Annotated in this window: 101 protein-coding genes, 1 tRNA gene, 1 other RNA gene and 4 pseudogenes (1 of these 107 cut by a window edge); 50 read left to right on the top strand and 57 right to left on the bottom strand. The window is 65.2% G+C overall.

Annotated elements, in window-relative coordinates:
* Positions 1 to 261: 261 nt before the first annotated feature.
* The 6 genes from ACDH77_RS08065 to ligA form a co-directional block, all read right to left on the bottom strand.
* The gene (locus ACDH77_RS08065) at positions 262 to 2,730 is read right to left on the bottom strand and encodes a membrane-bound PQQ-dependent dehydrogenase, glucose/quinate/shikimate family (RefSeq protein WP_372353813.1); all 2,469 of its coding nucleotides are present in this window, start codon (positions 2,728 to 2,730) and stop codon (positions 262 to 264) included.
* A 225-nt stretch (positions 2,731 to 2,955) separates the two neighbouring features.
* Positions 2,956 to 5,658, bottom strand: coding sequence for a DNA gyrase subunit A (gyrA, locus tag ACDH77_RS08060; protein WP_011347032.1), 2,703 nt, complete (start codon positions 5,656 to 5,658; stop codon positions 2,956 to 2,958).
* Positions 5,659 to 5,867: 209 nt separating this feature from the next.
* On the bottom strand, positions 5,868 to 6,932 hold the full coding sequence (gene mtnA / locus ACDH77_RS08055) for an S-methyl-5-thioribose-1-phosphate isomerase (RefSeq protein WP_011347031.1): 1,065 nt from the start codon (positions 6,930 to 6,932) through the stop codon (positions 5,868 to 5,870).
* Between the two features lie 198 nt (positions 6,933 to 7,130).
* The gene (locus tag ACDH77_RS08050; RefSeq protein WP_008576270.1) at positions 7,131 to 7,817 is read right to left on the bottom strand and encodes a DUF3011 domain-containing protein; all 687 of its coding nucleotides are present in this window, start codon (positions 7,815 to 7,817) and stop codon (positions 7,131 to 7,133) included.
* A gap of 108 nt (positions 7,818 to 7,925) precedes the next feature.
* Positions 7,926 to 8,888 (bottom strand): EF-P lysine aminoacylase EpmA, encoded by a 963-nt coding sequence (epmA, locus tag ACDH77_RS08045; RefSeq protein WP_029819157.1) that lies wholly within the window; start codon positions 8,886 to 8,888, stop codon positions 7,926 to 7,928.
* The gene (gene ligA / locus ACDH77_RS08040) at positions 8,885 to 11,386 is read right to left on the bottom strand and encodes an NAD-dependent DNA ligase LigA (RefSeq protein ID WP_372353812.1); all 2,502 of its coding nucleotides are present in this window, start codon (positions 11,384 to 11,386) and stop codon (positions 8,885 to 8,887) included. Before ligA ends, epmA begins: the two co-directional genes overlap by 4 nt.
* A 339-nt stretch (positions 11,387 to 11,725) precedes the next feature.
* Between ligA and ACDH77_RS08035 the strand changes: the two genes are divergently transcribed.
* Positions 11,726 to 12,850 carry a pyridoxal phosphate-dependent aminotransferase gene (locus ACDH77_RS08035; protein ID WP_031422051.1) on the top strand — a complete coding sequence of 375 codons (1,125 nt, stop codon included), beginning with the start codon at positions 11,726 to 11,728 and terminating at the stop codon, positions 12,848 to 12,850.
* Between the two features lie 177 nt (positions 12,851 to 13,027).
* On the opposite strand, the gene ACDH77_RS08030 is transcribed toward ACDH77_RS08035, so the two are convergent.
* From ACDH77_RS08030 to ACDH77_RS07995, 8 genes and pseudogenes are all read right to left on the bottom strand, one after another.
* Positions 13,028 to 13,411: a hypothetical protein gene (locus ACDH77_RS08030; protein ID WP_008576274.1), complete on the bottom strand. Its 384-nt coding sequence runs from the start codon at positions 13,409 to 13,411 to the stop codon at positions 13,028 to 13,030.
* A 6-nt stretch (positions 13,412 to 13,417) separates the two neighbouring features.
* Entirely contained in the window at positions 13,418 to 14,149 is a 732-nt protein-coding gene (zipA, locus tag ACDH77_RS08025; protein WP_008576275.1) for a cell division protein ZipA, read from the bottom strand.
* Positions 14,150 to 14,205: 56 nt separating this feature from the next.
* Positions 14,206 to 17,709: a chromosome segregation protein SMC gene (smc, locus tag ACDH77_RS08020; protein WP_014089857.1), complete on the bottom strand. Its 3,504-nt coding sequence runs from the start codon at positions 17,707 to 17,709 to the stop codon at positions 14,206 to 14,208.
* Between the two features lie 209 nt (positions 17,710 to 17,918).
* Positions 17,919 to 18,215, bottom strand: a pseudogene (gene rplI, locus ACDH77_RS08015) (50S ribosomal protein L9); the annotation flags it as partial.
* A 38-nt stretch (positions 18,216 to 18,253) separates the two neighbouring features.
* Complete coding sequence (rplI, locus tag ACDH77_RS08010) at positions 18,254 to 18,703, bottom strand: 50S ribosomal protein L9 (protein ID WP_003485864.1); 450 nt, start codon at positions 18,701 to 18,703, stop codon at positions 18,254 to 18,256.
* Between the two features lie 187 nt (positions 18,704 to 18,890).
* Complete coding sequence (gene rpsR, locus ACDH77_RS08005) at positions 18,891 to 19,121, bottom strand: 30S ribosomal protein S18 (RefSeq protein WP_002804494.1); 231 nt, start codon at positions 19,119 to 19,121, stop codon at positions 18,891 to 18,893.
* Positions 19,122 to 19,132: 11 nt separating this feature from the next.
* Complete coding sequence (gene rpsF, locus ACDH77_RS08000; protein ID WP_003485869.1) at positions 19,133 to 19,564, bottom strand: 30S ribosomal protein S6; 432 nt, start codon at positions 19,562 to 19,564, stop codon at positions 19,133 to 19,135.
* A gap of 406 nt (positions 19,565 to 19,970) precedes the next feature.
* The gene (locus tag ACDH77_RS07995; protein WP_007966300.1) at positions 19,971 to 20,309 is read right to left on the bottom strand and encodes a HesB/IscA family protein; all 339 of its coding nucleotides are present in this window, start codon (positions 20,307 to 20,309) and stop codon (positions 19,971 to 19,973) included.
* A gap of 204 nt (positions 20,310 to 20,513) precedes the next feature.
* On the opposite strand from ACDH77_RS07995, the gene asnS reads away from it, so the two are divergent.
* The 5 genes from asnS to ACDH77_RS07970 are packed head-to-tail and all read left to right on the top strand — an operon-like array spanning position 20,514 to position 23,429.
* Entirely contained in the window at positions 20,514 to 21,908 is a 1,395-nt protein-coding gene (gene asnS / locus ACDH77_RS07990) for an asparagine--tRNA ligase (RefSeq protein WP_031422043.1), read from the top strand.
* A gap of 1 nt (position 21,909) precedes the next feature.
* Complete coding sequence (locus ACDH77_RS07985) at positions 21,910 to 22,167, top strand: hypothetical protein (protein WP_031422041.1); 258 nt, start codon at positions 21,910 to 21,912, stop codon at positions 22,165 to 22,167.
* Positions 22,164 to 22,469: a hypothetical protein gene (locus ACDH77_RS07980; RefSeq protein ID WP_029819146.1), complete on the top strand. Its 306-nt coding sequence runs from the start codon at positions 22,164 to 22,166 to the stop codon at positions 22,467 to 22,469. The genes ACDH77_RS07985 and ACDH77_RS07980 overlap by 4 nt, the downstream gene beginning before the upstream one ends.
* On the top strand, positions 22,466 to 22,792 hold the full coding sequence (locus ACDH77_RS07975) for a hypothetical protein (RefSeq protein ID WP_014089854.1): 327 nt from the start codon (positions 22,466 to 22,468) through the stop codon (positions 22,790 to 22,792). Before ACDH77_RS07980 ends, ACDH77_RS07975 begins: the two co-directional genes overlap by 4 nt.
* Position 22,793: 1 nt before the next feature.
* A complete protein-coding gene (locus ACDH77_RS07970) occupies positions 22,794 to 23,429 on the top strand; it encodes an FMN-binding negative transcriptional regulator (protein WP_031422037.1) in 636 nt (211 codons plus the stop codon).
* 336 nt (positions 23,430 to 23,765) lie between these two features.
* Here ACDH77_RS07970 and ACDH77_RS07965 read toward each other — a convergent pair whose 3' ends face one another.
* The 3 genes from ACDH77_RS07965 to ACDH77_RS07955 all read right to left on the bottom strand — a co-directional run bounded on the left by ACDH77_RS07965 (position 23,766) and on the right by ACDH77_RS07955 (position 26,599).
* The gene (locus ACDH77_RS07965; protein ID WP_014089852.1) at positions 23,766 to 24,479 is read right to left on the bottom strand and encodes a response regulator; all 714 of its coding nucleotides are present in this window, start codon (positions 24,477 to 24,479) and stop codon (positions 23,766 to 23,768) included.
* Between the two features lie 371 nt (positions 24,480 to 24,850).
* Positions 24,851 to 25,720 (bottom strand): hypothetical protein, encoded by an 870-nt coding sequence (locus ACDH77_RS07960; protein WP_109290701.1) that lies wholly within the window; start codon positions 25,718 to 25,720, stop codon positions 24,851 to 24,853.
* Positions 25,721 to 25,888: 168 nt separating this feature from the next.
* A complete protein-coding gene (locus tag ACDH77_RS07955; RefSeq protein WP_031422035.1) occupies positions 25,889 to 26,599 on the bottom strand; it encodes a hypothetical protein in 711 nt (236 codons plus the stop codon).
* A 52-nt stretch (positions 26,600 to 26,651) separates the two neighbouring features.
* Here ACDH77_RS07955 and ACDH77_RS07950 point away from each other — a divergent pair.
* Positions 26,652 to 26,840 (top strand): annotated as a pseudogene (locus tag ACDH77_RS07950) (hypothetical protein); the annotation flags it as partial.
* An 11-nt stretch (positions 26,841 to 26,851) separates the two neighbouring features.
* On the opposite strand, the gene ACDH77_RS07945 reads toward ACDH77_RS07950, so the two are convergent.
* Genes ACDH77_RS07945 through ACDH77_RS07925 form a run of 5 tightly spaced genes read right to left on the bottom strand, consistent with a single transcriptional unit; the run spans position 26,852 to position 29,411 of the window.
* Positions 26,852 to 27,325 carry a hypothetical protein gene (locus tag ACDH77_RS07945; protein WP_109290673.1) on the bottom strand — a complete coding sequence of 158 codons (474 nt, stop codon included), beginning with the start codon at positions 27,323 to 27,325 and terminating at the stop codon, positions 26,852 to 26,854.
* Positions 27,326 to 27,586, bottom strand: a complete 261-nt coding sequence (locus ACDH77_RS07940; RefSeq protein ID WP_008576302.1) for a hypothetical protein — start codon at positions 27,584 to 27,586, stop codon at positions 27,326 to 27,328.
* Between the two features lie 46 nt (positions 27,587 to 27,632).
* On the bottom strand, positions 27,633 to 28,250 hold the full coding sequence (locus ACDH77_RS07935) for a DUF2589 domain-containing protein (protein WP_109290672.1): 618 nt from the start codon (positions 28,248 to 28,250) through the stop codon (positions 27,633 to 27,635).
* Between the two features lie 51 nt (positions 28,251 to 28,301).
* The gene (locus ACDH77_RS07930; protein WP_008576304.1) at positions 28,302 to 28,832 is read right to left on the bottom strand and encodes a DUF2589 domain-containing protein; all 531 of its coding nucleotides are present in this window, start codon (positions 28,830 to 28,832) and stop codon (positions 28,302 to 28,304) included.
* Between the two features lie 42 nt (positions 28,833 to 28,874).
* Positions 28,875 to 29,411 (bottom strand): glycoside hydrolase family 108 protein, encoded by a 537-nt coding sequence (locus ACDH77_RS07925; RefSeq protein ID WP_008576306.1) that lies wholly within the window; start codon positions 29,409 to 29,411, stop codon positions 28,875 to 28,877.
* Between the two features lie 155 nt (positions 29,412 to 29,566).
* Between ACDH77_RS07925 and can the strand changes: the two genes are divergently transcribed.
* The 5 genes from can to ACDH77_RS07900 all read left to right on the top strand — a co-directional run bounded on the left by can (position 29,567) and on the right by ACDH77_RS07900 (position 35,883).
* Entirely contained in the window at positions 29,567 to 30,229 is a 663-nt protein-coding gene (can, locus tag ACDH77_RS07920; protein WP_008576307.1) for a carbonate dehydratase, read from the top strand.
* 86 nt (positions 30,230 to 30,315) lie between these two features.
* A complete protein-coding gene (locus ACDH77_RS07915) occupies positions 30,316 to 30,846 on the top strand; it encodes a 3-hydroxyanthranilate 3,4-dioxygenase (protein WP_109290670.1) in 531 nt (176 codons plus the stop codon).
* A gap of 12 nt (positions 30,847 to 30,858) precedes the next feature.
* Positions 30,859 to 33,039 carry an FUSC family protein gene (locus ACDH77_RS07910; RefSeq protein ID WP_181388240.1) on the top strand — a complete coding sequence of 727 codons (2,181 nt, stop codon included), beginning with the start codon at positions 30,859 to 30,861 and terminating at the stop codon, positions 33,037 to 33,039.
* A gap of 33 nt (positions 33,040 to 33,072) precedes the next feature.
* Positions 33,073 to 34,344, top strand: a complete 1,272-nt coding sequence (gene kynU, locus ACDH77_RS07905; protein WP_011347013.1) for a kynureninase — start codon at positions 33,073 to 33,075, stop codon at positions 34,342 to 34,344.
* Between the two features lie 171 nt (positions 34,345 to 34,515).
* Positions 34,516 to 35,883, top strand: coding sequence for an NAD(P)/FAD-dependent oxidoreductase (locus tag ACDH77_RS07900; RefSeq protein ID WP_031422026.1), 1,368 nt, complete (start codon positions 34,516 to 34,518; stop codon positions 35,881 to 35,883).
* 239 nt (positions 35,884 to 36,122) lie between these two features.
* Here ACDH77_RS07900 and ACDH77_RS07895 read toward each other — a convergent pair.
* A non-coding RNA gene (locus ACDH77_RS07895) (sX9 sRNA) lies at positions 36,123 to 36,199 on the bottom strand.
* Positions 36,200 to 36,346: 147 nt separating this feature from the next.
* On the opposite strand from ACDH77_RS07895, the gene sbcB reads away from it, so the two are divergent.
* The 3 genes from sbcB (at position 36,347) to ACDH77_RS07880 (ending at position 39,166) form a co-directional block, all read left to right on the top strand.
* Entirely contained in the window at positions 36,347 to 37,792 is a 1,446-nt protein-coding gene (gene sbcB, locus ACDH77_RS07890; RefSeq protein ID WP_031422024.1) for an exodeoxyribonuclease I, read from the top strand.
* The gene (locus tag ACDH77_RS07885) at positions 37,789 to 38,475 is read left to right on the top strand and encodes a DUF2461 domain-containing protein (RefSeq protein ID WP_031422022.1); all 687 of its coding nucleotides are present in this window, start codon (positions 37,789 to 37,791) and stop codon (positions 38,473 to 38,475) included. Before sbcB ends, ACDH77_RS07885 begins: the two co-directional genes overlap by 4 nt.
* Positions 38,476 to 38,599: 124 nt before the next feature.
* Positions 38,600 to 39,166, top strand: a complete 567-nt coding sequence (locus ACDH77_RS07880; protein ID WP_031422020.1) for a DUF2939 domain-containing protein — start codon at positions 38,600 to 38,602, stop codon at positions 39,164 to 39,166.
* A gap of 81 nt (positions 39,167 to 39,247) precedes the next feature.
* On the opposite strand, the gene ACDH77_RS07875 is transcribed toward ACDH77_RS07880, so the two are convergent.
* The 8 genes and pseudogenes from ACDH77_RS07875 to ACDH77_RS07840 form a co-directional block, all read right to left on the bottom strand.
* Positions 39,248 to 40,213: a 5'-nucleotidase gene (locus ACDH77_RS07875; RefSeq protein WP_031422018.1), complete on the bottom strand. Its 966-nt coding sequence runs from the start codon at positions 40,211 to 40,213 to the stop codon at positions 39,248 to 39,250.
* 175 nt (positions 40,214 to 40,388) lie between these two features.
* Positions 40,389 to 41,165 carry an NAD kinase gene (locus tag ACDH77_RS07870; RefSeq protein WP_011347007.1) on the bottom strand — a complete coding sequence of 259 codons (777 nt, stop codon included), beginning with the start codon at positions 41,163 to 41,165 and terminating at the stop codon, positions 40,389 to 40,391.
* A gap of 220 nt (positions 41,166 to 41,385) precedes the next feature.
* Positions 41,386 to 43,521: a bifunctional 23S rRNA (guanine(2069)-N(7))-methyltransferase RlmK/23S rRNA (guanine(2445)-N(2))-methyltransferase RlmL gene (gene rlmKL / locus ACDH77_RS07865; RefSeq protein ID WP_008576327.1), complete on the bottom strand. Its 2,136-nt coding sequence runs from the start codon at positions 43,519 to 43,521 to the stop codon at positions 41,386 to 41,388.
* Positions 43,518 to 43,709 (bottom strand): hypothetical protein, encoded by a 192-nt coding sequence (locus ACDH77_RS07860; protein ID WP_031422016.1) that lies wholly within the window; start codon positions 43,707 to 43,709, stop codon positions 43,518 to 43,520. Before ACDH77_RS07860 ends, rlmKL begins: the two co-directional genes overlap by 4 nt.
* Positions 43,688 to 44,201: pseudogene (locus ACDH77_RS07855) on the bottom strand (ATP-binding cassette domain-containing protein); the annotation flags it as partial. The pseudogene ACDH77_RS07855 and the gene ACDH77_RS07860, both read right to left, overlap by 22 nt.
* A gap of 298 nt (positions 44,202 to 44,499) precedes the next feature.
* Entirely contained in the window at positions 44,500 to 45,006 is a 507-nt protein-coding gene (locus ACDH77_RS07850) for a GNAT family N-acetyltransferase (RefSeq protein WP_008576330.1), read from the bottom strand.
* A 40-nt stretch (positions 45,007 to 45,046) separates the two neighbouring features.
* A complete protein-coding gene (locus ACDH77_RS07845) occupies positions 45,047 to 45,574 on the bottom strand; it encodes an alpha/beta hydrolase (RefSeq protein ID WP_008576332.1) in 528 nt (175 codons plus the stop codon).
* Positions 45,571 to 46,062, bottom strand: coding sequence for an MOSC domain-containing protein (locus tag ACDH77_RS07840; RefSeq protein ID WP_008576334.1), 492 nt, complete (start codon positions 46,060 to 46,062; stop codon positions 45,571 to 45,573). Before ACDH77_RS07840 ends, ACDH77_RS07845 begins: the two co-directional genes overlap by 4 nt.
* Before the next feature lie 23 nt (positions 46,063 to 46,085).
* Here ACDH77_RS07840 and ACDH77_RS07835 point away from each other — a divergent pair, with 23 nt between their 5' ends.
* Positions 46,086 to 46,661, top strand: a complete 576-nt coding sequence (locus ACDH77_RS07835) for an N-acetylmuramoyl-L-alanine amidase (RefSeq protein ID WP_008576336.1) — start codon at positions 46,086 to 46,088, stop codon at positions 46,659 to 46,661.
* A 219-nt stretch (positions 46,662 to 46,880) separates the two neighbouring features.
* Here the strand turns inward: ACDH77_RS07835 and ACDH77_RS07830 are convergent, their stop codons facing one another.
* From ACDH77_RS07830 to ACDH77_RS07815, 4 genes are all read right to left on the bottom strand, one after another.
* Positions 46,881 to 47,834 carry a DUF1684 domain-containing protein gene (locus ACDH77_RS07830; RefSeq protein ID WP_008576338.1) on the bottom strand — a complete coding sequence of 318 codons (954 nt, stop codon included), beginning with the start codon at positions 47,832 to 47,834 and terminating at the stop codon, positions 46,881 to 46,883.
* Positions 47,835 to 47,922: 88 nt separating this feature from the next.
* Entirely contained in the window at positions 47,923 to 48,795 is an 873-nt protein-coding gene (locus ACDH77_RS07825; RefSeq protein ID WP_218488402.1) for a sulfurtransferase, read from the bottom strand.
* Positions 48,792 to 49,595: a CoA pyrophosphatase gene (locus tag ACDH77_RS07820; protein ID WP_014089834.1), complete on the bottom strand. Its 804-nt coding sequence runs from the start codon at positions 49,593 to 49,595 to the stop codon at positions 48,792 to 48,794. The genes ACDH77_RS07825 and ACDH77_RS07820 overlap by 4 nt, the downstream gene beginning before the upstream one ends.
* Positions 49,596 to 49,707: 112 nt before the next feature.
* The gene (locus ACDH77_RS07815) at positions 49,708 to 50,406 is read right to left on the bottom strand and encodes an FKBP-type peptidyl-prolyl cis-trans isomerase N-terminal domain-containing protein (RefSeq protein ID WP_004429231.1); all 699 of its coding nucleotides are present in this window, start codon (positions 50,404 to 50,406) and stop codon (positions 49,708 to 49,710) included.
* Between the two features lie 163 nt (positions 50,407 to 50,569).
* Between ACDH77_RS07815 and ACDH77_RS07810 the strand changes: the two genes are divergently transcribed.
* The 3 genes from ACDH77_RS07810 to nth are packed head-to-tail and all read left to right on the top strand — an operon-like array spanning position 50,570 to position 52,447.
* Positions 50,570 to 51,352, top strand: a complete 783-nt coding sequence (locus ACDH77_RS07810) for an enoyl-CoA hydratase-related protein (protein WP_031422007.1) — start codon at positions 50,570 to 50,572, stop codon at positions 51,350 to 51,352.
* A 7-nt stretch (positions 51,353 to 51,359) separates the two neighbouring features.
* Positions 51,360 to 51,740, top strand: a complete 381-nt coding sequence (locus ACDH77_RS07805; protein WP_029819134.1) for a hypothetical protein — start codon at positions 51,360 to 51,362, stop codon at positions 51,738 to 51,740.
* Positions 51,737 to 52,447 (top strand): endonuclease III, encoded by a 711-nt coding sequence (nth, locus tag ACDH77_RS07800; protein ID WP_029819133.1) that lies wholly within the window; start codon positions 51,737 to 51,739, stop codon positions 52,445 to 52,447. Before ACDH77_RS07805 ends, nth begins: the two co-directional genes overlap by 4 nt.
* Positions 52,448 to 52,669: 222 nt before the next feature.
* On the opposite strand, the gene ACDH77_RS07795 is transcribed toward nth, so the two are convergent.
* The 3 genes from ACDH77_RS07795 to ACDH77_RS07785 form a co-directional block, all read right to left on the bottom strand.
* A complete protein-coding gene (locus ACDH77_RS07795; protein WP_008572157.1) occupies positions 52,670 to 54,238 on the bottom strand; it encodes a SulP family inorganic anion transporter in 1,569 nt (522 codons plus the stop codon).
* Between the two features lie 11 nt (positions 54,239 to 54,249).
* Positions 54,250 to 54,930 (bottom strand): carbonic anhydrase, encoded by a 681-nt coding sequence (locus ACDH77_RS07790; RefSeq protein WP_008572158.1) that lies wholly within the window; start codon positions 54,928 to 54,930, stop codon positions 54,250 to 54,252.
* 114 nt (positions 54,931 to 55,044) lie between these two features.
* Positions 55,045 to 55,365 carry a hypothetical protein gene (locus ACDH77_RS07785; RefSeq protein WP_014089829.1) on the bottom strand — a complete coding sequence of 107 codons (321 nt, stop codon included), beginning with the start codon at positions 55,363 to 55,365 and terminating at the stop codon, positions 55,045 to 55,047.
* Positions 55,366 to 55,702: 337 nt separating this feature from the next.
* On the opposite strand from ACDH77_RS07785, the gene ACDH77_RS07780 reads away from it, so the two are divergent.
* From ACDH77_RS07780 to rnt, 9 genes are all read left to right on the top strand, one after another.
* Entirely contained in the window at positions 55,703 to 56,953 is a 1,251-nt protein-coding gene (locus tag ACDH77_RS07780; RefSeq protein ID WP_008572160.1) for an OprO/OprP family phosphate-selective porin, read from the top strand.
* Between the two features lie 190 nt (positions 56,954 to 57,143).
* Complete coding sequence (gene pstS, locus ACDH77_RS07775; protein ID WP_008572161.1) at positions 57,144 to 58,163, top strand: phosphate ABC transporter substrate-binding protein PstS; 1,020 nt, start codon at positions 57,144 to 57,146, stop codon at positions 58,161 to 58,163.
* Positions 58,164 to 58,509: 346 nt separating this feature from the next.
* Positions 58,510 to 59,601 carry a phosphate ABC transporter substrate-binding protein PstS gene (gene pstS, locus ACDH77_RS07770; RefSeq protein WP_008572162.1) on the top strand — a complete coding sequence of 364 codons (1,092 nt, stop codon included), beginning with the start codon at positions 58,510 to 58,512 and terminating at the stop codon, positions 59,599 to 59,601.
* A 112-nt stretch (positions 59,602 to 59,713) separates the two neighbouring features.
* Entirely contained in the window at positions 59,714 to 60,688 is a 975-nt protein-coding gene (gene pstC / locus ACDH77_RS07765; protein WP_003487154.1) for a phosphate ABC transporter permease subunit PstC, read from the top strand.
* A complete protein-coding gene (gene pstA / locus ACDH77_RS07760) occupies positions 60,688 to 61,557 on the top strand; it encodes a phosphate ABC transporter permease PstA (protein WP_008572164.1) in 870 nt (289 codons plus the stop codon). Before pstC ends, pstA begins: the two co-directional genes overlap by 1 nt.
* Positions 61,558 to 61,579: 22 nt before the next feature.
* The gene (gene pstB, locus ACDH77_RS07755) at positions 61,580 to 62,410 is read left to right on the top strand and encodes a phosphate ABC transporter ATP-binding protein PstB (protein WP_005913798.1); all 831 of its coding nucleotides are present in this window, start codon (positions 61,580 to 61,582) and stop codon (positions 62,408 to 62,410) included.
* A 128-nt stretch (positions 62,411 to 62,538) separates the two neighbouring features.
* Complete coding sequence (phoU, locus tag ACDH77_RS07750; RefSeq protein ID WP_008572166.1) at positions 62,539 to 63,249, top strand: phosphate signaling complex protein PhoU; 711 nt, start codon at positions 62,539 to 62,541, stop codon at positions 63,247 to 63,249.
* Positions 63,250 to 63,359: 110 nt separating this feature from the next.
* Positions 63,360 to 63,767, top strand: a complete 408-nt coding sequence (locus ACDH77_RS07745) for an RcnB family protein (protein WP_011346994.1) — start codon at positions 63,360 to 63,362, stop codon at positions 63,765 to 63,767.
* 257 nt (positions 63,768 to 64,024) lie between these two features.
* A complete protein-coding gene (gene rnt / locus ACDH77_RS07740; protein ID WP_008572178.1) occupies positions 64,025 to 64,666 on the top strand; it encodes a ribonuclease T in 642 nt (213 codons plus the stop codon).
* A 232-nt stretch (positions 64,667 to 64,898) separates the two neighbouring features.
* Here the strand turns inward: rnt and ACDH77_RS07735 are convergent, their stop codons facing one another.
* The 4 genes from ACDH77_RS07735 to rnr form a co-directional block, all read right to left on the bottom strand.
* Positions 64,899 to 67,934 carry a diguanylate cyclase domain-containing protein gene (locus ACDH77_RS07735; protein ID WP_372353811.1) on the bottom strand — a complete coding sequence of 1,012 codons (3,036 nt, stop codon included), beginning with the start codon at positions 67,932 to 67,934 and terminating at the stop codon, positions 64,899 to 64,901.
* Between the two features lie 261 nt (positions 67,935 to 68,195).
* Positions 68,196 to 68,945, bottom strand: a complete 750-nt coding sequence (rlmB, locus tag ACDH77_RS07730) for a 23S rRNA (guanosine(2251)-2'-O)-methyltransferase RlmB (protein ID WP_011346992.1) — start codon at positions 68,943 to 68,945, stop codon at positions 68,196 to 68,198.
* A 308-nt stretch (positions 68,946 to 69,253) separates the two neighbouring features.
* Positions 69,254 to 69,727 carry a GFA family protein gene (locus ACDH77_RS07725; protein ID WP_033837274.1) on the bottom strand — a complete coding sequence of 158 codons (474 nt, stop codon included), beginning with the start codon at positions 69,725 to 69,727 and terminating at the stop codon, positions 69,254 to 69,256.
* A 273-nt stretch (positions 69,728 to 70,000) separates the two neighbouring features.
* Positions 70,001 to 72,529 carry a ribonuclease R gene (gene rnr / locus ACDH77_RS07720; protein ID WP_031421995.1) on the bottom strand — a complete coding sequence of 843 codons (2,529 nt, stop codon included), beginning with the start codon at positions 72,527 to 72,529 and terminating at the stop codon, positions 70,001 to 70,003.
* Positions 72,530 to 72,650: 121 nt separating this feature from the next.
* Here rnr and ACDH77_RS07715 point away from each other — a divergent pair.
* Positions 72,651 to 72,737: transfer RNA gene (locus ACDH77_RS07715), tRNA-Leu, on the top strand.
* Positions 72,738 to 73,083: 346 nt separating this feature from the next.
* Here ACDH77_RS07715 and ACDH77_RS07710 read toward each other — a convergent pair.
* Positions 73,084 to 74,607, bottom strand: coding sequence for a platelet-activating factor acetylhydrolase IB subunit (locus ACDH77_RS07710; RefSeq protein WP_008576546.1), 1,524 nt, complete (start codon positions 74,605 to 74,607; stop codon positions 73,084 to 73,086).
* Positions 74,608 to 74,815: 208 nt separating this feature from the next.
* Positions 74,816 to 76,138, bottom strand: a pseudogene (locus ACDH77_RS07705) (acyl-CoA dehydrogenase family protein).
* A gap of 88 nt (positions 76,139 to 76,226) precedes the next feature.
* On the opposite strand from ACDH77_RS07705, the gene ACDH77_RS07700 reads away from it, so the two are divergent.
* The 3 genes from ACDH77_RS07700 (at position 76,227) to metH (ending at position 81,269) form a co-directional block, all read left to right on the top strand.
* On the top strand, positions 76,227 to 77,222 hold the full coding sequence (locus ACDH77_RS07700) for an ArsR/SmtB family transcription factor (RefSeq protein ID WP_008576541.1): 996 nt from the start codon (positions 76,227 to 76,229) through the stop codon (positions 77,220 to 77,222).
* Positions 77,219 to 78,349, top strand: a complete 1,131-nt coding sequence (locus ACDH77_RS07695; RefSeq protein ID WP_008576539.1) for a homocysteine S-methyltransferase family protein — start codon at positions 77,219 to 77,221, stop codon at positions 78,347 to 78,349. Before ACDH77_RS07700 ends, ACDH77_RS07695 begins: the two co-directional genes overlap by 4 nt.
* Positions 78,350 to 78,515: 166 nt before the next feature.
* Entirely contained in the window at positions 78,516 to 81,269 is a 2,754-nt protein-coding gene (gene metH / locus ACDH77_RS07690) for a methionine synthase (protein WP_031421989.1), read from the top strand.
* 140 nt (positions 81,270 to 81,409) lie between these two features.
* Here the strand turns inward: metH and ACDH77_RS07685 are convergent, their stop codons facing one another.
* From ACDH77_RS07685 to ACDH77_RS07635, 11 genes are all read right to left on the bottom strand, one after another.
* Positions 81,410 to 82,615 (bottom strand): AGE family epimerase/isomerase, encoded by a 1,206-nt coding sequence (locus ACDH77_RS07685; RefSeq protein ID WP_031421987.1) that lies wholly within the window; start codon positions 82,613 to 82,615, stop codon positions 81,410 to 81,412.
* A complete protein-coding gene (locus ACDH77_RS07680; protein WP_181388239.1) occupies positions 82,612 to 83,598 on the bottom strand; it encodes a carbohydrate kinase in 987 nt (328 codons plus the stop codon). The genes ACDH77_RS07685 and ACDH77_RS07680 overlap by 4 nt, the downstream gene beginning before the upstream one ends.
* The gene (gene fucP, locus ACDH77_RS07675; RefSeq protein ID WP_042773845.1) at positions 83,595 to 84,905 is read right to left on the bottom strand and encodes an L-fucose:H+ symporter permease; all 1,311 of its coding nucleotides are present in this window, start codon (positions 84,903 to 84,905) and stop codon (positions 83,595 to 83,597) included. Before fucP ends, ACDH77_RS07680 begins: the two co-directional genes overlap by 4 nt.
* A gap of 13 nt (positions 84,906 to 84,918) precedes the next feature.
* Complete coding sequence (locus ACDH77_RS07670; RefSeq protein ID WP_372353810.1) at positions 84,919 to 86,094, bottom strand: LacI family DNA-binding transcriptional regulator; 1,176 nt, start codon at positions 86,092 to 86,094, stop codon at positions 84,919 to 84,921.
* A 137-nt stretch (positions 86,095 to 86,231) separates the two neighbouring features.
* On the bottom strand, positions 86,232 to 87,083 hold the full coding sequence (locus ACDH77_RS07665; RefSeq protein WP_031421979.1) for a transporter: 852 nt from the start codon (positions 87,081 to 87,083) through the stop codon (positions 86,232 to 86,234).
* Between the two features lie 331 nt (positions 87,084 to 87,414).
* A complete protein-coding gene (locus ACDH77_RS07660; protein ID WP_014089817.1) occupies positions 87,415 to 88,149 on the bottom strand; it encodes a DUF2058 domain-containing protein in 735 nt (244 codons plus the stop codon).
* A gap of 18 nt (positions 88,150 to 88,167) precedes the next feature.
* The gene (locus ACDH77_RS07655; RefSeq protein ID WP_008576524.1) at positions 88,168 to 88,404 is read right to left on the bottom strand and encodes a SlyX family protein; all 237 of its coding nucleotides are present in this window, start codon (positions 88,402 to 88,404) and stop codon (positions 88,168 to 88,170) included.
* Positions 88,397 to 89,746 (bottom strand): UDP-glucose/GDP-mannose dehydrogenase family protein, encoded by a 1,350-nt coding sequence (locus ACDH77_RS07650; protein WP_109290666.1) that lies wholly within the window; start codon positions 89,744 to 89,746, stop codon positions 88,397 to 88,399. The genes ACDH77_RS07655 and ACDH77_RS07650 overlap by 8 nt, the downstream gene beginning before the upstream one ends.
* Before the next feature lie 25 nt (positions 89,747 to 89,771).
* Entirely contained in the window at positions 89,772 to 90,695 is a 924-nt protein-coding gene (locus ACDH77_RS07645) for an FKBP-type peptidyl-prolyl cis-trans isomerase (RefSeq protein ID WP_223866234.1), read from the bottom strand.
* Positions 90,613 to 90,798 carry a hypothetical protein gene (locus ACDH77_RS07640; RefSeq protein ID WP_223866235.1) on the bottom strand — a complete coding sequence of 62 codons (186 nt, stop codon included), beginning with the start codon at positions 90,796 to 90,798 and terminating at the stop codon, positions 90,613 to 90,615. The genes ACDH77_RS07645 and ACDH77_RS07640 overlap by 83 nt, the downstream gene beginning before the upstream one ends.
* Before the next feature lie 30 nt (positions 90,799 to 90,828).
* Positions 90,829 to 91,386 carry a glutathione peroxidase gene (locus ACDH77_RS07635; RefSeq protein ID WP_011346979.1) on the bottom strand — a complete coding sequence of 186 codons (558 nt, stop codon included), beginning with the start codon at positions 91,384 to 91,386 and terminating at the stop codon, positions 90,829 to 90,831.
* A 133-nt stretch (positions 91,387 to 91,519) separates the two neighbouring features.
* On the opposite strand from ACDH77_RS07635, the gene ACDH77_RS07630 reads away from it, so the two are divergent.
* The 7 genes from ACDH77_RS07630 to ACDH77_RS07600 all read left to right on the top strand — a co-directional run bounded on the left by ACDH77_RS07630 (position 91,520) and on the right by ACDH77_RS07600 (position 96,171).
* The gene (locus ACDH77_RS07630) at positions 91,520 to 91,768 is read left to right on the top strand and encodes a hypothetical protein (RefSeq protein WP_074053199.1); all 249 of its coding nucleotides are present in this window, start codon (positions 91,520 to 91,522) and stop codon (positions 91,766 to 91,768) included.
* Positions 91,769 to 91,770: 2 nt separating this feature from the next.
* Positions 91,771 to 92,133, top strand: coding sequence for a GntR family transcriptional regulator (locus ACDH77_RS07625; protein ID WP_003483692.1), 363 nt, complete (start codon positions 91,771 to 91,773; stop codon positions 92,131 to 92,133).
* A complete protein-coding gene (locus ACDH77_RS07620) occupies positions 92,130 to 93,005 on the top strand; it encodes an ABC transporter ATP-binding protein (protein WP_031421971.1) in 876 nt (291 codons plus the stop codon). Before ACDH77_RS07625 ends, ACDH77_RS07620 begins: the two co-directional genes overlap by 4 nt.
* The gene (locus ACDH77_RS07615) at positions 93,002 to 93,988 is read left to right on the top strand and encodes a hypothetical protein (protein ID WP_008578098.1); all 987 of its coding nucleotides are present in this window, start codon (positions 93,002 to 93,004) and stop codon (positions 93,986 to 93,988) included. The genes ACDH77_RS07620 and ACDH77_RS07615 overlap by 4 nt, the downstream gene beginning before the upstream one ends.
* 10 nt (positions 93,989 to 93,998) lie before the next feature.
* Positions 93,999 to 94,817 carry a DUF4097 family beta strand repeat-containing protein gene (locus ACDH77_RS07610; protein ID WP_029819110.1) on the top strand — a complete coding sequence of 273 codons (819 nt, stop codon included), beginning with the start codon at positions 93,999 to 94,001 and terminating at the stop codon, positions 94,815 to 94,817.
* A 28-nt stretch (positions 94,818 to 94,845) separates the two neighbouring features.
* Positions 94,846 to 95,382, top strand: coding sequence for a DUF2884 family protein (locus ACDH77_RS07605; protein WP_181388238.1), 537 nt, complete (start codon positions 94,846 to 94,848; stop codon positions 95,380 to 95,382).
* A gap of 366 nt (positions 95,383 to 95,748) precedes the next feature.
* The gene (locus tag ACDH77_RS07600) at positions 95,749 to 96,171 is read left to right on the top strand and encodes a hypothetical protein (RefSeq protein ID WP_057681575.1); all 423 of its coding nucleotides are present in this window, start codon (positions 95,749 to 95,751) and stop codon (positions 96,169 to 96,171) included.
* A gap of 129 nt (positions 96,172 to 96,300) precedes the next feature.
* On the opposite strand, the gene ACDH77_RS07595 is transcribed toward ACDH77_RS07600, so the two are convergent.
* Positions 96,301 to 97,704: a class II fumarate hydratase gene (locus ACDH77_RS07595; RefSeq protein ID WP_372353809.1), complete on the bottom strand. Its 1,404-nt coding sequence runs from the start codon at positions 97,702 to 97,704 to the stop codon at positions 96,301 to 96,303.
* A 283-nt stretch (positions 97,705 to 97,987) separates the two neighbouring features.
* Here ACDH77_RS07595 and ACDH77_RS07590 point away from each other — a divergent pair, with 283 nt between their 5' ends.
* Positions 97,988 to 99,310 (top strand): hemolysin family protein, encoded by a 1,323-nt coding sequence (locus ACDH77_RS07590; protein ID WP_031421968.1) that lies wholly within the window; start codon positions 97,988 to 97,990, stop codon positions 99,308 to 99,310.
* A 10-nt stretch (positions 99,311 to 99,320) separates the two neighbouring features.
* Here ACDH77_RS07590 and ACDH77_RS07585 read toward each other — a convergent pair whose 3' ends face one another.
* On the bottom strand, positions 99,321 to 100,304 hold the full coding sequence (locus ACDH77_RS07585) for a CAP domain-containing protein (RefSeq protein WP_218488397.1): 984 nt from the start codon (positions 100,302 to 100,304) through the stop codon (positions 99,321 to 99,323).
* 163 nt (positions 100,305 to 100,467) lie between these two features.
* Between ACDH77_RS07585 and purB the strand changes: the two genes are divergently transcribed.
* The 10 genes from purB to ACDH77_RS07535 form a co-directional block, all read left to right on the top strand.
* Positions 100,468 to 101,835, top strand: coding sequence for an adenylosuccinate lyase (gene purB / locus ACDH77_RS07580; RefSeq protein ID WP_127165897.1), 1,368 nt, complete (start codon positions 100,468 to 100,470; stop codon positions 101,833 to 101,835).
* Between the two features lie 243 nt (positions 101,836 to 102,078).
* Positions 102,079 to 102,579 carry a DUF3060 domain-containing protein gene (locus ACDH77_RS07575; protein WP_011346970.1) on the top strand — a complete coding sequence of 167 codons (501 nt, stop codon included), beginning with the start codon at positions 102,079 to 102,081 and terminating at the stop codon, positions 102,577 to 102,579.
* 245 nt (positions 102,580 to 102,824) lie between these two features.
* Positions 102,825 to 104,318, top strand: coding sequence for a cupin domain-containing protein (locus tag ACDH77_RS07570; RefSeq protein ID WP_031421961.1), 1,494 nt, complete (start codon positions 102,825 to 102,827; stop codon positions 104,316 to 104,318).
* Positions 104,315 to 105,244, top strand: a complete 930-nt coding sequence (locus ACDH77_RS07565) for a GNAT family N-acetyltransferase (RefSeq protein WP_031421959.1) — start codon at positions 104,315 to 104,317, stop codon at positions 105,242 to 105,244. Before ACDH77_RS07570 ends, ACDH77_RS07565 begins: the two co-directional genes overlap by 4 nt.
* Before the next feature lie 180 nt (positions 105,245 to 105,424).
* Positions 105,425 to 108,259: a 2-oxoglutarate dehydrogenase E1 component gene (locus ACDH77_RS07560; protein WP_409351286.1), complete on the top strand. Its 2,835-nt coding sequence runs from the start codon at positions 105,425 to 105,427 to the stop codon at positions 108,257 to 108,259.
* Positions 108,260 to 108,301: 42 nt separating this feature from the next.
* Positions 108,302 to 109,516: a dihydrolipoyllysine-residue succinyltransferase gene (sucB, locus tag ACDH77_RS07555; RefSeq protein WP_008572000.1), complete on the top strand. Its 1,215-nt coding sequence runs from the start codon at positions 108,302 to 108,304 to the stop codon at positions 109,514 to 109,516.
* A 111-nt stretch (positions 109,517 to 109,627) separates the two neighbouring features.
* Complete coding sequence (lpdA, locus tag ACDH77_RS07550) at positions 109,628 to 111,070, top strand: dihydrolipoyl dehydrogenase (protein ID WP_014089806.1); 1,443 nt, start codon at positions 109,628 to 109,630, stop codon at positions 111,068 to 111,070.
* Positions 111,071 to 111,283: 213 nt separating this feature from the next.
* Positions 111,284 to 111,877 carry a TIGR00730 family Rossman fold protein gene (locus tag ACDH77_RS07545; RefSeq protein WP_029819100.1) on the top strand — a complete coding sequence of 198 codons (594 nt, stop codon included), beginning with the start codon at positions 111,284 to 111,286 and terminating at the stop codon, positions 111,875 to 111,877.
* 296 nt (positions 111,878 to 112,173) lie between these two features.
* Entirely contained in the window at positions 112,174 to 112,776 is a 603-nt protein-coding gene (locus ACDH77_RS07540) for a YigZ family protein (RefSeq protein WP_181388236.1), read from the top strand.
* Positions 112,773 to 114,045, top strand: partial view of an ABC transporter transmembrane domain-containing protein gene (locus ACDH77_RS07535; RefSeq protein ID WP_218558087.1) — the 5' portion only. Its footprint extends 497 nt past the window's final position; 1,273 of the gene's 1,770 nt are visible here — the first part of the coding sequence; its start codon is at positions 112,773 to 112,775; its stop codon lies off the right edge, out of view. The genes ACDH77_RS07540 and ACDH77_RS07535 overlap by 4 nt, the downstream gene beginning before the upstream one ends.

The following is a 114,045-nucleotide window of genomic DNA, read 5'->3' as shown; positions in this document are numbered from 1 at the left end:
GGGCAGATAGCGTCGTCTTGCCGAGATAGCTGAGCGCTTGCCAGATGTGCTTCAAGAAAAAAGCGCACCGCTTGCGGTGCGCTTTTTCGTGCTTCAACGTCCTGAGTCACTGACGAATGGTGCGATCCCTCGTAGCTGCCGGAGGACGACTCGCGGGCGACATCAGCATGTCTGCCTGCATTGCACACTCCGATTCCAGCCACTAACCACGTGGCATTGCGTCTGCCTGTCTTTAGCAGCCGCCCCCGCTCGTCTCCGACATCATTGCGCCTTCTGCGGTAACGCGTAGGCGATCAACGCATCGCCTGCCGGGGTCTCCATGAAGTGGTGCCCGCCGGCCATGATGACCAGATACTCGCGTCCATCGTATTCGTACACCATCGGGTTGGCCTGGCCGCCGGCCGGCAACTTGGCATGCCACAGCTCCTTGCCGGTGGCCAGATCGATCGCGCGGATCAGGTCGTCGGTGGCTGCGGCAATGAAGATCAAACCGCTTGCCGTCACCACCGCGCCACCATTGTTCGGTGTACCGATTTCGATCGGCAGGCCGGAACGGATGCCGAACGGGCCATTGCCGCGCGCACTGCCGAACGGGCGGTCCCACAGCGTCTTGCCGCTGGCCAGATCGATGGCGCGGATGCCGCCATACGGTGGCTCCTTGCACAGCAATTTGGTGAACGGCAGACGCCAGCCGGCATTGACGTTGACTGCATACGGCGTGCCGGTCTGCGGGTCGCCTGCGCCTTCCGCACCGCCCGCATCGCCACGCACTTCATCACGCGGTGCCCAACCCAGCTTGTCGGCCTTGGCGCGCGGCACCAGCAGGTTGTAGTTGGGCATGTCGTTGTAATTGGCCACGATCACACCGCGGTGCGGATCTACCGCCACGCTGCCCCAATCCGAACCACCGTTGTAACCGGGGTACTCGATCGAATGCCGGTCCGCTTCCGGCGGCGTGTAGATGCCCTTATAGCTGGCCTTGCGGAACTCGATACGGCAAACCAGCTGGTCGATCGGGGTCATGCCCCACATGTCGCGTTCGGTCAGATCCGGCTTGCGCAACGTGTGGTACAGCGAGAACGGCTGCGTCCTGGCACGCATCTGCGGCTCCACGCCACCGCCTGGCACCGCACGCTCTTCCACGCCCACCAGCGGCTTGCCGGTGCGTCGATCCAGGACGTACAGCTCGCCCTGCTTGCTAGGCAACAGCACCGCCGGCACGTTGACGCCGTCCTTGGGGAAGTCGATCAGGCTCGGCTGCGAGCCCAGGTCGTAGTCCCATGCATCGATGTGGGTGGTCTGGAAATTCCATGCCGGCTTGCCGGTGGCGACATCCAGCGCCACCAGCGAGGTCGCGTAACGGTTTTCCTGCGGCGTGCGCGAGCTGCTCCAGTAATCGGCTGTGGAATTGCCCATCGGCAAATAGACATAGCCCAACTGCTCATCGGCTGCGGCGGTGGTCCACATATTGGGCGTGCCGCGTGTCCAGCTCTGGCCCGGCGGCGGTGCGCCGTTCCATTCCGGATGCGTCATGTCCCAGGCCCAACGCAACTTGCCGGTGACCGCGTCGAAGCCTTCGATCACACCGGAGGGCTCGTAACGCTTCTGCCCGTCGAGCACCTGATGCCCGGTGACCACCACGCCGCGCACGATGGCCGGCGGCGAATTGATCGACACATAGCCCGGCGGCGTCTGGCCCATACCGACGGTGATATCGACCTGACCGTTGCTGCCGAAATCCGGGCACGGCGTGCCGCTGCGTGCGTCCAGCGCAATCAAGCGCCCGTCGAGCGTGCCTTCGATCACGCGCGTGCGGCACAGCTGTGCGGTTGCTCCAGCATCCGCAGCGGTGGCAGCCGCCGGCACTTCGTAATACGAGACGCCACGGCATGCCGCCGTGTACGGAATCGCTTCGTCCTTGACCTTGGGATCGTAGCGCCAGCGCTGCTTGCCGCTGGCGGCATCCAGCGCAATCACCTGGTTGCGTGCAGTACATAGGTACAGGCTGTCGCCCACCTTCAGCGGCGTGGTTTCGGCGCCCCAGCGCTTGTCCGGCAGATCGCCGGTGTGGAAAAGCCAGGCTTGCTGCAGCTGCGCGACGTTGTCGCGATTGACCTGCTGCAGCGGCGAATAGCGCTGGCCGGCCTGGCTGCGTCCGTATGCGGGCCAATCGTCGTCGGCCGGTGCATTCGCCGGCTGTACGCCGGACGCCGCGACCGGGGCGGAGGTGTCGCGGTTGACCAGACCACCGAGCATGCCTGCCGCATGCGCCAGCGCGCCATCGGCTTCAGTCACGCCATGCGGCATGAACGCCAATGCGAACGCCACCACAAATACCATCGCCAGCGCACCGGCCAGGCTGCGCGATACCGTGCGCGACACAGGGCGATGCAGTTTCGGTAGCAACAGCGCAAGCACGAATGCCAGACCCACGATCAGGCCCAGACGCGGCACCCAGCGCCAGTAATCGCTGCCTGATTCCCACCACGTCCAGAGCAACGAAACCGCCACCACGCCGGCAAACCACCAGGCGCCCGCGTTGCGGCCACGAAACAGCAGCACGCCGGCAACGAGCATCGCCGCACCGGCCGGTGCGTAATACCAAGAGCCGCCCAACGCAGCCAGCCACACGCCACCGGCAAGCAGCACCGCGCCCAGTAAAGCAATCACGCCTCCCAAGGTCGCCAGCGCCCAATGGCCGCGACCGGAAGGACGATCCAGAATCGTCATCCCTTGTTCCTCTTCGACTCAGCGGCGACGCAACGCCGCCGCACCACCCACAACCTTCGACCCGTGCCAGTGAAAGAGCCGCGATCTTTGCGGCGAACGCATGAAGACACTGCGTTGCAGATGTCAGCACTCGCCATAAAGCGTGGCGCCCCAAACCTTCGCGCATAAAAAAAACGCCGGTTTTCACCGGCGTTTTTGCTCAACTGCATCGCGTTGGCGCTGCGATCATGCGTCAGTTGTTGGCGGCGCCTCGCTCACACTTGCGCCTGCTTCGTCCACCACCTCATCCACTTCATCCAGCGACGCATCCAGGCGTTCCACCGCCTGCAACTTTTCGCCCTTGGACAAGCGGATCAGCGTGACGCCCTGCGTATTACGGCCAACGCGCGAGATCTCCGAACCACGCGTGCGCACCAGCGTGCCGCCATCTGAAATCAACAGCACTTCGTCGGTGGCGCCCAGCAGCACCGCACGCACCAGCTTGCCGTTGCGCTCGGTGGTCTGGATGCCGATCACGCCCTGGGTGCCACGCCCCTTGCGCGGGTACTCGGTCAGCGGGGTGCGCTTGCCGTAGCCGTTCTCGGTGGCCGTCAGGATGTAGGCCACATTGCCGTCGTCGGCGACCTCGATCACGGCAGACTCGCCGCCATCGGTGGCTTCCACCACGTCATCGACCTCCTCGCCTTCGATCTCTTCTTCGACACCGCCAGCACGCTCGGCCACGATCAGGCTGACCACTTCCTCGCCCTTGGTCAGACGGATACCGCGCACACCGGTGGCGGTACGGCCCATCGAACGCACGGTGGATTCGCCAAAGCGCACGGTCTTGCCGTTGGAAGCGAACAGCAACACGTCGCGGTCGCCATCGGTCAAGGCCACCCCGACCAGCGCATCACCCTCGTCCAGGTTGATGGCGATCTTGCCGCGCGCCAGACGGAAGGCGAATTCACTCAACGGCGTCTTCTTGACCGTGCCGTTGCGTGTGGCGAAGAACACGTAGCGGTTGTCGGCGTATTCGCGCACCGGCAGCACCGCCTGCACGCGCTCGCCGGCTTCCAGCGGAATCCAGTTGATGATCGGGCGGCCACGCGCGTTGGAGCCGGCTTCCGGCAACTGGTGCACCGGCAGCCAGAACACCTTGCCGCTGCTGGTGAAGGTCAGCAGCGTGTCGTGCGTGTTGACCAGCCACAGCTGGTCGATGAAATCTTCTTCCTTGGTCGCTGCGGCAGAACGGCCACGGCCACCGCGGCGCTGCGCGCGGTACGCGCTCACCGGCTGGCGCTTGGCATAACCGGCATGCGACAACGTCACCACCACGTCCTCCGGCGCGATCAGATCCAGGATGTCCAGATCTTCTTCGCTGTGACGGATTTCGGTGCGGCGTTCGTCGCCATATTCTTCGCGGATATTGATCAGCTCGTCGCGGATCACCTGCAGCAGCACGTCCGGGTTTTCCAGAATGCGGATCAGGCCTTCGATGACGCCGAGCAATTGCTTGTACTCGTCGGTCAGCTTTTCCTGTTCCAGGCCGGTGAGGCGATGCAGACGCATTTCCAGGATCTGCGAGGCCTGCACTTCGCTGAGCTGGTAGAAGCCCTGGATCAGGCCCACGCCCGGCGGCAGATCTTCCGGCTTGGAGGCTTCAGCGCCGGCGGCGCCCAGCAGCGCGCCCACCAGGCCCGGTTGCCAGGTCTTGGCCAGCATGCGCTCGCGCGCTTCCTGCGGGTTGGCCGAGGTCTTGATCAACTCGATCATTTCATCGATGTTGGCCAACGCGACGGTCAGGCCTTCCAGCACGTGCGCACGCGCACGCGCCTTGCGCAGTTCGAAAATGGTGCGGCGGGTGACCACCTCGCGGCGGTGGCGGATGAACGCCTCCAGCATCTGCTTGAGGTTCATCAACTGCGGGCGGCCGTCGATCAGCGCCACCATGTTGATGCCGAACACCGCCTCCATCTGGGTCTGCTGGTACAGGTTGTTGAGCACAACCTCGGCAGATTCGCCGCGCTTGACTTCGATGTAGATGCGCATGCCGTCCTTGTCGGACTCATCGCGCAACTCGCTGATGCCTTCGAGCTTCTTTTCCTTGACCAGCTCGGCGATCTTCTCGATCAGCCGCGCCTTGTTGACCTGGTACGGGATCTCGGTGACGACGATCGCCTCGCGACCGTTGTCGGCCACTTCCACATCGGCCTTGGCGCGGATGCGCACACGGCCACGGCCGGTGCGGTAGCCGGCCGCGATGCCGGCGGTGCCGTTGATGATGCCGGCGGTGGGGAAATCCGGGCCGGGGATGTATTCCATCAGGCCTTCGACATCCAGCTCGGGCGTGTCGATCAGCGCGATGCAGGCGTTGATCGCCTCGGTCAGGTTATGCGGCGGGATATTGGTGGCCATGCCCACCGCGATACCGGCCGAGCCATTGACCAGCAGGCTCGGGAACCGGGTCGGCATGACCGTCGGTTCCTGTTCCTTTTCGTCGTAATTGGGCTGGAAATCGACGGTTTCCTTGTCGATGTCGGCCATCAGCTCATGCGCCAGCCGCGACATGCGCGACTCGGTGTAACGCATTGCCGCAGCGGAGTCGCCGTCGACCGAACCGAAGTTACCCTGACCGTCGACCATCATGTAGCGCAGCGAGAACGGCTGCGCCATGCGCACCAGCGTGTCGTACACCGACTGGTCGCCGTGCGGATGGTATTTACCGATGACGTCGCCGACGATACGCGCCGACTTGAAGTAGGCCTTGTTGCTGTGTGCGCCCAGCTCGTGCATCGCGTAGAGCACGCGCCGGTGCACAGGCTTGAGGCCATCACGGGCATCGGGGAGTGCGCGGCCCACGATCACGCTCATCGCGTAATCGAGGTAGCTCTTGCGCATCTCGTCTTCCAGGTTGACCTGGATGATTTCCTTGGCGGTTTCTGCCATTCGGGTTCCGTATGTGAGGTGGCGGGCGAGCCGGAAAGCCGCGTCGGGAGCGCCCTTGCATCAGGCTGCCGACCCCACGCTCCCGCCGATCGATTCAAGCGCCGGATTGTACCACGGCAGGGCATCCCGACGCCTCCGCTTTACCAGCCAGAAACAAGCACTTGCAGGGAGTTTGGGCGGCGTTGGAAGCCGGGCGGCCGGCCCCGGGCTCAGGCGCCGAAGGCGGCCTGCATCCGCGCCAGGTCCGGCTGCGCGATCACGCCGCGTTCGGTGACGATTGCGTCGATCAGATCGCCCGGAGTGACGTCGAAAACCGGGTTCCAGGCATGGATGCCATCGGCCACCGTCCTGACCCCGCCCACGCCGAACAACTCGCCGGGATCGCGCTGCTCGATCTCGATCTGGTCCCCGCTGGCCGTTGCCATATCCACCGTGGACGACGGCGCCACCACCATGAATTTGACCCCGTGGTGGCGGGCGGCGATGGCCAGCTGGTAGGTGCCGATCTTGTTGGCGGTATCACCATTGGCGCAGATGCGATCGGCGCCGACGATCACCCACTGCACCAGTCCGGATTTCATCAGATGCGAGGCCGCCGAATCGGCGATCAGGGTGGCGTCGATACCGTCCTGCTGCAGCTCCCACACGGTCAGGCGTGCGCCCTGCAGCCACGGCCGGGTCTCTCCGGCGAACACCTTGGCAATGCGCTGTTGCGCCATGCCGGCGCGGATCACGCCCAGTGCGGTGCCAAAGCCGGCGGTGGCCAGCGAGCCGGTGTTGCAATGGGTGAGCACGCCGCTGCCAGGTGCGATCAACGCGGCGCCAAGCGCGCCCATGTGGCGGTTGGCGGCCAGGTCTTCATCGGCGATGGCCTGCGCCTCGCGCGCGATCACCTCGCGCCAGTCGGCGCCGGCCGCGCCCAGTACGCGGCGCATGCGCATCAGCGCCCAGGCCAGGTTGACGGCAGTCGGACGCGCCGCGTTGAGCCGCAGCAGCGCCGGCTCCAGCTTCTGCAGCGCAGCGCTGCCGTCGTCGGCAGCGATGTCGCGCGCGGCCAGCACCACGCCCCAACCTGCCGCGATGCCGATCGCCGGCGCACCGCGCACGGCCAGGGAATGGATCGCCTCGGCCACCGCGTCGCTGCTGTCGCAACGCACATGCGCCACCTCGAAGGGCAGCTTGCGTTGGTCGAGCAACTCAAGGGCATCGCCGGTCCACAGCAGTGGCCGGATGTGGTCGTAGCGGGCGTAATCGATATGGGCGCTGTCGTTCATGCGCCCATTGTAAGGCGCGCGCAGCGCCTGCGCCGTTGCACGACCACGCGGCCTTGGCGCGGCGAACAAACCCACTGCGCAGCCGGCAGGCGGCCGCGGCCGGTGCCCGGAATCGGCAGGTACCACTCGTACACCTGCGCTGACGGCGCGTCGTCCCGACCCGCATGACGACTGCGCGCGATGTCGTGTTGGCCGCTCTCAGTCGACGATGAACTCGGCGCGGCAGCCGTCGTTCACCCACACCCCGTCGCGGCTCCAGCCCCAGGTCTGGCCTTCCACGCAGGGCGTTTTGGACATCTGCCGGCCCAGGCGCACCGCACGTTCCACCGACACCCCGCAGGTGCGCCGCGCGCTTTTCTTCGATTCGCAGGTAACCATGCGCGGCACCGCGACGAAGCCGGAGCCATCTTCTGCGCCCACTTCGAATTCGCCGTCGCATCCACGCGAGACCCAGATTTCGTTGCGGCGAACGCCCCAGGTGCGCCCTTCCTTGCATGGCCACATCGAGCGTTGCCGCAGCAGCCGCACCGGCGCGCCCCGCAGCACCACCGGGCAGGCCACCGTGCCGCCGTTGGAATCGCAGCGCACCACGCGGCGCATCACGGTTGCGGTCTTCGCACGGGTCGCTGCGAATTCGGCGCGGCAGCCTTGTTCGACCCACACGCCGTCGCGTTCGACATCCCATTCGCTACCGCGGATGCAGCTGGTTTCGGAGAGCTGGCGCACCAGTTGCACGCCCTGGGCGGTGTCCATCGCGCAGTGCACGCGCGCCAGGTCCTTGGACTCGCAGCGCACCACGCCGGCTGCGCGGTCGGACGCGCGCGCATCGGCGAGCAGCAGCAGCGGCAAGCACCACAAACCGCATAAGCTGACCAGCCACTTCATGCCGACAATCCTCACCCCGAACGATCTTCGTCGCGCCCCCGTGGACGTGAAGATGAGAGCATCATCGATGTGAAGATAGCAATACGGCGCCAATGACAGCCAGATGACTCAGGCGCGGGCGAAGTCGAACGCCAGCACGTCGGCAATCTGCGTGGTGCCGCGCAAGGCCATCAACAGGCGATCCACGCCCACCGCCACACCGGCGCAGTTAGGCAACTGCGACAACACCGCCAGCAGGCGCTCGTCCAACGGCAGCTGCGGCAATCCACGTGCCGCACGCACGGCGTTGTCGCGCACGAAGCGCGCACGCTGCTCCTGCGCATCGTTCAGTTCGTGATAGCCATTGGCCACCTCGAAACTGCCCAGATACAGCTCGAAGCGCTCGGCGACCGGCGGATCGTCGTGGCGGATCCGCGCCAACGCACACTGACTGGCCGGCCAATCGTGCACTACCGTCAGGGTGTCGGCGGCAAAGCCCGGCTGGATGCGATGGGTCATCAGCAGGTCCAGCCAATCGTCGCGGGTCAGACCCACAGGATCGATCGCCACGTCATGCAAGGCAGCGCGTAGCGTTTCGATCGGGTCGCACAATGGGTCGATGCCCAACGCCTGCACAAAGAGCGCGCGATACGTCAGCACCTGCACCCTCGCCTGGCGCCCGACCAGCGCCAGCGCGCGACGCACCAGTTCGATCGTCTCCTGCGCCAGGCTGCGATCGTTCCAGCCCACCCGATACCATTCGAGCATGCTGAACTCGGGGTTGTGGCGGCCACCGGCCTCGCCGTTGCGAAACACCCGCCCCAGTTCGTAGCAATCGCCCAGGCCGGCGGCTAGCAGGCGTTTGAGCGGATACTCCGGCGAGGTACGCAACCAGCGCAGCGGCGCGCCAGCATCGACATGACCGGTGAAGCGCGTACTGAAACTTTCGATATTCGGTTCTGTATTGCCGGCCTCCGAAAGCACCGGCGTTTCCACTTCCAGCACGCCGCGTTCGGCGAAGAAGTCGCGGATCGTGGCGTTGAGCCGCGCCCGCAACTGCAGCGCGGCCAGATCCAACTGCGCCGTGCTCATGGCTGTTGGCCGTGGTCGCCCAGGAAGGCCAGCAGACGCGCTTCGCCCCAGATCTCCACGCCCAGCGACTGCGCCTTGTCGAGCTTGGAACCGGCTTCTTCGCCGGCCACCAGAAATGCCGTCTTCTTGGAGACGCTACCGGCGACCTTGGCGCCCAATGCTTCGAGCCGCTGCTTGGCCGCATCGCGTGTCAGCGCAGCCAGGGTCCCGGTGATGACCACGGTCTGGCCATCGAGCGGGCCGGTCTGCAGCGCATCGGCTTGGGGCAGACGCGCCAGCACGGTTTCCATCGCCTGCTGCGCCGCATTCGCGAGCGCAGTGTTTTCGGGGCGATCCAGCCATTGCAGCAATGCGGCCACCACGGGTGCCGGAACGCCGGCCTGCTGCAAGGCATCGGCACCGGCCGTGCGCAGCGAAGCGAACGAATCCACCGCCGCGGCAAGCTGCTGCGCGCGCACCGGCGTCACCTTGGGAATGTCCATGTCTTCCAGCACGCTGGCAAAACTCAGCGCCTCGCGCAGCTTGGGCGAAGGTGGATGCGTATCGCCGATGCGCACGCCACGCTGCAGCAGGTCATCGATGGCCTGCTGATTGCCGGCCTGATCGAAGAAGTGCCCAAGCGAACGCGCCACTTCGCCGCCGATGTCCGGCACGCGCTTGAACAGCGGCCACGGCAGATGCCGGATCAATTCCAGATCGCCGAACCAGGCCGACAACGCCTTGGCCGTGCTTTCGCCCACATGCTCGATACCCAGCGCAAACAGGAAACGCTCCAGCGTGGTGTCGCGCGATGTTTCGATCGCCTCGATCAGATTCTCCGCCCACTTGGTGGCGATCTTCTTGCGGTTCCAGTCGAAGCGCGGCAAGCCTGCGCGCAGCAGATCGGCCTGCCAGGTCTGCGGCACGTCGCGCTCGCCGGCCAGGTCCACGCCGATGCCGACCACGCTGGTTTCCAGCTGCGCATATGCGCCGCTGGCCAGATGCTCGCGCGCCTCGCGCAAGAACGCGTGCGGACTCTCGGCCGTGCTGATCAGGCGCAATTGCAGCAGCTGATCCACGCTTAGCAGATACAGGTCGGCCACGCCTTTCACCAGGCCACTGTCGACCAGCACTTCGATGAATTTTTCGCCCAGGCCGTCCACATCCATCGCGCGCCGCGAGACAAAATGCCGGAACGCCTCCTTGCGCTGCGCCGGGCAGGTCAACTCGCCGGAACAGCGCCAGACCGCCTGACCTTCTTCGCGCACGATCTGCGAACCGCACACCGGGCATTGCGTCGGCATCTGCCAGGCCTGGGTACCGGGCGGGCGCTGGTCGGCCACCACAGCGGCCACTTCAGGAATGACGTCCCCGGCGCGGCGCACGATCACCGTGTCGCCCACGCGCACATCCAGCCGCGCGATCTGGTCGGCATTGTGCAGCGTGGCATTGGTGACGATCACCCCGGCCACATGCACCGGCTTCAGGCGCGCCACCGGCGTGGCCGCACCGGTGCGGCCGATCTGGATCTCGATCGCCTCGACCGTGGTGGACTGCTCCTGTGCGGGGAACTTGTGCGCAATCGCCCAACGCGGCGCGCGCGAGACGAAGCCCATTTCGCGTTGCCCGGCCAGATCGTCGAGCTTGTACACCACGCCATCGATATCGAAGGCCAGCCCATCGCGTGCGGCACCGATGCGCTGGTAATACGCCAGCAGACCATCGCTGCCCTGCACCACCTCGACCAGCGCGCTGACCGGAAAGCCCCACGCACGCAGTTGCGCCAGGATCGCCGAATGGGTCTGCGGCAATGCGCCTTCGCTCACTTCGCCGACGCCGTAGGCAAAGAAGCTTAGCGGGCGCTGCGCGGTGATGCGCGCATCCAGCTGGCGCAGCGAGCCGGCCGCGCCATTGCGCGGGTTGGCCAGCACCTTGCCTCCCTGCGCACGCATCTGTGCGTTGTAGGCTTCGAACGCGGCGCGCGGCATATAGACCTCGCCGCGCACTTCCAGCACCTGCGGCCAGCCCTCGCCGCGCAGCCGCAATGGAATCGCCTTGACGGTGCGCAGGTTGGCGCTGACATCCTCGCCGGTGGCGCCATCGCCGCGCGTGGCGCCCTGCACGAACTCGCCATTCTCGTAGCGCAGGCTGATCGCCAGGCCATCGAGCTTGGGTTCGGCCGAAAACAGCGGTTGCTTGACCTCCAGCCGCTCGCTGATGCGCCGCACGAACTCGGTCACTTCCTCCTCGCTGAACGCATTGCCCAACGACAGCATCGGCAAGGCATGCCGCACTTCGGCAAATCGCGAGGCGGCCAGATGGCCGACGCGCTGGGTTGGCGAATCGGCACTGGCCAATTCCGGGTGCGCGCGCTCCAAGGCCTCCAGCTCGCGCATCAACTTGTCGTAATCGGCGTCGGCCATCTGCGGCTCGTCGAGCACGTGATACCGGTAGTTGGCGTCTTCGATGCGACGGCGCAGGGCATCGATGCGCTGAGCGGGATCCGGGCTGGCAGTCATACGATCGCAAGGCTGGCTCTGGGCCGCCTATTCTAACGGGCCATGCCGATGCCAAGGTCAGCGGTGTGGGTGCCGTTCGCGATGATTGAGCGATGCCTGCGATGGATGAAGTCGTTTGCGTCGATGCGCACCGGGCGCCAGCACCCATTCGCATCCGGGCTGGACAACGGGCCCGGCAGGAGCACGGCCATTACAGCCAGCCACCGTCACGCCACCTGTCTCTGCCGTCCAACGCCTGCAAGCATGCGTCGAACAGTTTTATGGCAATTCCCCGATAGGCAGATAGACACAAACCCGCTAGCGTGGCGCCCTCTTTGCCCGCCGCCTATGGAGTTCGCCGTGTCGTTGCCCGTCTCGCGCCGTTCGTTTCTCAGCCTCGCTACCACCGGCGTGGCGGTTTCCGCACTGGGGCTGGCACCCGCAGCCGAAGCGGCCCGCAAGCGCGCCGCGGCGCCGGCAACGCCGGGCGTGGCCGCGGCGGCCGGCACGGTCTACCTCAACCTCAACGAGCATCCGCTCGGGCCTGCCCCGGCCGCCTTGGACGCTGCCACCCGTTCGCTGGCACGCTCGGGCCGCTACCTGCTCGAGATGGAGCAGGATCTGCGTAACCTGATGACCGGCGAGCTGCAGCTGCCCAACGATCATCTGTCGTTATTCCCCGGCTCGCGGGACGCGCTGAACCGTGCCGGCAGCCTGTTCACGTCCGCGCGTGCAGGGCTGGTGGTGGCCGACCCGAGCTTCGACCCGTTGATCGAAAGCGCCACCGCCCGCGGCGTGGCCGTACGCAAGGTGCCGCTGCGTGCCGATGGCGCGCATGACGTCAAGGCGATGGCCAAGGCCGACCCGACTGCCGGCATGCTGTACCTGTGCAACCCCGGCAACGCCACCGGCGCCATCACCCCGCGCGCCGACATCGAATGGTTGCTGGCCAACAAACCGGCCAGCGCCGTGCTGGTGGTCGACGAGGCGTACATCCACTACAGCAACGAGCCCTCGGTGGCCGATCTGGTGCGTCAGCGCCAGGATCTGATCGTGCTGCGCAGCTTCTCCAAGCTCTACGGCATGGCCGGCCTGCGCCTGGGCGCCGCCCTTGCCCCGCCCGGCCTGCAGACCAAACTTGCCGCTTTCGGCAGCAACCCGGTGTCGGTTCCGGCAATGGCCGCCGGTATCGCCAGCCTGCGCGACCCGCTGCTGGTGCAGACCCGCCGCGCCGAGAACGCCCGGGTGCGCGAGGAGACCATCGCCTGGCTCAAGGGCAAGGGCTACACCTGCCTGCCCTCGCAAGCCAACTGCTTCCTGCTGGACGTCAAGCGCGATGCGAGCGTGTTCGCCGATTCGATGCAAAAGCAGGGCGTCATCGTCGGCCGCAGCTGGCCGATCTGGCCCAAGCGCGTGCGCGTCAGCGTGGGGACCGAAGCGGAAATGCTGCGCTTCCGCGAGGCATTCGGGAAAGCCAAGCGTTGAGCACTCAGCACTGAATGGTAGATCCTTCTCCACTCGGGACATTGTCCTCCTTCATGGGGGAGAAGGTGCCCCGAAGGGGTGGATGAGGGTGCGAGCGACGCCTGGCGTTGTCCGGCTGCACGAGGGCTTCGCCCCGTACCCTCACCCCCTCTCCCGCAGGAGAGGGGCTTAAAGTTCCTAGCGATCCAACCCATCAGGCTCCGGTGCGCGCAGCGTGCGGCGGATCCACAGATAGCTGATGACGAAGGTCAGCGCCATCGAGCCGGCGTTCCACAACAGCAGCTCGTGCAGTAGCGGCGGGCCTTGCAGGATGTGCAGGTAATAGCGGCGATCCAGCAGCGCGATGGCGTGCGGCATGAACACGCTGACGAAAGGCGTCGGCACCGGCGCGACCAGCAACGTGATCGCGGCAGCAAAGCCCACGACCACCCAGGGCGAATGTCGCGGCCTTTTGCGCAGGCGCGCGGCGATCCTGGTGAAGATCCACAACAACGGCATCGCCAAGATCGCCCACAGCACCAGCAGCAATGCCACCGCCAACACGCCCTGCAGGCTCAACATGTCAACTCACCAGCGCGGCGACTTGGTCAGCGGCGGTGCCTGGTGCTGGCGATCGTAGGCGCGCAGTTCGTCGCGGATATGCGCAACACGCTGGCGGCCCAACGCATTGCGGCTGTCGTCCAACACCACGCCATCCAGCAGCTCGGCCATGCGCTGCACGGTGGGCAGCATTTTTTCCCAGGCGTCGAGCGCAGTCATCGGTGCCGGCAGCGTGAGGAAGAACGCAATCGCCGGCGTCTGCATCTCGCGGATGTTGGCCATGTCGAAACTGCCGGGCTTGAGGATGCTGGCCATGCTGAAGATCGGCCCGCGCTCCGGGTGGCCTTCCACCAAGCGGTGGAACACGTTCATGTGGCCGAACACCAGCCCGGTCTTCTCTGCGGCCACCACCACATCTTCGCCGCGCAACACCTGGCCCGCCTTGGCGGCCACGAACAACGACACGATCTTGTCGAAATCCTGGTTCGGGCGCTTGCCGACCTCGTTGCCGCCGGAAGCATCCTGCCCTTCCAGGTTGAGCTCGCTCTGCTCGACGCCTTCTGCGCGTTCTGCAGCGTCACCCTCCACACCAAACTCGCTGGAAATCACCGGCTCGCGCCGTTCGCGCGGCTGGCCTTCGTCCTTGTCGACCCGGCGCCCTTGCGGCGATTTCTTCGGGCGACCAAATAGGAAGATGGCCGCGACCAGCAGCAGTCCAGCGATCAGGATCCCGATCCGGATCATGGCCATGTCGGACATTCAGCGTGCCTCCGCATAAGAGTGACAGGTGTCGTTATTCCAACAAGCATGGCACGTCATGCCGCACCCGCCAAACGTGCGGCCTCTTCCAGGTCCACGCTGACCAGACGGCTGACGCCCGGCTCGCGCATGGTCACGCCGGAGAGCTGGCGCGCGGCTTCCATCGTGGCCTTGTTGTGGCTGACGAACAGGAACTGCACCTTTTCGCTCATCTCGCGCACCATGTTGGCAAGACGGCCGACATTGGCTTCGTCCAGCGGCGCGTCCACTTCGTCGAGCAGGCAGAACGGCGCCGGGTTGAGCTGGAAGATCGCAAACACCAGCGCCACCGCAGTCATTGCCTTCTCGCCGCCGGAAAGCAGCGAAATGCTCGACACGCGCTTGCCCGGCGGGCGCGCCATGATGGTGACGCCGGTGTCGAGCAGGTCTTCGCCGGTGAGTTCCAGATACGCATGGCCGCCGCCGAACAGGCGCGGGTACAGCGCCTGCACGCCGGAGTTGACGCGGTCGAAGGTGTCCTTGAAGCGGCCGCGGGTCTCGCGATCGATCTTGCGAATGGCTTCTTCCAGCGTTTCCAGCGCGGTGTTGAGATCCAGGTTCTGCGCGTCCAGGTATTCGGAGCGTTGCGCGGCCTCGCCGTACTCCTGGATGGCGGCCAGGTTCACCGGCTCCAGGCGACGCATGCGCGCGTCGATCTGGCCAACGGCCGCTTCCCATTCGGCCACGTTGGCCGCCTCGGGCAACCCGTTGACCACGTCTTCCAGCACGAAGCCCGCCTTGACCACCGCCGCTTCCAGTTGCTCGGCATTGAGCACCAGCGCCTGTTGATCGAGCTTGCGTTGCGAAATGCGCTCGCGCTGCGCCAGCGCTTGTTCGTCGCGTTGTTGGCGGGTCTGTTCGAAGCTGCGCAGCTCGCTGTCGATGCTGTCGAGCAGGGTGCGCGCTTCGCCCAGCGCGCGCTCTGTGCGCACGCGTTCGCTCAACGCGGCCTGATGTTCGTGTTCCAGTGTTTCCACCGGCGAATCGCCTTCGCTCAGCTGGGCGACCAGATCTTCCAGGCGCGTATCGAGCTGCCCGCGCTGGCTGTCCATGCGTTCCAGGGTCTGGCTCAGCGATGCGATCTGGGTGCGTTGCGACTCCAGCGTCAGCGCCAATGCATGCATCGCATCGCGCACGCCGCGCGCGGCATCGCGCGCCTGATCGCGTGCATCGGTGAGTTGACGGCGCTCGCTTTCCAGCGCTTCGCGCGTGCCCTGCAGATCGCCCATCAGGGTGACTGCGTCTTCGAGTTTTGCGCGCGCCTCGCGGGCCTGCTCGCGGCTGGTGTCCAGCGTTTCCAGCAGTTGCGCCAATTCGGTTTCGATGCGCTCGATGCGCGTGCGCGCCGCGTCGACCTTGCCCTGCTGACTCTGCAATTGCCCGGCCAGTTCGGAAACGCTGCGGTGCGCCATGTACAGCTGGCGCTGCGCGTCTTCGCGCTGCTGCTCTGCCGCCAGCGATTGTTCGCGAAAGCTGGAGAGCTGATGTTCAAGCTCGGCTTCGCGCTCCTGCAAGGTTTCGATCTGCGTACGCAGTTCTTGAATCTCGCGCTCACGCAGCAACGCGCCCTGCTTGGCCGCGCCCGAGCGCGAGACGCGCACCCAACCCTCGCCCAGCCGCTCGCCAGTGCGGGTGATCACCGAATCGCCTTCGGGCAGGCTGCGTTGCAGCGTGCGCGCAGCGTCCAGATCCTCGGCGGTGTGCAGACGCGCAAGCAGGCGACGGATCGCGATCGGCCCCTGCACCTTGGCGGCCAGCGAGGTCGGCGCGAAGCTCGCATTGTCAGTGGCACTGGACACCAGCGCGATGCGACCATCGCCCAACTCGCCCAGCGCGTCGACCAGTTGCTCCGGCGCCTCCACCAGCACGCCTTCGATCAACTGCCCCAAGGCGCCTTCGACCGCGTTTTCCCAGCCACTCTCGACGCTGATGCGCTCGCCCACGCGCGCGGCCGAATCCAGTCCGCGCGACTTCAGCCACGCCACTGCGGCGCCCTGCTCCTGGCCAAGCGCGGCCTGTTGCAAGGTTTCCAGCGACGACAGCCGGCCACGCGCAGCCTGCGCCTGTTTGCGCACTTCGGCCAGCTCGCCTTGGCTGGCGCGTTGCTGTTCCTGCAGCCCAGCGAGCGCGTGCTTGCGCGCCTCGACCTGCTCGGTCAGGCCGTCCAGCGAGGTCTTCTGGGTTTCATGGCGCAGTTCGATCTGCTCGAACGCCTCGGCCAATGCGTCCAGGTCCAGCCCGGCACGCTCGTTGACCAGTGCTTCGCGGCGGCGGTCGGCTTCCAGTGCCTGGCGGTCCAGATAATCGACGCGCGTGCGCTCCACTTCACCGGCACGCGAGGCTTCGCCGGTGTCGCGGTTATGGGTTTCCCAGCGCTGCTGCCAGTCGGCCAGCCGCGCTTCGGCTTCGCGTAGCGACTCCTGGCGGAATTCGTGGTCTTCGCGCAGTTGCTCCAGTTGCGGTTCGGCAGCGGCGACCGCTTCGCGCAGCACGCTCAATTTGGCCGAGTCGCCGCTGATGTGCTGGGTCAATTCCTGCAGCTGGCTCTGCGCCTCATCGCGCGCCTTGTGCAAGCGATGCGAGAGTTCGCGTTGGTGCTGGATCTGCTGCTCGATACGCGCCAACGCGCCACCGACCTGGTAGACGTCGGCTTGTGCCTTGGCCACCGCTTCGGCGGCTTCTTCGCGGCGCACGCGGCCGGTCTCGATGCGTGCTTCGGCATCGCGTTGCTCGGCAATCAATTGCTGCAGGCGTGTCTCTTCCTGATTCAACTTCTCGCGCAGGCCCTGCAACCGACCATCCAGACCGCGGTATTCCAGCGCCTTCCACTCGGCGTCCTTGATCCGGCGCTCTTCCTGCAGTGCCTGGTACTGCTCGGCCTGCCGCGCCTGGCGCTGCAGATGCGCCAACTGCTTGGTGATTTCTTCGCGCAGGTCGCTCAGACGGTCGAGGTTTTCGCGCGTATGCCGAATACGCGTCTCGGTTTCCTTGCGGCGCTCCTTGTACTTGGAAATGCCGGCGGCTTCTTCCAGATAGACGCGCAGGTCTTCCGGGCGCGCTTCGATGATCTGGCTGATCATGCCCTGCTCGATGATCGAGTAGCTGCGCGGCCCAAGGCCGGTGCCCAGGAACAGATCGGTGATGTCGCGGCGCCGGCATTTGGTGCCGTTGAGGTAGTAGGCGCTATTGCCGTCGCGGCTGACCAGGCGCTTGACCGAGATCTCGTTGAACGAGGCGAACTCGCCACTGATGGTGTGGTCGGAGTTGTCGAAGATCAGCTCCACCGTCGCCTGCGATACCGGCTTGCGCGCCGAAGAGCCGGAAAAGATCACGTCGGTCAGCGAATCGCCACGCAGGCGGCTGGCCGAGCTTTCGCCCATCACCCAACGCACCGCGTCGATGATGTTGGACTTGCCGCAACCATTGGGGCCGACGATGCCGGTCATGTTGGTGGGCAGGTGCAAGGTGGTCGGGTCGACGAACGACTTGAAACCGGACAGCTTGATCGTGGACAGGCGCATGGGGGCTGGAGATTCCGGGCACCGCGCGGACGAGGCCGGCAGGTACTTTTCCTGGGAAGCCAGCGCCCAAGCCCTTGATCCATAAGATCCGCGGGCCGTGGAACCGGCAATGGGGCATGAGTATAACGGGCATGCCAGCGCTGGCGGCGGCGCCCCAAAAACGAAGGGCGCCTAACAAGGCGCCCTTCGGGTGACACATGTGGCCTGGATCAGGCGTCGGATTCGACGATGACCTTGACCGTGGTTTCCACATCCGCGTGCAGGTGCAGCACAACGTCGTATTCGCCGACATTGCGGAATGCGCCTTCGCCCAGGATCACTTCGCTCTTTTCCAGCGGCAGGCCGGCGGCGGTGAACGCCTCGGCGATGTCGCGCGGGCCAACCGAGCCGTACAGCTTGCCTTCGGTCGATGCATGCGCACCGATGGTGACGCTGGCGCCCTCGAACTTGGTGGCGCGGCTCTGTGCCTCGGCCAGGATGCTGTTGGCCTTGGCAACGAAGGGCGCCTAACAAGGCGCCCTTCGGGTGACACATGTGGCCTGGATCAGGCGTCGGATTCGACGATGACCTTGACCGTGGTTTCCACATCCGCGTGCAGGTGCAGCACAACGTCGTATTCGCCGACATTGCGGAATGCGCCTTCGCCCAGGATCACTTCGCTCTTTTCCAGCGGCAGGCCGGCGGCGGTGAACGCCTCGGCGATGTCGCGCGGGCCAACCGAGCCGTACAGCTTGCCTTCGGTCGATGCATGCGCACCGATGGTGACGCTGGCGCCCTCGAACTTGGTGGCGCGGCTCTGTGCCTCGGCCAGGATGCTGTTGGCCTTGGCTTCGTACTCGGCGCGCTTGGTTTCGAACGCTTCAACGTTGGCAGCGGTGGCCGGCACGGCCTTGCCCTGCGGCACGAGGAAGTTGCGGCCGTAACCCGGCTTGACGCTGACCTTGTCGCCCAGGTTGCCCAGGTTGGTCACTTTCTGCAGAAGAATCAGATCCATGGTGTTACTCCGTTATTCGTTAGCGCCGGCATGTGGAGGGCGCAACGGGTGCTGTCCGAAAAGACGGGATTCGGGAATCGGGATTCGGGAATCGTAAAAGCACGATTAACACCGCATCTCGAATGACCGGCCTCTATATTTTTAATTACCCGCACACGGATGTGCGGGCTCTTCCGAGGGACTCGGATTAAACGTCGTGGTTGTCCGTGTACGGGATCAGCGCCAGGAAACGTGCGCGCTTGACGGCCGTGGCCAGCTGGCGCTGGTACTTGGACTTGGTACCGGTCACGCGGCTCGGCACGATCTTGCCGTTCTCGGTGAGGTACTGACGCAGGGTGTTGAGATCCTTGTAGTCGATCTCTTTGACGCCCTCGGCGGTGAACTTGCAGAACTTGCGACGACGGAAGAACTTGGACATGACAGCGCTCCTTAAGCGGCTTCGGCGTTGTCGCCGTCGTTATCGTTGGCGGCGGGCGCTTCGCCCTCTTCGTCGTCACGACGACGACGCTCGCTACGCTCGGGCTTGTCGCCCTTCTCGTCCTTGCTCTTCATGATCAGCGACTGCTCGGTGTCGGCGCCATCGCGCTTGACGACCAGGTGACGCAGCACCGCATCGTTGAAGCGGAAGCTTTCCACCAGCTCGCTCAGCACGGCCTGGTCGACTTCGATGTTGAGCAGCACGTAGTGCGCCTTCACCAGGTTCTGGATCGGGTAGGCCAGCTGACGACGGCCCCAGTCTTCCAGGCGGTGGATGGTGCCGTTACCGCCCTCGATCAGCGACTTGTAGCGCTCGATCATGGCCGGGACCTGCTCGCTCTGGTCCGGATGGACCAGGAACACGACTTCGTAATGACGACTCATGTTGTTTTACCTTTCGGATGTGGCCACGTGGGCCGGACAGCTCCCCGGTGGTCCGCGCAAGCGGCCGGTGGAGCAAGGGTTTCCGCCCGGAATCGGGCAGGAAGCAGGAAAGTATGGCAGATCAGATGCTTAGCCGCAACAGACCGGGCAAGGGTACTTTCAAAGCCCCTCTCCTGCCGGGGCTCCAAGGCGCGGTCTGCGCGCCACTGGCGCGCGTGGCTTGGAGCGCCCGCGCTGCAAGCGCGGGCTGGGGCGCAGAGCGGGGGTTGGGGTGAGGATACGGGGCAAAGCCACTCGTGTCGTTCAACCACGCGAAGCTTCGCCCGTCCCCTCATCCGACCCTTTTGGGGCAGCCTCTCCCGGTGGGAGAAGGAAACACTCCAGCGCCGCCTGGCTCAGGTCGCGCTCAGCGATGCTCGTCCGCGGTGGTGAAGCTCTCCCCGCAGCCGCATTCGGCCGTGGCGTTGGGATTGCTGAAGGTGAAGGTCTCGCTCAGGCCGTGCTTGCCGAAGTCGATGCAGGTGCCATCCACCAGCGGCAGGCTGGCGGGGTCGACGAAGATGCGTACCCCGCCCTGCTCGAAGACCGCGTCGTCGTCGCGCGCCTCGCGTGCCAGGTCGGTGACGTGGCCCCATCCGGAACAACCGGTCTTGGTCACGCCAAAGCGCAGACCCAACGCACCCGGGGTCTGCTGCACGAAACGCTGCACGCGCTCCAGCGCGGCGGGGGTGAGGCTGACGGCCATGAGGGCACTCCGAAACAGTGGTGGCAAGTATAGCGAGGCCGCAACAACCGGGCAGAACGCTGAGTGGCGGCGTCCGCAACAGATGGGGGCAGCCTGCGCCTGCGACAAGCGCCGCCGTCGGCACGCGGTTCAGATGCTCGCGCCGGCGCGGCCGCAGCCAGTAAACTCGCAGGCCATTCAAGGTCGCTACGGCGAGGAACAGTCATGACGGTGGTCAGCGTTGAACATGCGCTTGCGGGAAAGCTCCCGGAAGGCGGCGAAGTCACGGTACGGGGGTGGGTGCGCACCTTGCGCGGATCTGCCGGACTGGCCTTCATCAACGTGACCGACGGCTCGTGCTTCGCTCCGATCCAGGTGGTGGCCAACGACACGCTGCCCAATTTCGACGAGATCAAGCGGCTGACCAGCGGCTGCTCGCTGATCGCCAAGGGCGTACTCGTCAAGTCGCAGGGCAAGGGCCAGTCGTTCGAGATCCAGGCCAGCGGCGTGGAGATCGTCGGTTGGGTCGAAGACCCGTTGACGTACCCAATCCAGCCCAAGCCGATGACGCCGGAATTCCTGCGTGAAGTGGCGCATCTGCGCCCGCGCACCAACCTGTTCGGTGCGGTGACCCGCATCCGCAACTGCTTGGCGCAGGCGGTGCACCGCTTCTTCCATCAGAACGGATTCAACTGGATCAGCACGCCGATCATCACCACCTCCGATGCCGAAGGTGCCGGGCAGATGTTCCGCGTTTCCACGCTGGACATGGTCAACCTGCAACGCGATGCCAGCGGCAATGTGGATTTCAGCCGCGATTTCTTCGGCAAGGAAACCTTTCTGACCGTGTCCGGCCAGCTCAACGTGGAGGCGTACTGCCTGGCGCTGAGCAAGGTCTACACCTTCGGCCCGACCTTCCGTGCCGAGAACAGCCACACCACGCGCCATCTGGCCGAGTTCTGGATGATCGAGCCGGAAATCGCCTTTGCCAATCTTGCCGAAGACGCACGCCTGGCCGAGCAGTTCCTCAAATACCTGTTCCGCGCGGTGCTCGATGAGCGTGGCGACGACCTGGCGTTCCTGGCCGAGCGCGTGGACAAGAACGCAATCACCAAGCTCGAAGCGTTCATCAATGCACCGTTCGAGCAGATCGACTACACCGAGGCGGTGAAGCTGCTGCAGAACTCCGGCAAGAAGTTCGATTTCCCGGTGGAATGGGGCCTGGACCTGCAGACCGAGCACGAGCGCTGGCTCACCGAAGAACACATCGGCCGCCCGGTGGTGGTGACCAATTACCCCGAGCACATCAAGGCGTTCTACATGCGCTTGAACGATGACGGCAAGACCGTTGCGGCGATGGACGTGCTGGCCCCGGGCATCGGCGAAATCATCGGCGGCAGCCAGCGTGAAGAACGCCTGGACGTGCTGGACGCGCGCATGGCGCAGTTCGGCCTGGATAAGGAGCACTACAGCTGGTATCGCGATTTCCGTCGCTACGGCTCGGTGCCGCATGCCGGCTTCGGCCTGGGCTTCGAACGGCTGGTGGTGTACGTGTGCGGGTTGAGCAACATCCGCGACGCGATCCCCTACCCGCGTGCGCCAGGCAGCGCGGAGTTCTGAGGTGAGCTTGCCGGCCGCCGCCCCCCTGCTGCAATCGCTGGCCTTCTGGCTAGCGGCGATCATGGCCGGGCTGACGGCGGTACGGAGCGTGTTGCTGGCGCGGCTGGCAGCGCGCCAACTGGAGCCGCAACGCTGGTGGCAGACCGACGCCGCGCGCGCCGCAACCCGGCATGCCACCGGTCCAATGCGTTGGTCCATCGCCGCGTTGGTCATCGGCGCGACACTCCCCAAACTCGCACTCCTGCTGGCGGCCACATGACCCTGTTCTTCGCACTGTGTTTTGTGGGTGTCGCCGTCGCCGGGTTGACCGCGCTGCTGATCTTCTGGCCGCTGACCCTGGTGCACATGCGCGACCGCCACCCGGAGGCATTGGCCAGCTTCGGCGACCCGGCCTTCATCAGCCCTGTGGCGTTGCGCTGGTTATTGGCGCGCCGTTACCGCAGCTACCGCGACACTGCACTGTCCGGTCTGGCCACACCCGCCTGGCTCTCGCTGCTCACCATCTTTTTCGGCCTGGGCATGGCGGTCCTGCTCGGCCTGCTTTCCAAGGTAATGCAATGACTACTTACGAAGACACCCTGCAGGGCGCCCGCGACTCCTGGTGGCTGGCCACGATCGGCCGCACGCTGATCTGGGCGCGCCTGCGCGTCAACGAAGCCGGCACCGCCGAGGTACTGGACAGCGACGGCAAGACGCTGCCCTACGACAGCGAAGATAGCGCACGCGCAGCCTTGTTCGACGCCGAATTCGTGGCACTGGATGGGCTGGACGAGGAAGACGCACTCATCCGCGGCTTTTCGCTGCATGAAGTCTCGCCGCCCCAAGGTAACGACGATGCCGAGCTGCGTGCGCGCATGGTCGTGAACATGGGCGGCCGCGCCTGACATGTACGCCCCGCGCGCATTTGCGCAGACCGATCTGGCCTTGCTGGACTGGCTGTTCGCGCGCGATGCGTTCGTCACCCTGATCAGCCAGGGCGAGGATGGGCAGCCGGTGATCTCGCACCTGCCGGTGCTGTATCAGCGCGATGGCCAGGATGTCGTGATCGAAGGCCATTGGGCACGCCCCAATCCGCAGGCGCGCACTGCTGGCGACGCGGTCATGGTGTTGCAGGGCCCGCATGCCTATGTCTCGCCCACCTGGTACCTGGACAAGGACGCAGCTGCGCGTGTGCCCACCTGGAACTACGCCGTTGCGCACCTGCATGGACGCTGCAGCCAGGTGAGCGATGAAGACGCGCTGGGCAGTCTGATTGCGCGCATGAGCGCGCACTTCGAGCAGCGCGTGGGCAGCGATTGGCAGTTCGAAATGGAGCGCGACAGTCATCGCCGGCAATTGCGCGGCCTGGTCGGCTTCCGCTTCGTTCCAAGCCGCATCGAGCTCACCTTCAAGCTGAGCCAGAACCACCCGGCCGGCAATCAACGCAGTGTCGCCCAGTTCCTGACGCAGCAAGCCGACCAAGACGCGCACGCCATCGCAGCATTGATGCAGGCGGCGCTGGATGTCGATACGACGCGCTGAGGCGGCCGCTTCGTACCCCGAACGGCTAGTCACCAAACGGCTGGGGCGCGTCGGCCACACTGCGGCCGACGCCTGCATCGGCCCGCGCACAGGTCATTGCAGGTGTCTCCCACTTCGTAAGGAATTGCCCTTCGCGACGCTCATGGCATGAGCAGTAGTTTGCCGGTGCGGTCATGTTCGAGCATTCGCTCCAGCCGTTGAATCTACTCCAGATTGCCGCCTCGCGCGCCGGCAACGGCACCATTGCCGGCCTTGGACAGCGCGCCAGCCAGATCGGCGCTTTTGGCGCTCAGAAATGTGCCGACGTCGATGTACCGCAGTGCATGCCGACACGCCTCAGCCGGCACGGCGCATGTGCTGCGCTACGCAGCCATCGGATGACTCACTGTTACCGTCGATTGCAGCTTCAAGCGGAGAAAGGCCCTGGGCGATCGCATAACGGGTCAGCTGAGCGATGCTTTGGATATTGAGCTTCAACATGCAGTTTTCGCGATGCGTCCCCACCGTCTTCACGCTCAGGTGCAAGCGGTTGGCGATCTGCCTGGTGGACAGGCCTTCCGAATAGAGCTGCACGATTTCGCGCTCGCGTGAGGTGAGTCGGGTGTAGGCCGAATCGGCCTTGGCGGCTCGACGCAGCCCGGCGATCAGCGAACGCGACATCTGCGGGCTGATGTAGGTCTGATCCTGGATGACGCATTGAATTGCCCGCAGCAATTCGGCAAAACGGCTGGTTCGCGCCAGATATGCTTTGGCGCCAGCTTCGAAGACTGCGCTGGCCTGGGTACAGGCATCGGACGGAGCGATACAGATTGCCCGGCTGTTGGGGCTGCGCTGCATCAAGCGCCGCGTCAGATCGATACCATTGAGGCCGGGTAGGAGCACATCCACCAGAACGATATCAGGCCGCTCTCTGGCGGCGATCTGAAGACATGCCAGCCCGTCTTCTGCATGGCCTACCACTTCGATACCGGGAACCTTTTGCAGCAAAGCGACCATCCCTTCCACAAGGATGGTGCGATCGGCAGCGACGACGATACGTGTCTTCATCATACCCTCTGGTGCACGAATGGGGACCGCGCTGTGCAGCGGCTTGCACGCGGCGCGCTGCAGCGAATCGGCAGATGCTCGGCAGGAGCACTTGAGCGAGCTTGTCACACGCTTATCTCCGGGCCATCGGTCTTGAACTGATTTGGCGAGCATCAGATGCTGGTATCGACAGCGCCGCTAATGTCGCTGAGGCGCCGTGTCGGGTGCGCCTGCCTGAAGCGTGTTACGCAATTTGCGCCGACGCCGAAGCGAGCTATGCCGCACGATGCGAACGCGCGCTGCCACCTGATGCCCGGCAGGCCGTGCCAAACCGCACTCTACGGACGGGCAAAGAAGGGCGCACGTGGGTCTGAGCGCATTTCATGCGCGAACGATCAGGACTCGTCTGACATCATCTGCCTGGCAAGGCCGGTCAGTTGCTGGCGCACCTGATCCAGGCGCGGGTCGGCCTGCATCTCACGCTGCAGGTCCAACAGACCCGCGGCAAGTTCGCCACGGGCGCGGATGCTTTCGGATTCGGCAGACGCCCGCTGCGACTGGATCGAGGCAGCGGCTTGTTGGCCGGAATCGCCGCGCACGACCGTTTCCATGACCTCGACCATGCGTTGCAGCAGGCGATACACCGCGCTTGCCGAGAAGCCGCCCATCATCGCCAATGCGGGCTTTCCGAACGCGCCCAGGCTGCTGTCAGCAAAAAGATTCTCCGGCAGCAACTCCACCAGGATCAGGCCAGCGATGAGACCGAGGATCATGCGCGCGGCATAGGAGGAATCGAAGCGCGGATCGTATGTTGCGTCGGCAACGTAACGATGGGCTTGGAACAACGCGGAGAACGCCGCACCGAGTCCGGCACAGGCCAGGATGAACATCACGTTCCAGCCCAGCGTGCTCCCCGAGGAAGCGAGGAAGCCCAGCGTGATGTTGTGCTCGTTCACCAGGCTGGACATTGCCAGACCGACCACTGAGGCCAGGCAACCGACCGAGGTCAAGGTCAAGGTGCGGATCAACGGAATCGGCCCCAGCCAGCGCAACCAGCCACCGCGCAGGCGCTCGCGCTCGATCAGCACCACCGCCTGCGGCGTTGCCGGCTGGATCGCACGCACCAGCTGTCGGTGCAGACCGGCCAATTCGCGCGCGCCGGATTCGCCGTGCAAGGAGGCGCCAGGCATCACGCGCAGCTCTGCCAGCCGGCCAGGCAGATCGGGAGACATCGCCAGACCTTGCTTCAGTGCGTAGGACACCATCGCCCGGCATTCGAGCTCCAGTTGTTCGAGCACGCTGGAAAATGCCGGCCCGCCGAAATCCGCCGGCGGGACCGGCTGGGCCACTGCACGTCGTCGTAGGCCGGCGCGCCTACTGGCTCGCTTCCACATAAATGACGTCCTTACTGGCAGCCAGGCGGCGACGACACCTCAAGGCATCCGCTCGAACAGCGCCGTCTCTCGCTGTCCCTTCAACAGCAATGCAAGCTCGGCACTGCCATCTGCACGAACCTGCAGACTGGCCTGGGCATCGCTGAGCTGACGGCAATAGCCTCTATCGTTGGCCACGACCCAGGCATTCAACGCACCTGCTGCACGCCCGGCATAGCGCAATTCCACCTGGCAATCCCGTGGAGCACCGTAACGCAGGCGACCGAGCACGTCGCCGGGACGGATCGTGGTCGCCACGATCTCCAGCTGTGCGGAAATCAGCCCCGCCCCACGCCAGCGCCCGGCTTCGGCCAATCCAGCACTGCTCTGACTCAGGGCAACCACGAGCGGCGAGGCGCCGCCAGACAAGGTGAGCTGCATCCCGTGCGCCCCACCATCTGCGATCTGGAGTTGGGCAAGCCCGCCGGTCAGCGCCTCGCAGAACTTGCCGCCATTGCGCGACAGCAACGCATACCCGTCCGGCTGCGCGCGCAACTCGAGCGCGCAATTGTAGGGAGGCCCGAATCGCAGATCCGCCACCTGGGTGCCCTCGCCTCCAGCCGCGCGCGCACTCAGACGGACGTAGACCGGCCCGGCACTGCCGCTGGCGGACAGGATGCCGCGCCAGTCACCAGCCGGAATCCCGCCCGCCGGAGCTGCCTGCGCTGCGGTCAGCGATACACACAAGGCAAGTGCCGAGGTGATGCGCAAAATGTGATGTCGATAGCGATGTTGACCAGCCATGAAAAAGCTCCGATAAGAAATTGGAAAGCATGGAGAGATCGATCACGCTGCCGCTCAGCACACCGAACGCAGCGATAACCAGAACAACGACCAGGCAGATGACGAAGCTGGAGCGCAGCTTGCGCCGGGACTGCCGACAGAGATCTGCATGCAAGGCGGCCACATCGGTTCCCAGCCGCTCGGCGAGCGCCCGGGCATCGGCATCCGACAGCAGCAGCCTCACCGCAGCGCTCCTGGATCGGATAGTGGCACGTCCATGAACGGGTGCAGCGTCCACTCCTTCAGTGCGACACCATCGAACCAAAGCACGCCACGCGGACGCTCGGCTCCTTGATAGCTGATCTTCAGCGTATGCCCAGGCGTACGGCCATCTGGCGGCGCAAGACGCAATGCCAACCCGGGTGCACCGTCGGCCTGCGTGATCGGCTCGATCTGCACTTGCAGCGTCAACGAAAGCTCGCTGATTTGCTGCAGCCGCAGCGCACGCAATTGGCATACAGGAATGGAGAACAGGGTTGCCGTTTCGGCCTGCGCCGTTTGCTCTGCATCCATGCACTGCACCCACAGGTCGCATGCGGCCGCCGCGGCATTTACGACTGCAGCGTGCCGCTGGCGGCACCGCTGTTGCGCGCGTCGGACGGCCTGGTCGAGCAGCTCCACGAAGGTGTCGAGGCAATAGCTCGCACGTGCCATCTATGCCTCCGTCAGCCAGACCGGCTTGCGCTTGAACCCGACGTGGTAGCACAGCCATTGCAGCACGACCTGGTGCTCGCCCAACTGCAGGATATTGAAGCTCTTCTCGATTCCGAGAATCGCCCCCCTGGGCGCTTCGCTGAGGCAGCGATTGAGCAACTGCTGCGCGGCTTCGACCTGCTCGGCAGTCTGCATTTTTGCCGGGTTGTCGCTGCCGACGACGATGCGCTTGATGAAACTGACTTCTGAAAAATCCATCATCGGCAACGACTCGGGTTAGGGAAAAGTACGGGACGCACCAGCGACGTTACGGCACCGGCACAGGTGCGGTGATTTTGCGAGGAGCCGCAGCGGTCTGCAGGATGTCGAGCACACGCGACAGGCCTTCGGGCGTGCCGCGATCTTCGGCGTGCAGCGCGACGTGATACTTGGCCGAGTTATCCGAAGAGCGGGTATTTTCCTTGTGGCTGGACACGGAGCCCTGCACGTTGACCTTGGCCTTGAAGACACCCCAGCCGACGCTGGCTTCCAGATCCACCTTGAGGCTCTTGTCTTCGGCTTCCTTTTCCGAGAACGAGGATTTGACTTCCATATCGAAGGTGACGTCCACGGTCTGAATGCTCAGGTTGGGGACGTTGACGAGGGTCAACAGCGGTACAACGATCTCCACTTCCTCCTCTGCCATGCCGGTACCGCTAGGGTCTTCGACCGGGCGCTTGAATTTGAACTGCGCGGTGCGCGTGCCGCCGTTCCCGTTGGGATCGGCAGGGTCGGTCGGCGGCAGAAAGCCGATGACCTTGATGAAGTCGGCGGTGGCCCGTGCCAGCATGACCTGCGCATCGCAGGCTGCACGCAGCGGAGCGCCGATCAGGTCTGCCATCGGCAGGCCCTTGAACTGGTCGGACATGTTGACGATATCGCTCATGATGTTCTCCTGAAGAACGGTTGTTTAAGAAGAAAGCGATGACGGCGGGCGTTACTCTCCCTTGACCGTCTTGAACACACCTTGCGACTGCGCAAGGCGATTGATGAGACGTGCCACGCCCTCGGTCGGCTCGCTGCCTTCCACGCGCAACACGACGTGCACCGCACTGTTTCGTGCATTTTTTGCGTTGGAGCCGAGATCGATGCCGATCTGGCCTGGCAGCGCCGGCGGCTTGGGATGCCAGTCCTCGACGACGGATGCAACCGCCAACGCATCCGGCACGCCTGCTTCGTCCAGCTCGCTGAGTTCACCGAGCTGTGCATCGAAACTGATCTCTACATCCTTGATCCGCAGGACGTTGGACGACACCAGCGGCAACAGCGGTGCCCGATACAGGTCTTCGTCGTTCTCACCCGCTTCCGGGTGCTGCGACGGCAAGCGGATCAGGACGCTTCTAGGACGGTTGTCTTCGTCGAAGAACGCACCCAGGTTGGCCATCTGGTGTTGCTCGATCCGGTCCTGGGCGTCGATGACCGCGCCAGCCAGTGCTTCGATCAGATCATTGAGGGATATCTGCGCCATGTCGGGCTCGTCGGTAGGAAGTGTCGCTGGGCCGCTGCCGGCTCAGACCGAGTCGGGAAAGGAATCCACGCGCGCCAGCCAGCCCTTGAGAAACTTGCCAAGCGCCGGTCGCGCTGCGACGAGCCTGTGGTAATAGTCCCTGCGGCCGGCCTTGTAGCGTGCATACAGGTCTTGCTGGTTGCTGGATGCCAGCGCCGCGAAGGTGGCCGGCCCCATGCGGCCGTCAGCGACCAACTTGCCGCCGGTCTGGCTGTTGAGCACGGTCTGCAGCAGTTTGATGGCGTTGTTGCCGGCGTTGACGTAGAAGTCGAACACGATGTTGGCTAACGGCTGCAGCGCGATCTGATCGGCGCGCAGCCGGTCCCAGTACTGCGCCTTGTAGATGACCCCAGCCTGGGCGTCGGTCAACGCACGCAGGTTCGCCAGACTTGGCTCGATGCCCAGCAGGTTCTGCGCGCAGGCCTTGAAGGTCGACAGGGTGATGCCCTTGTTGGTGGCTCCGCCCGGATCGACGGGATCGTTGACGAAACCGCCTTCGTGTTTGAGCAAGGTCGGAAAGAATGCGTTGAAGTCGGCCATCGGCGCCACCTGTGGAGTTGATCGGTGGCGCCAGTTTCCCCAGGGGTGCACTGGCCGCACATCGGTCGTTCGCCGAGACCGGGAAGCCTGAAAGCTGATTCATCCTGGGCGCTCATAGAAGCCGCCACGGCCACGTTTTCTGGAATACTGCACGCATGAACGAGCTTAACCACTTGCTTGAAAACAACCGCGCCTGGTCCGAGCGTATCCGCCGCGAGGATCCGGAATTCTTTTCCAAGCTCTCGACCCAGCAGACGCCGGAATATCTGTGGATCGGCTGCTCCGATTCGCGCGTGCCGGCCAACCAGATCATCGACATGGCGCCGGGCGAAGTCTTCGTCCACCGGAATATCGCCAACGTGGTCGTGCATACCGATCTGAATTGCCTGTCGGTGATCCAGTTCGCGGTGGATGTGCTCAAGGTCAAGCATGTGCTGGTGGTCGGCCATTACGGCTGCGGCGGCGTGTTCGCCAGCCTGACCCAGAAGCGCATGGGCCTGGTCGACAACTGGATCCGCCACGTCACCGACGTGGCCGACAAGCACGAAGCCTGCCTGCACAACGCCGGCGAGCTGTCGGTGCAGCACGCACGCCTGTGCGAGCTCAACGTGCTCGAACAAGTGGTCAACGTGTGCCGCACCACCATCGTGCACGATGCCTGGGAGCGCGGCCAGCAATTGAGCGTGCATGGCTGGGTATACAGCCTGCGCGATGGCCGCGCGCACGACCTGGGCATGTCGATCGACCGCCCCGAGTTGCTGCAGGAACGCTATGACGCAGCGCTGGCGCGGATCCAGGCCGATCGCGCCGAGCGCTGAGCCGCACGCACACCTGGCCGGCCGCAGCGTCCATCGGACGTAGGCGGCCGGCTGAGCCGGATACCTTACTTTGCCGAGGAACGTCGATGCTGATCCCGCCGATCAACCTGCACGCCTGGATCGAGGAACACCGCCATCTGCTCAAACCGCCGGTGGGCAACAAGTGCATCCAGCAGGATGGCTTCATCATCATGGTGGTCGGCGGGCCGAACGCGCGCACCGACTATCACTACGACGAAGGCCCGGAGTGGTTCTTCCAGCTCGAAGGCGAAATGGTGCTGAAGGTGCAGGACGAGGGCGTGGCGCGCGACATTCCGATCCGTACCGGCGAAGTCTTTCTGCTGCCGCCCAAGGTGCCGCACTCGCCGCAACGCGCGGCCGGCTCGATCGGCCTGGTGATCGAACGCGAGCGCCTGCCCAACGAGCAGGACGGCCTGCAATGGTATTGCCCGCAGTGCAATCACAAGTTGTATGAAGCGATGTTTCCGCTGAAGAACATCGAAACCGACTTCCCGCCGGTGTTCGATCGCTTCTACCGTTCGCTGGCGCTGCGCACCTGTTCGCAGTGCGGGCATCTGCATCCTGCGCCCGAGCGCTATGCCACGGTCGAGGACTGACAGCGCGATGGCATGCGGCCGCGCGCAGCAGGTTTGCCGCTCGCATGCTCTGAAACCGGCACCATGCTGCGCGCACTGATCGACCTCAAACCGCGCGACGTGCCCCTGCGCGTCGCGCTGCGCAACACCGTTGCAGTCGTCCTGCCGCTGGCGATCGGCGTGGCGACCGGGCAGGTTGCCGCCGGCCTGGCGGTGTGCAGCGGCGCGCTCAATACCATGTTTTCCGACCAGCCCGGGCCGTATCGCGCGCGTCTGCAACGCATGTTGATGGCAGCCCTGGCAGCCGGCCTGGCTGCCTTGCTCGGCATCTGGGTCGGCCACAATACGCCGACGCTGGTGCTGGCCGGCCTGTTGCTCGGCCTGGGCGGCGGCTTGCTGGTGGCGCTCGGACCGGTGGCCGCGCGGGTGGGCCTGACCAGCATGATCCTGCTGGTGGTCAGCGCAGACATGCGGCTACCGGTGCAGCAGGCACCCGGTGTAGCGGCGCTGATCTTCGCTGGCGGACTGCTGCAGGTGGTGCTGGCGTTGGCGGCGTGGCCGCTGCAGCGTTATCGCCCGGAACGCTTTGCATTGGCAGACCTGATGCGCCAGCTGGCCGGCATCGCGCGGCAGCGCCCGGACGCCAGTGCGGCGCCGCCGGCGACGCAGGAAGTACTCGACGCGATGGTGATGCTGCACGGCGAGCATCGCTCGCGCGCGATCGCGGTGCAGAGCTTTCGCATCATCGCCGAGCTGTGCGATCGGGTGCGGCTGGAGCTGCTGTCGTTGGCCGATGCCGAGACGCGCCTGACCGACTCGCAGGCGCGACCGGCGATCGAACGCGTGCTCGAACGCAGCGCCATCGTGCTGGAACAGCTCGCGCACGCGATGACCATGGGCGAAGACCCGCAGGCCGCCAACGCCTCGATGACCGGGTTCGACGATCTGGTCGGCGCATTGGCACAGTTTCAGCACGACAACGCCGACACGCGCGAACGCCGCCTGGTGCGTGTCGCCGTCGCGCGCGCGCAAGGCCTGGGCGGCCAGCTGCGCGCGCTGATCCGCAACGCGCACTGGGCCAGCAGCCGTGGCGAAATCCAGGCGCAACTGGCCGAAGCGCGGCTGCCGTCTGCGTTGCGCCCGGCCGCGACCTGGGCCACGTTGCGCGCGAATCTGGACCTGTCGTCGGTCGCCTTCCGGCACGCGTTGCGCTGCGGCGTGTGCCTGGCGCTGGCCATCGCCTTCCAGCGCTGGCAGCAGATTCCGCACGGCTTCTGGATTCCGATGACCACCGCCATCGTGCTCAAGCCCGATTTCGGCGGCACCTTCAGCTTTGGCGCGTTGCGCGTGGCCGGCACCTTCATCGGACTATTGCTTGCCACCTTGCTCGCGCACCTGGCCATGGACGGCGCCAGAGTCCGCATGGCCCTGCTGGCGCTGTTTTGCCTCGGGTTTCGCTTGCTGACACAGGTGAACTACGGCATCGGCGTGGCGTTTTTGACCGGCATGCTGGTGCTGCTGCTGTCCTTCGAAGGTGTGGCACCGGGCGAAGCGGTCGGCGCGCGCCTGCAGGCGACAGTGGCCGGCAGCGCGCTGGCGCTGGTCGCCTATGCGTTGTGGCCCACGCGCGAACGCCGGCAGATTCGCGCCTCGCTGGCGCACTTGCTCAGCGCATATCGCGACCATCTCCGCCATGTGCTGCTCGGCCAGATGGAGGGTCTGAGCGATACGCGTGCCGCCGCGCGTGTTGCCCGCACCAATGCGCAGGCCTCGATCGAGCGTCTTCGCGGCGAACCGCGCAGCCGCCGCAACCTGCAGGAGCTCAAGCTGGCCGAATCGCTGCTGGCCAATGGCAACCGGCTGATCCGCGCCAGCTTGTTGCTGGAAGCGGCGCTGCGCGATGGCCATCCGTTGCCCACGCTGGACGCGCTGCCCATCTTCGCGCGGCAGGCCGATGAGGCGCTGTCCGCGGTGATCGACTGCCTGCGCACTGGCGGTATTCCTGCCGCGACCACCTTGCGCAACGCCGAGCGCCAGCTTTCCGATGCGCTGGCCGCATTGCCCGACAGTTCCCCAACCACCGCCGCGCTGGCCGACACCATCGACCGCGTCACCGACAGCATCGGCACGCTCACCCACCTGCTGCGCCCTGCCCGACCGGCCTCGGCCGATGCGCCGGCCGTGCATGACGGCGTGCACGATGCCGGCAGGTAAACTGCCGCCCTGATCCGTGTTGCGAGCCCGACGATGACCGACCTGCTGTCCCGCGCCCATGCTGTCGCCCTGGATGCCGCCGACCCGCTGCGCGGCCTGCGCGATGCCTTCGTGTTCCCGCAGCACGGCGATGACGATCAGACCTATTTCGTCGGCAATTCGCTCGGCCTGCAGCCGCGTGCGGCACGTGCGATGGTGGACGAGGTGCTCGACCGGTGGGGCGCGCTGGCGGTGGAAGGTCACTTCACCGGCCCGACCCAATGGCTGACCTACCACCAACTCGTGCGCGACGGGCTGGCGCGCGTGGTCGGCGCGCAACCCGGCGAAGTGGTGGCGATGAACACCCTCAGCGTCAATCTGCATCTGATGATGGCCAGCTTCTACCGCCCCACTGCCGAGCGCGGCGCGATCCTGATCGAGGCAGGCGCATTTCCATCCGACCGCCACGCGGTGGAATCGCAGCTGCGCCTGCACGGGTTGGACCCGGCCACGCATCTGATCGAAGTGGACGCCGACGAACCCAACGGCACCGTCTCGATGACGGCCATTGCCGAAGCCATCGCGCAGCATGGCCCGCGCCTGGCCTTGGTGCTGTGGCCGGGCATCCAGTACCGCACCGGGCAGGCCTTCGACCTGGCCGAGATCGTGCGGCTGGCGCGCGCGCAGGGCGCGGCGGTGGGTTTCGATCTGGCGCACGCGGTGGGCAATCTCCCGCTGACCCTGCACGACGACGGCGTGGATTTCGCGGTGTGGTGCCACTACAAATATCTCAACGCCGGCCCCGGCGCGGTGGGCGGTTGCTTCGTGCACGCGCGGCATGCAAATAGCGACCTGCCGCGCATGGCCGGCTGGTGGGGACATGAGCAGCAGACCCGCTTCCGCATGGACCCGCAGTTCGTGCCCTCGCCCGGCGCCGAAGGCTGGCAGCTGAGCAATCCGCCGGTGCTGGCGCTGGCACCGCTGCGCGCGTCGCTGGCGTTGTTCGACCAGGCCGGCATGGCTGCGTTGCGCGCCAAATCCGAACAGCTCACCGGGCATCTGGAGCAATTGATCCACGCGCGGGTGCCGCAGGCACTACAGATCGTCACCCCGGCCGAACCTGCACGACGCGGCTGCCAGCTGTCGCTGCGGGTGGCCGGCGGACGCGCACGGGGCCGCGCGCTGTTCGAGCATCTGCACGCGGCCGGCGTGCTCGGCGACTGGCGCGAACCGGACGTGATCCGTATTGCGCCGGTGCCGCTGTACAACCGCTTCAGCGATCTGCATACCTTCGTCGAGCAGGTGGAAGCCTGGGCGGCTGCTTGAGCGCGGCAGTCTGACTGCAGTGCCACCAAAGCACTTGTACGGCACGCGGAATCGCCGCGCGCCCACGTACACTCCCAGCCCGCCCGGCGTTGCTGCCGGGGCCACCGTCGTTGCCAGTCGCTGTCTTCCCCTTTTCGCCGGCGCTGCGTCCGGCTGCTGCCGGACATTGCATTGAGCCCAGTTTCTCCGCGTTCCCTGACCCTGATCGGCGCCGGTCTGGCCGGTTGCCTGCTGGCCATCCTGCTGTCGCGTCGCGGCTGGCAGGTCACCGTATACGAACGGCGTGGCGACCCGCGCATCAAGGGCTACGAGTCCGGCCGCTCGATCAACCTGGCGCTGGCCGAACGCGGCCGGCATGCGCTGCGCCAGGCCGGCGCCGAAGATGCGGTGATGGCCAAGGCGGTGATGATGCGTGGCCGCATGGTGCACCCAATCATCGGCCAACCGCAGCTGCAACGCTACGGGCGCGACGACAGCGAGGTGATCTGGTCGATCCACCGCGCCGCGCTGAATGTCGCCCTGCTCGACCTGGCCGAACAGGCCGGCGCGCGCGTGCATTTCTACCGCCGCCTGCATACCGTGGACTTCGACGCCGGCTATGCGCGCTTCATCGACGACCGCGACGACCAGCCGCACGAGATCCACTTTCAGAGCTTGATCGGCAGCGATGGCGCCGGCTCGGCTTTGCGCGCGGCGATGCAGCGCAAATCGCCGCTGGGCGAACGCACCGAATTCCTCGATCACTCGTACAAGGAGCTGGAAATTCCGCCGCAGCCGGGCGGCGGATTCCGGATCGAAGGCAACGCGCTGCATCTCTGGCCGCGCGGGCGCTACATGTGCATTGCGCTGCCAAACGATGGCGGTACGTTCACCGTCACCCTGTTCTTGCCCAACGCCGGCGAGCCGAGCTTTGCCACCACGCGCACCGGCGATGAAGCATTGGCCTTGTTCGCACGCGATTTCCCGGACGCATTGCCGCTGATTCCGCAGCTCAGGGAGCATTGGGAAGAGCATCCGCCCGGACTGCTCGGCACGCTGACCCTGGATCGCTGGCATCTGGATGGCCGCGCATTGCTGATCGGCGACGCCGCCCATGCGATGGTGCCATTCCACGGGCAGGGCATGAATTGCGCATTCGAAGATTGCGTGGCGTTGGCAGATCAGCTGGACGCGCACGACGACCTCGCCAGCGCGTTCGCGGCCTTCGAGGATGCGCGTCGCGACGATGCGGCCGCCATCCAGCAGATGGCGCTGGAGAACTACCTGGAAATGCGCGACCGCGTCGACGACCCCGACTTCCTGCTGCAGCGCGAGCTCGAACAGCAATTGCAGGCGCGCTGGCCCACCCGCTTCGTGCCGCACTACACCATGGTGACGTTCCTGCGCACGCGCTATTCGATTGCGCTGGCGCGCAGCGAGATCCAGCGCCAGATCCTGGTGGAGGCCACGCGGGGACACCGCGATCTGTCGCGCATCGACTGGGCTGCCTTGGAAGCGGTTGTGCACGCACGCCTGGAGCCGCTGGACGGCGCGCATTGACCTCTGCGGAAGACACGGAGGACGGCATTGATGCTTGCATGGGCGACGATGACGTGCCGGCTTGCGATGGGCGCCCGGTCGAATGTCCTTCCGGTGCGGTGGCGGTGGCTGCAGCTGCCAGGCACTTGCAAGCGCCCCATTGGGGGTCGCCAGCGCCGGAAAAACGCCGCACCCGGCCCGCCACGCGAGCGCTTCGCTCCTGGACGTGGCTCACCTCCCGCACGGCCATGCCTTAGAGCGGCTAACAAAACGTAGCGAGCAGTCGTCAGGTGGGCGCGGACGGCGCGCTCAGAACCGCAGTGTACGCGTGGTACATGAGGATTCCGAGCACCGGCCGCACCCGCCTGGCGGCTGCGCGGTAGTTTTGTTGGCTGCTCTTAGCGTGACGTTGCCGCGATGAGGGATACTGGGCGGCACCGGCAGCGCATACGCCGTGCGCCGCGCATCTGGATGTCGTACCCGCATGCCTGACAGCTTTCTCTTCTACGACCTGGAAACCTTCGGCCAGGATCCACGCCGCACCCGCATCGCACAGTTCGCTGCGGTGCGCACCGATGCGCAGTTGCGCGTGATCGAAGAGCCCATCAGCTTTTTCGTGCAGCCGGCCGATGATCTGCTGCCCTCGCCCTATGCCACCATGGTGACCGGCATCACCCCGCAACATGCGCTGCGCGAAGGCGTCACCGAAGCAGAGGCGTTCGCGCGCATCGCCGAACAAATGGGCCGGCCCCAGACCTGCACGCTGGGCTACAACTCTATCCGCTTCGACGACGAATTCATCCGCTGCGGCCTGTTCCGCAATTTCTACGACCCGTACGAGCGCGAGTGGCGTGGCGGTAACTCGCGCTGGGACCTGCTGGATGTGCTGCGACTGGTCCATGCGCTGCGCCCGGACGGCATCGTCTGGCCGCAGCGCGAAGATGGCGCTACCTCGTTCAAGCTGGAGCACCTGGCCGATGCCAACGATGTGCGCGAAGGCGATGCGCACGAAGCCTTGTCGGACGTGTACGCCACCATCGGCATGGCGCGCAAATTCCAGCAGCACCAGCCAAAGTTGTGGGACTACGCGCTGCGCCTGCGCGACAAGCGCTTTGCCGCCACCTTGCTGGATGTCATCGCCATGCAGCCGGTGCTGCATGTTTCGCAGCGCTACCCCGCCTCGCGCCTGTGCGCCGCGGCGGTGCTGCCGCTGACGCGCCACCCGCGCATCGACAGCCGCGTGATCGTGTTCGATCTGGAGGGCGACCCGGAGGTGTTGTTGCGGCTGAGCCCAGACGATATTGCCGACCGCCTGTACATCCGCGCCGCGGATCTGCCGGAAGGCGAACAGCGCATTCCGTTGAAGGAAGTGCATCTGAACAAGTCGCCCGCGCTGGTGGCCTGGCAGCATCTGCGCGCTGCAGATTTTCAGCGCCTGGGTGTGGATCACGACGCGGTAGTGGCCAAGGCGGCACGCTTGCGCGCCTTGGGCCCCGACCTTGCCGAGAAGGTGCGCCAGGTCTACGGCAGCGAACGCGCCGCGGCAGCGGCGGTCAACGATGCCGATGCCTCGCTCTACGATGGATTTCTGGCCGAAGGCGACAAACGCCTGCTTGCACAGGTCCGCGCCAGCGCGCCGGACGAACTGGGCGCGCTGGAAGCGCGCTTTCGCGACCCGCGCCTGATCGAGCTGCTGTTTCGCTACCGCGCTCGCAACTGGCCGCAGACACTCTCGTTCGAGGAACAGGAGCGCTGGAACGTGTATCGCCGCCAGCGCCTGCTAGAAGACCGCGGCCTGGGTGAAGTCACCCTGGAGCAATACCACGCGCAGATTGCGGATTTACGGCGTACTCACCCCGACGATGCTACCAAGCAAGCCCTACTCGATCAGCTCGCCGCCTGGGGTTCGGACCTCCAACGCACGCTATGACCACCTACTTTTCCGACGCCAGCTTCAAGTTCCTGCGCGCCCTGGCCCGCCACAACGACAAGACCTGGTTCAACGACCATCGGCATCAGTATGAGGCGCATGTGCGCCAGCCGTTTCTGCAGCTGATCACCGATCTGCAGCCGGCACTGGCACAGGTCAGCGAACACTATCGCGCCGATCCCAAAACCCAGGGCGGCTCGCTGTTTCGCATCTATCGCGATGCGCGCTTTTCCAACGACAAATCGCCTTACAAGAACTGGCAAGGCGCGCGCCTGTTCCATGAACGCCGCCGCCAGATGGCGGCGCCATCGTTCTATATCCACCTGCAGCCGGGCGAAAGTTTTGTCGGCGCCGGCCTGTGGCATCCGGAGCCGGACACGCAACGCAAACTGCGCCAGTTCATTTTCGACAATCCCGGCAGCTGGAAGGCCGCCGCGCATAACCCGAAACTGCTGCGCAAATTCACCATGGACGACAGCGAAAAGCTGGTGCGCGCACCGCGTGGATTCCCCAACGACTTCGAGTTCATCGAGGATCTCAAGCACCGCAACTGGGCGTACCTGCGTCACCTGGACGACAGCATCATGACCGGGCCGCGACTGCGCCAGACCATCGAGACGGACCTGGTGACCCTGGCCCCGTTCGTCGATTACCTGTGCGCGGCCTTGGACCTGGAATTTTGATGACACACTTGGCACGCGAATCGTGCCGCGCTGCGCCGATCCTGCGCGCACCGCAGCGACGTTACGCAGCCCTCGCCTACCTGGCGACCACGCCCCCGGCTTCAACAGCACCGGAATGCACACGATGAGGAAGCGCTGGTTGCTGCTGCCGGTGCTGGCCGTCGTGCTGCTGGCCGGGTACATCGTTGCCGGACCATATCTGGCCATCCGCGGCATCAGCCAGGCTGTGGCCAACCGCGATGCCGGACAGCTGGAGCGACACGTGGATTTCCCGACTCTGCGCGTCAACCTCAAGGCGCAGCTGGACGATTACCTGGTGCGCCAGGCCGGGAGCAGCCTGCAATCGAGCTTGCTCGGCGGGTTCGCCTTGCAGCTCGCCAGCGGCATCGGCGGCGCGGGCGTGGATACTCTGGTCACGCCGCTTGGGATTGGCGCGCTGTTGCAAGGCCACAGCGTCTGGAATCGAGTCACCGGCGACACCGTCAGCGCCGACACCTACGCCGCGCCAGCGCCCGCACGGCCGCTGCGAGGCGCCGAACAACGCTTCGAGTCCACTCGCCGCTTCACCGCAACTACGCATACCGCCACTGGCGCGCCGGTGGTGTTCGTGTTGACGCGGCAAGGCCTGCGATGGCGGCTGACCGATATCCGCCTGCCGTTGGCTGACGCGCAAGCGGGACAGGGACGCTAAGCGTCCCTTCGCGACAACACTTTGGTGCGTCAGCCAGCGCAGACGCCGCGCAGCCCGTCCTGTCGTGCGCGGGTGTGTGGCTCAGGCAAACGGCGGATCATTGGCCACGCCGTGCGGCACATGTCCGGCGGCCACGTGCTGATGCTGGCGCGCACTGTCGATGTTGTGCTGCGAATCGTCGAAGAAGATATCCGCACCAAACGCCTGAAGAAACGGGCCCTTGTGACGCCCGCCCAGGAACAGCGCCTCGTCCAGACGCACGCCCCACTCGCGCAAGGTGCGGATCACCCGCTCATGCGCCGGCGCCGAGCGCGCAGTGACCAGCGCCGTGCGGATCGGCGAGGCCTGGCCGGGCGGAAACGCCGCCTGCAAGGTGTGCAGGGCCGCCAGAAAATTACGGAACGGCCCCACCGACAACGGCTCGCGTGCACGCTCGCGCTCGTGACGCCCGAAGGCTTCCACGCCCTGCTCGCGCGAGATGCGTTCGCTCTCGTCGCCGAAGATCACCGCATCGCCATCGAAGGCGATCCGCAGCTGCGTCGACAAACGGCTTTCGTCGTTGTCCACGATTGCCGCCGCGGCCTCGGCGCGTTCGCCCAGTGCGCGCGGCATGATGGTCGCCGCCGCGATGCCATGGCTCAGCGCGCGCCGTACCGATTCCGGATTGGCCGAGAGAAACAGATCGGTCCCGAACGGCTTGACGTACGGCCAGGTCGGCTCGCCCGAGGTGAAGGTGGCACGCACGATGCCCAGGTTGTAATGCTGGATCGAGTTGAAGATGCGCAGGCCGGTATCGGCGGAATTGCGTGACAGCAGGATGACTTCCACCCGCGGCGCGTCCTCGGGCACATCGTGATTGAGCGCCAGCAGCTTGCGCACCACCGGGAACGCAACGCCAGGTTGCAGGATGTCGTCCTCATGCTCGCGCTGGAACGCCGAATACGCCTCCACTCCGTCGGCCTCGAACAGCGCATGGCCTTCTTCGAGATCGAACAGGGCGCGCGAGGTCACCGCGACGGTCAATAACCTTGGGGAGTTGTCGGGCATTGGGGAGGCCGGGATTGGTGATTGGGAATTGGGGATTGGTTTAAAGCAGGAACTGGAGGTCGGGATTTGATCGCCCATCCGCGCAGCATCGTAGCGCGTGCGCGCTATTCTAAAGACGACGTGGCACGCTGCTGCCGTTGCCAATCCCGAATCTCGAATCCCAAATCCCCGCTCCTCAAACCGCAAACTGCTCGCTGAAGATGCGCTCTTCCAGATTGTGTTCGGGATCGAACAACAACGTGACCTGGCGTTGCGTGGATTCGCGGATGGTCACTTCGACCACGTCGCGAATTTCGTGCGAGTCGGCGGTGACGCTGACCGGGCGCTTGTACGGGTCGAGCACGCGGAAGCGCACTTCGGTATCTGCCTTGAGGATGGCGCCGCGCCAGCGCCGCGGACGATACGGCGCGATCGGCGTCAGCGCCAGCGTATGCGAGCCCAGCGGCAGGATCGGCCCGTGCGCTGAATAGTTGTACGCCGTGCTGCCGGCCGGCGTGGCCACCATCACGCCATCGCCGATCAGCTCGGCAATGCGGGTCTGGCCGTTGAGATCCACGCTCAGATGCGCGGCCTGCCGGGTCTGCCGCAGCAGAGAGACCTCGTTGTAGGCAAGCGAGCCGGCACTGGCACCGGATTCGGTCTGCACCTGCATTTCCAGCGGCCGCAGATACGCCGGCTCGGCGCGCTGCAGGCGCTCGAGCAGGTCGTCTTCGTTGTCGCGGTACTGGTTCATCAAAAAGCCGACCGAGCCCAGCTTCATGCCGAACACCGGCTTGTCGGCGGCGCCATGCCGGTGCAGCGTCTGCAACATGAACCCGTCGCCGCCCAGCGCACAGACGATGTCGGCGCTGTCCAGGGCATGGTCGCCATAGCGCTGCGTAAGGCGTGCGCGCGCGGCCACCGCCGGCTCGGCGGGGCTGGCAAGAAAAGCGATGCGAGGTGGTGCGGTCATCGTTGACTCCAGAGCATGCGAATCAGCATACCGCAGCCCTGTGCTGGGCTTGTTGTGGGTGCGTTGCGATCATGCCCACGCCTTCTGCGCGTGCACGGCAGCGGTCGCGTCGTGGCAAGCACGCGCTCCCGCGCCTGCGACGCATGGCACTTTGGCAACCGCGTCTGCTGGCGTCTACGCGAGCCGAGCCGGCGCGCCATCGGACGCAACCGGCGCGAGCTCAGGCGGTCAACCGCCAGGCGCGATGAATGCGCGCATGCCGCTCGAAATCCGGGTCGATGGTGCGCGGGCTGATTTCTTCGCACTGCGCGAACTCCGCCACCCCTTCCTCGTCCAGCTTGAAGCGACGGAAGTTGTTGGAGAAATACAACACGCCCCCCGGCGCCAACCGCGCCACGGCCGCGCGCAAAAGACGCACATGCTCGCGCTGGATATCGAAATCTTCCGCACGCGCTGAGTTGGAGAAGGTCGGTGGGTCGCAGAAGATCACATCGAAGTGCGCACGCTCGGCTTCCAGCCAGGCCAGCGCATCGGCCTGCACCAGTTTGTGCTTGCTGCCGGCCAGCCCGTTCAACGCAAGATTCTCGGCGCACCACTGCAGGTAGGTTGCCGACAGATCAACGCTGGTGGTGGACGCCGCACCGGCCACCGCCGCTTCCACGCTGGCCACGCCGGTGTAGCAGAACAGGTTGAGGAAACGCCGGCCCTTGCTCTGCTGCGCCATGGTGCCGCGCAGCGGGCGATGGTCCAGGAACAGCCCGGTATCCAGATAATCGAACAGGTTCACGCGCAGCAACGCGCCGTGTTCGCGCACGTGGACGATTTCGTTGCGCTGTTCGAAACGGCCGTACTTGCTGCCGCCCTTGCCGCGCTCGCGCGACTTCAGCGCCACGCGCTCGGCCGGCACTTCGAAGACCTCGCGTGCGGCGGCCAGCAATTCGTTGAGACGACGGCGCACATCGGCCTCGGGAATCGTCGCCGGCGCCGCGTATTCCTGCACATGCAGGAAGATGCGCCGGTCGCCGTCGGCTTGCTGATACACGTCGATGGCGGCGGAATATTCCGGCAGGTCGGCGTCGTAGGCGCGGAAACATTCGATGCCTTCGCGCGCGCGCCACTTCTTGAATTTCTGCAGATTCTTGCGCAGCCGGTTGGCCACCATCTGCGCGCCCTCGCTGAGCGCGGTCGGCGCTGCCAGCGGGGTGCGTCGCGGCACTGCGATCGGGTCGCAGACGATCAACGCGCATTCGATCGCACCGTTGAACAGCTGGTATTTCTTGCCCGCGCGCAGGCCGGTGGCATACGCCAGCTCGGCATTGCCGCACAGCAGGCTGGCACGCCACTGCGGCACGACGCGCTGCAAGGTATCGCCCAGACGGCGATACAGCGCCGCATCGGCGGCCAGGCGCTCGTCGTACGGCGGATTGCACACCACCACGCCGGTGGCCTGCGGCGGCGTCTGCAACTCACCGACTTCGCGCACGCCGAACCAGATCGCCTCGGCCACGCCGGCCACCTGCGCATTCTCTTTCGCGGCGCGGATGGCGTGCGGGTCCATGTCGCTGCCATGGATCACCTGCTTGAGCGCAGCGCGGCCGACGCCGTCGCGTTCGCGCGCCTCGCTCACCAGCTGCTGCCAGCTCTCGCGGTCGAAGCCGCGCCAGCGGCTGGGCACATCGCTGCCGTAGCGCTGCAGACCGGGCGCGACATCGGCGGCCATCAGCGCGCCTTCGATCAGCAGCGTGCCGCTGCCGCACATCGGGTCGAGCAAGCCGCCGCCATCGGCATAGGCGCGCGGCCAGCCGCCGCGCATCAGCACCGCTGCGGCCAGATTTTCCTTCAACGGCGCCTCGTTCTGCGCCATGCGCCAGCCGCGTCGATGCAGCGGGCCGCCGCCCAGGTCCACCGAAATGGTGGCGCGGCCCTTGCGCAGCGACAGGTTCAGGCGCAGGTCGGGGTTTTCCACGTCCACCGACGGGCGCTCCAGGCCCTGCCGGCGCATGGTGTCCACCACCGCGTCCTTGATGCGCTGCGCCGCGTAGCGTGCGTGGGTGATGGCGGTCCCGGACACATGTGCGTCCACCGACAGCGTATGCCCCACCGACAGATGCGCGTCCCAGGGCAGTTCGGCCACGCCGGCGTACAGCGCGTCTTCGTCCGGGCAATCGAATTCGGTCAGCGGCCACAGCACGCGGCTGGCCAGGCGCGACCACAGCACGGCGCGCTGCGCATCGCGCAGTTCGCCTTCGACGTTGACGCCGGAAATAGTGGCGGTGGCCTTGCTGGCACCGAGCGCAAGCAGCTCGTCGGCAAGCAGGTATTCCAGGCCCTTGGCGCAGGATGCGAAGAATTTCACGTAGGCAGGTATCGATAGAGACGCTGGCCGCGGCGGCGAGCGTGAAAGCAGGACAGCGGGCCGGCGCCTGGGTGGGCAATGCCGCGGCCGCGGTGGACGGGCCGCAAATGGTCGGCCATCGCGGCCGGCATTACCAGCCCGGCGCCCGGATCGCCCGCCGCACGCTTCACCACGGCGCCAGCCGCCATTGCGCCTGTGCCGTGTCCAGGCGCTGCTGCAGGCCCAACCACTGTAGGAAGGCGGCATCGTGCGAGGCGACGACCAGCGCCCCCTGATGGCCGCGCAGCAGCGCCTCGATCGCTTCCACCGAGGCCAGATCCAGGTGGTGGGTGGGCTCGTCCAGCAACAGCAGTTGCGCCGGCTGCGCCCGGTACAGCGCGCAGGCCAGTGCCGGCTTGAGCCGCTGGCCGCCGCTGAGGCGGCTGCAGGGCAGGTCGGCACGCGCCCGGTCCCGCCCCAGCAGCGACAGGCGCAGCCGCTGTGCGTGGGCCGGCGCAGCCGGATCCGCGTCCTGCAACTGCGCAACGACCAAGCGCCGGGTCCAGCAGCGCCAGGTGCTGATCCAGATAGGCGGTCGGCGCATGCACCTGGCAATGCCCGGCGCTGGGCTGGAGGCGCCCGGCCAGCAACTGCAGCAATGTGGACTTGCCGCTGCCGTTCGGGCCGACCAGGCCATTGCGCCCGACCAAGCCGGTCGCGCGTTGGTCGATATGGATGTTCAGATCGGAAAACAGCGCGCTGCCATCGGGCAGCGCATACGCCACGCTTTCCAGCGTCAGCGACGGACAGGTCATCCGGGTCTCCATTGCATGCCAGCACACGTGCCGATCAAACCGGACCAGCAGCGGGTAGGCCGTCATCACGACGGCGGCATCAATGGCGCATCGGACCAATCCTCAACAGGTGAAGTGCAGCCAGTCCAACCCGCCGCACTGGCAGCGACACCGGTGCATCAGGCCGGGCCAATGCAGCCGGCGCTCAACCCAGCCCGAACGCCGGGTGGTAAGCCACATCGGCCAGCGGCAGCAGCCGGTCGCCGAACGCCAGGGCTTGCAATTCCGATGCAGGCACCTCGGGCAACGCCAGGCCAGGTTCGACCGCAAAGCCCAAGCGCCGGAAAAACGCCGGCTCGCCCAGCGCCAGGCAGCCTGCGGCCCCGCGCTCGCGCAACGTGGCAAGCGCGGCCTGCACCAGCCGCGTCCCCAGCCCTTGCCGTTGGTGGCCGGGCCCCACGGCCAGCGGGCCAAGCGCGAACCAGCCGGGCGAATCGTCCGACAGCGCCACCGGCGAGACGGCCAGATGCCCGACCACGTAGCCGTCGTGGTCGGCGACCAACGACAACACGAGTGCGCCGTCCTGACGCAATCCTGCAATCACCTGGTGCTCGTCATGCCGGCTGTGTTCGGCGCGCATGAAGGCCACCATGGTCAGCAGTTCGATGGCAGCGGCGTCGCCTTCGGTGGCTTCGCGGATCAACACGTTCATCGGTGGCACCGCGCGCAGCCATGGCTGGCAACCGTCCGCATCACAGGCCCTGCAACAACGCTGCGAACGCGCGCGCCGACGCGTCGACGTGCGAGGCCAGACGATGGTCATCGTCGACCAGCAGCAGGCGCGCATGCCGGGCCTGCGCCCAGGCGATCACGTCGGCGGCCGGAATCAACGCGTCGCGCCAGGCATGCACGATCGAGATCGGCACCGATGCGGCGTCCAGCGCCGGCATCGGGCCCATCTTGGTCGGCGGCACCATCAGAAACAGGCCGCGCGTGGGCACCTGCAACGACACCATCCCGGCGATATACGAGCCCAGGCTGGAGCCGGCCAGCACCACCGGCCCCTTTTCGGCCGCCGCCCGCGCAATTTCCAGCAGGCGTTGCAGCCGGCCTGGCACGTCGCCCAGCGTACTCACCTCGCGGCGTGCATCCAGGTCGGTGTAATCCGGGCGCTCATGGGTCCAGCCCAACTGCTCGGCCACGTTGGCCAGCGCGGTCACCTTCAAGGCGTCCGGGCCGCTTTCGAAGCCGTGCGAGAGGATGCAATGGCCGCGACTCATAGCGCCTGCACCGTATCGCCGATGCGCAGCACGCCGCCGCGCAGCACGCGTGCGCACAGCCCACCGTGGCCGCGCATGGCGTTATAGCCGCCCGCACCCAGGGCATCTTCCATGCGCGAACATGGGTCGCACGGGTCGGTGCCTTCCAATTCGATTTCGCCGATTCGGAATCGCCGCCCTTTCAGCGCGATCAACGCAATTCCGGACACCACCAGGTTGCGCCGCAGCGTCGCCGGCGCGATGGTGGCGTGTCCTGACAGCGCCGCGATCACCGGCAAATGCTCGGCCTGGATCAGGGTCACGCCGCGCTTGCCGCTGCCACCCTTGTAGCGGTCTCCCACAAGACCCATACCGGTGCTCACCTGCGCCGCGTCCACTTCCTGCATCGCCACCTCACGCGCCGGGCGCACGCCGATCCAGGTCACCTGACCGGTCTGTGGCAGCGTCGCCATCAATTTGCCCAGAGGGCTGTCGGGATTCAAAGCCATCGGGCAATGCTAGCATCCGCTCCATGTCCGATGCCGTCTTGCCGTCGCCGCCAATCACCTATGCGCCGTTATCCTACGAATCGCGGTTGGCCAGGCGCGCGCTCACCCAGATCGACATGGTGGTCATCCATTGCACCGAATTGCCGGACATGGCGATGGCGCGCGAATACGGCGAACGCGTGCTTTATGACAGCGGCACCGGCAACAGCGGGCATTACTACCTCGATCGCAACGGCAGCATCCAGCAATACGTCGCCCTGGAGCGCGTTGCGCATCATGTGCGCGGGCACAACCCGCATACGCTGGGCATCGAACTGGTCAACCGCGGCCGTTATCCGCACTGGCTGGATTCGCGGTATCAGCAGATGACCGAACCCTATCCCGAAGCGCAGATCGCCGCGCTGATCACCTTGTTGCAATGGCTGCAGCAGCAGCTGCCCTCGGTGCGGCGCATCGCCGGCCATCAGGCGCTGGATACCACCCAGGAAGCCGCCAGCGACGACCCGGCCCGTAAAATCCGGCGCAAGCTCGACCCCGGCCCGCTGTTCCCGTGGCCGCGCATCGAAGCGGCGGTGAGCTGGTCGCACACGCCGCGTTAGGAGGCGCTTTCTTGCCCCTGCCGGTGGGCGAGTCACTGCGTTACGTCGGTCATGCCCGGTCGCGCCCGACAGCGCCGAGAAGCGATCCAACCTGCGTGCCAGCCGCGCCGTCGAAAGACAGCGTCGCCCGGAGAACACGCACGTGACCGCTCCCGGATGCTGTGATGAGCCATTGAAAACACCTCTTGCCTCGCACACCGTCCACCCGTTGCAGCACACTCAACGTTCGGTCGCACGGTAAGTCTTCTCGCCGGCATTCACTGCCACGTCCAACCGGTTTTCAGGCGGCGCGATGGGGCAGACCACATGGGGCGTCAGTGCGCATGGCGGGTTTTCGGCCAGATTGAAATCCAGGATCACCTGACCATCGCGGGGCGAGGTGGCAAACAGATACCGCGCGCCGCCATAACTCTCCTTGCCGCTGGTGCGGTCGGCGAACAGGAAGAACAGGCCCTGGCCATCTTCCTGCAGCAGCGGCCGCAAGCGGTATTCGTGGCCGTTGAGCGAGAACACGGCTTCTCCCGGCACCTCCACGGTGAGCGGCGTGCCGATCGAGGTCAGCAAGGTGGTCGTGCGCGGCGTTGGATAGGGTTGCCACTGCGCCTGGATGCGCCACTGCGGATCGGTCGGGAAATATTCCAGCCCGTCGAACTGCGTCAGCGCGGGCGCTGCCGGGTCGCGGAAGCGCCAGCCGTACAAGGCGCCTGTCTGCACCAGGTAGAACTGTCGGCCACCCACGTCCAGCCGGTCGCCGCGCTGCCCTGCCCGCTCTGGTTGCAGGCGTACGTCGCCGATGCGCTGCCCGTTGAGCGTCACCGCGGCAGAGCCATCTGCGCGAAAGCGTATGTGTCCTGCAGCATCCAGCGTCAGTTGCCCCAGCTGCGCAGGGCCGGCAGGCAGGACGATATCGCTGAGCGGGTCGCTGCCCACACGGTACTGGCCGGCGCGCACGCGCCCCGAACCGGTATAGCTCAACCACCCATCGGGCGCCCGCAGCTGCCTCAGCCGCTCCGCGCGCGCGCGTTCCAGCGCGACTTCGTACACATCATGCGGCGCCGCATTGCGATGAGCGACCGCAGGCGTATCGCTGACATCGGCGGACGACTCCGCCGAACAGGCAGCCAGCGTCCACACCGCGACGCACAGCGCGCCAATCCGTAACTGCAACCGCATGGCTCACCCAGCACTGCAAGAAACTGCGCTCCGCGCAGCGAACCTGCGTCCCCACAGGTCACCGTTCCTGCCGCCATTGTGCCTGCAATCAGGCGCCGGTCGCGACCGGGCGCGAGGCATCTTGCAGCCAACCACTCCAGGAACCGGCGTAGACGCGCGCACCGGACAACCCGGCCACTTCCAATGCCAGCAACAGATGGCAGGCCGTCACGCCCGATCCGCACATCACCACCGCCTGCTCGGGCCGGTACGCACCCAGCAACGCGGACAACTCGGCGCGCAGTTCGGCAGCTGGTTTGAAGCGACCATCACGCAGGCTCAGTCCCAGCGGGCGACTCACTGCACCGGGCACGTGCCCGGCCACCGGGTCGATCGGCTCGACTTCGCCACGGAAACGCTCGCCTGCCCGTGCATCCAGCAACCAGCCCGGCGCCTGTTGCAGGCGCTGCGCGATCTGCTCGGCATCCACCACCGCCGTGGCGTCAAAGTGGCCCGGATACGCGGTGCCGCTGCGCAAGGCAGGCCACTCGGTGCTTTCCGCAAAACCGGCCGCACGCCACGCGGCCAAGCCACCGTCCAGCACCGCCACCCGGCGATGGCCCATCAGCCGCAACATCCACCACGCGCGCGCGGCCGCCATGCTGCCATCGCCTGCGTCGTAGACAACGACCTGGCTCTGCGGATCGATGCCCCATTCGCCGAGGCGTCTTGCAAAAGCCTCGCTATGCGGCAACGGATGCCGCCCCTGCGCCGGCCGTGACAGATCTGCAAGGTCGTGGTCCAGATCGGCATAGTGCGCGCCGGGCAGATGCCCCTGCGCGTACGCCTTGCGCGCTGCGTGCGGGTCTGGCGCAGTCGGTGGCGCGGCACGCGCATCCAGCAGACGCAGCTGTGGATGCTGCAACGCGGCCGAAAGCGTGGCGGCATCGACCAGCGTGGTCCAGTTCGGATCTGCACTCATGCAACCTGCTCCAGGCGACGACGAAGATTGAGAAGAATGGCGGCGGTGGCGCCCCAGATACGGTGGGCAGGCCAGTCGTATTCGAGCACGCGTCGCGGGCGTCCGCGGAACTCCAGCTCCACACTGCGCAGATTGTCCGGATCCATCAGATAGGCCAGCGGCACTTCGAAGACGTCCGCTACTTCATCCGGCTGCGGCACCGCCACGAACGCCGGGTCGATGACCGCCACCACCGGCGTCACCCGAAATCCGCTCACCGTCACAAACGGATCCAGGTACCCCAAGGCATGCACGTGCTGCGCGCCCAGCGCGATTTCTTCGCAACTCTCGCGCAGCGCTGCAGCAGCGGCATCGGCATCGGACGGCTCCATCCGCCCGCCGGGGAAGCTGACCTGCCCGGCGTGATGGCGCAGGCTGTCCGTGCGCCGGGTCAGCAACACCGTCGTGCCCTGTTCGCGCGGCACCAGCCCGCACAGCACCGCCGCTTCGGCAGACGGGTCGCCGTCGGTCAGGTCGATCAGCTCGGCATGGTTCCAACCCGGCCCGGCCGGCGCGGTATCCAGCGGATACAGCGCCCGCCTCAACTGCGCGTATTCGGGCAGCCGCGCCGTCAGCGCGCGTGCGGGCAGCACCGTGTGCAGATAGTCCTGGCGTTCGGCGTCGCTCATGCTCATCCAGCGTGCAATTTCATCCAGGCTGCGCAAACAGCCGACGCAGTGCGACTGCGCGTCCAGCGAACATACACCGATACACGGACTGGGCAGAGGGCCTGCCTCGGATCCGACATCGTTGCCACTCATCGCTGGGTCCTGCAGCCGCTGCATCGTTGCATCGTTCTCTTCAGACAATCGCTGGACCAAAACGACAACGCCGGCCTGGTGGCCGGCGTTGTCGCAACAACATCACATGCAATTACTTGACGCTGACCAACTTGATCTCGAACTGCACAGCCACGTTCGGCGGGAACGGGGTACGCGGGTCGGCACCGTAGGCCTTTTCAGGCGGCAGGGTCACTTCCCACTTCGAGCCGGCCGGCATCTGCAGCAGCGTGTCGCGCATGGCCTGCATTTCGACTTCGCTGACCTTGATGGCCGGGATCTGCTGCGCCGGACGTGCCTTCTCGCGGTCGCCGAACGGGAACGGACCGGCCACCTCCAGCTGCACGGTGCTGGCCTGGGTCGGCTTGGCGCCCTTGCCGGCTTCGATCACGCGGTACTGCACGCCGCTCGGCAGCGTCTGCACGCCGGCGGTGCTCTTGTTCTTGGCCAGGAACGCATCGCTCTTGGTCTTGTTGGCTGCAGCGGCCTTGTCGTACTCGGCCTTGGCCTGCTGGGCACGGCCCTGCTCGCGCTTCTGGAACGCCTCAACGGCCGGCTTCAGCTGGTCGGCAGTGATGGCCGGCTGCTTCTTGGCATAGGCGTCCTGCAGACCCTTTACCACCGAGTTGATGTCGAGCTGCTCGCCGCGGCCGGTGAGCTCGGCAAGGTTGTTGCCGTAGTCGTAGCCGAAGTAATAGCTCAACTTGCCCTTCTCGGACGTCGTGTCCTGGGCCAGTGCATTGCCCGTCAGGGCCAGGGCCGCCACAGCGACCGCGATAGAACGCAACTTCATCAAACAATTCTCCAGGGTGGTGGCACAGGACGGGTCTGCCGCCTGAGATGACGCGCTAGGATAGCGGCCGCGATACCGAACCGCTACTTATCGCGAAAGCTAGGACCAGCAAGGGTTTGGGAAGTTCCGTGTTTACTATTTTTTTACGTTCGCAAGGGTTCACATGTCCAATCACGTCATTCTGATCGCCGACCACGCCAGCGTCCGGACGATTACGGTCAATCGGCCGGACAAACTGAACGCATTGAACCGGCAGACCATGCAGGCCCTGGATCAGGCGTTCCAGGACGCAGCCAATGCGGACGATATACGCGCCGTGATTCTCACCGGCGCCGGCCCCAAGGCCTTCGTGGCGGGTGCCGATATCGCGGAAATGAGTGACCTGTCGGCAATCCAGGGGCGCGAGTTCTCGTTGCTGGGCCAGCAACTGATGCGCCGGATCGAGCGCATGCCCAAGCCGGTGATCGCGATGATCAATGGCTTTGCGCTGGGCGGCGGCCTGGAGCTGGCAATGGCGTGTCACCTGCGCATCGCCGCAGCAACAGCGCGCCTGGGGCAACCGGAAATCAATCTCGGCCTGATTCCCGGCTTTGGCGGCACGCAGCGCCTGCTGCGCCTCACCGGCCGCGCCGCAGCGCTGGAACTGTGCCTGCTCGGCCTGCCGATCGACGCGGCCCGCGCACTGCAATTGGGCCTGGTCAATCGCGTGGTCGAAGCGGATGCCCTGCACGAAGAAACGCTGGCGCTTGCGCAACGCCTGGCAACTGCAGCGCCGCTGGCACTGCGCGGCATTCTGGATGCGGTGGTGTTCGGCGGCGAATGCGCCATCGAGGAAGGCCTTCAGCTGGAAACCGCGCAATTTGCGTTGTTGTTCGCCACTGACGACATGCGCGAAGGCACTCGCGCATTCCTCGATAAACGCCCTGCCCAGTTCCACAACCGCTGATATCGCCATGACGCTCGAGCTCATTCCGGCATCGCGTCCGTTGCCGCTGCGGTTGTTTGATTGTGTGCAGGCCGACGACATGGATCGTGCGCTGGCACTCGGCTTGATGGCGTATCTGCCCGACCCGCAGCACGATACGCTGGACGCCGACTGCCCGCAGGTCTGTGCCACGTTGCTCAGCGCGCAACGCCGTCTACAAGACGCCTGGGCCGCGCGCGAACGCTACCGCGCGCGCTCGGCGCGCCTGCAACGGCGCGCCGCCGAACGCGATGCGCGCAGGGCGCCCGCCCCGGCGCCCAGCCAACCGGCAACGCCCGCACTGCCGCCGCTGGCCGCTGCCATCCTGGCGCGCGCGAAGGCGAAAGCCGCTGGCGGAGCGCAGCCATGAACACACCCCAGGCAATGGTACCGGCGCGTCGTGGCAGCAGCATGCGCAAGCCCGAGATACAGGAGATGTTCGAGCGCCTGCGCGAACTCAATCCGCACCCCACCACCGAGCTGGAATACACCACCCCATTCGAGTTATTGATCGCGGTGCTGCTGTCGGCGCAAGCCACCGATGTCGGCGTCAACAAGGCGACCCGCAAGCTCTATCCGGTGGCCAACACCCCACGCGACATTCTCGATCTCGGCGAGGAGGGCCTGAAGCGGTATATCTCCACCATCGGCCTGTTCAACGCCAAGGCCAAGAACGTCATCGCCACCTGCCGCATCCTGCTGGAGCGCTATGGCGGCGAGGTGCCGCATGATCGCGCCGCGCTGGAAGCGCTGCCCGGCGTGGGCCGCAAGACCGCAAATGTGGTGCTCAACACCGCCTTCGGCGAGCCCGCCATGGCCGTGGACACGCATATCTTTCGCGTTTCCAACCGCACCGGTCTTGCGCCAGGCAAGGACGTGCGCGCGGTCGAAGACAAGTTGATCAAGGTGATCCCGGCCGAGTTTCTACACGATGCGCATCACTGGCTGATCCTGCACGGACGCTACGTCTGCAAGGCACGCAAGCCGGATTGCCCGGGCTGCGTGATCCACGATCTATGCCGCTACCGCGACAAGACGCCACCGGCGCCTGAGCGGCAAACAAAAACCAAGAATTGAGGCAGCAGTGGCGCCGGAGCAACGGCGCAACCGCGCAACCTGATCCCACTCAGCAAACCACAAGGTCGCAGGCTTTCACGAATCCCGACTCCCGAATCCCGAATCCCGACTCCCCACTCCCCCAAAAAAAAAATCGTGACCGGATGATGCGTCTTTCGGCGCCATGCATCACCCGATCACGATGGGGGTCACCCGGCGCGAACGCCGGGCGTTTACAACACTTTACGCAGCTTTCGCTTGCTCGACGCGCTGTTCCACCAGCACGCCATCCACTGTGGGCTGGCCTTCGACACGTCGATCCAGCTCCTTCCAGTCCACCACCAGTTCGCAGCCGCGTGAGGCCGCATTGCGGCTCCAGTCGCGCAACAACTCGATGCAGGCATGATCGACGTGGTGCAGCTTGGCCACATCCAGATGCAGCGCAGTGTTCGGCGGCACGCTTTCCAGCGTACGTGCCATGGCCGGCACCTTCAGGAAGGTGGCCGAACCCTGGAGGGTCAGATGCATTTCGTCCTTCTTGTCGGCGTGCTCGCGCACCTCGACCTTCAGACGCGACGAATGCAGTGCCAGACGGAACAGCGACAGACCGAAGCCGATCAGCACGCCGGTCAGCAGGTCGGTGGCCACGATCGCGAAGGTGGTCGCCAGGTAGATCGCGGCCGTTCCGCGGCCATAGGTCGCCAGTTCCTTGACCTGCCCGATCTTGATCATCTTCACGCCGGTATAGACCAGGATGCCGGCCAGACAGGCCACCGGCGTCATCCGCAGCAGCCACGGCAACAGCATGGCGAACACCAGCAGCCAGCTGCCGTGCAGGATGGTCGATGCACGCGTTGCCGCACCGGCCTGCACGTTGGCCGCGCTGCGCACGATCACCCCGGTCATCGGCAATGCACCCAGGAAACCGCAGAGCATATTGCCCACGCCCTGCGCCGCCAGCTCACGGTCGTACTGCGTCCGCGCCCCCTGATGCATGCGGTCCACCGCCGCCGCCGACAGCAAGGTCTCGGCGCTGGCGATGAAAGCGAAGGTCACTGCCGAGACCAGCAAGGTGTGGTTGAACACGCCGAAGATGTCGGAAATGCTGGGGATGCTGATCGCAGAGAACAGATTGGTCGGGACATCGACCTTGTTGACGTTCAAGCCCTGCAACTGCACGGTCGCGGTGACAACCACCACCGCGATCAATGCACCCGGCAAAAACCGCAGGCGCTGAGGGCGCAGTTTGTCCCAGGCCAGGATGATACCGATCGTCGCCAGACCCACGAACAGCGCATTACGGCCGGTCCCCTCGCTGATGGCCTGCCACAACACGCCAGGCAATGCAGCGAAGTTTTCCAGACCGCGGGCCTTGGGCGCGGCATCCATCAAGACGTGCGCCTGCGAGGCCACGATCAGGATGCCGATGCCCGACAACATGCCGGCCACCACGGCCGGCGATGTCATCCGGAACCAGACGCCTGCGCGGCACAGACCGGCAATCAGCTGAATTGCGCCGGCCACCAAGATCACCGGCCCGAGCGCAACAGCGCCGTGCTCCCGCACCAGTTCGAACACCAACACAGCCAGGCCGGCGGCCGGCCCGCTCACCTGCAGCGGAGAACCCGCCAGAAAGCCGACGACCAGACCACCCACGATGCCGGTGATCAGGCCCGCGGCGGGCGGCATGCCGGATGCGATCGCGATACCCATGCACAGCGGCAGCGCGACAAGGAAGACCACCACGGACGCCAATAAATCACGCCCAAACAGTCCCTGGCGGAAATATCCGCCGATACCTGATGTGTTCATGGCAGGCTCCGTCAGGCGAGTTCAGCGCGCACGACTTGTTGCAGTCGCGGGCGTGGAGTGGCTTCGGGGGTGCTTTCGGCCAGCAGTGGCCGGAAGCCACCCTTCTCGGCATCGAAGGCGCGGATCTCCCCGTGCGCGATATCGTAGATCCAGCCGTGGATGCGCAACGTGCCCGCCGCCAGGCGCGCTGCCACCACCGGCTGCGTGCGCAGGTGGTCCAACTGCGAGACCACGTTCTCTTCGGTCATGCAGTTCAGCGCTTCATGGCTCTGCGGATCGTGCCCGTGATGCGCGGTGACATGGCGCGCCGCATCGGTGTGCTTGAGCCACGCTGCCACGGAGGGCACGTCTTCCAGCGACTCCGGCTTGAGCACGGCCTTCATCGCGCCGCAGTCGGTGTGCCCGCAGATCACGATGTGGCGCACGCCCAGCACTGCGATGGCGTATTCGATCGCTGCCACCACGCCACTGACATGTTGCGAGTACGGCGGCACCACATTGCCGATATTGCGATAGACGAACAATTCGCCTGGCTGTGCGGAGAAGATCAGCTCCGGCATGACGCGCGAGTCTGCGCAGGTGATGAACAGCGTGTGCGGGCTCTGGCCGCCTGCCAGTTCCTGAAAGCGCGCACTCTGACGCGGATAGACTTCTTTACGGAAATGGCGAAAACCTTCTAGCAAACTTTCCATGGGAGATTCCTCTAGGCAACGAATAGCCATCCGCGGCGCAAACCGCGAATTGCAAGACAAACAAATCAATTGGGAATCCGGCGCGGAATGCACCGGGTGCAGCGACAGCGGGGATCAGCCAAGCAGTGCGTTTGGAGGGCGCAGCTGTGGGATCAGGTCGCGTTTTTGATTTGCCGGCGCGTGATGCGCGTGCCAAGAGGGGGAATACCGCGCCAGCATCGGCCATGCTTGGGAGAGCAAGGGGATATCGTCTGCAGGCTGTGTGTCGACTTGGCTCTGTGTATCGCCGTCGTCCTGCGGATCTTCTGCTGCATCGCGTTCTTCGCCAGCATCCACCATTACCGCCAGGCCGTCGCCCACGAACGCATGATGCATGCGCGCGTGCGCATTGGCTGCCGACCACGCGGAAAGCGCGAGCAGGCAGACCAACAGCATTTGGAGGAATCGAGGAAACATGGCCTCGAAGCTAACAATTTTGACGCCGCGTATGCAAGTGGTGCGCCGCACAAACTGACGCATGTGTTCAGGCTGACATAGCGCCAGTTCAGCCCGTCAGCGCCACAGCTGGGAAATTCAAGGCGTTGAGGTTGGCACCGAGTACTGTCATAAAACAGCGCCGTTCAGTTTTTTGACACACACTGACATAGTTGAAACGCACGTAAACTCTTGTCTTTATTGGCAAAAATGACGTATTACGTTTCTGTTGTTTTGTCACATTAACGCAACCTTCACACCCCAGCCTGCGCCCACTTTCTCAGGTCGCAAGGCATCTATGAAACTCGCTCCCACCCTGCTTGGTTCCGCGCTGCTGCTGGCACTGGCCGCCCCTGCAGCACACGCCGAGATCGCCATCGATGTAATCGGTGGTTCGGAAATCTCGCTGGAAGGCCTGGTCCAGGCCGACGGCAACTGGTTCCACAACGATGTGCAGGACCTCAATGGCCCGATCGGTGCCAATGGCGACAATTCCGAGTTCAGCATCCGGCGCGCCGAGCTGGTCCTCAAGGGCAAGGGCCCGGGCAACTTCGAATGGGTCGCCGGCTATGACCCGAGCGTGCTGAAGGAGGTCACCATCCGTGGCACCACCATTCGCAGCACGGGCCGCTTCCTGGATAACAACATCAAGTACAAGTTCGGCGGCAACGCGAACAATTACCTGCAGATCGGCCAGTTCAAGCAGCCCAACAGCCTGGAAGAACTGTCCAGCACCAAGAACAACGACTTCGTCTCCAAGGCGTCGGTGACCAACACCTATGGCATCTCGCGCCGGTTGGGCGTGGCCTATGGCATGGGCGACAACAATTGGAGCGTGACCGCCAGTGCATTCGGCCGCGAGCTGACCCGTAACCAGGCGCACGGCAACGGCTATGGCGCGCGCGGCACCTGGGCACCGATCAACGAGACTGGCAACGTGCTGCACTTCGGCCTGAGCTACCTGGCCTACGACACCGACGACGACACCTTGCGCCTGCGCGCACGCCCCGACGCCGACCTGACCACCGTTCGCCTGATCGACAGCGGCGCCATCACCAATGTGGACAACGTTGGCGTGGCCGGTGCCGAGGCGATGTGGATCACCGGGCCGTTCAAGCTGCAGAGCGAGTACTTCCAGGAAAACGCCAACCGCATCGGTGCCAATGCGCACGACTATAAGAGCGACGGCTGGTACGTGAGCGGCGTCTGGAACCTCACCGGCGAAACCTGGGGCTACAAGGCTGGCGTGCCGACCACCCCGCTGCCCAACGAGCCGGCATCGGGCATGTGGCAGCTGGCGGTGCGCTACGACACCCTGGACCTCAACGATGGCCACCTGGTCGCCAACGGCAACACACCGTTCGTCGATGGCGTGCTGGGCGGCAAGATGAACATCTGGACGGTCGGCGCCAATTGGTACTGGCGCTCGAACTTCAAGTTCGCCCTCGACTACGCCAAGGTCGACAGCACCCGCTACAACAGCACCACCCGCGGCCTGGTCGACGATAACCCGTCGATCATCGAAGCACGCGCGCAGTTCTACTGGTAAGTGCGTCGCTGCCGCGTGCGATCGGTCGAGCGCACGCGGTGGCAGCGCCGCCACTTCCTGCCGGCCTGAACATCCGACGGCGCAACGCCGTCATCGCCCTGTCATTTCCCAGACACCGCATGGTCATGCCATTGCCCTGCAATGGCACCACGGCGGGACGTCCTCATCCCTTCGCTACAGGAGCTGTTCCGTGATCCACTCCTTCAAGACCCGTCTGGCCGTCGGCGTACTCGCCGCCTCGCTGGCACTGTGTGCCCAGGCTGCCGATGTCACCGGTGCCGGTGCGTCGTTCATCTATCCGGTGATGTCCAAGTGGTCGGCCGACTACAACGCCGCCACCAAGAAGCAGGTCAACTACCAATCGATCGGTTCGGGCGGCGGTATTGCCCAAATCAAGGCGGCCAGCGTGGACTTCGGCTCGTCCGATGCCCCGCTCAAGCCGGAAGAATTGGCCGCTGCCGGCCTGGCGCAGTTTCCCTCGGTGATCGGCGGCGTGGTGCCGGTGGTCAACGTTCCGGGCGTCGCCGCCGGTACGCTCAAGCTGGACGGCAAGACGCTGGGCGACATCTTCCTGGGCAAGGTCAGCACCTGGAACGACCCGGCCATCGCTGCGCTCAACCCGGGCATGAAACTGCCGGAAGGCAAGATCACCGTGGTGCACCGCTCCGACGGTTCGGGCACCAGCTTCAACTTCACCAACTACCTGTCCAAGGTCAACCCGGACTGGAAGAGCAAGGTTGGCGAAGGGACTGCCGTGCAGTGGCCGACCGGCATCGGCGGCAAGGGCAACGAGGGCGTGGCCGCCTACGTGAAGCAGATCAAGGGCGGCATCGGCTATGTCGAGTTGTCGTACGCGCTGCAGAACAAGATGGCCTACACCGCAATGAAGAACGCGGCCGGCAAGTTCGTGCAACCGTCGGATGAAACCTTCGCCGCCGCGGCCAACAGTGCCGACTGGGGCACGGCCAAGGACTTCTATCTGGTGATGACCAACGCCGCTGGCGATAACGCCTGGCCGATCACGGCGACCAATTTCATTCTGGTGCAGAAAAAGCCGAAGAACCCGGCTGGCCTGAAGAACACGCTGGACTTCTTCCGCTGGGTCTACACCAAGGGCGATGCGCAGGCCAAGCAGTTGGACTACGTGCCGCTGCCGGACACGCTGGTCACTCAGATCGAGGCGTATTGGGCCAAGAATCTGCCGCACTAAGGACGGCGCAGCCTCTGGTGCAGCGCCAAGGTGGGCAAGCCATGCCTTGAACGGCATGGGCGGTTGTCTGGTCCATGCCGGCGACCTGCAGGGCCGCCTGAAATGGCAACTAGGTGCCCCGCACCGAGGCTCGGCAGCCAGCACGAAAACGCGTAAAGGAACGACGCCGTCTCTCTCCCCGGCGTCGGCCCGGGACGCGGATCCCGGAGGGTGCCACTCCCTCCGCGGTCCGCGTCCTTTTTTTGTGATGCGTTGGCCAGAAGGCACTGTCATGCAGGTGTAACAAAAACATCATTTCATAGTGTGGTCTGCCGGAGACACCGGCCAATCCAGCCTCGGAGCTTCCATGAAATTGCAGTCGGCCAGCCTGACCGCCCTGTCCCTCACCATCGCCCTCGCCCTGGCCGCGTGCTCGCCCGGCAAGGACGCGCAGTCCGCAGACGCCGCAAAGGGCGCGCCGACCGCAGGCGCCACCGCCAGCGACAGCAAGGGCGCTGAAATTTCCGGCGCCGGTGCGTCCTTCATCTATCCGCTGGTGTCCAAGTGGTCGGCCGACTACAACGCCGCCACCGGCAACAAGGTCAACTATCAGTCGATCGGCTCCGGCGGCGGTATTGCGCAGATCAAGGCCGGCACCGTGGATTTCGGCTCGACCGACAAACCGCTGGACAGCACGGAACTGCAACAGGCTGGCCTGGGCCAGTTCCCGTCCGCCATCGGCGGCGTGGTGCCGGTGGTGAATCTGGAAGGCATCGCGCCGGGCAAGCTGCGCCTGACCGGCGCCCTGCTGGGCGATATCTTCCTGGGCAAGGTCACCATGTGGAACGATGCGGCCATTGTGGCGGCCAACCCGGGCGTGACCCTGCCGGCCACCAAGATCAATCTTGTGCATCGCTCGGATGGTTCGGGCACCACCTTCAACTTCTCCAACTACCTGTCCAAGGTCAGCCCGGAGTGGAAGAGCAAGGTCGGCGAAGGCACCTCGGTGCAGTGGCCGGGCGGCGTGGGTGGCAAGGGCAACGAAGGCGTTGCCTCGTATGTGCAGCAGATCAAGGGGTCGATCGGTTACGTCGAGCTGGCCTACGCCCTGCAGAACAAGATGCCGTACACCTCGCTGCAGAACGCGGCCGGCCAGTGGGTCGAGCCGAACGCGGAAAGCTTTGCCGCCGCCGCTGCCAGCGCCGACTGGGCCAACGCCCGTGACTTCAACCTGGTGATCACCAATGCGCCGGGCGAGAAGGCGTGGCCGATCACCGCGACCAACTTCATGTTGATGCACAAGCAGTCCAAGGACGCCGCGCGCAGCAAGGCGACGCTGGACTTCTTCAAGTGGGCGCTGGAAAACGGCCAGGCCCAGGCCAGCGAATTGCACTACGTGCCGCTGCCGCCGGAGCTGGTGAAGCAGATCGAAGCCTATTGGGGCAGCGAGTTCAAGTAATGCCCTGCACCCGCCCATGCGGCGGGCTGCGCTGCGGCGAGGTACCTGAAGGTGCCTCGCCGTTCCTGCTGTCTCACGCTCCCGCCATTGCGCGGGTGACGAGTCCAATCGAATGAATGCCACCGCCATTCCCGAAGCGATGACCGCGCCACGCGGCCGCGACCTGCGCGACGCACGTGCCGATCGCCTGTTCAAGCTTGCGCTGGCCGCTACGGTCGTTTTCGTCCTGTTGGCGCTCGGCAGCGCGGCACTGTCGATGCTGTGGGGCGGACGCCATGCCTTGCAGATGCAGGGCCTGAGTTTCTTCTATTCGGCCGACTGGAATCCGGTCGAAAACAAATACGGTGCGCTGGCACCGATCTACGGCACCCTGGTCACCGCGGTGATCGCGATGCTGATTGCGGTGCCGGTGAGTTTCGGTATCGCGTTCTTTCTGACCGAAGTGGCACCACGCTGGCTGCGTGGCCCGGTGGGCACTGCCATCGAACTGCTGGCCGGCATCCCGTCGATCATCTACGGCATGTGGGGCCTGTTCGTGCTGGTGCCGGTGATGACCGAACATGTCACGCCATGGCTCAACGATCATCTCGGCACGCTGCCGCTGATCGGCCCATTGTTCCAGGGCCCGCCGTTGGGCATCGGCCTGCTGACCGCCGGCTTCGTGCTGGCGATCATGGTGATTCCCTTCATCTCTTCGGTCATGCGCGAAGTGTTTTTGACCGTGCCCACGCGCTTGAAGGAATCGGCATACGCACTGGGCTCGACCAAGTGGGAAGTGAGCTGGGACATCGTGCTGCCCTACACCCGCTCGGCGGTGATCGGCGGCGTGTTCCTGGGTTTGGGGCGTGCGCTGGGCGAAACCATGGCAGTGGCGTTCGTGGTCGGTAACACGGTGCGCCTGTCGCCGTCGCTGCTGGAGCCTGGCACCACCATCGCGGCGTTGATCGCCAACGATTTCGGCGAAGCCACTGAAACCTACCGGTCGGCATTGCTGCTGCTGGGCTTCGTGTTGTTCATCGTGACCTTCATCGTGCTGGCCATCGCACGCTTCATGCTGATGCAGCTGTCGCGTCGGGAGGGCAACTGATGTCCGCCGCTTCGGTGTCGCAATCGCTGTACAACCGCCGCCGGGTCGTCAACGCCATTGCGTTGCTGCTCTCCTGCGTCACTGCGTTGTTTGGTTTGTTCTTCCTGGCCTGGATCCTGTGGACGCTGGTGTCCAAGGGAGTCCCGGGCATCGACCTCAACCTGTTTACCAAGATGACGCCGCCGCCGATGCAGGAAGGCGGCCTGCTCAACGCCTTCTTCGGCAGTGCGGTGATGTGCGGGCTGGCGCTGGCCATCGGCACGCCGCTGGGCATCGCCGCAGGCACCTGGCTCGCGGAGTACGGCAATGCGCGCAAGGCCGGCGTGGTGGTGCGCTTCGTCAACGACATCCTGTTGTCGGCGCCCTCGATCGTGCTGGGCCTGTTCGTCTACACCTTGTACGTGATGCAGACCGGTGGGCGCTTTTCGGCATTCGCCGGCGCACTGTCGCTGGCCTTCATCGTGCTGCCGGTAGTGGTGCGTACCACCGACGAAATGCTGCGATTGGTGCCGGCGCAGATGCGTGAAGCCGCATTGTCGTTGGGCATTCCGCAGTGGAAAGTCACCGTGCAGGTGCTGTACCGCAGCGCCTCGGCAGGCATCGTCACCGGCGTGCTGCTGGCACTGGCGCGCATCAGCGGCGAAACCGCACCGCTGCTGTTCACCGCATTCGGCAACCAGTACTGGAACAGCAACATCTTCCAGCCGATGGCCAGCGTGCCGGTGATCATGAATCAATTCGCCGGCAGCCCGTACGACACCTGGCAAACGCTGGCCTGGGCCGGCGCGCTGGTACTGACCGTGTTCGTGTTGCTGGTGAGCCTGGGTGCGCGTGCCCTGCTCTTGCGCAACAAGATTTCCAATGACTGACCTTTCCCTCCGGACACCCGACATGAACGATCTCCAAAACGCCAAGCCGATGCATCGCATCGCTGTTCCGGCCGCCACGGGGGCGCCGACGGCGCAGGCGCCGGTGAAGGTGGCCGCACGCAATCTGGATTTCTATTACGACAAGTACCACGCGCTCAAGAGCATCAACATCGAGATTCCCGAAAAGCGCGTCACCGCGTTGATCGGTCCCTCCGGCTGCGGCAAGTCGACCTTGCTGCGCATCTTCAACCGCATCTATGCGCTGTATCCGAAGATGGAAGCGCGCGGCGAGGTGTTGCTGGACAACGAAAACATCCTGTCGCCGAAGTACCCGATGAACCGCCTGCGCAGCAAGGTGGGCATGGTGTTCCAGAAGCCGGTGCCGTTTCCGATGACCATCTTCGAAAACGTGGCCTACGGCATCCGCCACCACGAAAAGCTGTCCAAGGCCGACATGCAGAACCGCGTCGAGCAGGCCTTGCGCCAGGGCGCGCTGTGGGACGAGGTGAAGGACAAGCTGGGGCAGAGCGCGCTGGGGCTGTCCGGTGGCCAGCAGCAGCGCCTGTGCATCGCACGTGCGGTGGCGCTACGCCCGGATGTGCTGTTGCTGGACGAACCGACGTCCGCGCTGGACCCGATTTCCACCAGCCGCATCGAACAGTTGGTGGAAGAGCTCAAGCGCGACTACACCATCGTGATCGTCACCCACAACATGCAGCAGGCCGCGCGCGTGTCCGACTATACCGCCTTCATGTACCTGGGCGACCTGATCGAGCATGACCGCACCGAAACCATTTTTTCGCAGCCATCCAAGCAACAGACCGAGGACTACATCACCGGCCGCTTCGGTTGATGTAAGGCGCGCCAGCGCAACGCCGCATTGACGCAGTTCCGCCGCACCGCCCGGCACGACATTTGCATCATCTGCCATGTCGCCAAGGTTACGGCGGACATCCACCACTGCCACGAATCGAGACCACGATGAACCAGCACCTCAACGACCATATCGTCAAAAGCTACGACGAGGAGCAGCACCGTCTTGTCGCCGAGATCGTGCGCATGGGCGAGACGGCGGTGGCGCAGCTGGAAGCCGCGCTGGATGTGGTGGAGCGTCGTGATGACAACGCCGCGCACCGCATCGTGGTCAACGACGAGGCGATCGACGCACTGGAGCATGCGATCAGCCACGACGTGATGCGGCTTGCATTGCGCGGCCCGATGGCGCGCGATCTGCGTGAAATTCTTGCAGGCCTGCGGATTCCGGCCGATATCGAACGTATCGGCGATTACGCGGCCAACGTGGCCAAGCGCTCGATCGCGCTCAATTCCGCACCGCCGCTGCCGCAGACCGTGGGCCTGCGCGCGCTTGGCCAGATGGCGGCCGATGCCGTGCGCGAAGCCGTACAGGCGTATCGCAACAAGGATGCCGATGCGGCGATCCGTGTCCGCGACGAAGATGCACGCCTGGATGCGCAGTACACCGCGTTGTTCCGCGAGCTGCTCACCTACATGATGGAAGACCCGCGCAATATCACCCCGTGTACGCATCTGCTGTTCATGGCAAAGAATCTGGAACGCATTGGCGACCACGCCACCAACATCGCCGAGAACGTGTGGTTCCTGGTGCATGGCGAGCAGCCCTTGCCTCCGCGCGTGAAGCGCGACGACACCAGCAGCACCGGCGTCATCTAGACCGCGGCAGCGTGGCCGTAAGGCGCCGCAAGGCCTTCTCATTACGTATTCAGCTTGAAACTTCTACGGTGCAGCTGCACAGGCATTTCCTGTGACCCAGGAGTCCGCTGATGAAACGTTTCGTTGGATCCTTCATGGCCTTGACGCTGCTGACCTCTGGCGCAGCGTTTGCAGCACCGCAGCAGCACGAGCTGGATCACGACCGTGACCGCAATGCGCAGCGTCACGACGACCATGGTCCTGACCGCCATGACGATCACCGCGACGACAGGCATGACGACAGGCGCGACGATCGCCGCAACGCGCATCACGAGGATCATCGCAACGAGCGCCGCGGCCCGCCGTATCGCCGCGGCGAGCGGCTGGCACCGGACCATCGTGGTAGTCGCGTTGCCGACTACCACAAGCACCATCTCAAGCCGCCGCCGCGCGGGCACGAATGGCGTCGCGTGGATAACACCTACGTGCTGATCGCAGTGGCCACCGGGCTGATTACCAGCGTCGTCGCGGGTCGCTAAGGGCTCGCTCACCGTGTCGTTAGGGAGGCCCGGTCCGTGGCAACGCGGATCGGGCCTTTTCATTTCGGTGTATGGCGACTGTCGCTGTGTGGTCTGCAGTCGCCCGGTTCGGGGAAGACGCTCGCAGACAGTGGGCCGGCAATGCACGCCGACGCCACTCGAGTGGCCGTGCACCCAATCGTCGGGGCGTCGCTGCCGCCGGTGTGGGCGTGCCAGCCTGCAGCCAGGGCAGAGCCCGGCGTGCGACCTGCTAGGCTATGCGGATGAACGAACCGGTCGATGCACAGCCTGCACCCTCTTTTTTGCCGATGTCGCGCCGCTTTCGTGGCTATCTGCCCGTGGTGGTGGACGTAGAAACCGGCGGGTTCGACTGGAACAAGCACGCACTGCTGGAGATCGCCTGCGTGCCGATCGAGATGGATACCGACGGACGCTTCTTTCCCGGCGAGACCGCCAGCGCGCACCTGGTGCCGGCGCCCGGGCTGGAGATCGACCCGAAGTCGCTGGAAATCACCGGTATCGTGCTCGACCACCCGTTCCGCTTCGCGAAACAGGAAAAGGACGCGCTGGACCATGTGTTCGCGCCGGTGCGCGCAGCGGTGAAGAAATACGGCTGCCAGCGCGCAATCCTGGTCGGCCACAACGCCCACTTCGATCTGAATTTTCTCAACGCCGCCGTGGCGCGCGTGGGCCACAAACGCAACCCGTTTCATCCTTTCAGCGTGTTCGACACGGTGACGTTGGCTGGCGTGGCCTATGGCCAGACGGTGCTGGCACGCGCCGCCCAGGCCGCCGGCCTGGACTGGAATGCCGCCGACGCCCACAGCGCGGTCTACGACACCGAACAGACCGCACGCCTGTTCTGCAAGATCGCCAACGCCTGGCCCGGGCCGGTGTGAGGACGGGATTCGGGATTGGGCATTCGGGATTGGCAAAAGCGTCGTGGTTTCTGGATTGAAGCGGCCAATCGCGTACGTTTACCAAGCACGAGCCGCAACCGTTTGATCACGACGCAGCACTGCTGCCTGCTGCCGTACCCTCATCTGCCCTTCTGGGCACCTTCTCGTGCAGGAGAAGGAACGCCTGCGCTGCCGTTGCCAATCCCAAATCCCGATTCCCGAATCCCGGCGTCTAACCCACACAGATCCGATCGCGACCGGCGCTCTTGGCCTCGTACAAGGCGTGATCGGCGCGCTGCATCAGCGACGAGCCGGTGTCGTCGTCGCGCAGCGCGGCAACACCGGCGCTGAAGGTCACCTGCAAGCCCTCGACGCTGGCCCAGTTGTGACGGGCGTGGAAGAGCGCGCGGATGCGCAGGCAAAGCGCCTGTGCCTCGTCCAGCGTGGTGTCGGCCAATAGCAGCGCGAATTCTTCGCCGCCCAGGCGTGCCGGCAGATCCGAGGCGCGCGCGGCCGCCGTCAGGAGCACTCCCACCTCGTGCAGGACCGCATCGCCGCTGGCGTGCGAATAATGGTCGTTGATGCGCTTGAAGTGATCGATATCCAGAATCGCCAGCACCAGCGTCCGCCCACTGCGCCGTGCACGGCTGATATCGCGCGCCAGCGCTTCGTCGAAATGGCGACGGTTGGGTAGCCCGGTCAATGCATCTTCGTGCGCCTGACGCTCGAACACATCGGACTTGATGCGCAAACGCGTCAATAGCTCGCTCTTTTCCTGATTGGCCTGCAGCAAGCGCTGCGCCTGCCGTTGCAGGTCTTCGGTGCGCTTGCGCACCAGCTCGGCCAGGCGCGCGTTATGGGTCTTGTAGCGATGCAGCAACACCCGATACAGCAGGGCCAGCAGCAAGAGCGCCCCCAGCGCCGCGGCAAAGCGCACATCCTGGCGTTGCCACCACAGCGGCAATACCTCGAACGCCCACACCGCTTCGTGCGGGCTCCATGCCCCGCCCGGATGGCGCGCAGCCACGTGCAGACGATATCGGCCCGGCGGCAGGCCGATGAATTCCACGCTGCGCTGCCGGCCGCGTTCGGTCCAGGTGTTGTCCAGGCCTTCCAGCCGGGTGCGGTACTCGATTCGCTCCGGCAGCAGAAAGCTCATGCCGACGTAGGACACGTTCAAGCGATGCCCGCCAGCCAGTTGTGCGCGCTGGCGCCACACCAACGGGCGGCCATCCTGCTGCACGTTCTCGATCACTGCCGGCGGCGGGCGACGTTCGCGAAAGCGCTGCAGACGTGAGGGGTCGACCATGCTTACCCCGCCAGCTGTCACCACCCACACCATGCCGTCGGCACGCCGCAGCAGGCTGGGGCCGGAACTGCCGTTGGCCTGTGCATTGCCCATGCCATCGATCTCGCCATAGCGTTCGATCGCGAGCGTGCCGCGCCCATCGGCAACTGCATCGAGCGTCTTGAATTCGGTACGCAGCACGCCGCGATTGCTGCTGATCCACGCATTGCCAAGCCGGTCTTGGACAAGCTGGAACACCGTGTCGACCGGCATCCCCTGCTCCAGACCTACGCGTGCGAGAACGCCATTGCGCTCGCGATACAACCCGCGGTCGGTCGCGATCCACATGGCATCGCCGATGGCCTGAAAACCGAATACGCTGCGCGCGCCGCCCAGTTGCTCAAGATTCAACTGGCGCAGCTTGCCGTTGCGTAGCACTGCCGCACCATCGACCGAACCGATCCACACCGCGCCATCGACGTTGGCCAATGCGGTCACCACGCTGGCAGGCAAGCCGTCGATCGCCAACGGCGTGCGCTTGCCCTCCACCAGCTGCACCACGCCACGCTGGGTTGCCAGCCATACCGTCTCGTGGTCGTCGATCACGATCGCGCGGATATGCCCGCCGGGAATGCCCTCGGCCTCGCCGTAATGGCGCAGCACGCGCCCGGCGCGCAACACGAAGACACCATCGGCATAGGTGCCTACCCAAAGATCGCCGTGCCGGTCCAGCGCCAGGCTGAGCACCGAAAGGCGTCGCCCCGATGGTGTGGCCACCGGCACCGCCACGATGCGCCCGTCCGGCAGCATCCGGTCCAGGCCGGCGGTTCCGGCGATCCACAGGCTGCCGTCGCGGTCTTCCAACAAGGCGCGGCTGTAGTCGCCGCTTAATCCATCGCGCTGGCTGTAGCGACTGAACAGTGTCTCGCGCAGCCGGAACAGACCGCCATTTGCGCCGACCCAGATGCTGCCTTCGGCGTCCTCGCGCAGACTGACGATGCGCCCGGTCGGCAGGCTGCGACCGGCCGGCAGATGCTCCACGCCGTACGGCCCGATCCGCAGCAGCCCCTGGTTTTCGCTGCCCAGCCACAGGTCGCCATTGCGATCCTGCAGCATCGCGGTGAAGTGACCCTGCCCCGGCACCCGATGCATCAGCTCGGCGCGCTCGCCCTGCAGGCGATACAGCTGATCTCCCGCAACCACCCACACCGTGCCGTCCGTTGCGCGATACGGCCATGCCAACCCCGGCGGAAACCCGAATGCGGCCGGCGCGCGGTGCATGCGCCCATCCGGTTCGCGGTAGATCAATCCATCGAAGGTGCCGATCAACAAGCGCCCCTGCGCATCGACCACCATGCGCGGAAAACTGCTTTGCAGCGGCGCGTCATCGCGCGGCGGGAAATAGTCGAAGCGCCCATCCGGCCACAGGCAGCCCAGCCCGTGCCCTTCGAACAACAGCCACATGCGGCCTTCGGCATCCATGGTCATGGCATGGATCAACGCCTGCGGCCATTGCCCTTGCCGCTGCCACTGTCGCCATTGCCCGTCGGCACCATGCCGGACCAGATTGCCGCGCGCATCGCTCAGCCACAGCGCGCCATCGCGATCAACATACAGCGCGCCGACGCCGTTATCGGGCAGCCCAGGGCGCGTGCTGCGGTCGATCACGCTGAATTCCAGCCCGTTGTAGCGCACCAACCCTTCCCAGGTCGCGAACCACAGATACCCGTCGCGGGTCTGGGCGATGTCGCGCAAGGAGTTGTGCGGCAGCCCGTTGCGCGAACTCCAGCTATCGATGGCGTAATCGCGCAAGCGTGCCGTGCCGGCCGGTGAGGCAGTCGCAACAAGCGAACACAGCGCCAACAACAGGCAGGCGCCGACACCGAGCCAGCGCGGCTGCCGTCTATGTTTTCGTCGTGCTGACGCCTGGACGCCGCAACTGCTCTCGCCTGTTTGCCAGGCGCCCACCCCATCGTTCATCACACACAACGCGCCGTTCGCTGGCGATATGGTAGGTAAAAACGTCGCGCTGCGTTCGACGGTGGCTGCGCATGCCTGGAAAGCCTTGCTGCACCTCCCTGCGCGTGCGCCAGTCAACGCCTCGCGAACCGCATCTGCGCGGAACATTGCGCAGATGCCCATCGGCAATGCAACGATCAAGCGTTGGCGCTGCTGTGCATCGCGTAACGCGCGTGGGTTACGCAGGCCGGCACGCCTGCGCTCGCGCCTGCATGCGGGCCGTTAGGTGCCCAGGCGCTGGCGCACGGCCTCGAACAGGGTCACACCGGTGGCGACCGACACATTGAGGCTTTCAATTTCGCCGGGCATCGGGATCTTGACCAGGCCGTCGCAATGCTCGCGGGTGAGACGGCGCAGGCCATCGGCCTCGCCACCCAGCACCAGCCCGACATTGCCGCGCAGATCCACGCTGTACAACGAAGCCTCTGCTTCGCCGGCCAAGCCATACAGCCACACACCCTGCTTCTGCAGGTCGCGCAGGCAGCGCGCCAGGTTGGTCACCGCCACCACCGGAATGCGGTCGGCCGCACCGGCGGAGGTCTTGCGCACGGTGGCGTTCACCGTGGCCGACTTGTCCTTGGGAATCACCACTGCGGTGACCCCGGCCGCTGCCGCACTGCGCAGGCATGCGCCAAGGTTGTGCGGGTCCTGCACGCCATCGAGGATCAGCACCAGCGCGCGCCCTTCGGCGGCCTCGACCAACCCTTCCAGCTCGTTCTCGGCCCACAGCCGCGCGGCGGCATAGCGTGCGGCCACGCCCTGGTGGCGTACCTGCCCACCCACACCGTCCAGTGCCTGGGTATTGACCCGGCGGACGTCGATGCCCTTGCGGCGCGCCTGTTCTTCGATCTCGGTCAGGCGCGGGTTCTTGCTGCCGGCCTCGATCAACACCTCGCGCACGTTGTCGGCGTCGTTCTCGACGGACGAGGCGACAGCATTGACGCCGACGATCCACTGGTTCTGCTTGCTCATTGCGGGCATACGAAGAGGTAAAGGGGAATGGTAGGGCCTGCGGCCTGTCACGTCACGGCCGGTGCGTGGAGCCCGGCGATGCCAACGACGCGATGCGGCGATGGCACTGGTGCTGGACGCGCAGCGCCCGGGGCCAATGGCGCACGCCTGCATTGACCGCACGCTCACCGCGCACCCCATCGTGTCGATGGATGCCTGCCAGATGGCGCACTGGCGCGTGTTGCCGCGGCCAGTGACGGCCGCGAGCGAGGTGACGCCATTGCTGCTCGCATGCCGCGATCAGCAGCACAACAAACCAAAGCCTTTTCTCACGCCGGCCAATGCGCAGTGTCGTGATCGGGATGTTGTCGCGACACCACGCTGGCCAAAAAAGCCTCCGCGGCGGCATCGTCTTCGGGTGGACGCGTAGGCAGCTGCGCCAGGCCATCGACGAAGGGCAGTTTGCGATCCAGTCCATATTGGATATGCGGCGGCAACTGCTCGGGCGTGTCGAAGGCACCCGCCGCAACTGCCACGCCGTCGGGTGCCTCATACGTCAATGGCGTGCCGCATTCGGCGCAAAAACCGCGCTGCACGACGTTCGACGATGCAAAGCGCTTGGGCTCGCCACGGGTCCAGCGAAACTCGGTGCCTCGCACAGACACCAACGGCGCGTAATACGCGCCGAATGCCTTCTGACACATGCGGCAGTGGCAGATCGAAGCATCCACCAACGCACCACGCACATGAAACCGCACCGCCCCGCACTGGCAGCCACCGCTGTATTCGCTTGAAGTGTCCATGCCCTGCTCCGCGTCAGTCTGTTACGGACATCATTGCAGACCCACTCGCCTGCAACAGCCCACCGGCCTCTCTCACAGCGAATAACACGACTGCGATCACTGCCACGCGGATGCGGCCAATCGTGGAAGTTGCCGCGAACCGCCGGCGCGCCGCAGTTCATCAGCCCCGTCTGTACCCGCCCGACGACCCACGCTTCATTTTAGTGGCTGCTTGTCACCACCACCTCGCGTGGCGGGCTGCCAGTTCGGCCGCCCGCAGCGCCGTCCTGCAACTCAGTACGGCTTCTTCTTGCGCTTGGTCGGCTTCTCGCGTGGCGGCAGCGGCGCTTCGGGCGCTGCGCCATTTTCGTCGGCCAGGCGGAAGTCGATCTTGCGCTCTTCCATGCTGGCCTTGAGCACCAGCACGCGCACCGGGTCGCCGAGGCGGAACTCGCGACCACGGCGCTCGCCGCTGAGCGTCTTGCGAATCGGATCGAACTGGTAATAGTCCTGCGGCAGCTGCGTGACGTGCACCAGGCCGTTGACCTTGGACTGCGTCAACTCCACGAACAGGCCAAATCCCGTCACACCGCTGATCACGCCATCGAACTGGCCACCGACGTGCTTTTCCATCCACGCGGCGCGGTAGCGCTCGTCCACTTCGCGCTCGGCTTCATCGGCACGCCGTCCGCGCTCGGAGCATTGCAATGCCAGCGCCGCCATCTGACGCGGGGTATAGATGAATGTCTGCGGGCTGGCGCCGGTCAACGCATGCTTGATTGCGCGGTGTACCAGCAGATCCGGGTAACGCCGAATCGGCGAGGTGAAATGCGCGTATGCCTCCAACGCCAGACCGAAATGGCCGTTGTTCTCCGGCGAATACACCGCCAGGCTCTGGCTGCGCAGCAACACCGATTCCAGCAACGCCGCATCCGGGCGCGCGCGCACTTTCTTCAGCAACTTGGTGTAATCGCCGGGGCGCACCTTGCTCCATGCCGGCAAGCTCAGCTGGAACTCCTTGAGGAACTCCAGCAGGTCTTCGTACTTGCTCTCCGGCGGGCGCTCATGCACACGGTAAGGCGCAGGCACATGCACGCTCAGCAGATAGCGCGCCGCCTCGACGTTGGCGGCGATCATGCATTCTTCGATGAGCTTGTGGGCATCGTTGCGCACCAGCATGCCGGCCTGGGTGACTTCGCCGGTGTTGTCGAGCACGAAGCGCACTTCGGAGGTTTCGAACTCGATCGCCCCGCGCTGCGTGCGTGCCTTCGACAGCACGTGATACAGCTGATGCAGGCGCTGCACCTGCGGCAGCAGCGGGCCGATGAAGGCCTTGGTGTCCGCATCGTCTTCGCCCACCGCCTTCCAGACCTGGTTATAGGTCAGGCGTGCGTGCGAATTCATCACCGCTTCGTAGAAACGCGAGCCGGTCACTTCACCATCGCGTCCCACCTGCATGTCGCAGACGAAACACATGCGGTCGACCTTGGGCATCAGCGAGCAGATACCGTTGGACAGCGTTTCCGGCAGCATCGGCACCACGAAGCCGGGGAAATACACCGAGGTGGCGCGCTTTTGCGCTTCGTCGTCCAGCGGCGTCCCGGGACGCACGTAATTGGACACATCGGCGATTGCCACCACCAGACGGAAGCCGTCGACATTGGGTTCGCAATACACCGCGTCGTCGAAATCCTTGGCGTCTTCGCCATCGATGGTGACCAGTGGCATCTGCCGCAGGTCCACGCGCCCGCCGATCATCTGCGGCTCGACCACCAACGGCACGGCCGCCGCTTCGTCCAGCACTTCCTGCGGAAATTCGTGCGGCAATTCATGGCCGTGGATGGCCATTTCGACGACCAGCGACGGCGTCAGCTTGTCGCCCAGTACCGCGATGATCTTGCCGATCGCCGGGCGGCGCGCGTCCGGCGGCGCGATCAGTTCGCAGACCACCAATTGGCCTTCGCGTGCCTCGCCGATACCGTCCGGGGCAATCTGCACATTGCGCTGGATGCGCTTGTCGTCGGGGTCGACGTAAGCCACACCGTGCTCATAGAAAAAGCGCCCCAGCATGCGCGACATGCCACGCTCGAGCACGCGTGCAATGGCACCTTCGCGACGGCCGCGACGGTCGATGCCGGTGACATTGGCGAGCGCGCGGTCGCCATGCATGACCTTGCGCATTTCGAACGGCGGCAGGAACAGGTCGTCGCCGCCCTCGTCGGGCTTGAGGAAACCGAAGCCCTCCGGATTGGCGATGACCACGCCGGCGATCAGGCTGGTCTGCTGCACCGGCGCGTAGCCACCGCGGCGGTTCTGCACCAGTTGCGCTTCGCGCACCATTGCGGCCAGGCGCTTGCCCAGCGCATCGATGCGGTCGCTCAGATTGAGCTGCTCGGCAATTTCTTCGGCGGTCTGCGGACCGTCGCAGGCTTCAAGCAATTGCAGGATGGCCTCGCGGCTGGCGATCGGCTCGGCATACCGAAGAGCCTCGCGCTCGGCATGCGGATCCTTGAATTCGGCAGTCGCAGGCGCGGTGGTCTGGAAGCGTTCCGGCGGCGGCGCAGACGGCCCACTCTTGCGCGGATGCGGAGCGCGCGGCGCAGGCGGCGCGGCCGCCGGCTGTGACGAGGCTTTGGAGGGGTTGGATGCTTTGTCGGCAGCGCGCTTGTTGGCGGACTTGGTCGATGCGCCGGCTGCGGCGCGGACCAGGAAGTCTGGCATCCAGCCCGGCAACTTCTGCTGTTCGGCAGTGCTGGAATCGCCTGCGCCGGTGGATTTGCGGCGACTCGGCCGATCGGAATCTGGGGTTTTTTTCTTTGTCATTGCTTACATGGTACTGCGTGGCGCGGCGGGATGGGCAGCAAGGCCGGCGCGACCGCCGACGATTGCCGCATGGAACCCATTGACAAGCCGGCCGGGGGCCTGCAAAATTCGCGGCTCACCTGCCCAGGTGGCGGAATTGGTAGACGCACTAGCTTCAGGTGCTAGCGGGGGCAACTTCGTGGAGGTTCGAGTCCTCTTCTGGGCACCAGTTTAAAAAGACCTCCGAGCAATCGGGGGTCTTCTGGTTTCTGGGGTTCGAAAATGCAGTGCGCTGCACTCGATCGCCGCGCCCTCGCCGGCAGCCCGGCCCTAGCTCGCTCTTTCGGCGTTGGAAACGGCAGACCAGCTCATGCCGGGCCTCGCCCGGGACGCAGATGGCCTCGCTTGAGCCCGTTGGCCATCATCACGTTCCACGCCGGAGCGTGGCCCCGCGCACTCCTGAAAACCAAACGCGACTGCCGACCCGCGCGACGCGCCAGCGCGCGGGCGGCCGCACGTCCCCCCCTTACCCTCCGCGCTCGCTTTTGGATGAACGCGCTCGCGTGCCGCCACCGTTACGGCGCAGCGGTAATGCCCGCCTCGCGCAGCGCCTGCGCCCAGATGCGGTAGCCGGACTCGCTGGGATGGGTGCCATCGGGCATCAGCGCTTCGGGCAACGTGCCGTCGGGCTGCAGCATCTTGGGGCCGATATCGACCAACTGCACCGCCGGATCCTTGGCATAGCGCGCGACCAGCATCCGGTTTGTCTCGGCGATCGGCGCGCGCCGTGCATCGTCGGGGTTGCGGCCACGCGGCATGATCGCCATCAGGATCAGCTTGCTGTTGGGCAGGCGACGGCGCACCTCGCTCACCACCGCCTGCACACCCAACGCCGCTTCAGCCGGGGTGCTGGCGCGCGATTGCGCGGTGCCGCTGAGATTGTTGGTGCCGATATGCAGCACCACCCAGCGCGGGTCCAGACCATCGAGTTCGCCCTGCCGGATGCGCCACAGCACATTTTGCGTGCGGTCCCAACCGAATCCCAGATTCAGGACCGGCCGCGTGCCATACAACCATTGCCATGATTCGGGGCCACTGACGCGCGTGGCCTGCGGCAGCCCAGACCAGAAATGCGTGATCGAGTCGCCGATCATCACCACCTCCGGCTTCAGGCTGCGCGCGACGGCCAGCGCTGCGTGGTGGCGTGCGTACCAGTCGTAGGAATCCTGCTCCAGCCAGTCGACCGGCATCAGCGAGGTCGCCGCGTCACGGCCGAGTTCGGCCACCGGCTTGACCGGTGGCTCGCCCAACAGCCGCGCCAGCGTGGGCTCGATCGCTTCGGCCAGCATGCGCTGCCCCCGCGTGTCCGGATGCAAGGCACCGGCCGCCGGACGGAACCGGGTGTCGTAAAACAGATCGGTGCGGAGTTTGCCGTCGCGCTGGAAGACCGAGCTCACATCCAGATAGGTCACGCGTGGGTTGTCGCCGTAACGCACGGCCAGGCCCTGATTGATCTGCGCATCGCGCCGCGATTTTTCGCTGGAGAGATCGCTGGGCAACACGCTCAGCAGCAGGATGTGCGTGCGCGGCAGCTTCTGCTCGATCGCCGCGACCACCGCATCGATACCGAGTTGGGTCTGTTCGGCGGTTTGACCGAGATGGCCGGTGTTATTGGTGCCGATCAGCACCAGCGCGACCTTCGGCTGCAACCCGTCGACTTCGCCATTGGCCAGCCGCCACAGCACGTTTTCGGTGCCGTCGCCACTGAAACCCAGGTTCAGCGCACCGCGGCTGCCGTAGAAGGTTTGCCAGGTCGGTCGGAAGTCTTCGTCCGGCGCCTTGGCTTTCTCGTAGTTTTGAGTGATCGAATCGCCGATCAGCAGCAATTTGGTATCCGGGTGCTGCTTGACCTGCTCCAGCACCTGCGCATGCCGCTGCGCCCACCAGGACTCGCGCAGACGATCGGTTGGCACGATCGAAGGCGGCGAGGTTTGCGCGCCTGCCGTCGTGCAGAACAGCAGCAGCCCCCAGCACCACAGGGTATGCGCAAAGCCGGAGCGTGAAACACGGGACGAAGCAGCGTGCGAAGACTGGGACATGCGCGCACCAGACACGGGAGAAGCGTCGATTGTGGTCCGCGCATGCAACGCAGGACAACCCTTGGCATAGCCGCCCTTGATGATCACAACGCACTGCCGCGATCACTCCGTCGTTGCCGCGTTGCTGCGGCAATTCTGAGGGAATCACGGGCTTCGCCGCGACCCTGTCGTGCCGCGCGCAGCGGCACCGCTGGAGCGCGCCAAGACCTCAGCGCAGCCCGGTCTCGCCGCGCGCGATCACCAGGCGCTGGATTTCCGAGGTGCCCTCGTAGATTTCGGTAATTTTGGCATCGCGGAGAGCGCTCCAGCGGTGCCGCGCGCAGCGGCACTGCTGGAGCGCGGCAAGACCTCAGCGCAGCCCGGTTTCGCCGCGCGCGATCACCAGGCGTTGAATTTCCGAGGTGCCCTCGTAGATTTCGGTAATTTTGGCATCACGAAAGTAGCGCTCCAGCGGCATTTCTTTCGAATACCCCATGCCGCCATGAATTTGCACCGCCTGATGGGTGATCCACATCGCCGCCTCGGATGCGGTGAGCTTGGCCACGGCCGCTTCGGTACCGAACTTTTGCCCCTGCCCCTTCAACCACGCCGCGCGCAACGTCAGCAGCAGCGCCGCATCCAGCTTGCACTTCATGTCGGCGATCTTGGCCTGGGTCATCTGGAACGTGCCGATCGCCGCGCCAAATGCCTTGCGCTCCTTGACGTAGGCCAGCGTGGCCTCATACGCCGCGCGTGCAATCCCGACCGCTTGCGAGGCAATGCCGATGCGCCCGGCATCCAGAACGCTCATCGCAGTCTTGAAACCCTCGCCTTCCACGCCCAGCACCTCGTCGGGCTGCGCAACGTAATCGGCAAACTCGATTTCGCAGGTGGCCGAGGCACGGATGCCGAGCTTGGGCTCGGTCTTGCCGCGATGAAAACCGGCGCGGTCGGTATCGACCATGAAGGCGGTGATGCCGCGCGAGCCCTTGTCCGGCTCGGTCACCGCAAACAACACGATGTATTTGGCCACCGGGCCGGAGGTAATCCAGCTCTTCTTGCCATTGATGACGAAGCTGCCATCGGCCTGCTTGACCGCGCGGCAGCGCATTGCCGAGGCATCCGAGCCGGACTGCGGCTCGGTTAGCGCGAACGCACCGATGTGCGTGCCCTCGGCGATCGCGCGCACGTACAGCTGCTTCTGCGCTTCGCTGCCGTTTTTGAGAATGCCGGTGCAAAACAGCGAGTTGTTGACCGAGACGATGGTGGAGTGCGCGCCATCGGCCGCGGCGATTTCGATCATCGCCAGCGCATAGCTGATCGGGTCCATGCCGGCGCCGCCGTACTCGACCGGCACCTCGATGCCCATCAGACCGTTTTCGCCAAGCAGGCGGATATTTTCCAGCGGGAATTCGCCGCTACGGTCGAATTGCTCGGCGCTGGGCGCGATCTTTTCCTGCGCGATGCGGCGCGCCACATCCTGGATCATCAATTGTTCTTCGGTAAAGCTGAAATCCACGTCGCACCCCTTCAGGCCTGAGCTGGACCCCATTGTAGCGCCAACCATTCGCATGCGTATGTAGTTGACCGCACCCGCCGCCGGCCCGAAAATATCTCCATATCGCGATATAGAGATATTCATGGATCTGGAAGACTGGTCGGCCCGCTTGAAGGTATTCGCCGACGCCACCCGAGTCCGCCTGCTGGCCTTGCTGGAGCAGGAAGAACTCACCGTGGCCGAGCTGTCGGCCATTACCCGGCTGGCGCAGCCGCGGGTGTCCACGCACCTGGCCAAACTCAAGGAAGCCGGGCTGGTCCGCGACCGCCGCGCCGGGGTATCGGCGTATTACCGCTTCGACGAAGTGTCGCTGGACCCGGCGCAGCGCGCGCTATGGCTGGCACTGAGCACCGGCAGCGACGATCCGTTGTTGCGCCAGGATGCCGAGCGCGTGGCCGCCGTGCTGGCCAACCGTGCCGCGGACCAGAACTGGGCCGATTCGGTGGCAGGCGACATGGAGCGGCATTACTCGCCCGGACGCACCTGGGAAGCGCTGGCGCGCACCGCCCTGCCCCTGCTGGAAACCGGCGACGTGCTCGATATCGCGTCCGGCGACGGCGTGCTGGCCGAACTGGTGGCACCGCATGCCACCCGCTATATCTGCATCGATACCAGCGCGCGCGTGGTTGCGGCCGCCAGCGAGCGCCTGCGCAAACTACGCAACGTGGAAGTGCGCGAAGGCGATATGCATGCGCTGCCATTCCCCGATGCCAGCTTCGACCTGGTGGTGCTGATGCACGCGCTGACTTACGCGGCCAAACCGGCGCAGGCGGTGGCCGAGTCGGCGCGCGTGCTGCGCCCGGGCGGCCGCCTGCTGCTGTGCAGCCTGGCCAAGCACGAACACCGCGCCGCGGTGCATGCGTACGGCCACGTCAATCTGGGGTTTGCTGCCAAGGAGCTGCGCAAGTTCGTTGAAAAAGCCGGGCTGGACGTCTCCAGCCTGGAGACGGTGACACGCGAAAAGCGCCCGCCCCATTTCGAAGTGATCTCGTTGATTGCTGTGAAGCCGGGAATGGGGAATCGGGATTCGGGAATCGCCGACCGCAGCGCCGCTGGCTCACGGAGCATCGCATCATGACGCCTGCAGCACTCCACTCCCCCGTTGCACATGCCCTGCCCTGGCTACGTCCCGAGCGCGCAGCCAAGCTCACCGCCGCGCTTGCCGAGCGCATCCTCATCATCGATGGCGCGATGGGCACCATGATCCAGCGCCACGATCTGCAGGAGCCCGATTACCGCGGCACCCGCTTTGCCGAGGGCTACGACAGTGCGCACGTGCACGGCCCCGGTTGCGACCACGCACACGTACCGCAGGGCCACGATCTGAAGGGCAACAACGATCTGCTGCTGTTGACCCGCCCGGAGATCATTGCCGGCATTCATCGCGCCTATCTGGATGCAGGTGCCGATCTACTGGAAACCAATACCTTCAACGCCACGTCGGTGAGCCAGGCCGACTATCACCTAGAACATCTGGTGTACGAGTTGAACAAGGCAGGCGCGCAAGTCGCGCGCGCCTGTTGCGACGAAGTCGAGGCGTTGACTCCGCACAAACCGCGCTTTGTGATCGGCGTGCTCGGCCCCACCAGCCGTACCGCCTCCATCAGCCCCGATGTCAACGATCCCGGCTACCGCAACACCAGTTTCGATGCACTGCGCGAAACCTATCGCGAGGCCATCGAGGGCTTGATCGATGGCGGCGCGGATACGCTGATGGTGGAAACCATCTTCGACACGCTCAACGCCAAGGCCGCGTTGTATGCGATCGAAGAGGTCTTCGAGGCACGCGGCGGGCGTTTGCCGGTGATGGTTTCCGGCACCATCACCGACGCATCCGGGCGCACCTTGTCCGGACAGACTGCCGAAGCGTTTTATGCATCGGTCGCGCACGGCAGGCCGTTGTCGATCGGCTTGAATTGTGCGCTCGGCGCCAAGGATCTGCGCCCGCACGTGGAAACCTTGGCGCAGATCGCCGACGCCTATGTCAGCGCGCATCCGAACGCCGGCTTGCCGAATGCCTTCGGCGAATACGACGAGACGCCGGAAGAAATGGCGTCCACGCTACGCGAATTCGCACAGGCCGGCCTGCTCAACCTGGTCGGCGGCTGTTGCGGTACCTCTCCGGACCATATCCGCGCCATCGCCGAAGCGGTCGCCGATTTGCCACCGCGGCAACTGCCTGGCGCACCAGAGCTGGCGGCGTGATGCGTCAGGCTCACCCTCATCCACCCTTTGCGCACCTTCTCCCGCCTGCGCGAGCAGGTGGCGCGCAGCGCCGGATGAGGGCTGCATTGCACCGCGCCCGAGGCCCGGGCCGTGAACACCCACTCACCACGACCGATCGCGCCGTCATCGTCCAGCAGAGCCTTGCATGAGCACTCCCCGCTACACCCGCCTGTCCGGCCTTGAGCCGCTGGTCATTACGCCGGACCTGTTGTTCGTCAACGTCGGCGAGCGCACCAACGTCACCGGCAGCGCGCAGTTCCGCAAGCTGATCAAGGAGGAGCGCTACGAGGAAGCGGTGGAGGTCGCGCGTCAGCAGGTGGACAGCGGTGCGCAGATCCTCGACGTCAACATGGACGAAGGCCTGATCGATTCGGAGAAGGCGATGACGCGCTTTCTCAACCTGATCATGTCCGAGCCGGATATCGCGCGCATTCCGGTGATGGTGGATTCGTCCAAGTGGAGCGTCATCGAAGCGGGATTGAAATGCCTGCAAGGCAAGAGCGTGGTCAACTCCATTTCGCTCAAGGAAGGCGAAGCAGTGTTCATCGAACACGCCCGCAAGGTATTGCGCTACGGCGCCGCCGCGGTGGTGATGGCCTTCGACGAGGCGGGCCAGGCCGACACCTGCGCGCGCAAGGTCGAGATCTGCACGCGCGCCTACACGCTGCTGACCGAGCAGGTTGGCTTTCCGCCGGAAGACATCATCTTCGACCCGAACATCTTTGCCGTGGCCACCGGCATCGAAGAGCACGACAACTACGCGGTGGACTTCATCGAAGCCACCCGCATCATCAAGGACACGCTGCCGCACTGCCATGTGTCCGGCGGCGTTTCCAACGTCTCGTTCTCCTTCCGCGGCAACGAAACCGTACGCCAGGCAATCCACTCGGTGTTCCTGTTCCATGCGATCAAGGCCGGCATGGACATGGGCATCGTCAATGCCGGCGGCATGCCGATCTACGACGAGCTGGATCCGGAACTACGCGAACGCGTGGAGGACGTGATCCTCAACCGGCGCCGCGACGGCACCGAACGTCTGCTGGAAATCGCCGAGCGCTACAAGGGCACCAAGGGCGCGGCGAAAGTCGAAGACCTGGCCTGGCGCGACAAGCCGGTCCGCGCGCGCCTGGCGCATGCGCTGGTGCACGGCATCGACGCATTCGTGGAAACCGACACCGAAGAAGCGCGCCAGCATTCCACGCGCCCTCTGGACGTGATTGAAGGCCCGCTGATGGACGGCATGAACGTGGTGGGCGATCTGTTCGGCGCCGGCAAGATGTTTTTGCCGCAGGTGGTCAAGTCCGCGCGCGTGATGAAAAAGGCGGTGGCCTATCTGCTGCCCTTCATCGAAGCGGAAAAACTGCGCACCGGCGATGTCGGCAAGTCCAACGGCAAGATCATCATGGCAACCGTCAAGGGCGACGTACACGACATCGGCAAGAACATCGTCGGCGTGGTGTTGGCCTGCAACAACTTCGATGTGGTGGATCTGGGCGTGATGGTCTCGGCGCAGGTGATCCTGGATCGCGCTCGCGAAGAAAACGCGGATCTGATCGGGCTGTCCGGCCTCATCACGCCATCTCTGGAAGAAATGTCGCATGTGGCGCGCGAGATGCAGCGGCAGGGCTTTGACATTCCGTTGTTGATCGGCGGCGCAACGACCTCGCGCGCGCACACCGCGCTGAAGATCGACCCGCACTACACCGCGCCCACCGTGTGGGTGAAGGACGCCTCGCGTGCCGTGGGCGTGGCGCAGTCGCTGATCTCGCGCGACCTGCGCCAGGCCTTCGTTGCCGCCAACGATGCCGATTACGCGGAAATCCGCGCACGCCACCGTAACCGCGGCGATGCCAAGCGCCTGGTGTCGCTCGAAAAAGCCCGTGCGCAGCGCTTCGACGGCGATTGGGACACCTACACTCCACCGGCCCCACGCCAGCCAGGCATCCACGTTTTCGACGACTACCCGTTGCAGGAGCTGATCGAACTCATCGACTGGACGCCGTTCTTTCAGGCATGGGAGCTGGCCGGCAAGTTCCCGGCGATTCTCAGCGACGAAATCGTCGGCACCCAGGCCAGCGAGCTGTATCGCGACGCACGCCGCATGCTCAAGCGCATCGTCGAAGAGAAGTGGCTGACGGCCAAGGCCGTGTTCGGGCTGTGGCCGGCAAATAGCGTTGGAGACGATGTTGTCGTCCTGACGGAGCCGGCAGAATCGGGAATCGGGAACCGGGAATTGCAAGGCGATGCCCGCACACTCGACCATTCCCGATTCTCCATCCCCCATTCCCTGCACTTCTTGCGCCAGCAAGTCGACAAGCCCATCGACCGCCCCGACTTCTGCCTGGCCGATTTCGTCGCTCCCAAGAGCAGCGGCAAGCAGGACTGGATCGGCGCGTTCGCGGTCACTGCCGGCATCGGTATCGATGCGCATGTGGCCCGGTTCGAAGCGGCGCACGACGACTACAACTCCATCCTGCTCAAGGCGTTGGCCGACCGTCTGGCAGAGGCGCTGGCCGAGCGGCTGCATCAACGCGTGCGCACCGAGTTCTGGGGTTATGCGGAGGACGAAGCGTTGGACAACGAAGCCTTGATCGCCGAGCGCTATCGCGGCATCCGCCCGGCTCCCGGCTACCCGGCTTGCCCGGAACACAGCGAAAAACGCACCTTGTTCGATCTGCTCGATGCCGAGCGCAACGCCGACATGTCGCTGACCGAAAGCTTTGCGATGCTGCCCACTGCCGCGGTCTCCGGTTATTACTTCAGCCATCCCAAGAGCCAATACTTCGTGGTCGGGCGACTAAGCAAAGAACAGGTGGCCGATTATGCAAAGCGCAAGAGCATCACGCTGGCATTGGCCGAGCGTTGGCTGGCATCGAATCTGGATTACGACCCGGAGTAAGGGCATCTGCTGACCGCAGATATCGTAGGAGCGCACCCGGGCGCGATGGGGGTCTTATCGGTAAAGCCTCATCGCGCCCGGGTGCGCTCCTGCGCGGCAACGCCACCGCATTGCGCGGCGGCGCCTGGATTACGCCAGCATCAAGCAGCCGGCCGCAACACGTTCAAGACTTCGTAGCACGCGCCCATGGTGTGGTAATCGGTCTTACCCGCCGGGCTTTTCTCATCGCTGTACTTGCGGTTGTCCGCATCCAGGATGCGATACCACGCGCCATACTGATGGTCGATCATGTGCGCCCACGAATAGGCCCACAGCTTGTCGTACCACTGCCAGTAGCGATCGTCGCCGCTGCGCTGCGCCAGCAATGCAGCAGCGGCCAACGACTCGGCCTGCACCCAGAAATACTTGTCGTCGTCGCAGACATTGCCCTCAGGGTCGAAGCCGTAATACAGCCCACCGCGCTGCGTGTCCCATGAGCGCTCCACTGCCACGTCGAACAGATGCTGCGCGGTCGGCAGCAACCAGTCGGCCGGCGCATACCGATCCAGCAGCATCAGCAGCTTGGCCCATTCGGTCTGATGGCCGGGCTGAAAACCCCACGGGCGGAACAGGTGCTTGGGATTGTCGCGGTTGTAGTCCCAATCGATGTTCCACTGCGGGTTGTAATGCTCCCACACCAGCCCATCGGCCTTGGCGGCCTGGCGCCGGGTCATGTTCTCGGCCAGCACCAGCGCGCGATCGAGATAACGCTGCTCGCCGCTGGCCTCGTACGCGGCGATCATCGCCTCGCACATATGCATGTTGGCGTTCTGGCCGCGGTAGCTGGTGAAGTTGAATTGCGCGTCGGCTTCGTCGCGATACAGCCCGAACTCCGCTTCCCAGAAATGTTTTTCCAGCAGCTGCCAGGTTTCGTCCATCCACGCGCGTGCCTCATCGACACCGGCCTTCAAACCACACGCATACGCCAGCAACACGAAGGCCACGCCGTAGCAGTGATTCATGTCGTCTTCGACCACGCCATCGCGCAGCGTCCACGCATAACCGCCGGTTTGCGGATTGCGATGCACATTGCGCAGATAGTCCAGCCCGTGACGTACCGCCTGCAGGTACGCAGCATCGCCAAACTCGCGGTAGGCCATTGCGTAGTTGAAAACGAAGCGCGTACTGCTGACCAGGTGCCGATGCCCGGCATCGTAGATCGAACCGTCATCGCGGAAATACTGGAAAAACCCACCTGCCGGATCGATCGCGCGCGGATGGTAGAACGCCATGGTGTCGGCGATGTGCTGGCGCAAGACGTCAGCCGAACGGAAATCGGGTGCGGGTGTTGCAGGCAAACGGCTCATGATTGTTCCTGGATCAAGGAATGGACTTCATCGATGCTCGGCATTGCCGCGAACGCGCCCTTGCGCGTCACCGCCAGCGCGCCGACCGCGGCAGCAAACCGAATCACCTCATTGATTGCCGCGGAATCGCCGCATAGCTGCTCCAGCGATGCAGCACGCGTTGCCAGCTGATACAGCAGCCCGCCGACGAACGCATCGCCAGCGGCGGTGCTATCGCGCACCTGCACCTGGAACGCCGGCACCTGGCCCGCATCGGTGCGTGTCTGCCAATGCACCGGTCCGCCGCCATCGGTGACCAGCAACCAACTGGCCCTGCCCTGCCACAGCTTTTGCGTCACCGCACCGGCATCGCCATCGAGCGTTCCCGCCAGATACTCAAGCTCCTCGCGCGAAAGCTTGACCACATCGGCCAACGCCAGCGCCTCCCATAGCAACGCCGCCGGATCGACATCCTGCGGCCACAGCATCGGGCGCAGGTTGAGGTCAAGGCTGACGATGGCGCCATCGGCGCGCGCACGGCGCATGCCGTCGAGCGTGCACTGGGCAATCTCCGGCTCGGTCATGCTGTTGGAGCACACATGCAATACCGCTGCCTGCGTAAACCCGTCCGCGGCGAAGTGCTCGGGACGGAACAACAGGTCCGCTGCCGGTGGACGGTAGAAACTGAAACTGCGTTCGCCCGCGTCGTCCAACGCAACGAACGCCAACGCAGTCTTGGCCTGATCGGTGCGCACGATGCCATCGGTCGCCACGCCGGACTGCTGCAGGCTTTGCAGCAGGAAATCGCCGAACATGTCGCGCCCGAGCATGCCGACGAAATGCGCAGCACCCCCCAGGCGCGCCACCGCAACGGCGACATTGGCCGGCGCACCGCCGGCATATTGCGCAAAGGTACGCGCCTGGTCCGGGCCGGCCTGCGGCAACGCCAGCATGTCGATCAGCGCTTCGCCGAAACACACTACCTGATGCTTGGTCGCACTCATGCGCGTGCCTCCGCCAGTGCGCCGCGCAACCGCGAGCCCCAGATACCGTAGAACACGATGTACAGGTAGCACAGCAACGGCAGCACGAACGACTCATGCAGGCCGATGCTGTCTGCCAGCAGCCCTTGCAGATACGGCACGATCGCACCGCCGACAATGGCCATGATCAGCAAGCTCGAGGCGCGCCCGGTCAGCGCGCCAAGCCGTTCGATACCCAGGGTGAAGATGGTGGGGAACATGATCGAATTGAACAGGCCGATCGCCACCAGCGCATATACCGCCAACATGCCGCCGCTGGCCATGGTCAGGCCCAGCAACACCGCATTGATGGCCGCGAACACCGACAACAACACGCGCGGCGACAACTTGGCCAGCAGCGCCGAGCCGATGAAACGGCCGATCATCGCCAGCGTCCAGTAGGCCGACACGTACTTGGTTGCCTCACGCTCGGTGAACCCACCGATCTGCGGCAGCGAGAAGTAATTGACCATCAGGCTGCCGATGGCCACTTCTGCGCCCACATAGAAGAAGATCGCCAACACACCGAAGCGCACATGCGGGTGTTGCAAGGCATCGAGCAAGGAATGCTTGCTGTCGTCTTTCTGTGCGCTGGCGTCGGTCAGTGCCGGCAGACGGAACAAGAACACGAAAATCGCCAGCAAGAACAGCACGATACCCAGCCCGATGTACGGGCCTTGCACGGCCTGCGCTTCCTGCACGCGATAAGCCAGTTGCTCGGCTTCCGGCAGGGCCTTCAGCTGGTCGCCGCTCATCACTGTGTTGGAGAGGATCAACCAGCCGCCCAACAGCGGCGCGATCGCGGTACCGAGCGAATTCAACGCCTGGGCCAGGGTCAGGCGACTGGAGGCGCTGCGCTCGGGCCCCAGCAAGGCGACGTAGGGATTGGCGGCCACCTGCAGGATGGTGATGCCGGTGGCCAGCACGAACAATGCGCCGAGAAAAGCGCTGTACACGCGCAGTTCCGCCGCCGGCCAGAAACCCAGCGCGCCGACCGCCGCCACCGCCAACCCGGCCACGATGCCCTGCTTGTAGCCCAACCGATTCACCAGCCAACCGGCCGGCAGCGACATCAGGAAGTACGCACCGAAGAAGGTGAACTGCACCAGCATCGCCTGCGCGAAATTGAGCTCGAACACCGCCTTCAGATGCGGGATCAGGATGTCGTTGAGGCAGGTCAGAAAGCCCCACATGAAAAAGATCGTGGTGACCACCGACAACGCGACGCCGTTGTTGACGGGCGCCTTGTTGCCGCTGGGCACGGAGGATTGCGTGGAAAGGGAAACCATAGGGATTGCCTGGTCAGCGGCCGGAGGCCTTGGTGGGGGAATGGGCGGATGGACCGCTTGGGGGAGGTGATGACATTCGCGCTGTCGGTCCGCAGGCGCTGCTCGCGCGAATATTCAAGGCAACTGCGGCGGTCAGCTGTTGTGCGGCGAGCTCGGGGCTACCGATGCGTTGCAGTACCAGCTGCGCAGCCTGCCTGCCGCGTGCACGCGGGTCTGCAGCCAGGGTGGTCAATGCAGGCGTGAACAGCGCCGCTTCGGCGATGTCGTCGAAGCCGGTCACCGCAAAGTCGCGGCCGGGCACGATGCCGTGCCTGGCCAGGGCCGCCATCAGACCGAGCGCAACGCTGTCGTTGTAGCAAACCGCTGCAGTCGCAGCCTGCGCCGCAGTGCTCAGCAAGCGCGCACCGCACAGTGCGGCGTCCTGGCGATTTGGAGCCGACTCGACGTAATGCGTTTCCAGGTCCGCCTCCTGCATCGCGCGCGCATAGCCGGCGCGACGCTGCCGGCAGGAACTGGATGCGGCATGCCCACCGAAGAACACGATACGCCGATGACCTTGCGCAATCAGGTGCGAGCAGGCCTCGAACGCGCCTTGTGCGTTGTCCAGCGCCAGCAGATCCCATTGCGCACCCTCCACCTCGCGATTGAACAGCACCACGTTGCGTTGGCGGCCGAGCACCTGGGTCAACGCCTGCGCCTGGCTGCCTTCGGCCGGCGACAGGATGATGCCCGCCGGCGTGTGCTCCATCAGCGAGGTCAGCACTGCCTGTTGACGCTGCGTCGATTCGCCGGTGCTGCCGAGCAAGGTGACATAGCCGGCTGCGCCCAGTGCCTCGTCCACACCGGCGGCGAACTCGGCAAAAAACGGGTTGGACAAATCGTTGATGACCAGCGCGACGCTGGACGAGGTGCGTTGGCGCAAATTCGCCGCGGCGCGGTTGTAGACGTAATTCTGCCGATCCAACTCGGCCTCCACGCACGCGCGCGTGCTTGCATGCACAAGCGGGCTCCCGCGCAGCACCAGCGACACCGTCGCGCGCGAGACACCGATGGCGCTGGCGATATCGCGTAGCGTCACCGCGCCGCGCCGCGCGCCCGGCGTACCATTGTCCGCAGTCATCTCGGGTGTCGGCTTGGCTGGCGTCACGTGGCGAGCCTTGCGGTGGAAAAAAGACGCATGCAGTGGCATCAAATTGGATCGATCCAATTAGGCCTCTTCCGCGCAGTCAATGCATGCGGCAGTGCAACATACTTCATTTCGCAAGAGGCCAAGCCCAGGTCAACGCACCGACTGGCCAGTGATCCGACAGCGGCGGTTCGCACCAGTCACTCAAACGCGATCGATAGCCCGATGCCACCTTGCCAGTCCGGGCTTTCCGAGGTCAGTCCCCGCAACACCGACACATCCAGCTGCATCGCATGCGGCAGCTGCCAGGCGCCACCCGCGCCGGCCACGCGCGAATGCGCGCTGCCGGTGTCCACGCCCGCTTCCACATAGCTACTGAAATGGTCGCCGGAAAAAAACGTGTAATTGGGCGCGAAGGTCCAGGTGTGCCCGTCGTCATCGCGCGCGTAATTGACGTACAACGCGATGGCACGCTGCTGCGCCAGATCCCAGGATGCAGTCACACCGAGTTCGCGCGAGTAGCCGTCGCTGAAGGCCGGGCTGCCGGTCGGGATGCTGTAAGTGCCCAGCGCAGCCCAATGAAAGCTCTCCGAACGCGATGGCAAGGCCACCTTCAATCCGACACTGCTATCCCCGCCGCCACGTACCCGCACGCCCCCACCATGCTGCCAGTTATAGCTGTCGCTCCCGAGTTGCAGTTCGACATTCTGGAACAACCCCAGACGCAGCAGCGTGTCGGCGGTGTATTGAGTCGTGCGCTGCCCGTCGCTGCGGTCGGTACTTGCATCCGGCAAGCCCTGCTCCCAGGCAAACGCACCTGGCTGCAACGCCTCCGCAGCGAATGGAATGCCCGGCCGGTCGAACGCCGGCGCATCGTCTGTCTGCGCGGCGGCGTGCCCGCTAGCCACGCACAGCGCAAGCATCACCAAGGCCGACGCCGTTCGGCGCGGCGCCTGCACCGGCACCGGCACGCGACTGAAGGCACGACTGTCGACGGCCGCCACGACGTTGAGTGTCAGGAATTTCGACGACAGGGACATATGCAGCACCATTGGCAGGACGGAGCAACCGAGCAGGGACGAGGGCGCGGCAAAAGGCGCCGGCCTGCATCGACACGTCACGGCGCGCATGGTGCCGCGCCACCCGTGACCGGCTTGTATAGCGTCGCGCTGCGTGTTGTCTTCCGCGCCAGCTGTCGGGGTGAGCCCCGATGGCCTTGCATGAAGCACCATGGTCAAGCAACCAACCCGCATTCTGCGCCAGACAATCCGATGACCGCCCTCTGGCTTGCGCGGTGGCTACGCGCCTATTGCCTGGGGAAAATGCAATGAAAATGGGCACCCGCAGGTGCCCATGTACAACACACACCACGCATCGGGCGTTCTACCAGACTAGGTCGTCGGGCACCTGATACTTCGGATCAGCGTACGGGTCATCGCCCGCTGGTGCGTTCGGGTCCACCTTCAAGGCGACCGATGGGGCGAACACCGCCTCGGCTTCGGCAAGCAGCTCGGCAGTCACCAGCAGATAGCGTCCGTTGAGTTGCAGCACACCCAGCTCGCCGGCGTTGAGCGCCTTGAGCTGATCGGCGGTGACGTAGATGCGCTTGATCTTGCCGCCATACGGAAAATGCCGGGCGATATCCGCAGCGGCATCATTCAAACCCTTGTCCTTCACCAGCGCTTCGAGCTTGGCCTTGGCTTCGCGACGCAGGCGTGCTTCTTCCTGCTTCACTCGCTCGGCTTCGATGCGCTCGTCCTTCTCGCGCTGCGCACGAATCGCATAGGCCTTGGCCAGATCGATATCTTCGCGCGTGCGTGCCGGCCGGGGGCCGTGACGGTCTGCAGCGGCATGCTGCGGACGCGGCGCTGCGCCGGGCTTGCCGTCATGCCGACGCTCGGGCCTGCCAGCGGGTTTGCGCTCGCCATTGCCGTCGGTTGACGCGGCGGCATGCGGCCGCTGCGGTCCCCTGCCCTGGCCCGGCCGATTCCCTCCGGGTGCTGGCTTGCCGCCATTGCCATGTGCACGCGCTGCAGGCCGTGCGTCGGGTTTGCGTTCGGGCTTGGGCGCGGACTTGAAGCCCAACCCAAGCAACTGGTCACGTAAGGTATCGCTCATGGCGGCGGCAATCTGCAATCAATAGTGCGGAGGCGGCGGTTCGTCCGCTGCATCGGCAAACAATGTGGAGCGCACCTTGCCCAGATCCTCGAGCAGGTGGCGGATCAGTTCGGCGTTGCGTGCACCCGTCAAACGGGCGTCTGCAAGTGCTTCACTCAGTTCGTTGAGCGCCTGCTCCTGAAAGGACAGGCGCGTTTCCAATTCGATCAACCGCGCTTCCAGCGCGCGGTCGTGCAGCGGGAGTTGCTCATGCATATAACGAACGGCCTCGTCCAATGGCGTAGTACGCCAGACCTGCGGCTTCGATCTCCTGCGGGTCGTAAAGGTTGCGGCCGTCGAAGACGACATCGTCCTTCAAGGCCTGCTTGATCTTGCCGAAGTCCGGGCTGCGGAACTGCTTCCACTCGGTGACCACGACCAGGGCGTCGGCACCTTCCAGTGCAGAAAAGGCATCGTCGCAATACGCCAGATCATCGCGCTCGCCGAAGATGCGCCTGGCTTCGCGAGTGGCTTCAGGGTCGTAGGCGCGCACGGTGGCACCGGCTTTCCACAACTGTTCCATCAGGCGACGGCTGGACGCAGCACGCATGTCGTCGGTATTGGGCTTGAACGCCAGACCCCACACCGCGAAGGTCTTGCCGGCCACACTGCCGGTGCCCTCGGCACCGTAATGCCGCTGCACCAATTCGAACAGATGGCCCTTTTGCGCGTTATTGACGCTTTCCACTGCCTCGAGCAGGGTCGGCCGCATGCCGTACTGCTCGGCTGTCTTGGCCAATGCCTGCACGTCCTTCGGGAAGCACGAGCCGCCGTAGCCGGCGCCGGGATAGATGAAGTGCCAGCCAATACGCGGATCCGAACCGATGCCGTTGCGCACGTGCTCGACGTCGGCACCGACACGCTCGGCAATGGTGGCAATCTCGTTCATGAAACTGATCTTGGTCGCCAGCATCGCGTTGGCCGCGTACTTGGTCAGCTCGGCCGACCGCACGTCCATTTCCACGATGCGATCGCGATTGCGGTTGAACGGTGCGTACAGCCGCCGCATGCGCGCAATGGCCGCCGGCTTCTTGGCACCAATCACGATGCGGTCCGGGCGCATGCAGTCGGCCACCGCGTCGCCTTCCTTGAGGAATTCGGGGTTGGAGACGACATCGACCTCGTGCGCAACCCCGCGCGCGGCCAGTTCTTCCTGGATCGCCACGCGCACGATGTCGGCCGTGCCGACCGGCACGGTGGACTTGTTGACCACGATCGCCGGGCCGTCGATATGCCGGCCCACCGTGCGCGCAACTGCCAGCACGTATTGCAGGTCGGCACTCCCGTCCTGGTCAGCCGGCGTGCCGACGGCAATGAAGGTGATCTCGCCATGCGCGATGGCTGCAGCCGCATCGCTGGTGAAGCGCAACCGGCCGGCGGCATGGTTGGCCTTCACCATCGGCTCCAGGCCGGGCTCATAGATCGGAATCAGCCCGCGATTGAGGGCATCAAGCTTGGCTTGATCGATATCCACGCAGACGACCTGGTGCCCCACTTCGGCCAGGCAGGCACCGGTCACAAGACCCACGTAGCCGGTGCCGAAGATCGCAACGCGCATGGAATAGAATGCCTGCCGCGGAAGATCAGGGAAGGATACCCATCAGCTCGACATCGAACGTCAACGTTGCGTCAGGTCCGATCGGCCCGCCTTGCGTGCCGTTCGGGCCATAGGCCAGGTTGGACGGAATCCAGAAACGGTATTTCGAACCGACCGGCATCAACGCGACGCCCTCGGTCCAACCGGGGATGACTTGATCCAGACCAAACTCCGCCGGCTGGCCGCGCTGGTAGGAACTGTCGAAGACCTGCCCGTTGAGCAGCTTGCCTTCGTAGTTCACACGCACCTTGCTGGTCCGCATCGGGCGCTCGCCGCTGCCCTGGCGCAACACCATGTACTGCAGGCCGGACGCGGTGGTGATCACGCCCTTCTCGGTCTTGTTCTTGGCAAGGAACTCATTGCCTTGCTTGCGATTGTTGGCAGCGGCGGCACCCTGCTTGGCAGAGGCGAATGCCTGCATGGTGGCTGCGGCTTCCTGCTGGGTCAGACGCGTGGTGCCCTTGGCGAACACGGTACGCACCGCTTCCATCAGGATCGACAGATCGATCTCGTCCTTGATGCCGGCCAGCGACGGACCAACCGCACGATCGCCGAGCATCAGGCCGACATTTTCCTTGGACGGTGCGGCCGGCGCGGCGCCCGGCGCCATGCCTGGCACCTGCTGGCCATTGCGGGCAGCGAGCGCGGTACGCAATGCGGTGTCGGTGGCCTGGGTCTGCTCATCCGACAACAGCGGCTTGCCGCCCTTGAATGCATTTTCGATGGCGCGTTGCATCGCGTTCACATCGATGTCCTGAGCAATCGGCTCGAACGAACGTGCCACGTCCATACCGATGGCGTAGCTCACGTCCTCGCGCGTGCTCTTGTCAGACGATGCATTCAAAGCTGGCTTCTCCTTGGTGGCCGCTGCGGCCGGTTGCTGCGACATCGCCGGCATCGATGCCGACATTGCCACCATCAGTAACGACGCCGCCGCGCCGCGCTTTCCCATCTTCATTCGATGCACTTCCCAAAAGTGAAAAGACACGCCACCGATGGCGCTGAATGCGCATTGTCGCATGCGCGCGCGGCGATGCGAGTGCTCAGTGCGCCGGTGCCTTGAGCTCGCGTTCGATTGCTGCCAGCACGCTCGGATCGTCCGGTTTGATCTTGCTGGGGAACTGCGCAACCACCCGGCCATCGCGACTGATCAGATACTTGTGGAAGTTCCAGCCCGGCGCCACGCCAGTGGCCTGGGTCAGGCGCTGATACAGCGGCGTTGCCTGCGCACCCAGCACATGGACCTTTTCGAACATCGGGAACTTCACCCCATAGGTCAGCGTGCAGAATTCCTGGATCTGTTTCTCCGATCCCGGTTCCTGTCCCTGGAAATCGTTGGATGGAAAACCCAGCACCGTGAAGCCGCGGCTGCCGAAGCGCTGGTTGAGCGCTTCCAGCCCCTCGTACTGCGGGGTGAAGCCGCACTTGCTGGCGGTATTGACCACCATGACGACCTTGCCGCCGTAGGTACGGTTCAGGTTGATTGGCGTCTTGCCGGCCAGCGGCCGGTATTCCACATCCAGTACCGGAGTGCCGGCAGCGAACGCGGATGTTGCAAAAAAGCCAGTCAATACAAGAGCTAGCAGACGATTGAGCAACATGAGCAATGCCCTTCGAAAGTTGAGGCGGCGCACCGATAAGGGGTGCCATCAGTTGGGGATGACAAACAGTTGACTGCCTGCGTGTCGGTGTTATAGTTGAATACAACACCAGTCACCCAACGCAGGGGAAAGCATGAACAGCACACGCTTGACGCGACCAGTTCCGCTGTTGCTGTTCGGCAGCACCCTGTTTGCCATTGGTTGCCTGGGAGCCGCTTCCAGTCAGGTGACGGAGTCCGGCGCCGATTATGGCGTGTCGGAGGCGGTTACGGAAAACGCGACAACTCCCCCCGAAGCGCGTTCCCGGCCTGGCCGGCATGTGCGCGCCTCGCTGTCGATGCCCTATTTCTCCTTCGCGCAGGCCCTGCGCCCACGGAGCTGATCATGAACGACATTCAGTGGAGCGACGGCGCTCCCATCTACCGCCAACTCAAGGAACGGGTGATTGCCATGATGCTCGATGGAATTCTCAAGCCCGGCGATGCCCTGCCCTCGGTGCGCCAGGTGGCGGCCGATTACCAACTCAACCCCATCACCGTCTCGCGCGCCTACCAGGAACTGGCCGACGAGAACCTGGTGGAGAAACGCCGCGGCCTGGGCATGTTCATGACCCCGGAGGCCGCACAGAAGCTGCGTGGCAGCGAACGCGAGCGTTTCTTGAATGAAGAATGGCCCGCCGTGCTGGAAAGGATCCAGCGCCTGGGACTGTCCATCGACGATCTGTTGCCACAGGGAAAAACACCATGACCGCCGTCTCCTCCGACCATGTGGTCGACGCACGTGGCCTGCGCAAGGCCTACAGGCATCGGCTCGCGCTGGACAACACCAGCTTCACCATTGCCGCCGGCCGCATTATTGGACTGATCGGCCCCAACGGCGCCGGCAAGACCACTGCGCTCAAGGCGGTGCTGGGGCTGACCGATTTCGCCGGCGAGTTGCAGGTATTGGGCATGGATCCGCGCACCCAGCGCAATGCGCTGATGAACGAGGTCTGCTTCATTGCCGACGTGGCGGTGCTGCCGCGCTGGCTGCGGGTCGGCGAAGCGATCGACTTCGTCGCCGGCGTGCATCCGCGTTTTGATCGCGCCAAGTGCGAGCGCTTCCTGGCCAATACCCAGCTCAACCGCAAATCGCGGGTGCGCGAGTTGTCCAAGGGCATGATCGTGCAGCTGCATCTGGCGCTGGTGATGGCCATCGACGCACGCATCCTGGTGCTGGACGAACCGACCCTGGGCCTGGACATCCTCTACCGCAAGCAGTTCTACCAGCGCCTGCTGGAGGATTACTTCGACGAGCAGAAGACCATCATCGTCACCACCCACCAGGTCGAAGAGATCGAACACATCCTCACCGATGTGATGTTCATCCGCGACGGCCGCATCGTGCTCACCGCCGATATGGAAAGCGTCTCCGAGCGCTACACCGAAGTCCTGGTCGGTGCCGACCAGCTGGATGCAGCGCGCGCCCTGAAACCGATCGACGAGCGCGGCCTGCCGTTCGGCAAGACCGTGATGTTGTTCGATGGCGCGCCGAAAGAGCAGCTCGCCCGTTTTGGCGAAACCCGCAATCCCGGCCTAGCCGACCTGTTCGTTGCGGTCATGAAGGGGACCTACGCATGAATGCAGTGACCAACCAAGCATCACCCGCACGCACCTTCGCCTGGCTGCTCAAACGCGAATATTGGGAGCACCGTGGCGGCTTCGTGTGGGCGCAGTTCATCACCGGCGGCATCGCGGTGTTTTTCGCGCTGCTGGGCGCGGTGATCGGTGCGATCAGCGCCCGCCGCAACATGGTCGGCGACAGCATCACCATGGACGATCTGGCCGAATACACGCGCACCCTGGGCCAGGTCGGCGACGGCCTGCTGCTGGGCGGCATCGGCATCGCCTCGGTGGTGCTGGCATTCGTGGTGTTTTTCTACGCACTCGGCAGCCTGTACGACGATCGCCGCGACCGCAGCGTGCTGTTCTGGAAATCGTTGCCGGTGTCGGACGTGCAGACCGTGTTGTCCAAGGCTGCCTGGGCGTTGCTGCTGGCGCCGCTGATCTCCATTGCGATCGGTGCGGCGGTCGGCATGGCGCTGTGGCTGATCGCCATCGTTGGCGCCCTGATTGCCGGCGTGCCCAGCCCCTGGGCGCTGGCGACCCATTCGCACCCGTTCTCGCTGCTGTGGCTGTTGCTCAAGACCGTGCCGATGAGCCTGCTATGGGCGCTGCCGACCGTGGGCTGGCTGATGTTCTGCTCGGCCTGGGCCAACAGCAAGCCGTTCCTGTGGGCGGTGCTGTTTCCGCTGCTGGCCTGCGTGATGCTGAGCATTCTCTCGGCGATGCCGGGCGTGTCGCTGCCGATCGGCTGGATCTGGTACATCGTCGGCTACCGTGGCCTGCTCAGCGCCCTGCCCGGCACCTGGTCGCCACTTGCCGTCAGCGGGAACCTGGACAGCAGCACCCTGCAAAGCCCCAGCGACCTGGTGCAATGGGCCCTGCAGCACACCGACAGCACGCGCGTCTATGGCAGCGCGGATATCTGGATTGGCGCAGCCGTCGGTATCGCCTTGATCGCCTCTTCCATCTACCTGCGCCGTCGGCGCTCCGAAGCCTGAGGGACCTCCCATGCGCCTGACCCTGAGCCTGGCCATCCTGCTCGCATTGCCCGGTGTTGCAGCGGCAGAGGAGCAGTGCAAGTTCTCCGAACCACGTAGCCTGGACCTGCAACTGACCGGCGTGAAGTCGGTCCTGTTCGAGGTCGCTTCCAACGACCTGCATCTGGACGCCTCGCCCGGCGGCGGCGGGAAACTGGGCGGGCGCGCCTGTGCTGCCAGGGCCGAATTGCTCAAGAGCCTGACCGTGACCCAGAAGCGCGTCGGCGACAAGCTGGTGGTGAGCTTGAACGATGACCGCCGGTTTTCCTTCGGCAACAGCTATTCCTACCTGGACCTGCGCGGCAGCGTGCCCAACACGATGCTGGTGCAATTTGACGTGGGTTCCGGCGATGCGCAGATCAACGGGGCCGCCGCAGTGAGCGCCGACGTGGGTTCGGGCGACATGACCATTCGTCACACCAAGGGCCGCGTGACCGCCAAGGTGGGTTCCGGCGATGTCGAGCTGGAAGATCTGGGCGCGCTGCGCGTGCTGGCAGTGGGCTCGGGCGACCTCAAGGCGCGTGAGGTGCACGGTGCGGCAGAGGTGGCGAAAGTGCAGTCCGGCGAGATCAAGCTGCACGGCGTCGCAGGCAACATCAAGATCGGCACGATCGGCTCGGGCGATGTCGATATCCGCGATGTGCAAGGCAATGTCAACGTGGAGTCGGTCGCTTCCGGCGCGTTGAATGTCCGCAAGGTGCGTGGCGATCTGAGCGTGGCGCACAAGGGCAGCGGCGATATCGATGTGAGCGAGGTCTCCGGCAGCACCCGGGTACCGACAGACAAATGACGACGACTTCTTTCAGGATGTGGGGGAAATGCTGATGAAATTGCTTGTTTCGGCGGTAGTGATGAGCGTATTGCTGGCGGGTTGCGGCAAGTCCGAACCCACCGTCAACGTCTCCGGCCAGGCCAATGGTGCCGGCGTGACCTTTACCGGCAAGAGCCTGACGCTCAAGCGCGACGGCTTGCCGGCCGCCACCATCGGTGTCGATGGCGCGCTCAGCATCGACGGCAAGCCGGTGGACTTGAATGAGGCGCAACGCCAGGCGATGCGCAGTTACTACGCGCAAGTGCAAGGCGTGGCCAAGAAGGGCATCGACATCGGCACCCAGGGCGCGGCGTTCGGCGCACATGCCGCAGGCGAAGCGATCAAGGGCGTGCTCAGCGGCAACTCAGATCAGATCGGCGACAAGATCGAGGCCGAGGCAGACACCTTCAAGCACAAGGCCCTGCAGATCTGCGATCAGCTGGCCACGCTGCGCACCGCACAGGATGCAGCCGCGCACCTGGTGCCGGCCTTTGCGCCGTACTCGACCCTGACGCAGCACGACATCGACGATTGCCGCAAGTAGATGGCCCGACAGACCGACGACGCGCACCGCCGGGCGGGCGTCGTCGGTGCGCGGCGCGGCATGTGCCGATCGTCCACTGCGACGCCGGTGCGCCACACGCCTGGTTGACGACCGTTCGCAGGCAGGTGGCAGCGCCTCCATCCGCAACGCTCAGCAACTGCGTATCGCACCGCCTGCGCAGCTGTCCGCATGGCGCGTGCCATCGCTGATCGGCCGGCCGGAACGCGCTTGGAACCGGCGATGCGTGCACGGTAACCAAACGCATCGACGCCCTGCGACATTTTGGCAGGCACCGGACGGCCGCTTTGCCGATCCGCAGACCGGAGCGGGATTACACTAATGTGCTTCCCTCACTCCATCGACCCCATGAACAAGTTCGTGATGCTCTGCATGGCGCTTCTGCTGTGCACGCTTGCTGCCTGCGGCGACCAGTCGTCTCGCCGCGCCGAACGCGGCAAGCCGCGCGTTGCGGTCACCACGCAGTCGGTGATGATCCGCCGCCCGCCGGCTGCCAATGCCGAAATCACCCCCGACGGCACGCTCAAGATCGACGACATCGCGCTGCCGCAGAAAGAAGCCACACGCGCCAAGCTGCAGTTGCTGTTCGGCCACCTGCAGATGTTGCGTCAGCAGGCGGTAAACGAGGCCGGCCCGGATCCGGAATACAAGTCGATCAAGCTGACCGCCACGCCGCAGATCCAGACGCTCAGTGGGGAATTGCTGGATGAAATCCCGTCGCTGCAACCGTATCGCGAGAGTTTTAGTAACGTGCAAGCCGAGCGGCATTGACGCCCAGCGCACGTCAGCCAAGCGGCCAGAAGCAGCAACAGACCCGCAGGAACGCGCTTGCGCGCGATGAGCAGTTACCGATCACGCCTCATCGCGCACAGGTGCGCTCCTCCATATGCACTGCGGTGATCAGCCCCCGCCACCGCCGCCGGCCTGGATACCGCCACGCGTCAAGGCTGCCGGGTCGAGCAATCGCCGCAGTTCCGCTTCGCCGAGCCCGCTGTCTTCCTTGGCCACATCAAGTACCGGCCGCTGCTCCTTGTAGGCACGCTTGGCGATGGCCGCGGCTTTTTCGTAGCCGATGATCGGATTCAATGCCGTCACCAGAATGGGGTTGCGGTCCAGCGCCTCGCGGACGCGCTCCTGACGCACCTTCAGCCCGGCAATGGCCGTGTCGGCCAACAGACGCGAAACATTGCCCAGCAAGTTGATCGAATCCAGCAGGTTGTAGGCGATCAGCGGCAAGGTCACGTTCAACTGGAAGTTGCCGGTTTGCCCGGCGATGGTGATGGCAGTGTGGTGGCCGATCACCTGCGCGCACGCCATCACGGTGGCTTCGGGAATCACCGGATTGACCTTGCCCGGCATGATCGAGCTGCCAGGCTGCAGCGCCGGCAGTTCGATTTCGCCCAGTCCCGCCAGCGGACCGGCATTCATCCAGCGCAAGTCGTTTGCGATCTTGATCAGCGCCACCGCCAGCGCGTTGAGCTGACCGGACAGCTCCACCGCATCGTCCTGCGCGGCGAGGCCTTCGAACTTGTTATCCGCGCTCTCGAACCTGGCTCCGCTCAGGCTGGACAAGGCCTTGGCCACCTTGCCACCGAAGCGCGGGTCGGCATTGATGCCGGTCCCGATCGCCGTACCTCCCAGCGGCAAGCGTCGCAAGCGTTTGAGCGCGTCGTCGATACGCTCCTGCGCCGAACTCAGCTGCGCCGACCACGCGCCGAACTCCTGCCCAAAGGTGAGCGGCATCGCATCCATCAAATGCGTGCGACCGGTCTTGACGATCTTGTCCAGCGATTTGGCGCGCTTGTCGATGGTCTTGCGCAGATGCTTAAGCGCCGGTTGCAGATGTTCCTGCACAGCCAGCAATGCAGACACGCGAATGGCGGTGGGCACCACATCGTTGGAACTCTGGCCGAGATTGACGTGGTCGTTGGGATGCACCGCATCCTTGCCGGCACGCGTGGCCAAGGTGGCAATCACCTCATTGGCATTCATGTTGGACGAGGTGCCCGAACCGGTCTGGTACACATCGATGGGAAACTGCGCATCGAAGCGACCCTCGGCCACTTGCAACGCGGCGGCCTGCACGGTCTTGCCGATCGACTTGGGCAACAATCCAAGCTCGGCGTTGACGCCGGCTGCCGCGGCCTTGATCAAGCCCAGCGCGCGAATGAAACCACGCGGCATCGGCTGCCCGGACACCGGGAAATTCTGCACCGCGCGCTGGGTCTGCGCGCCCCACAGCGCATCGGCGGGTACCTGCAATTCGCCCATGCTGTCGTGTTCGGTCCTGAAACGTTCGCTCATCTGCACTCTCCGCACATTGCTGACTTGTGGTGATCGATGGCTGGCGGCGGGCGTACCCACGCTGGCGACGCCGTCTACGATACTCGCTCGCCGCGTTGCGACGATGTCGTCGCACGCTGTCGGCTAGACTGCCTGTTGATCATGACGAGATGCCAAGCCGCCATGGGCGACGAGCCTGACTGTAGAAACGCAGACTCCACATCTGTTGCCGGGATACCCCGCACCTCTGCCGCATATGCGCTAGCACGCAGATGTACCGCTCCTGCAGCGCACGGAGGCGGACATGTTAGGTAACGTCTTGCTCCTGTTGGTCGCGCTGTTGCTGGTGCTGTTGAATGGGTTCTTTGTCGCCGCCGAATTCGCGCTGGTCAAGCTGCGGCACACGCAAGCGGTGGGCCTGGCGCAAACCAACGGCTGGCGTGGGCGCTTGCTGCTCGGGGTGCACGCCCATCTGGATGCGTATCTGTCGGCCTGCCAGCTCGGGATCACCCTGGCCTCGCTCGGATTGGGCTGGGTCGGCGAGCCGGCGTTCGCACATCTGCTGCAACCGCTGTTCGATACGCTGGGCCTGTCGCCGGAAGCGGCACAATTCACCGCGCTGGCAATCGCCTTCAGCCTGATTTCGTTCCTGCACATCGTGCTGGGCGAACTGGCGCCCAAGACCATGGCGATCCGCCGCCCGGAACGCATGTCGTTGTGGACCGCCGCGCCGCTGTACATTTTCTACTGGCTGATGTACCCGGCCATCTGGGTACTCAATACCAGCGCCAACCGCTTTCTGCGCCTGCTCGGGTGGGGCGAAGTGGAACACCACTCGCATCGTTATTCACGCGAGGAATTGATGCTGATCGTCGGCCGCCAGGACCCGAACGCCGCAGCGCCCGACCAGGGGCTGGCCTTGATGAGCCACGCGTTGGAATTGCCGGATCTGGTCGCCGGCGACCTGATGCGTCCGCGCGAGCACCTGCGCAGCCTGCGCGAAGGCATGACCCTGGAAGCGGTGCTGGCCGAATTCAGTGAGTCGCGCTACAGCCGCTACCCCTGGTTCGATGCCGATGGCGAGCAAGTGCTGGGCATCCTGCACACCAAGGATCTGCTGGTGGCGATGGCACGCGGCCAGAACCTGGACGATCTGCGCCCGCTGCTGCGCCCTCCCACCGTGCTGACCCTGGAAACGCCGATTCCCAACGCGCTGGAGCAATTCCGCGCCGGCACCACCCATCTGGCGCTGTGCGTGGAAGAAGAAGGCCGCATCCTGGGCTTTTTCACCCTGGAAGACCTGCTGGAAGTGGTGGTCGGCGACATCGAGGACGAGCACCGCCATGTGGTGCGCGATGCCCCGATCCGTGGCCAGGACGGCTCGCTGCTGGTCGCCGGCAGCACCTCGATCTTCCGCCTGGAACGCCTGCTCGGTCAGGATCTGAGCGCGCCGGACCACGTCAATTCGGTCGGCGGGCTGATCCTGTATCAGCTGCAGCGCCTGCCCGAGGAAGGCGAAACGCTGGAACTGGATGGCCACTTGCTGACCGTACGGCGCATGGCAGGCCACCGCATCCAGGCGGTCACGGTGCGCCCGGTGGGCGAAGCCGTCGATGCGGCCAGCTGATGTCGTCGATTCATTCGGTGGACGCGCGAGGCGATTGGCCGATGCGAAACCAATAACGGTAATCGCGCGACTGTCCACCGAACCGCACCCCGCGGATGGTCACGTCGTAGATCACACCCGGCTGCAAGCGCGGCACCCGGAATTGCAGGCTGTTGGGCACCCCGAAACCTTCGTGGTCCTCGCTCAGGTTGCGCACCTGCAGCTGGCGTCCATCGCGCTCACGGATCTCCACCTGCGCATCGGCGTAGTCGACATCGCGATTGGCGAACTTGCGCTTGCGGTCCGGCAAGGCGGTGAACGACAACAACGCGTCGTCGGCGTAGTACCGGCCCGGGTACTCGCCGATCGGCCAGGCGACGAAATCCTCGCGCGTTCGCGCGGCGACGCCGACCGTCGGAACCAAGCGCAGCGCGGCACCGCTACTGAACGCAGCGCCATTGCGGCCGGCCACCATGCCGAAGGCGACGCGTTGCAGAAACGGATCCAGCAGCCAGCGCCGGTGCCCCAGTCCACCGGCGCTGACGTTGTTGGCGTCGGTCAGCCACTCGATCACGATCTCATCGGCGCTGGAAAAACGCAGCAGCGGCGAGCTGACCCCGCCATAGATCAGGCTGCGGCGCGCGCCCTTGGCCGCGCTGTCGGAATAGCAGCGCCAGTCCGGCGTCGGCGTATGGCTGAGGCGGCCGTTGGCGGCAATCACCAAGGCCGCCTGGGTGGCGTCGGGCTCGGCCGCCGGGTCGTCGTCGACCGCGTCGAGACCGTGCAGCCGACGGATGTCGTTGATCAGCGCCAGCACGCGTTGTCGCTGCGCCGGCTGCAACTCGCCGGCCCGGCAGCCGGCGATCGCTGGCCGGGTGCGATACAGCGCCGCCGCCTGCGCGGCGAAATCGGCATCCTGCGCGGTGGCGGGCAGCGCGGCGGGCAAGATCGCGAAGGCGAGACGAGCGAAGATCGGGCGCATGGCAGGCCGGAACAGCGCGGGGAGCTCTACCATAAAGTGCAGCTCGCGCCATGTCGGGCGTCTCTGCCGCGCAGATAGCCCGCCATTAAGCCCACGCCGGCGTGGGCCTGGCAACCCACTTTCCAGCGCGGCGGGCCTGCCGCGGCCCTGGCGGCGTAGAATGCTGGCCCCACCGTCACCGCTGACTCCCTTGCCCATGTCGGATTCCGCCCTGCTCGCCCTGTCCCCGCTCGACGGCCGCTACGCTTCCAAGGTGGATGCGCTGCGCCCGATCTTCTCCGAATACGGCCTGATCAAGGCGCGGGTCAAGGTCGAAATCGAATGGCTGCTGGCACTGGCCGCCGAGCCGGGCATCGCCGAACTGGCGCCGTTCTCGCCGGCTGCCGCGCAGCGCCTGCGCGCCCTGGCCGACGATTTCAGCGTGGCGCATGCCGCGCGGGTCAAGGAGATCGAGCGCACCACCAACCATGACGTCAAGGCGGTGGAGTACTTCATCAAGGAGCAGCTCAAGGACGACGCCGAGCTGGGGCCGGCGCTGGAATTCGTGCACTTTGCCTGCACCAGCGAAGACATCAACAACCTCAGCTACGGGCTGATGCTGGAGCAGGCCCGCCGCGAGGTGCTGCTGCCCAGCCTGGACGGCATTACCGCCGCGTTGCGCACCCTCGCCCACGCCCAGGCCGCCCAGCCGATGCTCTCGCGCACCCACGGCCAGACCGCCTCGCCCACCACGCTGGGCAAGGAAATCGCCAATGTGGTCGCGCGCCTGGAGCGCCAGCGCAAGCAGATCGCCGCGGTCGAACTGACCGGCAAGATCAACGGCGCGGTCGGCAACTACAACGCGCACCTGGTGTCGTACCCGGACCTGGACTGGGCAGCGTTCGCACAGCGTTTCGTGGAAAGCCTGGGGCTGGTGTTCAATCCCTACACCACCCAGATCGAGCCGCACGACAATGTGGCCGAAATCGGCGATGCCAGCCGCCGCGCCAACACCATCCTGATCGACCTGGCGCGCGACATCTGGGGCTATATCTCGCTGGGCTACTTCAAGCAGAAGCTGAAAGAGGGCGAAGTCGGCTCCTCGACCATGCCGCACAAGGTCAACCCCATCGACTTCGAAAATGCCGAAGGCAATTTCGGCATCGCCAACGCGCTGTTCGAGCATTTTTCCGCCAAGTTGCCGATCAGCCGCTGGCAGCGCGACCTCACCGACTCCACCGTGCTGCGTGCGCTCGGCACCGCGTTCGGCCACACCCAGGTCGCGCTGGACTCGCTGGCCAAGGGCCTGGGCAAGCTCACCGTCAACCCCGAGCGCCTGGATGCCGACCTGGATGCGGCCTGGGAAGTGCTGGCCGAAGCCGTACAGACGGTCATGCGCCGCCACGGCCTGCCGAACCCCTACGAACAACTCAAGGCGCTGACCCGCGGCCAGGGCATCACCGCCGCCTCGATGCAAGCTTTCGTGGAAAGCCTGCAACTGCCGGAAGACGACAAGCAGCGCCTTCGCGCGCTCACCCCGGGCGCCTATACCGGCCTGGCCGAGCAGCTGGCGCGCGCGATCTGAGCTGACCGAACCGCACGCGGTGCAGGGCTTGCGAAGCGGGCCACGTCATCGGACCTCATCGGCGAATTTGCATCGGCATCACCACATGCCGATGCAGCACGATCAAGGCCAATGATGACGAGGCCAAGACGCCCGGGGCGGGACGCGTCGCCCCCCGCACGCGGACGGGCGGCCGGCGAGGGCCTGCACATGGTGACCGAACCGGACTGCTATCGTGCCGGCCTCACTTTCAGGAGATCGGCGATGCGCGTCACTCATACGGCACTGACCCTGTTGACGCTGGGAAGCGTCCTCGCACTGAGCGGATGCGGCGGCGATGGCCCCGCCGCGCAGGCCCCGTCGGCGGTATCTAACACGCTGACCGATCCGGCCAGCGGCGCAGACTGTGCCGGCAAGGATGTCCGGCTGACCCGCAATGACAGCGAATGGATCCTGCACGGCGAGTGCGGCACGGTCACCATCACCGCCTCGCGTGGCGCGATGAATCTGGACACCGCGCGCAGCATTCGCCTGGAGGGAAGCAACTTCACGGTGCTCAACCAGCAACTTGGCCAGCTCAGCGTGAGCGGTCACGACAACACGCTCAATCTCACCGATGTCGATCGCGTGGATATCCAGGGCAACAAGAATCTTGTGCTCGCGCGCGCCGTGAAACAGGTGCGGTTTTCGGGCAACGACAACACCGTCAACCCATCCAGCAAGCCTGTACTGGACGACCGTGGCAGCGGCAACAAGGTGATGTGATGCGCGCTGGTGCGCTATCGGCGCACGCGGCGATCGGCGTGCGCCGATAGCGCCACCATGCCGCTCGCAAGGCCATCGACATGAAGAAGCGATTGGAAATGCCGACCAGCCCCGCAGCGGCGAACGCGAGCCGGCACGCTGCGCGCCGCACAGGTGGACATCCGGCTCGGGCAGTCGACAATAGGCCATTGGCGCCGGCCGATGCCGCGCACCACACTCTCTTCTACATCGTGTAAGGACCCCACATGGCCGTACGTAAAGCGACCCCACTTGCCATCGAAGTCCAGGCCCGTCCGGGACAGCCGCTTGGCATGCCGGTCGAGCGTTTCCTGCGCAATTACTGGCACAAGCACCCGCTGTTGATCCGCAATGCGTTCGCGGATTTCGCCTCGCCGCTGCAGCCGGAAGACCTGGCCGGGCTGGCCTGCGAAGACGGCGTGCTGGCGCGCCTGATCAGCCACGACCGCGCCACCGACGGCTGGGACGTGCGCACCGGCCCGTTCCAGGAAACCGATTTCCCCGGCCTGCCCGACCACGACTGGACCTTGCTGGTGCAGGACGTGGACAAATGGGACGCCGACGTGCGTGCCCTGCTGGAGCACTTCCGCTTCCTGCCGCGCTGGCGCATCGACGACATCATGATCAGCTTCGCCGCCACCGGTGGTTCGGTAGGCGCGCACGTCGACCATTACGACGTGTTCCTGCTGCAGGGCCAGGGCCACCGCCGCTGGCAGATCGATGCGCGCACCGTCCAGGGCCGCAAGGCCACGCCGCTGGCGTTCCGCGACGATGTCGAGCTCAAGCTGCTGCGCGAGTTCAAGCCCACCCACGATTGGGTGCTGGGCCCGGGCGACATGCTCTACCTGCCGCCGCTGATCCCGCACCACGGCGTGGCCGAAGACGCCTGCCTGACCTTCTCCATCGGCACCCGCGCACCGTCCTCGGCCGAGCTGATCGGCGATTACCTGGACACCTTGATTGCCGATGCCGACGAGGCCGTGCGCTATCACGACGAAGACCTCAAGGTGCCGGCCGACCCCTACGAGATCGACGTCACCGCGATGAACCGCGTGGTCGCTGCGCTCAATGCGCTGCGCATGAATGACCCCGACCGTCTGGGCGACTGGTTCGGCCGCTTCATGACCACCTACCGCGCCTCCGGCGACGTGGTGCCGGCGCCCGAGCCGATCCCGCGCGAAGCGGTCGAGCAGGCACTGGAAGAAGGCGTGCTGCTGCACCGCCACCCGTGGTCGCGACTGGCCTGGCGGCGCGCCAAGCGCGGTGCCACGCTGTTCTGCAGCGGCCTGGAGTTTGCGCTGTCGGCCAAGGATGCGTCCCGGCTGGCGGCAGCCGAAGAGATCGACGGCACCTTGTACGCGCAGTTGTCCCCGCGTGGCCGCGAGGTGGTGCTGGAGTTGCTGGCACAGGGCCACTACCAGCGCGCCCACGAAGATGCCGAGGACGACATCGCAGACGACGACCACGCGCATGCCCTGAGCGTGTCGGCCGACCACGACGACCAAGACGCCGACGACGACACGCCGGAGGCGGACGAGGACATCGATGCCGACGCCGATGTCGAACAGGTTGCCGACGCTGCCGACACCCCGGCAGAGGCGCTGGAGGCCGATGTCGAACCCGGCGACGCCGCCGAAGCCGGAGCCGAGCAGGACGTCGACAGCGCGATCGCCGACGAGACCGATTCCGACGACAGCGACGACGCCACCAAGCCTGCATGAGCGCGCACGCCAGACCGCAGATCGTCACGCTGGACCCGGCCACCGACGCCGCGGCGCTGCGTGCGCTGCGGCCGTCCTGTGCCACCGACACCGCGGGCGACACCAGCGGTGTCGAGTGGGATGCACTGGACCCACTCAGCCTGCATCTGGCAGCGCGCACCGACGACGGCCAGTTGATCGCCTCGGTGCGGCTCACCGCCGACCGCCGTCTCGACCGGCTCGGCGTTCTGCCCGACTGGCGCCGCCGTGGCGTGGCGGACCAACTGCTCGCTGCCGCGGTCGACGCGGCACGGCAGCACGGCTGGCCCGGCCTGCACGCATGTCCCACCCCAGCTGCGGAAGCGGTCTTCGCGCGCCTGGGCTTTCTGCCCGACGCGCCCCCCCTTTCACCCGAGCGCATCGGCCAGGCCCGCGATGCGCCCGGCACCGTCGTGCACCGTCGCCTCGACGGCCCGATGGCAGTGGACACCTTCACTGCAGCCCTGGCCGCCACCACCGGGCTGCTGTGCGCCGCGCGCCGCCAGGTGCTCATCTACACCCGCGCCCTGGACCCGCCCCTGTTCGACAACGCGGCGGTGCTGGATGCGCTGCGCCGTTTCGCCACCGCCCGCCACGACAAGCGCGTACATGTCCTGGTGCAGGACACCGCCAGCGCCGCGGCCAGCAGCAGCGCGATGCTGCGCCTGGCACAGCGCCTGCCCAGCGTGTTCCGGTTCCGCGCGGTCAGCGATCCGGTCGATGCAAGTTTTGCATCGGCCTATGTCGTCGGCGACGACGCCTACTACTTTCGTCCAACAGGTCATCGCTTCGATGATGGCGAAACCTGGCTGTCGGGCGCAGCGCGCAGCCGCCAGTTGGAGCGCGAATTCGCGCAGATATGGGAGCGCAGCGCGCTCTGGAACGAGCCGCGCGCGCTCGGCATCTGACGCCGCAGCGCCCCTCGCACGTAGGCGCGCGCGCAATTGGTCTACCCCGCCGGTCAGCTTGCAGACGCCCCCTCACTAGCGCAAGGGGGTATAATTTTTCGAGATTTGAGACCGACCGATGGGGCATCTCGCCCTGCCGCTTCCGCACAATCATCCCCACAGCAGACCCGACTTACCATCGTGGATAATCTCCTAAAGCAGTTCGCGCAGTCATCGCAGCTCGCCGGCGGCAACGCCGCCTATATCGAGGATCTGTACGAGCAGTACCTCGTCGCCCCGGACAGTGTCGATCCGAAGTGGAAGAGCTACTTCGATGGTTTCGAAGGTCGCGGTGCCGGTGACGTCCCGCATTCGGCGGCCATCGCCCACATCCTCACCGCTTCCAAGCAGGCTGCCAACGCCGGCACCGGCGCAGGCGCAGGCGCCAGTGACGAGCGCGAGCGCAATGTCGGCCGTCTAATCACCGCCTACCGCGCCCGTGGCCACCTCGGCGCACAGCTCGACCCGCTGGGCCTGGTCCCGCCGGTCAACCCGCCCGACCTGGACCTGCCGTTCCACAGCCTGTCCCAGGCCGATCTGGACAGCGAATTCAGCACCGGCGGCGTCGGTGGCCAGCCGCGGATGAAGCTCAAGGATCTGCTGACGCGCCTGAAGGCGACGTACGCCAGCAGCATCGGCGCCGAGTTCATGCACATCCAGGAGTTCGACCAGCGCCAGTGGATCTACAAGCGCCTGGAAGACGCCGGCGGCAAGATTGCCGGCGATGCGGCCAGCCGCAAGCGCACCCTGGAGCGGCTCACCGCTGCCGAAGGCCTGGAGCGCTACCTGCACACCAAGTACGTCGGTCAGAAGCGTTTCTCGCTGGAAGGCGGCGATTCGCTGATCCCGATGATGGACGAGATCATTCGCCAGTCCGGCAACGATCAGGTCAAGGACATCGTGATCGGCATGGCCCACCGCGGCCGCCTCAACGTGCTGGTCAATACGCTGGGCAAGAATCCGCGCAAGCTGTTCGACGAATTCGAAGGCAAGTTCGAGCATGCCCATGACGACCGCGCGCACACCGGCGACGTCAAATACCACATGGGCTTCTCGGCCGACATCGCCGTTGGCACGGACAAGCAGGTGCACCTGGCGCTGGCCTTCAACCCCTCGCACCTGGAAATCGTCGACCCGGTCGTGGTCGGCAGCGTGCGTTCGCGCCAGGAGCGTTTCGGCGATGCCGAGCGCAAGAGCGTGTTGCCGATCCTGATCCACGGCGATGCCGCATTCGCCGGCCAGGGCGTGGTGATGGAGCTGTTCCAGATGTCGCAGGCGCGCGGTTTCGCGGTCGGCGGCACCGTGCACATCGTGGTCAACAACCAGATCGGCTTCACCACCAGCACCCGCGACGACGCCCGCTCCACGCTGTACTGCACCGACGTGGCCAAGATGATCGGCGCGCCGGTCTTCCACGTGAACGGCGACGACCCGGACGCGGTGATGTTCGTGTCCAAGCTGGCCTACGAGTTCCGCCAGCAGTTCAAGAAGGACGTGGTCATCGATCTGGTGTGCTACCGCCGTTGGGGCCATAACGAAGCCGACGAACCGGCAGCGACCCAGCCGGTGATGTACCAGACCATCCGCAAGCACAAGACCACCCGCGAGCTGTACGCCGCCAAGCTGGAAAGCGAAGGCGTGCTGAGCGCCGACGAGGCCAAGGCACTGGTGGACGGCTACCGCAACAAGCTGGATTCGGGCGAATACACCACCGAACTGGCCAAGCGCAAGCCGGACGAATTCGCCATCGATTGGTCCAAGTATCTGGTCGGAACCGCTGCCGATCCGGTGGACACGCGCGTCAAGCGCGACCAGCTGGACCGTCTGGCCAAGCTGATCACCACCATCCCGGAAGGCGTCGAACTGCACGCCCGCGTGGCGAAGATCTACGAAGATCGCGTCAAGATGGCTGCCGGCGATCAGCCCGGCGACTGGGGCTTCGCGGAAAACCTGGCCTACGCCACGCTGCTGGCCGAAGGCCACAAGCTGCGTCTGGTTGGCCAGGACGCCGGCCGCGGCACGTTCTTCCACCGTCACGCGATCCTGCATGACCAGAAGACCGACGACTACTATCTGCCGCTGCGCCAGCTGGTGCAGAACCCGGAAGACGCCACCGTCATCGACTCGTTGCTGAGCGAAGAAGCGGTGATGGGCTTCGAATACGGCTACTCCACCACCGACCCGAATGCACTGTGCATCTGGGAAGCGCAGTTCGGCGACTTCGCCAACGGCGCGCAGGTGGTGATCGACCAGTTCATCGCCGCCGGCGAAGCCAAGTGGGGCCGCATCGCGGGCCTCTCGCTGTTCCTGCCGCACGGCTACGAAGGCCAGGGCCCGGAACACAGCTCCGCACGTCTGGAGCGCTTCCTGCAGCTGTGCGCGCTGGAGAACATGCTGGTCTGCGTGCCGACCACGCCGGCGCAGTGCTTCCACATGATCCGCCGCCAGATGCGCATGACCACCCGCAAGCCGCTGGTGGTGATGACGCCCAAGTCGTTGCTGCGCCACAAGCTGGCGGTGTCAAGCCTGGAAGAACTGGCCGACGGTCAGTTCCAGCATCTGATCCCGGACGCCAAGGCCGACGCGGCCAAGGTCAAGCGCGTGGTGCTGTGCTCGGGCAAGGTCTATTACGACCTGCTCGAAGACCAGACCAAGCGCGGCCAGGACGACGTTGCCATCGTGCGCATCGAACAGCTGTATCCGTTCCCGCGCGCGCAGCTGGCGGCCGAGCTCAAGGGCTACGGCAACGCCACCGATGTGGTGTGGTGCCAGGAAGAGCCGCAGAACCAGGGTGCGTGGTATCAGATCCGCCATCACCTCAACTTCTGCCTGGCCGGCGGTCAGAGCCTGCATTACGCCGGCCGTGCCCGTTCGCCCTCGCCTGCCGCCGGCCACATGGCCGACCACATCATCGAGCAGCAGAAGCTGGTCGCCGATGCACTGCTCAACCCGTTCAACGACCAAGTCGCTGAATAACTCCTCTTCCCCAAAGAACGAAAACCCTAGGACGCTCCCCGAATGGCCACCGAAGTCAAAGTTCCGGTACTGCCCGAATCCGTTTCCGACGCCACCATCGCCAGCTGGCACAAGAAGGCCGGCGAAGCGGTCAAGCGCGACGAGAATCTGGTCGACCTGGAAACCGACAAGGTCGTGTTGGAAGTTCCTTCGCCGGTCGACGGCGTACTGAAGGAAATCAAGTTCGACACCGGCAGCACGGTCACCAGCAACCAGATTCTGGCGATCATCGAAGAAGGCGCCGTGGCTGCCGCTGCACCGGCTGAAGCCAAGAAGGCCGATGCACCGGCGCCTGCCGCTGCTGCGCCGGCCGCCGCTCCGGCACCGGCTGCCGCCGCCGCGCCTGCTGCTGCGTCCAAGTCGGCTGCCGATGCGCTGCCGCCGGGTGCGCGTTTCTCCGCGATCACCCAGGGCGTGGACCCGTCGCAGGTCGAAGGCACCGGCCGTCGTGGCGCGGTCACCAAGGAAGACATCGTCAACTTCGCCAAGGCCGGCGGCGTCGGCAAGGCCTCGGGCGCCCGTCCGGAAGAGCGCGTGCCGATGACCCGCGTGCGCAAGACCATTGCCAAGCGCCTGATGGAGTCCAAGAACTCCACCGCGATGCTGACCACCTTCAACGAGGTCAACCTCGCCAAGGTGTCGGCCGCACGCAAGGAACTGCAGGACGAGTTCCAGAAGGCACACGGCATCAAGCTCGGTTTCATGAGCTTCTTCGTCAAGGCCGCCGCCAACGCGCTGCAGCGCTTCCCGCTGGTCAATGCCTCGATCGACGGCGACGACATCATCTATCACGGCTACAGCGACATCTCGATCGCGGTGTCGACCGACAAGGGCCTGGTCACGCCGGTGCTGCGTAACGTCGAGCGCCAGTCGTTCGCCGATGTCGAGCAAGGCATCGCCGACTACGCCGCCAAGGCGCGCGCCGGCAAGCTGGGCCTGGAGGACCTGCAGGGTGGCACCTTCACCATCACCAACGGCGGCACCTTCGGCTCGCTGCTGTCCACGCCGATCATCAACCCGCCGCAGAGCGCCATCCTGGGCATGCACGCGATCAAGGAACGTCCGATCGCCGAGAACGGCCAGGTCGTGATCGCCCCGATGATGTACCTGGCGCTGTCCTATGACCACCGCATCATCGACGGCAAGGATTCGGTGCAGTTCCTGGTCGACATCAAGAATCAGCTGGAAAACCCGGGCCGGATGTTGTTCGGTCTGTGATGAAAGCCGGGATTGGTGATTCGGGATTCGGGATGGCGAAAGCATCCCGGTCTCGAGCATCCTGCGTTTTGCGAATCCCCAATCCCCAATTCCTAATCTCGTGAGCGAAGAATGAGCGAACAAGAACAATTCGACGTCGTCGTCATCGGTGCCGGTCCGGCCGGTTATCACGCCGCCATCCGTGCGGCGCAGCTGGGCATGAAGGTCGCCTGCATCGACGCGGCATTGGGCAAGGACGGCAAGCCGGCGCTGGGCGGCACCTGCCTGCGCGTGGGCTGCATTCCGTCCAAGGCGCTGCTGGATTCCTCGCGCCAGTTCTGGAACATGGGGCACCTGTTCGGCGACCACGGCATCAGCTTCAACGACGCCAAGATGGACGTGCCCACCATGATCGGCCGCAAGGACAAGATCGTGAAGCAGTTCACCGGCGGCATCGCGATGCTGTTCAAGGCCAACAAGATCACCCCGTACTACGGCTTCGGCCAGTTGCAGCCGGGCAACATCGTCAAGGTGACCCAGCACGAAGGCGGCGAGATCGAACTCAAGGGCACCAACGTGATCCTGGCGGCCGGTTCGGAGTCGATCGAACTGCCGTTCGCCAAGTTCGACGGCGACACCATCGTCGACAACGTCGGCGGCCTGGATTTCACCGCCGTTCCCAAGCGTCTGGCGGTCATCGGCGCCGGCGTGATCGGTCTGGAGCTGGGCAGCGTGTGGAAGCGCCTGGGCGCCGAGGTCACCATCCTCGAGGCGCTGCCGGACTTCCTGGCGCTGGCCGATGCCGAGGTTGCCAAGACCGCGCTGAAGGAATTCAAGAAGCAGGGTCTGGACATCAAGCTGGGCGCCAAGGTCAGCAAGACGGAGATCACCGGCAGTGGCGATGCCAAGCAGGTGGTGCTCAGCTACACCGACGCGGCCGGCGAGCAGACCCTGACCGTGGACAAGCTGCTGGTGGCCGTGGGCCGCAAGGCCGCCACCAAGAACCTGCTGGCCGAAGGCACGGGCGTCAAGGTCACCGACCGTGGCCAGATCGAGGTCGATGGGCATTGCCACACCGGCGTGGATGGCGTGTGGGCGATCGGTGACTGCGTGCGCGGCCCGATGCTGGCGCACAAGGGCTTCGAGGAAGGCATCGCGGTCGCCGAGCTGATTGCTGGCCTGCCGGGTCACGTCAACTTCGACACCATTCCGTGGGTCATCTACACCGAGCCGGAAATTGCCTGGGTCGGCAAGACCGAGCAGCAGCTGAAGGCCGAGGGCGTCGCCTACAAGGCCGGTAGCTTCCCGTTCGCGGCGATCGGCCGTGCGGTGGCCATGGGCGAGCCGGCCGGCTTCGTCAAGGTGATCGCCGATGCCGAAACAGACCGCGTGCTGGGCATGCACCTGGTGGGCGTGGGCGTGTCCGAGCTGGTGCACGAAGGCGTGCTGACCATGGAATTCAACGGCTCGGCCGACGACCTGGCGCGCATCTGCCACGCGCATCCGACGCTGTCCGAAGCGATCCACGATGCTGCCATGGCGGTGAGCAAGCGCGCGATTCATAAGGCTAACTGAGGCCGGGATTTGGGATTCGGGAGTTGGGATTCGCAACTGCGGTTCCCGCCTCTGACTATTCCCAGCCATGACATAACGCCGGGTAGATTCCGGCGTTAAGTTTTTCAGGCCCAGTCAGAACAGTCGTGCAACGTGCATTCCACGGCTTTCCAGATGACATCGACGCGGCGCGCCCCCGCTTTTACGAATCCCTACTCCCCAATCCCGAATCCCATGAAAAGCATCTGCGTCTACTGCGGCTCCAATGCCGGCAACAAACCCGCCTATGCCGAGCGCGCCATTGCGTTGGGCGATCGCATCGCCAAGCAGGGCTTGCGCCTGGTGTATGGCGGCGGCAACGTTGGCTTGATGGGCACCGTGGCCAATGCGGTGCTGGCGGCCGGCGGTGAAGTGACCGGGGTGATTCCGCAGCAGCTGGCCGATTGGGAAGTGGCGCACCGTGGGTTGACCACGCTGGAAATCGTCGGTTCCATGCATGAGCGCAAGATGCGCATGTTCGAGCTGTCGGATGCGTTCGTGGCCCTGCCCGGCGGCTTCGGTACCATGGAAGAGATCTTCGAAATGCTGACCTGGCGCCAGCTCGGCATCGGCAACAAGCCGTGCGCGTTTCTGGACATCGAAGGGTTTTACGCACCGCTGATTGGCATGATCGACCGCATGGTCGAAGAGCGCTTCCTGCACCCGGACCAACGCGCCGACCTGTGGTACGGCGCCGATATCGAGCAGATGCTCGAATGGATGCAGCATTACACCCCGGCGCAGGCGTCGAAGTGGATCGACGAGAAGCGTCGTTCCACGCTGGTGTAATAGAAGGCAGCCAAGACAAACAGCGTCTCACTGCGCGTCGGCTGGATTGCAGAGCGCGGCTCCCTGGTCGCCCGGCACACGATGACAGGCGTACGTAGCCGCTGCCGCGGCGTCGGCGTCGGCGTCGGCGTCGGCGTCGGCGTCGGCACGCACGATGTCACTGCCGGCGCGTCGCCCGCCGTCACTGCCACACTGCGCAGGTGCTGCAGCACGACGGCACGCGCACGGCGCCGTGTTGCCAGCTTGCAACGGCAGTCACGATGGCTGCAGCGATCGGTAGCACCGCCTCGCATAGAATGGCGGCGATGCTCGATACCCTCGCCGCTGATGCGCACCACAGTCTGGACATCAAGCACAGTCGCTTTGTGGCCCACGCTGCCGCATTGGATGCTCCCGCGCATGCGTTGGAGATCGTGCAGCGCGTGGCAGTGCCGGAGGCGACGCACAACTGCTGGGCCTATCGGTTCGGGCAGGACTACCGCTCCAGCGACGACGGCGAGCCAAGCGGCACCGCCGGCCGGCCGATCCTGGCCGCCATCGATGGCCAGGGCTTCGATCGGGTGGTGGTCGTGGTCACGCGCTGGTATGGCGGCATCAAGCTCGGTGCTGGCGGGCTGGTACGCGCCTACGGCGGTACCGCGGCCGAGTGCCTGCGGCTGGCAACGCGACAGCCATTGATCGCGTTGTCGCTGGTGCAGGTGCAATGCCGGTTCGACGATCTGGGCCTGGTGCACGCAGCACTGGCGGCCTTCCATGCCGACAAACTGGACGAACGCTTCGATGCCGAAGGTGCAGCGTTGCGCGTGCAACTGCCTGCAGATCAGCTCGCCGGCTTGAAAACCCGCCTGTGCGACGCCACTCGCAATCGTGTCCATCTCTCAACCCCGGAAGCCGCATGACCGAGCCAGCCGCTGCACGTTCCAACCCGTTGCGGAAGCTGGGCAGCCTGCGCACCTTGTGGCCATTCGTCCAACGCCAGCGCGGCCTGTTCGCCGCCTGGCTGGTCGCGCTGTCGATTTCCGCTGCCGCCACACTGAGCCTGCCCGCAGCGGTCAAGCGCATGATCGACCAGGGCTTCTCCGGCGACTCGCAGATCAACCAGGCGTTCTCGCTGCTGTTCGCAGTTTCGGTCGTGCTGGCGTTGGCAACTGCGGCGCGCTTCTATTTCGTCGCCCTGCTGGGCGAGAAAGTGGTCGCCGACCTGCGCGGCCGGCTGTACGCGCACCTGATCGGACTGGACGCCGGGTTCCATGACCGCAGCCGCAGCGGCGAACTGGTGTCGCGCCTGTCGGCCGACAGCGAATTGCTGCGGGGGCTGATCGGCACCACCATGTCGGTGGCCTTGCGTAGTTCGGTCACGGTGATCGGCAGCATGGTCATGCTGTTGGTCACCAGCCCGCGGCTGGCCGGCTTCACCTTGATCGGCATCCCGCTGGCGGTGCTGCCGATCGTGCTGGGCGCACGCCGCCTGCAGAAGATTTCGCGCGCAAGCCAGGACCGCGTGGCCGACGCCAATACGCTGGCGGCCGAAACCCTGGGCGCGGTGCGCACCGTGCAGGCACACGCGCGCGAGCGTTACGAAAGCCAACGTTTCAGCACTGCGCTGTTTGCCGCCATCGATACCGCCAAGCTGCGCATCCGCACCCAGGCCACCGTGACCGCGGTGGCGATCATGCTGATCTTCGGTGCGATCGTCGCGGTGTTGTGGCTTGGCGCGCACGATGTGATCGCTGGCCGCATGACGCCGGGCACGCTCGGCCAATTCGTGTTGTACGCGCTGATCGGCGGCGGGTCGGTCGGGGCGCTGGCCGAGGTCTGGAACGAGTTGCAGCGTGCCGCCGGCGGCATGGGCCGGGTGAGTGAATTGCTCGACGAACAACCGGCGATCGTGGCGCCGGCCACGCCGCAGGCCTTGCCGCAGCCGCTGCGCGGCGCGATCCATTTCGACCGGGTGGTCTTCCATTACCCGCAACGCCCGGACGCGCCGGCGCTGGATGGGTTCGACCTGCATGTCAGCCCCGGCGAAACCGTGGCGCTGGTGGGCCCGTCCGGAGCGGGCAAGAGCACGGTGCTGTCGATGCTGCTGCGTTTCCACGACCCGGTCAGCGGCAAGGTGCGCATCGACGACATCGACCTGCGCGACGTCGACCCGGTCCTGCTGCGCGAAC

Source organism: Xanthomonas axonopodis pv. maculifoliigardeniae, from assembly GCF_041519315.1.
In the GTDB taxonomy this organism is placed as follows: Bacteria; Pseudomonadota; Gammaproteobacteria; order Xanthomonadales; family Xanthomonadaceae; genus Xanthomonas; species Xanthomonas euvesicatoria.
This window is presented reverse-complemented; position numbering and strand designations above follow the sequence as displayed.

Bases quoted from the DNA above. Each gene is read 5' to 3' on its own strand.
- ACDH77_RS07815 (WP_004429231.1), bottom strand. From the start codon at position 50,406: ATGAAGTTGCGTTCTATCGCGGTCGCTGTGGCGGCCCTGGCCCTGACG.
- ACDH77_RS07695 (WP_008576539.1), top strand. From the start codon at position 77,219: ATGACGCCTGCAGCACTCCACTCCCCCGTTGCACATGCCCTGCCCTGG.
- nth (WP_029819133.1), top strand. From the start codon at position 51,737: ATGAACACACCCCAGGCAATGGTACCGGCGCGTCGTGGCAGCAGCATG.
- can (WP_008576307.1), top strand. From the start codon at position 29,567: ATGAACGAGCTTAACCACTTGCTTGAAAACAACCGCGCCTGGTCCGAG.
- ACDH77_RS08050 (WP_008576270.1), bottom strand. From the start codon at position 7,817: ATGAAGTGGCTGGTCAGCTTATGCGGTTTGTGGTGCTTGCCGCTGCTG.
- ACDH77_RS07780 (WP_008572160.1), top strand. From the start codon at position 55,703: ATGAAACTCGCTCCCACCCTGCTTGGTTCCGCGCTGCTGCTGGCACTG.
- ACDH77_RS07940 (WP_008576302.1), bottom strand. From the start codon at position 27,586: ATGATGGATTTTTCAGAAGTCAGTTTCATCAAGCGCATCGTCGTCGGC.
- ACDH77_RS07825 (WP_218488402.1), bottom strand. From the start codon at position 48,795: ATGAGTGCAGATCCGAACTGGACCACGCTGGTCGATGCCGCCACGCTT.
- ACDH77_RS07975 (WP_014089854.1), top strand. From the start codon at position 22,466: ATGACTACTTACGAAGACACCCTGCAGGGCGCCCGCGACTCCTGGTGG.
- ACDH77_RS07570 (WP_031421961.1), top strand. From the start codon at position 102,825: ATGGCCGTACGTAAAGCGACCCCACTTGCCATCGAAGTCCAGGCCCGT.
- ACDH77_RS07725 (WP_033837274.1), bottom strand. From the start codon at position 69,727: ATGGACACTTCAAGCGAATACAGCGGTGGCTGCCAGTGCGGGGCGGTG.
- ACDH77_RS07565 (WP_031421959.1), top strand. From the start codon at position 104,315: ATGAGCGCGCACGCCAGACCGCAGATCGTCACGCTGGACCCGGCCACC.
- ACDH77_RS07660 (WP_014089817.1), bottom strand. From the start codon at position 88,149: ATGAGCGATACCTTACGTGACCAGTTGCTTGGGTTGGGCTTCAAGTCC.
- ACDH77_RS07830 (WP_008576338.1), bottom strand. From the start codon at position 47,834: ATGCGGTTGCAGTTACGGATTGGCGCGCTGTGCGTCGCGGTGTGGACG.
- phoU (WP_008572166.1), top strand. From the start codon at position 62,539: ATGAACCAGCACCTCAACGACCATATCGTCAAAAGCTACGACGAGGAG.
- ACDH77_RS07615 (WP_008578098.1), top strand. From the start codon at position 93,002: ATGAATGCAGTGACCAACCAAGCATCACCCGCACGCACCTTCGCCTGG.
- asnS (WP_031422043.1), top strand. From the start codon at position 20,514: ATGACGGTGGTCAGCGTTGAACATGCGCTTGCGGGAAAGCTCCCGGAA.
- lpdA (WP_014089806.1), top strand. From the start codon at position 109,628: ATGAGCGAACAAGAACAATTCGACGTCGTCGTCATCGGTGCCGGTCCG.
- sucB (WP_008572000.1), top strand. From the start codon at position 108,302: ATGGCCACCGAAGTCAAAGTTCCGGTACTGCCCGAATCCGTTTCCGAC.
- ACDH77_RS07835 (WP_008576336.1), top strand. From the start codon at position 46,086: ATGTCCGATGCCGTCTTGCCGTCGCCGCCAATCACCTATGCGCCGTTA.
- ACDH77_RS07620 (WP_031421971.1), top strand. From the start codon at position 92,130: ATGACCGCCGTCTCCTCCGACCATGTGGTCGACGCACGTGGCCTGCGC.
- ACDH77_RS07625 (WP_003483692.1), top strand. From the start codon at position 91,771: ATGAACGACATTCAGTGGAGCGACGGCGCTCCCATCTACCGCCAACTC.
- ACDH77_RS08030 (WP_008576274.1), bottom strand. From the start codon at position 13,411: ATGTTGAGCCTGCAGGGCGTGTTGGCGGTGGCATTGCTGCTGGTGCTG.
- ACDH77_RS07870 (WP_011347007.1), bottom strand. From the start codon at position 41,165: ATGACCGCACCACCTCGCATCGCTTTTCTTGCCAGCCCCGCCGAGCCG.
- rnt (WP_008572178.1), top strand. From the start codon at position 64,025: ATGCGGATGAACGAACCGGTCGATGCACAGCCTGCACCCTCTTTTTTG.
- rnr (WP_031421995.1), bottom strand. From the start codon at position 72,529: ATGACAAAGAAAAAAACCCCAGATTCCGATCGGCCGAGTCGCCGCAAA.
- fucP (WP_042773845.1), bottom strand. From the start codon at position 84,905: ATGGTTTCCCTTTCCACGCAATCCTCCGTGCCCAGCGGCAACAAGGCG.
- ACDH77_RS07635 (WP_011346979.1), bottom strand. From the start codon at position 91,386: ATGTTGCTCAATCGTCTGCTAGCTCTTGTATTGACTGGCTTTTTTGCA.
- ACDH77_RS07845 (WP_008576332.1), bottom strand. From the start codon at position 45,574: ATGAGTCGCGGCCATTGCATCCTCTCGCACGGCTTCGAAAGCGGCCCG.
- pstB (WP_005913798.1), top strand. From the start codon at position 61,580: ATGAACGATCTCCAAAACGCCAAGCCGATGCATCGCATCGCTGTTCCG.
- ACDH77_RS07785 (WP_014089829.1), bottom strand. From the start codon at position 55,365: ATGCTGTTGGTCTGCCTGCTCGCGCTTTCCGCGTGGTCGGCAGCCAAT.
- ACDH77_RS07610 (WP_029819110.1), top strand. From the start codon at position 93,999: ATGCGCCTGACCCTGAGCCTGGCCATCCTGCTCGCATTGCCCGGTGTT.
- ACDH77_RS07585 (WP_218488397.1), bottom strand. From the start codon at position 100,304: ATGGTAGAGCTCCCCGCGCTGTTCCGGCCTGCCATGCGCCCGATCTTC.
- ACDH77_RS07650 (WP_109290666.1), bottom strand. From the start codon at position 89,746: ATGCGCGTTGCGATCTTCGGCACCGGCTACGTGGGTCTTGTGACCGGT.
- ACDH77_RS07995 (WP_007966300.1), bottom strand. From the start codon at position 20,309: ATGGCCGTCAGCCTCACCCCCGCCGCGCTGGAGCGCGTGCAGCGTTTC.
- ACDH77_RS07860 (WP_031422016.1), bottom strand. From the start codon at position 43,709: ATGGCGGCTGGCGCCGTGGTGAAGCGTGCGGCGGGCGATCCGGGCGCC.
- ACDH77_RS07965 (WP_014089852.1), bottom strand. From the start codon at position 24,479: ATGATGAAGACACGTATCGTCGTCGCTGCCGATCGCACCATCCTTGTG.
- ACDH77_RS07970 (WP_031422037.1), top strand. From the start codon at position 22,794: ATGTACGCCCCGCGCGCATTTGCGCAGACCGATCTGGCCTTGCTGGAC.
- ACDH77_RS07810 (WP_031422007.1), top strand. From the start codon at position 50,570: ATGTCCAATCACGTCATTCTGATCGCCGACCACGCCAGCGTCCGGACG.
- ACDH77_RS07595 (WP_372353809.1), bottom strand. From the start codon at position 97,704: ATGAGCGAACGTTTCAGGACCGAACACGACAGCATGGGCGAATTGCAG.
- ACDH77_RS07840 (WP_008576334.1), bottom strand. From the start codon at position 46,062: ATGGCTTTGAATCCCGACAGCCCTCTGGGCAAATTGATGGCGACGCTG.
- ACDH77_RS07640 (WP_223866235.1), bottom strand. From the start codon at position 90,798: ATGCGCATTCAGCGCCATCGGTGGCGTGTCTTTTCACTTTTGGGAAGT.
- smc (WP_014089857.1), bottom strand. From the start codon at position 17,709: ATGCGCCTGTCCACGATCAAGCTGTCCGGTTTCAAGTCGTTCGTCGAC.
- zipA (WP_008576275.1), bottom strand. From the start codon at position 14,149: ATGTCCGACATGGCCATGATCCGGATCGGGATCCTGATCGCTGGACTG.
- ACDH77_RS07540 (WP_181388236.1), top strand. From the start codon at position 112,174: ATGGCGGCGATGCTCGATACCCTCGCCGCTGATGCGCACCACAGTCTG.
- ACDH77_RS07645 (WP_223866234.1), bottom strand. From the start codon at position 90,695: ATGTCGGCATCGATGCCGGCGATGTCGCAGCAACCGGCCGCAGCGGCC.
- ACDH77_RS07915 (WP_109290670.1), top strand. From the start codon at position 30,316: ATGCTGATCCCGCCGATCAACCTGCACGCCTGGATCGAGGAACACCGC.
- ACDH77_RS07545 (WP_029819100.1), top strand. From the start codon at position 111,284: ATGAAAAGCATCTGCGTCTACTGCGGCTCCAATGCCGGCAACAAACCC.
- ACDH77_RS07745 (WP_011346994.1), top strand. From the start codon at position 63,360: ATGAAACGTTTCGTTGGATCCTTCATGGCCTTGACGCTGCTGACCTCT.
- ACDH77_RS07575 (WP_011346970.1), top strand. From the start codon at position 102,079: ATGCGCGTCACTCATACGGCACTGACCCTGTTGACGCTGGGAAGCGTC.
- ACDH77_RS07590 (WP_031421968.1), top strand. From the start codon at position 97,988: ATGTTAGGTAACGTCTTGCTCCTGTTGGTCGCGCTGTTGCTGGTGCTG.
- ACDH77_RS07600 (WP_057681575.1), top strand. From the start codon at position 95,749: ATGAACAAGTTCGTGATGCTCTGCATGGCGCTTCTGCTGTGCACGCTT.
- mtnA (WP_011347031.1), bottom strand. From the start codon at position 6,932: ATGAACGACAGCGCCCATATCGATTACGCCCGCTACGACCACATCCGG.
- ACDH77_RS07930 (WP_008576304.1), bottom strand. From the start codon at position 28,832: ATGGCGCAGATATCCCTCAATGATCTGATCGAAGCACTGGCTGGCGCG.
- ACDH77_RS07680 (WP_181388239.1), bottom strand. From the start codon at position 83,598: ATGAGTGCGACCAAGCATCAGGTAGTGTGTTTCGGCGAAGCGCTGATC.
- gyrA (WP_011347032.1), bottom strand. From the start codon at position 5,658: ATGGCAGAAACCGCCAAGGAAATCATCCAGGTCAACCTGGAAGACGAG.
- rplI (WP_003485864.1), bottom strand. From the start codon at position 18,703: ATGGATCTGATTCTTCTGCAGAAAGTGACCAACCTGGGCAACCTGGGC.
- kynU (WP_011347013.1), top strand. From the start codon at position 33,073: ATGACCGACCTGCTGTCCCGCGCCCATGCTGTCGCCCTGGATGCCGCC.
- ACDH77_RS07655 (WP_008576524.1), bottom strand. From the start codon at position 88,404: ATGCATGAGCAACTCCCGCTGCACGACCGCGCGCTGGAAGCGCGGTTG.
- ACDH77_RS07960 (WP_109290701.1), bottom strand. From the start codon at position 25,720: ATGGTGTCCTACGCACTGAAGCAAGGTCTGGCGATGTCTCCCGATCTG.
- ligA (WP_372353812.1), bottom strand. From the start codon at position 11,386: ATGACTGCCAGCCCGGATCCCGCTCAGCGCATCGATGCCCTGCGCCGT.
- ACDH77_RS07820 (WP_014089834.1), bottom strand. From the start codon at position 49,595: ATGAGTGGCAACGATGTCGGATCCGAGGCAGGCCCTCTGCCCAGTCCG.
- purB (WP_127165897.1), top strand. From the start codon at position 100,468: ATGTCGGATTCCGCCCTGCTCGCCCTGTCCCCGCTCGACGGCCGCTAC.
- ACDH77_RS07795 (WP_008572157.1), bottom strand. From the start codon at position 54,238: ATGAACACATCAGGTATCGGCGGATATTTCCGCCAGGGACTGTTTGGG.
- ACDH77_RS07925 (WP_008576306.1), bottom strand. From the start codon at position 29,411: ATGGCCGACTTCAACGCATTCTTTCCGACCTTGCTCAAACACGAAGGC.
- ACDH77_RS07670 (WP_372353810.1), bottom strand. From the start codon at position 86,094: ATGCCACTGCATGCGTCTTTTTTCCACCGCAAGGCTCGCCACGTGACG.
- ACDH77_RS07880 (WP_031422020.1), top strand. From the start codon at position 38,600: ATGAGGAAGCGCTGGTTGCTGCTGCCGGTGCTGGCCGTCGTGCTGCTG.
- ACDH77_RS07945 (WP_109290673.1), bottom strand. From the start codon at position 27,325: ATGGCACGTGCGAGCTATTGCCTCGACACCTTCGTGGAGCTGCTCGAC.
- ACDH77_RS07605 (WP_181388238.1), top strand. From the start codon at position 94,846: ATGCTGATGAAATTGCTTGTTTCGGCGGTAGTGATGAGCGTATTGCTG.
- epmA (WP_029819157.1), bottom strand. From the start codon at position 8,888: ATGAGCACGGCGCAGTTGGATCTGGCCGCGCTGCAGTTGCGGGCGCGG.
- sbcB (WP_031422024.1), top strand. From the start codon at position 36,347: ATGCCTGACAGCTTTCTCTTCTACGACCTGGAAACCTTCGGCCAGGAT.
- ACDH77_RS07935 (WP_109290672.1), bottom strand. From the start codon at position 28,250: ATGAGCGATATCGTCAACATGTCCGACCAGTTCAAGGGCCTGCCGATG.
- metH (WP_031421989.1), top strand. From the start codon at position 78,516: ATGAGCACTCCCCGCTACACCCGCCTGTCCGGCCTTGAGCCGCTGGTC.
- ACDH77_RS07710 (WP_008576546.1), bottom strand. From the start codon at position 74,607: ATGTCCCAGTCTTCGCACGCTGCTTCGTCCCGTGTTTCACGCTCCGGC.
- ACDH77_RS07980 (WP_029819146.1), top strand. From the start codon at position 22,164: ATGACCCTGTTCTTCGCACTGTGTTTTGTGGGTGTCGCCGTCGCCGGG.
- ACDH77_RS07875 (WP_031422018.1), bottom strand. From the start codon at position 40,213: ATGCCCGACAACTCCCCAAGGTTATTGACCGTCGCGGTGACCTCGCGC.
- pstA (WP_008572164.1), top strand. From the start codon at position 60,688: ATGTCCGCCGCTTCGGTGTCGCAATCGCTGTACAACCGCCGCCGGGTC.
- rlmB (WP_011346992.1), bottom strand. From the start codon at position 68,945: ATGAGCAAGCAGAACCAGTGGATCGTCGGCGTCAATGCTGTCGCCTCG.
- ACDH77_RS07630 (WP_074053199.1), top strand. From the start codon at position 91,520: ATGAACAGCACACGCTTGACGCGACCAGTTCCGCTGTTGCTGTTCGGC.
- pstC (WP_003487154.1), top strand. From the start codon at position 59,714: ATGAATGCCACCGCCATTCCCGAAGCGATGACCGCGCCACGCGGCCGC.
- ACDH77_RS07885 (WP_031422022.1), top strand. From the start codon at position 37,789: ATGACCACCTACTTTTCCGACGCCAGCTTCAAGTTCCTGCGCGCCCTG.
- rpsR (WP_002804494.1), bottom strand. From the start codon at position 19,121: ATGTCCAAGTTCTTCCGTCGTCGCAAGTTCTGCAAGTTCACCGCCGAG.
- ACDH77_RS07735 (WP_372353811.1), bottom strand. From the start codon at position 67,934: ATGAACGATGGGGTGGGCGCCTGGCAAACAGGCGAGAGCAGTTGCGGC.
- ACDH77_RS07805 (WP_029819134.1), top strand. From the start codon at position 51,360: ATGACGCTCGAGCTCATTCCGGCATCGCGTCCGTTGCCGCTGCGGTTG.
- ACDH77_RS07910 (WP_181388240.1), top strand. From the start codon at position 30,859: ATGCGGCCGCGCGCAGCAGGTTTGCCGCTCGCATGCTCTGAAACCGGC.
- pstS (WP_008572162.1), top strand. From the start codon at position 58,510: ATGAAATTGCAGTCGGCCAGCCTGACCGCCCTGTCCCTCACCATCGCC.
- ACDH77_RS07665 (WP_031421979.1), bottom strand. From the start codon at position 87,083: ATGGTGCTGCATATGTCCCTGTCGTCGAAATTCCTGACACTCAACGTC.
- ACDH77_RS07700 (WP_008576541.1), top strand. From the start codon at position 76,227: ATGGATCTGGAAGACTGGTCGGCCCGCTTGAAGGTATTCGCCGACGCC.
- ACDH77_RS07790 (WP_008572158.1), bottom strand. From the start codon at position 54,930: ATGGAAAGTTTGCTAGAAGGTTTTCGCCATTTCCGTAAAGAAGTCTAT.
- rpsF (WP_003485869.1), bottom strand. From the start codon at position 19,564: ATGAGTCGTCATTACGAAGTCGTGTTCCTGGTCCATCCGGACCAGAGC.
- ACDH77_RS08065 (WP_372353813.1), bottom strand. From the start codon at position 2,730: ATGACGATTCTGGATCGTCCTTCCGGTCGCGGCCATTGGGCGCTGGCG.
- ACDH77_RS07685 (WP_031421987.1), bottom strand. From the start codon at position 82,615: ATGAGCCGTTTGCCTGCAACACCCGCACCCGATTTCCGTTCGGCTGAC.
- ACDH77_RS07850 (WP_008576330.1), bottom strand. From the start codon at position 45,006: ATGAACGTGTTGATCCGCGAAGCCACCGAAGGCGACGCCGCTGCCATC.